We start from the raw sequence: 108832 nt of genomic DNA, 5'->3' as shown, positions 1-108832 counted from the left end.
GGGGAACAGCGGCGGTTCGGCCGCGCGGTGCTCCAGCACGTCGGCGATGAGCGCGGTGTCGCAGTAGATGTCGGCACCGATCTGCAGCAGCGGCGTCTTGCGGTAGCCACCGGTGAGCGCCACCACGTCGGGCTTGGGCATCACGGTGGGAATGTGCACGCTGTGCCAGACGAAGCCTTTGTGGCCGAGCATGAGGCGCGCCTTCTCGGCAAAAGGCGACATCGGGTAGTGATGAAGAATCAGATCGTGCATGGTGGTGGCGTGCATGGCTTCTCGCTCGGGAATCATGCGGAAGCCTGACTTTTGCGGGGGCTGGGGTGCGTTGGGGCTTTCACGCCAGCGGGTTGGCGATGGCCGAGGCCACTGGGTGCCCTGCTCCGCGAATGTCCCCCGGGCGCTGCGCGCCCTCCTCCTTTATTTCGCTGCGCAGGGCACCCAGCGTCCTCGGCCCGCGACCATGCAGGCACGCCAACGGCAGGCATTCCACGACGGTGTGGATGGATCGGGGGACAGGGCGCTCTGTGTAGCGAAATAAAGGAGGAGGACCGGCGCAGCCGGTACGGGGGACATTCGCGGAACAGAGCGCCCTGGCGCCCGATCCCGCGAGGCAGCCGCCTGCGAGCGCAAACAACAGAGAGCATGTCCATGCGAAGAAGTCCTCAGGCGCGCGGCATCGCCCGCTCGATGATGGCGTCCACGTCGGTGCCAGAGGACAGCGAGCCGAAGCTGTACCCCCAGTGCCCGCCCAGGCGCGAATCGCAGAAGGCGTTGAACACCTCGGCCGGCGCGGTCTGCGCCAGCAGCGCGGCCTGCACGGCCAGCGCCACGTCCTGCGCCAGGCGGCGGGCTTCCATCTCGGTGGCCATCTCTTCCACACGCAGGGGCAATCGGGCCGCCAGGTGGTCCAGCGCGGCGTGTTGCCCTTTGGCGGGCGCCAGTTCCTGCGCCAGCGCGGCGGCGGCGTCGGCTTTGCGGATGGCGCGCAAGAGATCGAGCGCCATGATGTTGCCGGCGCCTTCCCAGATGGAATTGAGCGGCATCTCGCGGTAGATGCGGGCCATGGTGCCCTCGCCGCCTTCTTCCACGTAGCCATTGCCGCCCAGGCACTCCATGGCCTCCTGCGCGAAGTGGCTGCCGCGCTTGCAGATCCAGAACTTGGCCACGGGCGTGAGCAGGCGGGCGATCACCTGCTCGTGCGGGTCACTTTGCCGGTCGAAGGCGCGCGCCAGGCGCAAGGCCAAGGCGGTGGCGGCTTCGGATTCGAGGGCGAGGTCGGCCAGCACGTTCTTCATCAGCGGCTGGTCGATGAGGACCTTGCCGAAGGCCTTGCGCTGCGTGGTGTGGTTGAGCGCGATGGACAGGGCCTGGCGCATCAGCCCGCTGGTGCCGAGCGCGCAGTCCAGTCGCGTCATCGTGCCCATGGCCAGGATCTGCGGCACGCCGCGGCCTTCCTCGCCCACCAGCCAGGCCGTGGCGCCGTGGAACTCCACCTCGGAGCTGGCGTTGGCCTTGTTGCCCAGCTTGTCCTTCAGGCGCTGGATGTGGATGGCGTTGACGCCGCCGTCGGGCAGCACGCGCGGCAGGAACAGGCAACTCAGCCCGCTGGCCGTCTGCGCGAGGATGAGGAAGGCGTCGCACATGGGCGCGGAGAAGAACCACTTGTGGCCGGTCACCGTGAAGCGCTGGCCCCAGTCGTCCTGCCCGGCGGGTTCGGCGCGCGTGGTGTTGGCGCGCACGTCCGATCCGCCCTGCTTCTCCGTCATGCCCATGCCCATGGTGGCGCCGGGCTTGTCGCGCCAGACCTTGAGCGCCGGGTCGTACGCGCGGCTGGAGAGCTGCGGCGCCCAGTCGCGGTAGATGGCCGCGTTGCCCTGCAGCGCGGGCGTGACCGCGTAGCTCATGGAGATGGGGCACAGCACCGAGGGCTCCAGCTCGGTGAAGAGCATGAAGCCGGCGGCGCGGCGCAGGTGGGCGCTGCCCGTGGCCTGTTCGGCCGGAGCGAAGGCCGCGCCGTGCAGCCCCGCGCCCACCGCCTCGCGCATCAGCGCGTGGTAGCTGGGGTGGAACTCCACCTGATCGATGCGCTCGCCCACGCGGCTGTGCGTCTTGAGTTGCGGCGTGTACACATTGGCCAGGCGCGCGTGGGCCTGCATCTCACCGCTGCCCACGGCGGCACCCAGCGCGCGCAGGGCGGACGTGTCCAGCCCCGGCGCGTTGAAGGCCAGCGCGGCCTGCAGCGCGCGGTTGGTCTCGAAGAGGTTCACGTCCACCAGCGGCGCGGGCTGGTTGAAGACCTCATGCGTCACATTCATGCCATCTCCTATCGCGGGCCACCGCGGAACCGGCTTTGCCGGGCCGCAGGTGGCGCCCCCTGGGGGGTGACGCCGCAGGCGGCGCGGGGGCTTACACCAGCTTGACGAGCTGCTTGCCGAAGTTCTTGCCCTTGAGCAAACCGAGGAAGGCTTCGGGCGCGGCGGCGATGCCCTGCGCCACCGTCTCGCGCGGGCGCAGCTTGCCGGTGCCCACCAGCGTGCCCAGCTCCTTCAGGGCCTCGGGCCACACCTCCATGTGCTCGCTCACGATGAAGCCTTCCACCTTGAGCCGGTTCACCAGGATCAGCGCCGGGTTGGCCAGCGGCAGCGGCTGGCCATCGTAGCCGGCGATCATGCCGCAGACGGCGATGCGGCCGAAGGCGTTCATGCGCAGCAGCACGGCGTCCAGGACCATGCCGCCCACGTTCTCGAAGTAGCCATCGATGCCGTTCGGGCAGGCCTCTTTGAGCGCCTTGGCCAGCGAGTACATGTCCTTGTGCAGGCGGTAGTCGATGCAGGCGTCGAAGCCCAGCTCTTCCACCGCGTACTTGCACTTCTCGGGCCCACCCGCGATGCCCACCGCTCGGCAGCCGCGCGCCTTGGCCAGCGCGCCGAAGGCGCTGCCCACGGCACCCGTGGCCGCGCTCACCACCACGGTGTCGCCGGCCTTGGGGTTGATGATCTTCACCAGGCCGTACCAGGCGGTCACGCCGGGCATGCCCACGGCGCCCAGGTAGTGGCTCAGCGGCACGTGGGTGGTGTCCACCTTGCGCAGCGCGCCCGGCTGCTCGGCGTCCACCACGCTGTATTCCTGCCAGCCGCCCATGCCCACCACCTTGTCACCCACGGCGTACTTGGGGTTCTTCGACTCGGCCACCTCGCCCACGGTGCCGCCGATCATGACCTCGCCCAGCGGCTGCGAGGCCGCGTAGCTCTTGCTGTCGTTCATGCGCCCGCGCATGTACGGGTCCAGGCTGAGGAAGTGGTGGCGCACGAGCACCTGGCCGTCCTTGAGCGCGGGCGTCTCAGTGCTCACGAGCTTGAAGTTGTCGACCGTGGCCTCGCCCTTGGGGCGGTTGTCGAGCAGGATCTGGCGGTTGGTGGGCATGGTGTGGTTCCCGGATTCAGTCGGTTGAGATGCGGTTGAGGGTGTGCACGGAACCCGGCCCGGTGGGCAGGCGGGGCACGAACTTGAAGGTGCCGGTGGCGTGGCTGCACAGCTTGCCGGCGGCGTCGAACACGCTGGCTTCGGTGAAGGCCATGGTGGCCGTGCGGTGCAGCAGCTTGCCGCGCGCCACCAGCGGGCCCTTGGCGGCGCGCATGAAGCTGGTTTTCATCTCGATCGTGATGCAGCCCATGTCGGTCTGCACCGAGCGCGCGGCGTGCGCCATCACCACGTCCAGCAGGGTCATGCTGGCGCCGCCGTGCACCACGTCGAAGGAGTTCAGGTGCTCGGGCGCCGGCTCGTAAGTGATCTCCGCCTCGCCGCCGTCCATGCGGATGAGGCGAAAGCCGAGCAGATCGACGAAGGGGATGCGTACAGAAAAGTCCAAGTGTTCAGCCACCGGTGATGATCGAAACGCCGCCATCGACGGCCAGCCACTGGCCGGTGATGTGCTTGCCGGCGTCGCTGGCGTACAGCAGCGTCAGGCCTTTCAGGTCCTCGTCGTCGCCCAGGCGGCCCAGCGGCGCGTGGGCGGCCAGCTTTTCCTCACCCATGGCTTTCAGCGTGCCCTGCGTCATCTTGCTCGGGAAGAAGCCCGGGCAGATGGCGTTGACGCGGATGCCATGGTCGCCCCATTCGGCCGCCAGCGCGCGCGTGAAGTTGATGACCGCGCCCTTGGAGGTGTTGTAGGCGATGGTCTTCATGCCGCGCGGGTTGCCGCCCAGGCCGGCGATGGACGCGGTGTTGATGATGCTGCCGCCCTTGTTCGGGATCATGCTGCGGCGCGCAACCTCCTGGCTCAGGATGAAGTAGCTGCGCACGTTGAGGTCCATCACCTTGTCCCAGGCCTCCACGGGGTGCTCTTCGGCCGCCGCGCCCCAGGCCGCGCCCGCGTTGTTCACCAGGATGTCGATGCGGCCCAGGCGCTTCATCGCTTCATCCACCAGCCGGCGGCACTCCTCCTCGCTCTGGCCGTCGGCGGCCACCCATTCGGCGGCGATGCCGGCGGCCTTGAGCTCGGCCGTGGCCTCTTCCAGGTCGGCCTGCTTGCGCGAGCTGATCAGCACGCGCGCGCCGGCCTCGCCCAGCGCATGCGCCATCTGCAGGCCCAGGCCGCGCGAGCCCCCGGTGATGAGGGCGGTCTTGCCCTTGAGGTCGAAGAGTTGGGAGATGGTGCGGGTCATGTCTTGTCTGCCTCGTGTGTGTTGTTTGAACCGTCGGAAACAGTCATTGTGGCCCGAGGGGCGGCGCCTGTGTGTCACATCAGTGGCGCCCCCGCCGTCCGCTCAGGAGCGCAGGCTCCACAGCCGCAGGGCCACGTGGACTTCGAGCGCACGGGACGCCTGGCCCAGGTGGCCCAGCAGCCCTTCGATGGTGGCCAGGCGCTGGCGCACCGTATTGACGTGGATGTCCAGTCGCTGGGCCGTGGTCCTGGCGTTCTGGTTGCAATCGAAGAAGCACAGCAAGGTGGCGGTGAGGGCCGTGTGGCGCTTGCGGTCGTGCTGGAGCAAGGGGCCGATGCAGGCCTGGAGGAACTGCTCCAGGCTGCTGGCGTCGTGGGTCTCGAACAGGGTGGAATACAGCGCCAGCTCGTTCTGCCCGATGAGCTGCTCCTGCAGGCCCAGGCGGCGCAGGATGCCCATGGACCGCTTGATGGTTGCAAACACCGCGGGCAGCTCGGCGGGTGAACTCATGGGGCGCGACAGCACGCCCCGGTAGGCCTTGCCCACTTCCCGGCGTATCCAAAGCGCCAGGGCCTGGCGCACCTCCTGGGCGCGAAGGGCGCCGCACACGACGACCACGGTGCCGTCGATGTCGTCGATCAGGCAGGGTTTCACCTCGGGAATCTGCAGCAGGCGCCGGGACACGAAGCCCGCGCTCGGCCCGTTGAACTCGATCATCATGAGCGAAAGGGGCTGGGTGAGATCCAGGCCGAAGCGCTCGGCCCGATCGCCCAGCACGGCCAGTTCGTCCTGTCGCGGCGACACCAGGGCGCGCATCAGGGCCGACATGTCGCGGTGGCTGCTGGCCTCCTGGCGCTCCTGCGAGAGCAGCACGATCCCGATCACGCTCGAGCTGCGCTCGAAGGTGCGCTCGGCCACCTCTTCCAGTGCTTGCTGGTGAAACAGGACGATGGCGCCCAGCGCGTCGTCCCCCCCGATCACCGGCATGACGCGGCAGATCTCGCCGTCGGCTTCGTAGGCCTGGGCCGAACGCCCGGACAGGCGCGCCTGGCGAAGGGCCCGGGCCAGGTCGGCGCTGTGTTCGCCATGGGGCCGATAGGCTTGCGCGCCGGTGCCCGCATAGCCCTCAGCCACGCCCTGGCTGATGACCTGGTTGACCTCGTCCAGCACCAGCAGGCTGCCGCCCAACAGGCCCGCCACCGCCTGGCACAGGGCCGCCAGCGAGGCGCCCCGCGCCAGCAGCAGGGTGATCTCTTCGTGCGCGTCGGCGGCCGCCTGCACACCCCGGACGTGGCGCTCCAGTTCGGATCGGGCCTCGTCCGCCTTGTCCAGCGCCACGTTGATGCGCTTGAAGTCGCGTGCGTTCTTCAGGGCCAGCGCGCCGTGGGCGGCCAGCGCGCGCAGGATCGCGATGTTCTGCGTGGTGTGGACTCGCGGGTAGCGGTCCGCCGCGAACAGCAGGCCGATCACCTCGTCCTGCCAGATCAGCGGCACGCCCACCAGGGCGCAGATGCCCTCGGCGCGGAAGATGTCGTCGAAGCGGGGGTCGTGATTGAAGCGCGTGTCGTGCAGGTAGTCGGGTGTCGTGAAGGGCATGCGGGTGGCCATCACCACGCTGGCCATGCCCCGGTCGCTGCGGATGTTCATGGCCACCGAACTGCGCGTCAGCCCGCCTTCGGCGGCCAGCGCCTGGAACACGCCACGCGCCTCGTCCAGCTCGGAGAGCCAGGCCATGTCGGCGCCCAGCAGGCGCCGCGTGCGGGCCACCATGGCATCGAGCAGCTTGCCCTGTTCCAGTTGCTCCGAGAGATCCTGGGCCGACTCCATCAGGGCCACCATGCCCTGCTCGCGTTGCTGCAGCACCTCGATGCGGTTGTGCACGGCCATGGCCATGCGCACCGTCTCCACGAGGCTCGCCTTGTCGGCCTGACCGGCCGGCAAGGCCTCGACCCGGGCCAACTGCTGGGCGAAGTCCTCGGCGGGCGCGGCGCGGTGCAGCAATTCGATCAAGGTGTGCGCGATCGAGGGGGTGGTGTCCAAGGCGCCTCCTGCGTGGGGGGGCAAGCGTATCAGAGCCTGACGGCCCCCCGGCGGGCGTCTTATGTGCGCTCGTCACACAAACAGGCCATTAATTGTGTGTTCACAGAACATGGTTCGTGACGGGTCCATTGCAGACACTGCCCGCAGCTTGTCCACCGACCCACCCATGGCCCTTCACGATTCCCTCCGCCCTGTCCCCGGCCTTCGCGTGCTGATCACCGCCGGGGCCGGTGGCATCGGCGCCGCCATCGCGCGCGCCTTCCATGCCGCGGGCGCCCAGGTGCACGTCTGCGACATCGATCGCGTGGCACTGGACCGGCTGCTCACCGAGACCCCGGGCCTCACCGGTACGCCAGCCGATGCGTCGGTCGCGTCCGACGTGGACGCCGTGTTCGAGGGCGTGCGCCACCACCTGGGTGGCCTGGACGTGCTGGTCAACAACGCCGGCATCGCCGGCCCGACCGCCGCCATCGAGGACATCGACGTCGCGGCCTGGGAGCGCACGCTGGCCGTCAACCTGGACAGCCAGTTCCATTTCGCGCGCCGCGCGGTGCCCCTGCTGAAGGCCTCGGACGCGAACCCGACGCTCATCGCCATGGGCTCGGTCGCGGGCCGCCTGGGCTATGCGTACCGCACGCCCTACGCCGCCAGCAAATGGGCCATCGTGGGCATGACCCGGTCGCTGGCCATCGAGCTCGGCCCGCAGGGCGTGCGGGTCAACGCCATCCTGCCCGGCGTGGTCGAGGGTGCCCGCATGGACGGCGTCATCGCGGCGCGCGCGAGCGCCCTGGGCATCGGCCCCGAAGCGATGCGCCAGCAGTACCTGGACAAGATTTCCCTGCGCCGCATGGTCACCGCCGACGACGTCGCGGCCACGGCGCTGTTCCTGGGTTCGCCGGGCGCGCGCAACCTGACCGGTCAGGTCATCAGCGTGGACGGCAACGTCGAGTACCTCTAACCCCCCACCACAACAGGAGACAAACCATGACCTCAATTCGCCTCGCCGCGCTCCCCGCGGCCCTGCTGATCGCCGCGGCTGCGCACGCCGACCCGGTCAAGATCGGCCTGCTGGAAACCCTCTCGGGTCCGCAGGCCTCGACGGGTCAGACCTTCCGCGCGGGTGTGCGCTTCGCCATCGACAAGATGAACGCGGCCGGTGGCTGGAACGGCCAGCCGGTGCAACTGGTCGAGTACGACAACCAGGGCGGGCCCGCCGGTGCGTCGGACAAGCTCAAGGCCGCCATCGCCGACGGCGTTCAGATCGTCGTGCAGGGAGCGTCGTCCGCGATCGGCGGGCAGATCACCGAGGACGTGCGCAAGCACAACCTGCGCAACCCGGGCAAGGAAATCGTCTACATCAACGTCGGCGCCGAGGCCCTGGAGCTGACGGGTGACAAGTGCAACTTCCACCACTTCCGCGTGGCCCCCAACGCGCAGGTGCGCACCAAGGTGCTGGTGAAGGGCATGAAGGAGGCCAACGCGCTGGGCAAGAAGGTCTACGCCATCAACCAGAACTACTCCTGGGGCCAGGACATGGAGGCCGCCATCGTCGAGAACGCGGCGGCGGGTGGCTACCAGGTGGTGGAGAAGACCCTGCACGACACCAACAAGATCCAGGACTTCGCGCCCTACATCGCCAAGATCGGCAGCTCGGGCGCCGAGACCGTGCTCACCGGCAACTGGTCCAACGACCTGCTGCTGATGATGAAGGCGGCCAAGGGCGCCGGCCTCAAGGCCACGTTCGGCACGGTCTTTCTCGACCAGCCGGGCAACATCAGCAACGCGGGTGACACGGCCCTGGGGCACTTCATCGTGCACGCCTTCAACGGCGAAGCGGGCGGTGCCGAGGGCGAGCGCTTCGTGGCCGACTTCTCGGCCAAGCTGGGCCGCCCGCCCGTGTTCGTCGAACCGCAGACGGTGTTCGGCCTGGACATGGTGGCCGATGCCCTGCGGCGCACCAAGCCCGAAGGCGGCAAGCTCAACGTGAACGCCTTCGCCCGCGCAATGGAGACCGCGCGCCTGAAGACCCCCATGGGCGAAGCCAGCATGCGCGCCGCGGACCACCAGATCCTGATGCCGCTGGTGGTGTCCACCGTGAGCCGGGACGCCCGCTACAAGGTGGACGGCACGGACATGGGCTTCAAGCCGGTGAAGGTGTTCAGCGCCGACGACGCCGCCATGCCCGTGCAGCCCAGCTGCAAGATGCAGCGGCCGTCCTGAGCCATGGACACCTTGCTGTTCTCGCTGCTCAACGGAGTCATCTACGGTCTGCTGCTGTTCATGGTGTCGGCGGGGCTGACGCTGGTGTTTGGAATGATGGGGGTGCTGAACTTCGCCCACGCATCGTTCTACATGCTCGGCGCCTACTTCGCCTACACGCTGCAGGGCGTGCTGGGCTTCGGCGCGGCGGTCGTGGTGGCCATGTTGCTGGCCGGCGGCGTGGGCGCGGTGGTGGAGCGCTTCTTCCTGCGGCGCGTCCACCACCATGGCCACGCGCACGAACTGCTGCTCACCTTCGGGCTGTCGTTCATCGTGGCCGAGGCGATCAAGCTGCTGTTCGGCAATTTCCCGGTGAACTACCAGGTGCCCGCGGTGCTCGACGGACCGGCCTTCTCACTCGGTGGGCAGCAGTACCCCCTGTACCGGCTGTTGATGGGGGGCGTGGCCCTGGTGATGTTCGCCCTGCTCTACCTGCTGCTGACACGCACCCGCGTGGGCATCATCGTGCGCTCGGCCATCTACCGGCCGCGCATGGTCGAAGCCCTGGGCCACAACGTGCAGTTCGTGTTCATGGGGGTGTTCGGCGTCGGGGCCGCACTGGCGGGGCTGGCCGGCGCCATTGCCGGGGCCTTCTACACCACGAGCCCGAACATGGCGCTGGAGATCGGCGTGATGGTGTTCGTGGTGGTGGTGGTCGGCGGCCTGGGCTCGCTGGCGGGGGCCATGCTGGCCTCGTTGCTGATCGGCTTGATCACCTCGCTGGCGGTGGGCATCGACCGCAGCCTGGCCGACCTGCTGGGCCTGGTGGGTGCAGGGGCCTGGGCCGAAGGCGTGGGCGGCCTGCTCACGCTCAAGCTGTCCAGCCTGGCGTCCACGCTGCCATTTGCCTTGATGTTGCTCGTCCTGCTGCTGCGGCCTCAGGGCCTGTTGGGCGACAAGAGCTGATCTTTCCCATGCGTACCTCCATCTCCCTTCTGTTGGGCGGCCTGGCCCTGCTCGCGGTGTTGCCGCTCCTGCTGTCGGCGGGGCTGCTCAACGCCGCCGTGCAGATGCTGATCGCCGCCTTGTTCGCCAGCGCCTACGGCCTGCTGGCGGGTCGCGCCGGCATGCTTTCTTTCGGTCATGCGGCGTATTTCGGCGTGGGCGCGTTTGCCACCGTCCATGGCATGAACGCGCTGGGTGGCGCCGGCCTGCTGCCCACGCCGCTGATGCCGCTGGTGGGTGCCGGCGCGGGGCTGGCGTTCGGTGTCGCGGCAGGCTGGTTCGCCACCCAGCGCAGCGGCACGGCCTTCGCGATGATCACCCTGGCCATCGCGGAGTTGCTGCATTCGCTGGCCCCGCAGCTCAAGGGCCTGTTCGGCGGTGAGTCGGGCATCTCCGCCATGCGCATGCCGGCCTGGGGCCTGAACTTCGGCACGACCACCCAGGTGTACTACCTCACGCTGGCCTGGGTGCTGATCTCGCTGCTGCTGCTGCATTTCCACACGCGCACGCCAGCCGGCCGCCTGACGCTGGGCCTGCGCGAGAACAGCCATCGCCTGCGCTTCCTGGGCTATGACGTGCACCGGCTCAGCGTGTCGGCCTTTGCCATCTCCGGCCTCTTCTCAGGGGTGGCGGGCGCACTGCAGGTGCTGGCCAATGAAGCGGCCAACTACGTGGTCTTCGACCCCGGCGTGTCGGCCAGCGTGGTGCTCAACAGCTACATCGGTGGCGTCGGGGTCTTCCTGGGGCCGGCGCTGGGCGCGGCGCTGATGAGCTTCTTCGGTTACGCCGTGTCGGACAACACCCAGGCCTGGCTGCTCTACCAGGGCGTGCTGTTCGTCCTGGTGATGATGTTCATGCCGCAGGGCCTGGTCGGTCTGGGAGGCCTCGCGGTGTCGCGTGTGCGGCGCCTCGGTGCCGCGCGCGCGCTGCCCTTGTTGCTCACCTGGCTGCTGGCGGCCCTGTTGCTGGCCTGCGGCGCGGTGTTCCTGATCGAGCTGTTGCAACGCCTGTGCTCGGAGGACTACCGCGCCCTGGCCGCGCAGGCGGGCGGCTGGCCGCCGGTGACCCTGCTCAAGACCGCGTGGAACGTGACCAGCGTCACCACCTGGGCCTGGCCGCTGGGCCTGCTGGCCCTGGGCGGCGGCCTGCTGGCCTTCGCGCACCGGCGCCTGCAAACCGGAGAGGACCCCGCATGAGCGAGCCCATCCTGCAACTCAAGGCACTGCACAAGTCGTTCGGCGATACGCCGATCATCCGCGGCGTCGACCTCGAGGTGGCGCCTGGTGAGCGCCGCGCCCTGATCGGCCCGAATGGCGCGGGCAAGTCCACCCTGTTCCACCTGATCTCGGGCAACCTGGGCGCCAGTTCGGGCACGGTGGCCTTCCAGGGGCGCGACATCACCGGTTGGTCGCCTCAGCGCGTGAACCGCCTGGGTCTGGCGCGGTCCTTCCAGATCACCAACATCTTCCCCAGGCTGACGGTGTTCGAGAACGTTCGCCTGGCGGTGATGCGCCAGCAGCCGCAGCCGACGGCGTTCTGGCGCCGCGTCGACCGCATGCCCGGCCTGCGGGAAGCCACCGACCGGCTGCTCGAGCAGGTGCGCCTGCACCAGCGCGCGGCCAGCCTGGCCGGTGAACTGAGCTACTCCGAGCAGCGCTCGCTGGAAATCGCGATGACCGTGGCCTCCGATCCCCAGCTCATCCTGCTCGACGAGCCCATGGCGGGCATGTCGAGCGAGGAGACCGAGTACACCTTGAATCTGATCCGCGAGGTCACCGCCGGCCGGGCGCTGCTGATCGTGGAGCACGACATGGACGTGGTGTTCCAGCTGGCCGACCGCATCAGCGTGCTGGTGTATGGCCAGGTGATCGCCACCGGAACGCCGGACGAGATCCGCCGGCACCGGGGCGTGCGCGAGGCCTACCTGGGCGAGGAGGTGGCGGCATGAGTCCCTTGCTCGAGGTTGACGACCTGCACGCCTACTACGGCAAGAGCCACATCCTGCAGGGCGTGGGCCTGCGGGTCGGCCAGGGCGAAGTGCTCAGCCTGCTCGGGCGCAACGGCTCGGGCCGCTCCACCACGCTCAAGGCCCTGATGGGCCTGGTGGCGCCCAGCCGGGGCAGCGTGCGCCTGGCGGGCCGCGAACTGGCCGGCTCTGCGCCCAGCCGCATTTGCCGCGCCGGCCTGGCGTATGTGCCCGAGGAACGCGAGGTGTTCGCCAACCTCACCGTGGACGAGAACCTGCGCATGGGCGAACAGCCGCCGGCGCCCGGCGCCCCACGCTGGACCCTGCAGCAGATGTTCGACTACTTCCCCCGGCTCAAGGAGCGGCGCCACACACGGGCCGGCAGCCTGTCGGGCGGCGAGCAGCAGATGCTCACGATCTGCCGCTCCCTGCTGGGCAACCCGCGGGTCATCCTGATCGATGAACCCACCGAAGGGCTGGCGCCCATGATCGTGGCGCAGGTCGCCGAGTGCATTCGCGACATGCGCGCCCAGGGGGTGTCGGTGGTCCTGGTCGAGCAGAAGCTCGCCATCGCGCTCAAGGTGTCGGACCGCGTGTGCGTGATGGGCCATGGCCGCATCGTGTTCGAGGGCACGCCCGCCCAACTGCAATCCGATCCGGCCCTGCTCGCGCAGTGGCTGGCCGTCTAGGAACCCTCCGCACAAGCCTTCACATGTCCGACAAAGTCATCATCTCCTGCGCCGTCACCGGCTCGGTGCACACGCCCACCATGTCGCCCTACCTCGCGATCACGCCCGAGCAGATCGCCGAGCAGGCCATCGAGGCCGCCGAGGCCGGCGCGGCCATCCTGCACCTGCACGCGCGCGACCCCGCCGACGGACGACCCACACCCGACCCGAAGGTCTTCGACCGCTTCGTGCCCCGCATCAAGGCCGCCACCGATGCGGTCATCAACATCACCACCGGTGGCAGCACCCGCATGACGCTGGCCGAGCGGCTCGCCTATCCCCTGCAGGCGGCGCCCGAGATGTGCTCGCTCAACATGGGGTCGATGAACTTCTCCATCCACCCCGTGGCACGAAAGATCTCGCACTGGCAGCACGGCTGGGAGAAGCCTTATGTGGAAGGCATGGAGGACCTGATCTTTCGCAACACCTTCGCCGACATCAAACACATCCTCCAGGTGCTGGGCCGCGAGCGCGGCACGCGCTTCGAGTTCGAGTGTTACGACATGGGCCACCTCTACACGCTGGCCCATTTCCGCGACGAAGGCCTGATCGACGGGCCCATCTTCCTGCAGTGCATCTTCGGCATCCTCGGCGGCCTCGGGGCCGACCCGGAGAACCTCGTCGCCATGCGCGCCACGGCCGACCGACTGTTCGGCCGTGACGGCTACCGCTTCTCCGTGCTCGGCGCCGGGCGCCACCAGATGCCGCTGCTGACCATGGCCGCGGTGATGGGCGGCAACGTGCGCGTGGGGCTGGAAGACAGCCTCTACCTCGGCAAGGGCCAACTGGCGAGCAGTTGCGCCGAGCAGGTGCGCAAGATCCGCCGCATTCTCGACGAGCTGTCGCTGGAGGTCGCGACACCCGCCGAGGCCCGTGCCCTGCTGGCGCTCAAGGGCGCCGATGCCGTCAATTTCTGACCACCTTCACACACCATGAAAAAACTGCTTCAAGAACGGGTTGCCATCGTCACCGGCGCCGGCGGGGGCCTGGGCCGCGCCCATGCCCTGGAACTGGCGCGCCACGGCGCCCGCGTGATCGTCAATGACCTGGGCGGCCCCGACGGCGGCGCCGGTGCGCAGGCCGTGGTGGCCGACATCCGTGCCCAGGGCGGCGAGGCCCTGGTGCACCTGGGCGACGTCACGCGGGCCGGCAACATGCAGGACATGGCCGAACTGGCCATGTCCTCCTGGGGCCGCATCGACATCCTCATCAACAACGCGGGCATCCTGCGGGACAAGAGCTTCGCCAAGATGGCGCTGGAGGACTTCCGCCTGGTGCTGGAGGTGCACGTGATGGGCGCCGTCAACGCCACCAAGGCGGTGTGGCCGCAGATGCAGGAGCAGCAGTACGGCCGGATCGTGATGACCACCTCGTCCTCGGGCCTGTACGGCAATTTCGGCCAGTCCAACTACGGTGCCGCCAAGATGGCGCTGGTGGGCCTCATGCAGACGCTGGCGCTGGAGGGCGACAAGCGCAACATCCGCGTCAACTGCCTGGCCCCGTCCGCCGCCACCGGCATGACGCACGGCATCCTGCCACCCGAGGCGCTGGCACGGCTCACGCCGGAACAGGTCAGCCCCGCCCTCATCCCCCTGGTCTGCGAAGACGCGCCCAACCGCACCATCCTGCTGGCCGGCGCGGGCAGCTTCGAGGCCGCGCACATCACCATGACGCAGGGCATCCACATCGCGGACACGGCGCACGCCGGCGAGCAGTTGTGCCAGCGACTGGCCGAGGTCCGCAGCCGCGAGGGAGAACGTGTCCCGGGGTCCGGCTGGGAGCAGTACGCGCATGAGCTGAAACTGGGCGAGCGCGCCATGGAAGGTGCCGAATGAGCGCTGGCCTGCAAGGACAGGTCGCGTGGGTCACCGGGGCCGGCTCCGGCATCGGGCTGGCGGCGGCCCGTGCGCTGGCGAGCGCTGGAGCCACCGTGGTGCTGTCCGGGCGACGAGCTGGTCTGCTCGAGGCCGCGGCCGCGGACATCCGCGCCGCGGGCGCGGTGGCCGAGGTGGCGGTGCTCGACGTGACGGATGCCTCGGCCGTGGCGGCCACCGCCTCGGCACTGCTGCAGCGCCACGGCGGCCGCCTGGACGTGCTGGTGAACTGCGCCGGCACCAACACACCCGAGCGTTTCTGGCACGACCAGTCCGCCCAGGGCTGGCGCCAGGTCATCGCGACCAACATGGACAGCATCTTCTACACGACGCACGCCGTGCTGCCCGCCATGCGTGCGCGCCGCAGCGGCCTGGTCATCAACGTGTCGTCGTGGGCCGGCGTGCACCACCCCAAGCTCACCGGGCCCGCCTACAACGGCAGCAAGCACGCCGTGGTCGCGATGACGGAGACCATCAACATGGAAGACGGCGTGAACGGCATCCGCGCCTGCAGCCTGTGCCCCGCCGAGGTGGCCACGCCCATCCTGGACACGCGGCCCTCCCCGCCCACGGCCCAGGAACGCTCGCGCATGCTGCAGCCCGACGACCTGGGACACACCATCCGCTTCATTGCCGAGCTGCCGCCCGGTGTCTGCATCAACCAGCTCGTCATCAGCCCCACCTGGAACCGCATGTACGTGAACGACCTGTGAGCCCGGCTTTTTCCGCCCCCAACGAAGGAGACAGAAGTGATGAGAAAGACGTTCTTCGCGACCAGCTGTTGCGTGGTCTTGCTGGCGCCTGTCGCCCCGTTGCATGCCCGGCCGCTGCCGTGCGCGCAGATGCAGGCGCTGACCATCCCCGCGTCCACCATCGGCCTGCCCACGGGCGGCGGGCAGGTCACCGAGGCGGTGGTCGTGCCGGCCGCCGGGTCGGCAGCGTCCGCCACACCCGAGCACTGCCGTGTGACCGGCACGATCGCCCCCATCGATCCGCAGGCCCCGCGCATCACCTTCCGCGTGGTGCTGCCCGTGGCCTGGAACGGCAAGGCGATGATGTTCGGCGGTGGCGGCTTCAATGGCACGGTGCCCAACGTGGCGGGCAACGTGCCGGCGGGGCCGACCGACCGGCCCACGCCACTGGGGCGCGGCTATGCCACGTTCGCCAGCGATTCGGGCCACCAGGCCAACGCCACCGGGTCCCTGGACGGCCAGTTCCTGCTGAATGAGGAGGCGGTGCGCAACTTCGGTGGCGAAGCGCTCAAGAAGACGCGCGACGCCGCGGTGTTCCTGATCGGCAAGCACTACGGCCGGGGCGCGCCGAAGAAGGCGTACTTCGCCGGCGGCTCCACCGGCGGACGGGAAGCACTCTCGCTCGCGCAGCGCTGGCCGGGCGACTGGGACGGCATCATCGCCTGGTACCCGGCGTGGAACCAGCTCTCCGCCATGCTGGGCGGCCACCGCGTCAGCCGCGCCCTGGCGCAACCCGGCGCCTACCCCAACCCCGCCAAGCGCGCGCTGCTGCGGCGTGCGGTGCTCGACACCTGCGACCTGCTCGACGGCGTGGCCGACGGCGTGGTGAGCCACCAGACACAGTGCAACGCCGTCTTCGACCCGGCTGTGGCGCAGGTCGCTGGCGCCCCCTTGCGCTGCGCCGGTGGCACCGAGGCTGGTGACGCCTGCCTGTCCGACGCGCAGATCGCCGCGCTCAACACCATGAACACGGCGGCGCGGTTCAACTTCTTCCTGGCCAGCGGCTCCGGCGGCTACCCGGGCTACAACGTCTGGGGCGCCTCACTGGGTGGTGCCGCCGGCTCGTCGCCGGTGCACCCGGTCGAGACCTTCCTCAACCTGGGCACCGAGCAGCCGGCCATGCCCGTGCCCGCGGGCGCTCCCTACATCACCAAACAGCTCGACCAGGTGATCAAGCTCGGCGTCACACGCAACCCGGCCTTCGATTCGCTGGCGCTCGACCCGGAGAACCCCGGCCCATGGGCGTCCCGCTTCAGCGCGCTGAGCACCATGCTCGACGTCGGCACGGACCTCAGCGCCTTCGCCGCCCGGGGCGGCAAGCTGCTGCTCGCCCACGGCGTGTCGGACGTTCTGGTGAGTGCCCGCGCCACGGAGCAGTACTACCAGCGTCTGCAGGCGCAGATGGGGGCGCCGCGGGTGAACGACTTCGTGCGCTACTACGAGGTGCCGGGCTATGGGCACGCGGTGAGCACGGTGTTCAACGCCACCTGGGACTCCTTGACGGCCCTGGAGAACTGGGTGGAAAGGGGCGCGGCACCGCGGGAACAGATCACCACCGACACGGTGGGCGTGCCCGGGCGCCAGCGGCCGCTGTGCGAGTACCCCGCCTGGCCCCGCTACCGTGGGGCGGGCGACGTGAACGCCGCCGCGTCCTTCGAGTGCACCTACCGCTGAAGGCCAGCGCGCCCCGAGACGGCGCGCCCGCCTAGAACGCCTCTTCCGGCAGCGCCGCGCAGGTCGCATCGCGCTGGCTCACCACGCCGAGCCAGGCGCCGATCTTCGGCAGCTCGTAGTGGAAGAAGAAGCGCATGGCGCCCAGGCGGCCGGTGCGCGCGGCGCTCTCGGGCGCGGCGTGCGCGGCCAGGGCCACGTCGAGCCAGATCCAGGCGAGCACCGTGTGCCCGAAGGCCTGCAGGTAAGGCACGGCGTTGGCCAGGGCCTCGGCCGGGTCGCCGCTGGCCCAGGCGGCCTTGGTGGCAGCGCCCACCTGAGCCAGCGCCTGGCCCAGGGCGTTGCCATGCACCGCCAGCTCTGGCACATGCATCGCGGGCTCGATGGTGGCGTTGATGCGCTGCGCCAGCAGTTGCAGGCCGCGGCCGTTCTCCATCAGCACCTTGCGGCCCAGCAGGTCCATGGCCTGGATGCCGTGCGTGCCCTCGTGGATCATGTTCAGGCGGTTGTCGCGCCAGTACTGCTCCACCGGAAAGTCGCGCGTGTAGCCGTAGCCGCCGTGCACCTGGATGGCGAGGCTGTTGGCTTCCAGGCACCACTCGCTGGGCCAGCTCTTGGCGATGGGCGTGAGCACCTCCAGCAGCAGCCGCGCCTCGTCGGCGGCCTCGGGCGCGCCGGTGTGCTGCTCGTCCACCAGGCGCGCGCAGTACAGCTCCAGCGCCAGCGCGCCTTCGCAGTAGCTCTTCTGGGCCAGCAGCATGCGCTTGACGTCGGCGTGTTCGATGATGCGGCTCTGCGGCCTTGAAGGGTCCTTGCCCTCGGGCCCCACGGGGCGGCCCTGCGGGCGGTTCTTCGCGTAGTCCAGGCTGGCGTGGTAGCCCGCCATGCCCAGCATGGTGGCGGCCATGCCCACGCCGATGCGGGCCTCGTTCATCATGTGGAACATGCAGCGCAGGCCCTCGCCGGGCTGGCCGACGAGGTAGCCGATGGCGCCGGCGCCGCCGCGTGCGGGGAATTTGCCTTCGCCAAAGTTGAGCAGCGTGTTGGTGGTGCCGCGCCAGCCGCACTTGTGGTTCAGGCCGGCCAGGGCCACGTCGTTGCGCTCGCCGGTGAGCTTGGCGTCGGCGTCGACGAGCTTCTTGGGCACGATGAACAGCGAGATGCCCTTGACGCCCGGCGGCAGCTTTCCGTCCGGCCCCGGGATCTTGGCCAGCACCAGGTGGATGATGTTCTCGGTCAGCTCGTGCTCGCCGGCCGAGATCCACATCTTGTTGCCCTTGAGCCGGAAGCGCGGGCCCAGCGGGTCGCTCAGGTAGTCCTCGCCGTCGGGCACGGCGCGCGTGGCCACGTCGCTCAGGCTCGATCCGGCCTGCGGCTCGGAGAGGCACATGGTGCCGGACCAGCGGCCCGAGAACTCATTGAGCGCGAACACGCGCTTCTGCGCCTCGGTGCCATGCGCCATCAGCAGGTTGGCGTTGCCCACGGTGAGCAAGCCGCTGCCGATGCTGACCGAGGCCATGGCGAAGAAGGCGTTGGCCGCCGCCTCCACCGTGTAGGGCAGCTGCATGCCGCCGATCGCGTAGTCCTGCGCGGCGCTGAGCATGCCGCTCTCGGCATAGGCCTTCTGCGCCTCGTGCGTGGCCTGCGGCAGGATCACGCGCTCGCCGTCGAAGTGCGGCTCCTGCGTGTCCACCACGCGGTTGAAGGGCGCGTACTTTTCGCGCGCGATGCGCTCGCAGGTGTCGAGCACGGCGTCGAAGGTCTCGCGGCTGTGGTCGGCGAAGCGCTCGCGCTGGTTCAGGGATTCGACCCCGAGCCAGTCATTCAGAAGGAAGTCGACGGTGGGGCGAAGGGACATGGCGGCTCCTCGAACCTCAAAGAAAACGGGCGGCCAGGCCGCCCGTCATCGCTCGCGGGTGCTCAGAGCACCTCGAACACCCCAGCGGCGCCCATGCCGCCGCCGATGCACATCGTGACGCACACGCGCTTGGCACCGCGGCGCTTGCCTTCGATGAGCGCATGGCCCGTGAGCCGCTGGCCCGACACGCCATACGGGTGGCCCACCGCGATGGCGCCGCCGTTGACGTTCAGGCGGTCGGCCGGAATGCCCAGCTTGTCGCGGCAGTAGATCACCTGCACCGCGAAGGCCTCGTTCAATTCCCACAGGTCGATGTCGCTGACCTTCAGGCCCAGCTTCTTGAGCACCTTGGGCACGGCGAAGACCGGGCCGATGCCCATCTCGTCGGGTTCGCAACCGGCCACGGCGAAGCCGAGGAAGCGGCCGATGGGCTTGAGGTTCTTCGAAGCGGCGTACTGCTCGCTCACCACCACGCAGGCGCCCGCGCCGTCGCTGAACTGGCTGGCGTTGCCAGCCGAGATGACACCGCCCGGCAGCGCCGGCTTGATGCCGCTGATGCCTTCCTTGGTGGTGCCCTCGCGCAGGCCCTCGTCGGCGCTCACGGTCACCTTCTTGGTGATGAGGCCCATGACCTTGTCGGCCACACCCGCGGTCACGGTGATGGGCGCGATCTCGTCGTTGAACTTGCCGGCGGCCTGGGCGGCGCAGGCCTTCTGCTGGCTCGCGGCGCCGTACTCGTCCATCACGTCGCGGCTGATGTTGTAGCGCTTGGCCACCTGCTCGGCGGTCTGCAGCATGCTCCAGTAGATCTCGGGCTTTTTCTTGTCGAGGTCGAGGTCGCGCAGCATGTGCATGTTCATCTCCTGCTGCACGCAGGAGATGCTCTCCACGCCACCGGCCACGTAGACGTCGCCCTCGCCCGCGATCACGCGCTGGGCGGCCATGGCGATGGTCTGCAGGCCCGAGGAGCAGAAGCGGTTGACGGTCATGCCCGCCACGCTCACGGGCAGATCGGCCATCAGGGCGATCTGGCGCGCGATGTTGGCGCCGGTGGCGCCTTCGGGGTTGGCGCAGCCCATGATCACGTCCTCGACGGCGGCGCCCTCCACGCCCGCGCGCTCCAGCGCGGCGCGAACGGCGTGGCCACCCAGGGTGGCGCCATGGGTCATGTTGAAGGCGCCCTTCCAGCTCTTGGTCAGCGGCGTGCGGGCGGTGGAAACGATGACGGCGTTGCTCATGTGATATCTCCTGATTCGATCGCGGCCATCAGCCGTTGAAGTTCTTGCCCTCAGCGACCAGGCGCTGAATGAGGGGCGCAGGCTCCCAGAACTTCGCGTCGTCGAGCGGGTTCTTCTGGAAGCGCTTCATGGCCTGCGCCACGTTGAACAGGCCCACCTCGTCCGCGTACTTCAGCGGGCCGCCGCGGTGCACCGGGAAGCCGTAGCCGAAGATGTAGACCACGTCGATGTCGCTGGCCTTGTTGGCGATGCCTTCTTCCAGGATGTGCGCGGCCTCGTTCACCAGCGAGAACACCAGGCGCTGCACGATCTCCTCGTCGGAGATCTTGCGCGGCGTGATGCCCAGCGCCTTGCGGTGGTCGGCAATCATCTGCTCGACCTCGGCGTTGGGAATGGCGTCGCGCTTGCCGGGCACGTAGTCGTACCAGCCCTTGCCCACCTTCTGGCCGAAGCGGCCCTTCTCGCACAGCAGGTCGGCGGTCTTGCTGTACTTCATGTCGGGCTTCTCGGTGTAGCGGCGCTTGCGGATCGCCCAGCCGATGTCGTTGCCGGCCAGGTCGCCCATGCGGAACGGGCCCATGGCGAAGCCGAACTTCTCGATCGCGCGGTCCACCTGCGCCGGTGTGCAGCCCTCGTCGAGCAGGAAGCCGCCCTGGCGGCCGTACTGCTCGATCATGCGGTTGCCGATGAAGCCGTCGCACACGCCCGAGACCACCGCGGTCTTCTTGATCTTCTTGGCCACGGCCATCACGGTGGCCATCACGTCCTTGGCCGTCTTGTCGCCGCGCACCACCTCCAGCAGCTTCATCACGTTGGCCGGGCTGAAGAAGTGCAGGCCCACCACGTCCTGCGGGCGCTTGGTGAAGTTCGCGATCTTGTTGACGTCCAGCGTCGAGGTGTTGGACGCGAGGATCGCGCCCGGCTTCATCACCTCGTCGAGCTTCTTGAACACGGCTTCCTTGACGCCGATCTCTTCGAACACGGCCTCGATCACGAGGTCGGCGTCCTTGATGTCGTTGTAGTCCACCGTGGTCTTGAGCAGGCCCATGCGCGCATCCAGCTTGTCCTGCTTGAGCTTGCCCTTCTTCACCTGGGCCTCGTAGTTGCCGCGCATCACGCCCACGCCACGGTCCAGGGCTTCCTGCTTCATCTCCAGGATGGTGACGGGAATGCCCGCGTTGAGGAAGTTCATGGAGATGCCTCCACCCATGGTGCCGGCGCCGATGACGGCCACCTTCTCGATCTTGCGCTGGGGCGTGTCCTCCGGCACGTCGGGGATCTTGCTCGCGGCGCGCTCGGCCATGAACAGGTGGCGCAGCGCGCGGCACTCGGGCGTCCACATCAGGTTGATGAACATCTCGCGCTCGGTGAGCATGCCCTGGTCGAACTTCTGCTTGGTCGCGGCTTCCACCGCGTCCACGCACTTGGCCGGCGCGGGGAAGTTCTTGGCCATGCCCTTGACCATGTTGCGCGCGAACTGGAAGTAGGCGTCACCGTCCTTGTGCTTGCAGGGCAGGTTGCGCACCAGCGGCAGCGGGCTGCCGTCGGCGTGCTTCGCGGCCACTTCCTTGGCGAAGGCCATCGCTTCGTCGAGCAGCTTCTCGGGGCTGCTGGCCATCTTGTCGAACAGCTTCTGGCCGGGCAGTTGCGCGAGCATCTCGCTCTTGACCGGCTCGCCGCTGACGATCATGTTGAGCGCGGCTTCCACGCCCAGCACGCGCGGCAGGCGCTGCGTACCGCCGGCACCGGGGATCAGGCCCAGCTTCACCTCGGGCAGCGCGATGTTGGCGCCCGGCGCGGCGATGCGGTAGTGGCAGCCCAGCGAGAGCTCCAGCCCACCGCCCATGGCCACGCTGTGGATGGCGGCCACCACGGGCTTGCTGCAGTTCTCCACCGCCAGGATCACGCTCAGCAGGTTGGGCTCGGCCAGTGCCTTGGGCGTGCCGAACTCCTTGATGTCCGCGCCACCCGAGAAGGCCTTGCCCGCGCCCGTGAGCACGACGGCCTTGACGGCCGGGTCGGCCTGCGCCTGCTCCAGCCCGGCCGTGATGCCCTGGCGCGTGGCCAGGCCCAGGCCGTTGACCGGTGGGTTGTTCAGCGTGATCAGCGCGATGTCTCCATGGACCTTGTACTCAGCCGTCATGTGGGTTCCTTCGATGGCGGTTTGGGGAAAAGAACGGTCGTTCGATTTTGACATTCTAGAAAGGCGCCTCCAGAGCGCCAACCGCGTTTGTCGCGGGAGGGACAAAACGCGCGGGCGGACGTTATCGCTACGTGTGGTCTCGCGCGGAACGAAAAGGAATACGGCCGTGCTAATCGCCCCCGCGCCGGCCCGCAACCGCTCCAAAAGCCGCAGCAGCGCACAGGCGTCGGGACTGCGTCTGCCGCACGCGACACCAGGCTTTCACGACTCGTGCGTGAGACAAGCGCAATTGACAATGTCCAAGTGCCAACTTTGGCACACCTTGCCGCCACCGCCCATCGCTTTTCGTTTGGAGAATCCCCATGGACCTGATCAAGACCCTCGCCGCCGTCGCCCCACCCTCCACCGGCACCCGCGCCATCGGGCAGCCCATCGTCCCGTGGTCCGCGCCCGGCGCCACCCCCTGGCAGGTGCCCGAGCCGCTGAGCGCGCTCGTGCTGCCCACGCGCGCCGACCGCATGCGCATTGCCCACCTGCGCGACCTGGCCGACTTCAAGTCGGAGTACCTGCTGGACCCCGGCCTGGCCGCCCTGGAGGACAACAAGGACGACGCGGGCGTCGTCATGGCCCTCATGCGCGGCCACGAAGCCATCGCCACCATCCGCTTCATCCCGTCGGGCCATGGCCTGACGCTGACCGAACGCTTCTGGTCCGACCTGGTCAGCGATCCGGCCATCCTGGGCCGCGACAGCTGGGAAGTGGGCCGCCTGGTGATGGCGCCCGAGCACCGCCGCGCCGACCTGCTGACGCCGCTGCTGCGCCTGTCCCTGATGGAGCTGATGCGCCGCGAGCACGTGCAGCACATGCACGGCTCCTGCGTCATGCGCATGACGCGCCTGTACCGCCGCTTCGGCTTCCAGATCCACGCCCTGCGCAGCCAGGCCGGCCTGGACTGCGCCCTTGTGCACGCCTCGGTGGAGGCGTCCATGCGTGCTTTCCATATCGACGAGCCCGTCACGGCACCGGCGCCGCTGGAAACCCACCACAGCGAAGCGCTGCTGCTACAGTGATTCGCGCACCGGCGGCCAGACCGGGTGAAACTGGCCGCGCCCGCCCCTGGGCGGTCAAGGGGCGTGACATCACCAGGCGAGGAGACGCATGAGCAAACGCGGGGGGAGCCTTTTCGATCGCTACCGGGCTCACCACGAGCTGGACCGGCCGCTGCTGCAATGGATCGGCGTGGTGGGCGTCATCGCCTTCCCGGTGCTGTACGCGCTGCGCCGCGCCGCGGGTGACGGCGGCTACGACGACCTCTGGTGGCGCCTGCCCGCCATCGTGCTGTGCCTGGGCCTGGCCCTGCGCCGCTGGTGGCCCGAGCGCTTGAAGCCCTACTACATCGCGTACTCGTGGTGGGTGGTCTTCTACTCCCTGTCCTTCCTGATGTCGTACACCATGCTGCTCAACCGGGGCGGCACGCCTTTCGTGGTGAACATGGTGATGTGCACGGTGCTCATCGTGCTGCTGGCCGATTGGCGCAACAGCGTGGTGATCCTGCTGCTGGGCTATGCGCTCGCGCTGGGCCTGTACTTCCTCTTCGAATCCAACCCCGTCGTGCCGCGCGACTTCGTGTTCGCCGCCGGGGGCTCGGCCCTGCTGGTGGCCGGCGGCGCCTTGTCGCACCAGGGTCAGAAGCGCGTCGAGCTCGAGCGCATGCGCCGCGTCTACATCGGCCTGGCGGGCTCCGTCGCGCACGAGATGCGCACGCCGCTGGCGCAGGTGCGCCACGCGCTCGACAACATCGCCAACGCCATCGGCAGCCGTGGCGCGGACCCGTCGCTCTCTCTTGCGCCAACCCAGGTGCAGCAGTTGCGGGCCAACGTCCAGCAGGGCCATGAGGCCATCGCCCGCGGCCTGCAGGCGATCGAGATCACGCTCAAACAACTGCAGCCGGACGCCCCTGACCAGGGCCGCCTGCACACCCTCTCGGCCGCCGAGACCGTGCGCCGGGCCGTGGACCATTTCGCTTACGACGCCGCCGAGCACCGCGAGCGCGTGCAGGTGGCGGTGGAGCAGGATTTCCGCTTCCGCGCAGACCCCACGGCGGTCGAGCTGGTCTTCTTCAACCTGCTGAAGAACGCGCTGTACTACGCGCCCCTGCACCCCGACATGACGGTGCGGCTCACCGTCACCACACACCCCGAGCCCAGCGTCGTGGTGCGCGACACGGGTCCTGGCATCGTGCCCGAGTTCGTGCCCCACCTGTTCGAGGAATTCCAGACCACCGGCAAGGCCGAGGGCACGGGCCTGGGCCTGTCCTTCTGCCGCCGCGTGATGCGCGGCCTGGGTGGCGACATCGAGTGCCGCTCGGAATGGGGCCGCTTCACCGAGTTCACGCTGCGCTTTCCGCTGGCGCCCGCCGGCGCGCCGGTCACCAGCGTGGCGCCGGCCAGCGTGGCCCTGGCCGGGCGCAGCGTGCTCATCGTCGACGACCAGCCGCTCAACCGCACCATCGCGCGCGCCCTGGTGGGTGAGCTGGGCCTGACCGTGCTGGAGGCCGAACACGGCCAGCAGGCGCTGGACATCCTGCAGGCCGGCACCCTGCCCGATGCCATCCTCATGGACATCAACATGCCGGGGCTCGACGGCATCGCCGCCACCCGGCGGCTGCGCGCCCTGCCCGGCGACGCCGGCCGCGTGCCCGTGCTCGCGCTCACGGCCAACGACTCTCCCGCCGTGCAGACACGCGCGCGCGAGGCCGGCATGCAAGGCGTGCTGGGCAAACCCATCGACCCGGCGGCGTTGCAGCGCGCGCTGGGCGCCGCGCTGGAAGGCCGCAGCCCGGCGCCGGCGGCGCCGCCCTCGGCACCACCGGCCGAGCTGCTCAACACGGGGCGCATCGAGAACTTCCGCCGCCTGGGCCTGCTGGAAGACCTGCTGCCGCGCGCGCTGCTGGACCTGCGCCGCCACGTGCAAGCCCTGGAACAGGCCGCCACCGGGGACGACCGCGAAGCCGTGTCCGCGGCCTTGCACGCCTTGGTGGGCCTGGCCGGCGAGGTGGGCGCGCAGACCCTGCACGCCCGCGCGCGCCAACGCTACGCGGGCTGGCTGCAAGGCCAACGCCCCGCCGGCACGGACTGGACGCGGGAGCTGCGCGACCTGCTGGAAGCGACCGAGCGGGCGCTGTGGCAGCACTGCGGCGTGCGGGCGCTGCAAGCCGCGGACGCGCGCCCCGGCGAGGCCTGACGCGCCTCACCGCAAGGTTACGGTTTCGTGAGGACTGCGCGGGGGTCGCCGCGCGACAGAAAGCGCCCCGGGCGTCGCCGGGGCGCCCTCCCTGTTCATCTCGCGTCCTTCATGTCCGTACTTGATGCATTGCTTGGCCCGGCACCCGAGCCGCTGGCGCACGACCCCCACACCGGCGAGCTTCGCCGCCTGCTCCTCGACGACGATGTGCTGGTCCACCTGCACGACGTGCATTGGCACGAGCGGGTGGCGCTGTACAGCGTGCCCGGGCGGGTGCCTGACACGCCGTGGCTGGCGGGGCGCACACAGGTCTGGTCGCACGCCGTGCCGCTACCCAACGACGCGCGCGCGTTGGCCGTGCTGCAGATCGAACCGGCGACCCGCGAACTGTTCCTGGCTGAGGTCTGGCCGCGCGCGGCGCTCGACACCACCACGCTGGGGCAGCGGTTGGACGAACACCTGGAGCGGCATCGCGAATGGCGCAAAGCATTGAACCAGGTGAACCACGGAGGGAGCCCGGCATGAACAAGGTGACAGGCCACAAGCGCACGCACGATTGCCTCTGCAGCGACGAAGAACAGGACCAGCCACCTGCGGCCCAGCATCCAACGACCCCGCTCAACACCAGCCGATGCACCGTGAAGGCGATCCCGGGGCACCGGTCACGCCTTCAGGCGCCGCCCCAGTTTCCAGGGGAGCCGCTCAACCGGTGCCTTGGCGTCTGGGGCTGGCTGCCAGCATCAATGGTCGAAGAGTTCCGGGGAAAGCACTACGACCCTTTCATGCAGGCACCACCAGAGGCGCCAGACCCGCCCCCTGCCCTCCTTGTCCAGCCCGCCGCCGACTCCGGCAACGAGACCGATGCCCAGCTCCTAGAGCAACTGGAGCAGGCCTGTGACGCCCAGGTCCTGTCGACAGGCCGCACGAATGCCGCCGTGAAGCTTCTGAAGGAACCCAAGCCCCTGAGTGAACGGGTCACCCTGCTGCTGAACGAAAACGAGACGGCAAGCAAGCTGGCACAGACCCTCCTGTCTCTGCTCGAGTGCTGCGAGCCCGATACGCGGGCGCACAGGTTCGTCATGAGTCTTTTCCTGGCCATGAGGCGCTTGCCCATTGCGCACCACCACCGCAAGAGCTTCATCGACAACCTGCCCCCCACGCTGTCGCCGCAACTGCAATGCCATGCACCCGCTATCCAGGACTACTGGGTCAATCTCGCCAACGGCCAGCGCGGCAAAGAAGAAACGCGAGCGCTGGCCCATGCGGTGTGCAAGCACTTTGGCTGGTGAATGTCGCTGCCAGCCTTCCCCGGGCCCGCTACACCTCCAGCCACTCCTTGCGCACCGCTGGATCGGCCTTCAACTGCTCCGGCGTGCCATCGAAGACGATGCTGCCGTGCCCCATCACCAGTGCGCGGTCGGAGATGCGCATGGCGATGGTGAGCTTCTGCTCGATCAGCAGCACCGAGATGCCGCGCGCCTTGAGCGCCTGCAGGTACTCGGCCACCAGCTCCACGATCTTGGGCGCCAGGCCTTCGGTGGGCTCGTCGATGATGATCAGGTCCGGGTCGCCCATGAGCGTGCGGCACAGGGTCAGCATCTGCTGCTCGCCACCCGAGAGCACGCCGGCCTCCGTGTGCTGGCGCTCCTTCAGGCGCGGGAACATGGTGTACATGTCGTCGAAGCCCCAGCGCGAGCCCTTGCCGGCACCCTTCTGGCCGAGCATGAGGTTCTGGTGCACGGTGAGCGTGGGGAAGATGTCGCGGTTCTCGGGCACGTAGCCCAGGCCCAGGTGGGCCACCTCGTAGGCCTTGCGGCCCACGATCTCCTGGCCCTTCCACGACACGCTGCCCTCGCAGTCCACCAGGCCCATCACGGCCTTGGCCGTCGTGGAGCGGCCCGATCCGTTGCGTCCCAGCAGCGCGACGATCTCGCCCGCGCGCACCTCGAAGTCCACGCCATGCAGCACATGGCTCTTGCCGTAGTAGGCGTGCAGGTTCTCGATCTTCAGCATCTCGGACCTCCGTAGGGCCGCCCCAAGGAGGGCCGCGCCCCCTCGGGGGGCAGTGCAGCGGCAAAGCCGCAAACGTGGGGGCTCATTGCCCCGCTCCCTGCGCTTCGGCCACGTGCGAGCCCAGGTAGGCCTCCTGCACGCGCGCGTTCGCGCGCACCGCGTCGGGCGTGTCGAAGGCCAGCACCTCGCCATACACCACCACGGCGATGCGGTCGGCCAGGCCGAAGACCACGCCCATGTCGTGCTCCACGGTCAGCAGGGTCTTGCCCTCGGTCACGTCCTTGATGAGGGCGATGAAGCGGCTGGTCTCGCTCTTGCTCATGCCGGCCGTGGGCTCGTCGAGCAGGATCACGCTGGCGCCGCCGGCGATGGTGATGCCGATCTCCAGGGCGCGCTGCTCGGCGTAGGTGAGGTTCATGGCCAGCACGTCGCGCTTGCGGTCGAGCTGGATCATGTGCAGCAGCTGCTCCGCGCGCTCGTTGGCGTCGGTCAGGTCGGCCAGGAACTTCAGGAAGGTGTAGCGGTAGCCCAGGCTCCACAGCACACCGCAGCGCAGGTTCTCGAACACGCTGAGCTTGGGGAAGATGTTGGTGATCTGGAAGCTGCGCGACAGGCCCGCGCGGTTGATCTCGAAGGGCCGCTTGCCGTCGATGCGCTGGCCGTTGAGCAGCACCTGGCCGCTGGTGGGGGCAAAGCGCCCGCTGATGAGGTTGAACAGCGTGGACTTGCCCGCGCCGTTCGGGCCGATGATGCCCACGCGCTCGCCGGGCCGCACGGCCAGGTTCACGCCGCGGATGATCTCGGTCTTGCCGAAGCTCTTGCGCAGGTCTTTCAGCTCCAACGCCGGTGTGGGTCCGCTCACGGCGCCTCCTTCTGCTTGATCTGGTTCTCGATGTCTTCCTGGATCGCGCCCCAGCGGCGTGCGAAGCGCTTGCGCGTGAGCTCGAACAGGGCGAAGCCCACCCCCGCCACCAGCACGGCGCCGATCCAGCTCGCCCAGCCGCGCGCGTGCAGCGTCAGGCCCAGGAAGTTGAGCTCGTCGCCCAGTGTGGTGCTGAGCTGCAGGTGGTAGACCATCTCGATGATGGCCGCCGCACCCACCAGCATGACCACGGTGGCGGCGAACAGGGCCAGGTAGCTGCCGGTCAGCTCGCGCAGGCGGCCATACGCGGCCACGCGCACGTTCATCATGATCAGCGCGGCGATGCCGCCCGGCGCATACATCACCATGAACAGGAAGATGAGGCCCAGGTACAGCAGCCAGGCCTTGGTGAGCTCGGACAGCAGAATCAGCGCCAGCACCATCAGCACGCCGCCGATGATGGGGCCGAAGAAGAAGGTGGCGCCACCCAGGAAGGTGAACAGCAGGTAGGCGCCCGAGCGCGCCGCGCCCACCACCTCGGCCGTGACGATCTCGAAGTTGAGCGCGGCCAGGCCGCCCGAGATGCCGGCGAAGAAGCCCGCGATGATGAAGGCCAGGTAGCGCACCTTCTGCGTGTCGTAGCCCACGAACTCCACTCGCTCGGGGTTGTCGCGCACGGCGTTGAGCATGCGGCCCAGCGGCGTGCGCGTGAAGGCGTACATGAGCGCCACGCACACGAAGGTGTAGACCGCGATGAGGTAGTACACCTGCCGCTGCGGCCCGAAGGTGATGCCCATGAAGGGCTCACCGGCCATGCGATCGCCCGAGACACCGCCCTCGCCGCCGAAGAACTCGGGGATCATCAGCGACAGCGCGAACACCAGTTCGCCCAGGCCCAGGGTGATCATGGCGAACGTCGTGCCCGACTTGCGCGTGGTGACGTAGCCGAACAGCACCGCGAAGAACAGGCCCGCCAGGCCGCCCACGATGGGGATCAGCGACACGGGCATCTGCATCGCGCCTTCGGTGACCTGGTTGAGCGCGTGGATGGCCATGAAGGAGCCCAGGCCCGTGTACACCGCGTGCCCGAAGCTGAGCATGCCGCCCTGCCCCAGCAGCATGTTGTAGGACAGGCAGGCGATGATGGCGATGCCCATCTGCGACAGCACGGTCAGGCCCAGGCCGCTGCCCCAGATGAGCGGCGCGATGGCGAGCAGCAGCGCGAAGCCGCCCCAGAGCGCGATGCGTGACGGGGGAAGTGCCCGAGCCAGGGGACGCCGCGAAACCGGCGTTGCCGGGCCGCTGGTGTCGCCCCCTTGAGGGGGTCGCGCAAAGCGCGGCGGGGGTGTCGTATTCATATCAGCTTTCCCGTTTGCCCAGCAGGCCACGGGGCCGGAAGATCAGGATCAGCACGAGGAACAGGTAGGGCAGGATGGGCGCCACCTGCGACAGCGTGAGCCGGATGTAGGAGTTGTTGCGCAGGCTGTCGGACAGCGGCACGCCGATCTGCTCGAACAGCGTGAGCAGCGAGTACTCGAAGGCCACGGCGAAGGTCTGGATCACGCCGATGAGCAGCGAGGCCACGAAGGCGCCCGAGAGCGAGCCCATGCCGCCCACCACCACCACCACGAAGATGACCGAGCCCACGGTGGCGGCCATGGCAGGCTCGGTGAGGAAGGTGCTGCCGCCGATCACACCGGCCAGGCCCGCCAGCGCCGAGCCGGCGCCAAACACCAGCATGAAGACGCGCGGCACGTTGTGGCCCAGCGACTCCACCGCCTGCGGGTGCGTGAGCGCGGCCTGGATCACCAGCCCGATGCGCGTGCGCGTGAGCAGCAGCCAGACCGACAGCAGCATCACCACGGCCACCATCATCATGAAGCCGCGCGTGGCGGGGAACGGCGAGCAGACCACGCGCACCGCCGCGTTGGCGGCGCTGCACAGCTCGGGCGCGGCCGTGCCCCAGACCAGGCGCAGGCCGTCGATGGAATGGTTGATCAGGGTGAACACCGGGCCTTGCAACTGCTCGGGCGGGCGGAACTCCACCGCGATGCGGCCCCAGATGAGCTGCACCAGCTCGACGATGACGTACGACAGGCCGAAGGTGACCAGCAGCTCGGGCACGTGGCCGTACTTGTGCACCTTGCGCAGGCACTGGCGCTCGAAGGCCGCGCCCATGAGTCCGACCACGATGGGCGCGATGAGCAGCGCCGGCCAGAAGCCCACGAACTGCGCCACCGTGTAGCCCACGTAGGCGCCCAGCATGTAGAAGCTGGCGTGCGCGAAGTTGAGCACGCCCATCATGCTGAAAATCAGCGTGAGCCCCGAGCTGAGCATGAACAGCAGCAGCCCGTAGCTCAGCCCGTTCAGCATCGAGATGATGAAAAACTCCATTCCCTCAGACCTTCATCGTTGAAATTGAAAGAGCCCGAAACGGCACCCCGCCTCGGGCTCCTCGGGGGAGCTCTGCTCGCTCAGGACGGGCGCTTCATCTGGCAGCTGGTCGGGGTACTCGACACATAGTTCGGGTACTCCGCCACCGGCGCCAGCGTCATGCCGGTCTTCTCGGGGCTGTAGGGGTACTTGCCGTCGGCCTTCTGCCAGACCGACATGTACAGCGGCTGCTGCAGCTGGTGGTCGTTCTTGCGCATCTGCACTTCGCCGTTGAAGCTCTTGACGCTCAGGCCTTCCATGGCGGCCGCCACCTTCACCGGGTCGGTGGACTTGGCCTTGGCCATGGCCGCGCCGAGCATCTCGTAGATGCGGATGGTGGAGCCGGTGTAGAAGTCGTCGTTGTACTTCTGGTTGAACTCCTTCATCCACTTCTCCATCTGCCCGCCCATGTTGTAGTGGTTGTAGGCGATCTGGTAGACGCGGCCGGCGCCGTTGGTGCCGAGCGCGGTGGGGGTGCCGGTGACGCCGGCGTAGTAGGTGAAGAACTTGCCGTTGTAGCCGTTCTCGTTGGCGGCCTTGATCAGCAGCGACAGATCGGAGCCCCAGTTGCCGGTGATCACGGTGTCCGCGCCCGCGGCCTTGATCTTGGCGATGTAGGGCGCGAAGTCGCGCGTCTGGGCCAGCGGGTGCAGGTCCTCGCCCACGAACTGGATGTCGGGGCGCTTGCGGCCGATGGTTTCCTTGGCGTACTTCACGACCTGGTGGCCGTGCGAGTAGTTCTGGTTGAGCAGGTAGATCTTCTTGATGTCCGGCTGCGTGGCGATGAAGCTGGACATGGCCTCCATCTTCATCGACGTGTCGGCGTCGAAGCGGAAGTGCCAGTAGCTGCACTTGCTGTTCGTGAGGTCCGGGTCCACCGCCGAGTCGTTGAGGTACATGACCTCCTTGCCGGGGTTGCGCGCGTTGTGCTTTTCCACCGCATCGGCCAGCGCCAGCGCCACCGACGAGCCGTTGCCCTGGATGATGTAGCGCGCACCCTGGTCGATGGCGGCCTTCAGCGCGTTCAGGCTTTCGGCGGGGCTGAGCTTGTTGTCGATGGCGGTGATCTCGAACTTCACGCCGGCCGGGTTGCCCTTGCCGCTGAACTTCTCGGCGAAGAACTGGTAGCCCTTGAACTGGCTCACCCCCACAGGGCCCAGTAGGCCCGTCAGGGGATCGATGCGCACCATCTTCACGGTCTCGCCCGCCTGGGCAAAGGACGCGCCCGCGGCGGCCAGCATGGCGGCGCCTGCGAGGATCTTCACGGTCAGTTTCATGCCTTTGTCTCCTTGATGAATCCGTTGAACCACAAACCCGCGCAGGGTAAGGCGCATCGGCACCGGGGCGTTTCAGGGATTGCCCGGGCTCCTATCCCCTGGGCGACACCCTGCGCCGTCATGGTGCGGCCACGCGCCTGTCATCGACCGTCCGTCACAGGCCGGGCAGCGCGTAGTCCTTGAGCTGCTGGCGCAGCACCATCTTCTGCATCTTGCCGGTGGCGCCCAGCGGAATGGCCTCGACGAAGACCACGTCGTCCGGGATCTGCCACTTGGCGGTCTTGCCCTCGTAGAACTTCAGCAGTTCCTCGCGCGTGAGTTCGGCGCCCGGCTTCTTCACCACCACCACGATGGGCCGCTCGTCCCACTTGGGGTGCTTCATGCCGATGCAGGCGGCCATGGCCACGGCCGGGTGCGCCATGGCGATGTTCTCCACGTCGATCGAGCTGATCCATTCGCCGCCGGACTTGATCACGTCCTTGCTGCGGTCGGTGATCTGCATGAAGCCGTCGGCGTCGATGGTGGCCACGTCGCCGGTGGGGAACCAGCCGTGGCCTTGGGCGTCGTAGCGCAGCGGGTCGCCACCTTCGCCCTTGAAGTAGCTGGCGATGATCCAGGGCCCGCGCACCAGCAGGTCTCCGTAGGCCTTGCCGTCCCAGGGCAGCTCCTCGCCGGCCTCGTTCACGATCTTCATGTCCACGCCGAAGATGGCGCGGCCCTGCTTGAGGCGCACCTTGAGCTGCTCGTCGGCGGGCAGTTCCAGTTGCGCGTTCTTGAGCGTGCACACCGTGCCCAGTGGCGACATCTCGGTCATGCCCCAGGCGTGCAGCACGTCCACGCCGTACTGGTCGTTGAACGCGGTGATCATGGCCGGCGGGCAGGCCGAGCCGCCGATCACCGTGCGCTTGAGGGTGCTGAACTTCAGGCCGTTCTGCTGCAGGTGGCCCAGCAGCATCTGCCAGACCGTGGGCACCCCGGCGGCCATGGTCACGCGCTCGGCCTCGATGAGTTCGTAGACCGACTTGCCATCCAGCGCCGGGCCGGGGAACACCAGCTTGCAGCCCACGGCCGCCGCGGAATACGGCAGGCCCCAGGCGTTGACGTGGAACATGGGGACGACGGGCAGGATGCTGTCGCGCGCCGAACAGCTCATGGCGTCGGGCATGGCCGCGCCATAGGCGTGCAGCGTGGTGGAGCGGTGCGAGTACAGCGCGGCCTTGGGGTTGCCGGTGGTGCCGCTCGTGTAGCACATGCTCGACGCGCTGTTCTCGTCGAACTCGGGCCAGGCGTAGGCGTCCTTCTGCGCGCCGATCCAGGCCTCGTAGCTCTGCAGGCCCGGGATGCCGCTGTCGGCCGGCAGGGCATCGGCGTCGCACAGGGCGATCCAGTGCTTCACCATGGGGCACTTGCTCCACACCGCCTTCACCAGCGGCAGGAAGGTCATGTCGAAACACAGGACCTTGTCCTCGGCGTGGTTGACGATCCACACCAGTTGCTCGGGGTGCAGGCGCGGGTTGAGCGTGTGCAGCACGCGGCCGGTGCCGCTGACGCCGAAATACAGTTCCAGATGGCGGTAGCCGTTCCAGGCCAGCGTGGCCACGCGGTCGCCGAAGGCCAGGCCCTGCGCGTCGATGGCATTGGCCACCTGGCGCGAGCGCCGCGACACCTCGCGCCAGGTGGTGCGGTGGATGTCACCCTCGACACGGCGCGAGACGATCTCGGTGGCGCCGTGGTGCCGTTCGGCGTGCACGATGAGGTTGGAAATGAGCAGCGGTTGGCTCTGCATCTGGCCCAGCATGTGAATGTCTCCTGTCTACCGGCAAGGGGATGGGGCATTCATCGTAGCGGGTGAAGCGCGGTGCAGCGCCGCCCTCCACCGAGAGAAAACCCCGACATGTCCGATGCGGGACAGGCTCAAGGCACGGCGCTGATCTGCGGCACTGTCGGCGTGGCGTCGAAGCGCAATTGCGCGGGCCAGGGCTGCCAGTTCACGCCCAGGCCCGCGTGGTTGGGATCCCCCTGGTGTGCGAAGGCGCCGAGCGCGGCCATCATGTGCGCGGACAGCGCGAGCCGCCCGGCGCGGTTGGCGTTGCCGCCGATGGTGTTGGCGAACAGCGAAGGGCCGAAGTTGCCGAACAGGAACGGCAGGTCGAAGGCGTGCGCGGCGCCATAGACCGTGTTCCACGGCGCGGGCTGCTGCGCCCAGTCGAACTGGTAGTACCAGACCTCGGGCTGCCGGGCCTTGAGCGTGTTCAGCACGTTGTCGCGGCTGGGCGCCATGAAGGCGGCGGACAGTTGCGCGGCGCGCGCGGTCCAGCCGGTGAGCGGCGTATTCGACGGCGTGTAGGCGGCGTCGAGGATGTCGCCTTCGGTGAGCGCGGTGGGCGCGTCGGGGTCGAAGGCTTCCATCAGGTTGAAGCGCGTGGCGTCGTCGATCTTGAAGCCCGGCGGGCCGCCGAGCAGTGTGAGGAAGGGCGCGAAGAGCTTGCCCTCCTCGCCCGTGTTGCCCGCGAGCACGGGCACCCGCTGGTAGTGACCGGCCGCGATGGCGGCGATCGGGTCGGCGGGCAGCACCGCGCCGTCGGGAATCGGCCCGGAGCCGGTGAGCCCGTTCACCAGCAAGGTCCCCAGCAGGGTGGCGCCGCTCTTGCCGCGCAGGTAGTCGGCGATCTGCGTGTCCGATTGCGTGGCGATCCAGGCCTGCGCACCCGGGAGATCGGCGGCCAGGCCGTCGGCGATCGCCAGGCGCGCCAGCAGCCCGTTGGCCTGGGCCAGGTAGGTCGAGGCGGGATTGAGCGTGGGAATGGTGCCGGGCGGCAGGTTGCTCGCCAGGGAAATGCCACCCGACAGCGGCACCGCCTGTTGGAACAGCCCGGCGCCCAGCGGCGAGGCCATCAGCGCCCACACGTTGATGGCGCCAGCCGACTGGCCCATCAGCGTGAGCTTGTCGGCGTTCCCGCCGAAGGCCGCGATGTTCTGCCGCACGAAGCGCACGGCCTGCACGATGTCGAGCAGCGCGAAGTTGCCCGAGTCCTCCTCGGGGTCGGTGCCGCCCTTGAGCTGCGGCAGGTTCAGGAAACCCAGCACGCCAAGCCGGTAGTTCAGCGTCACCACCACCGTGTTGGTCTCGCGCGCCAGGGCCGCGCCGTCGTACACCGGGTCGGCCGTGTAGCCCGAGATGTTGCTGCCGCCGTGGACGAAGACGATCACCGGCAGACCGGTTCCACTGTTCGCCGGGCGCCACACGTTGAGCGTGAGGCAGTCTTCGCTGCCGAGCGGGGTGTTCAGCGTGGTGCCGATGGTGGCGTCGTGCCGGTTGTTGGCGCCCGGGCCGTAGATGCGGCCGTTCTGCAGGCAGGCGGCGCCGAAGCGGGTGGCGTCGCGCGTGCCGCTCCAGGCCAGTGGGGCGGCCGGTGCCTTCCAGCGCCGCGCGCCCACCGGCGCCTGGGCATAGGGAATGCCCTTCCAGTGGTAGGTGCCGTCGATGGCGGCGGCGTTGACGCCGCGCACGCTGCCCTGGGCGAGCTGGCGGACTTCGGGCGCCGGTGGCTCGGGCGCTGGCGGCTGGGCCGTGGTGCCCCCGCCGCACGCGGCCAGCAGCGCGAAGGCTGCGCCCGCGCCCCATTTCACCGACACCGGTGTGCGTTCGAACATGACGGGTCTCCTCTGGTTTTGGGGGTAAACAACAGCTTGCGCCGTGCACTGAAATCCCTTTGAATCCGGCTCCGCCCGGCGGCGCCGTCCTTGAAAAAATTCTAGGAACGGGCGTGCGCCGCGCCGCTATCGCAACGTGGCCATTCCAGTGACTTCACGACGCCAATCTCCGATGACAAGGACAAGCTCCGTCACCTGGGTCCGGGGCATCGCAGACCTGTTTGCGTCCCAGGGGCTGGACGTGCCGCGCCTCTTCGCGGCGGCCGGCGTCGACATGGCCCTGCTGCAGCGGCCCGAGGCCCGTTTCGATGCCGAGGACATCAGCCGCCTGTGGCGGCTGGCGGTGGCCTGGTCGGGCCAGCCGGCGCTGGGCATGGACCGCGAACTCGCCACCCGCCACGTCAACTACGACATGGTGGCCTACGTGATGCTGGCCAGCCCCACGCTGCGCTGCGGACTGGAGAGCTTCGCGCGTTACCTGGCCGTGATCTCCGACGCCGCCACCTTCGAACTCGAGCCGCAGGGCACGCAGCAATGCTGGCTGGTGCTGGGCCACATCGGCAACACGCAGCCGGTGCCGCGCCAGCGCCAGGAATACGGCCTGCTCGCGTTGGCCATGCTGTGCCGCTGGGTCACGCGGCGCGAGGTGCGGGCGCTGGCCGCCGAGTCCGTCTTCCCCGAGCCGGTGAACGCCGAGCCGTACCAGCGCGCCTTCGGCTGCCCGGTGCGCTTCGATCGTCCGGCCACACGGCTGCTGCTCGACAACGCGGACCTGGAGACGCGCCTGCCCTCCAGCGACCCGGAGCTCTTCGACATGCACCGGCGCGTGATCGAGGCGCGCCTGGTGCACCTGGGCAATGCCCGCGTCGGTCACCGCGCCAGCGAGGCCATCATCCGCTGCCTGCACCTGGGCGAGCCGCGCCGCGAAGACATCGCCAGCGGCCTGGCCATGGCCGACCGCACGCTGCAGCGCCGCCTGCACGAGGAAGGCACCAGCTTTCAGCGGCTGCTGGACGATGCGCGGCGCGACCTGGCGCGCAAGTACCTGGCCGAACCGCGCTACGCCCTCGCGCAGGTGGCCGACCTGCTCGGCTTTGCCGACCAGAGCAATTTCTTTCGCGCGAACAAGCGCTGGTTCGGCGTGTCGCCGGGTCAGTACCGGGCCCGCTTGCTGGGCGCCGAGGCGGTGAGCGAATCCGGCTGAGCCCGCGGGCGCGCGCGGATCAGGCCTCGCTGGCCGCCACCGGCTGCACGCCGCGCTCGAACAGCAGCTCCACGGTGGTGCCCTCGCCCAGGATGGACTTGACGCGGATCTGCCCACCGGCGGCCTGCATCACGCGCTGGCAGAACATCAGGCCCATGCCGTTGCCCCCGGTGGCGGCGCGGGTGGTCACCGGCTCGCGCGTGAGCCGCGCCAGCACCTCGGGCGGGATGCCCGGGCCGTTGTCGATGAAGCGGATGAAGCCCCGCGGCTCCCCCGGCCCCGCCACGCAGTCGACCGCCACGTGCAGGCGCTGCCCGGTCGTGTCGCGCAGCGCCAGGATGGCGTTCTTGGTGAGCGTGCACATCACGAGGTACAGCAGGTCGCGCCGCCCGGGCAGGCGGAAGTCGTGCCGCAGCTCGGCCTCGACCCAGCGGCGCTCGCGGTCCTCGAACGGGTACTCGTCGATCAGCGCGCCCAGCAGGCTGGACGCACTCACGGTCTGCGGTGCCGCGCCCGGGTAGGCGTCGCGTGCCGACTGCACGAAGGTGGCCACCAGCGACTGGCAATACAGCGCGCGCCGCTCGGCGCGCTCCAGCGCGGCCAGCACCTCCTTCGATCCCAGGCCCTCGAAGCGGACGGTGCCCGCCGCGTCGCCCGGCTCGGGCGGGCGGTGGCGTTCCAGCACCGCCGACACGCTGCCGCGCACCGTGGCCAGTGGCGTGTTGAGTTCGTGCGCCAGAAAGCCCAGGGTCTCGCGCAGCGCGGCGGCCCGGCCTTCGTTGAGCGCGCGCTCCAGCGCCTGGTGGCGGTAGAGCGACAGCGCCTCGCGCAGGGCTTCGCGCGTGGGCTCGTCCTCCAGGGGTTTTTCCAGGATGCGCAGCACCTGGCCCTGGTTGACCGCCGCGATGGCGACGTCCTTCTCGGCATAGGCCGTCACCAGCAGCCGCACCAGGTGGCGGTGCTCACGCCGCACGGCCTTGAGCAGCTTCATGCCGTCCTGCTCGGGCATGCGGTAGTCGGTGATGAGCGCTGCGAAGGACTCGCCCCGATCGGTGAGGATCGTCAACGCGTCCTCGACGCTGGCGGCGGTGGCGATCTCGAACTCGTCACCAAAGCAGCGCGAGAACCATTGGCGGGACACGGCTTCGTCGTCGACGAACAGAATGGCCTGGGCGTCAGTGCGCATGGGACTTCTTCACGGTTGTTATTCCCCCTGGCGCCAGCGTCTGGCCGGCGCATAACCGGCGCACATTATCTGGCCCGCCGAGACGCTGGCAATCGGTCAAGGCCCTGAAACCAGGCCGGAATACCCCCCCAGGGGACAATCCACCCCATGAACGACACCGACACCGCCGCGCCGGCGGCGCTGGACCTGGCCCTGCCCTGGCGCCACCGCTTCGCCGACCTGGGGCCGGCCTTCTTCACCGAGCTGCCCCCCACCCCGCTGCCCGAGCCCCACCTGGTGAGCCTGAACGCCCCGCTGGCGCGGGCACTGGGCCTGGACCCCGAGCGCCTGCGCCAGGACGAGGCCGTGCACGCGTTCAGCGGCTCGCTGCCGATCGAGGGCGCGCGGCCGCTGGCCACGGTGTACAGCGGGCACCAGTTTGGTGTGTGGGCCGGCCAGCTCGGCGACGGGCGCGCCCTGCTGCTGGGCGAGCTGGACACGCCCGCCGGGCCCATGGAAATCCAGTTCAAGGGCGCGGGCCGCACCCCCTACTCGCGCATGGGCGACGGCCGCGCCGTGCTGCGCAGCTCCATCCGCGAGTACCTGTGCAGCGAGGCCATGCACGGCCTGGGCATTCCCACCACACGCGCGCTCATCGTCACGGGCTCGCCGCAGCCGGTGATCCGCGAGACCGTGGAAACCGCGTCCGTGGTCACGCGCGTGGCGCCCAGCTTCATCCGCTTCGGGCACTTCGAGCACTTCTCCGCCAACGGCCTCACGGACGAACTGCGCCGCCTGGCCGACTTCGTCATCGACGGCTTCTACCCGGACTGCCGCGACGGCCATGGCAACCCCTACGCCCGCCTGCTGCAAGCGGTGAGCGCGCGCACGGCCGAGCTGATGGCGCAGTGGCAGGCGGTGGGCTTCTGCCACGGCGTGATGAACACCGACAACATGAGCGTGCTGGGCCTCACCATCGACTACGGGCCCTTCCAGTTCATGGACGCCTTCAACCCGGCGCACATCTGCAACCACAGCGACCACGGCGGGCGCTACGCCTACCACCGCCAGCCCAACGTGGCCTACTGGAACCTGTTCTGCCTGGGCCAGGCCCTGCTGCCCCTGATGGACGACCAGCAGCAGGCGCTGGACGCGCTGGAGCCGTACAAGACCCTGTTCCCCGCCGCGCTCACCCGCCGCATGGGCGCCAAGCTGGGGCTGGCCGACACGCGCGAGGGCGACGCCGAGCTCATCGAGGAACTGATGCAGCTCATGGCCAAGGACGCGGTGGACTTCACCATCCTGTTCCGCCGGCTGTGTGGCGCGGCCGACGGTGCGGTCGAGCCCGTGCGCGACCTGTTCCTGCAGCGTGAGGCCTTCGACACCTGGGCCGCGCGCTGGCACGAGCGCCTGCGGGCCCAGCCCGGCTTCGACGCCGCCGCCACGGCCGCCGCCATGCGCTGGATCAACCCGCGCGTCGTGCTGCGCAACCACCTGGCGCAGATCGCCATCCAGCGCGCGCAGCAGGGCGACTTCAGCGAAGTCGATCGCCTGCTGAAAGCTTTGGCCGCGCCCTTCGACGAATCCGAAGGCGAGGACGAGCTCGCCGCCTTCCCCCCGGACTGGGCGCAGCAAATCGAGATCAGCTGTTCCTCCTGAAAGGACCTCACGACATGGACTTCCCCATCAAGAAAACCGACGCCGAGTGGCGCGAGATCCTGGCCGCCAAGGGCGCCGAGCGCGGCGCCTTCGAGGTCACCCGCCAGGCCCACACCGAGCGCCCCTTCACCGGCAAATACGAAGAGATCTGGGCCGACGGCAGCTACCACTGCATCTGCTGCGGCAACCACCTGTTCGACGCCGGCACCAAATTCGACGCCGGCTGCGGCTGGCCCAGCTTCTGGAAGGCCATCCCCGGCGCCATCACCGAGATCACCGACCGCAGCCACGGCATGGTGCGCACCGAGACCGTGTGCAGCCAGTGCGGCGCCCACCTGGGCCACGTGTTCGAGGACGGCCCCGCACCCACCGGCCTGCGCTACTGCATGAACTCGGCCTCGCTCGAGCACAAGGGAGACTGATCCGATGCCGAACCTGGCCGACATCAAGCTCTCCATGCTCGACCTCGTCGCGGTGCGCGAAGGCGGCACCGTGGCCGACGCCATTGCGGTGGCCACGCGCACCGCCCAGCACGCCGAGCGCCTGGGCTTCACGCGCTACTGGCTGGCCGAGCACCACAACATGAGCGGCATCGCCAGCTCGGCCACGGCCGTGCTGGTGGGCCACATCGCCGGCGCCACGCAGCGCATGCGCGTGGGCTCGGGCGGCGTCATGCTGCCCAACCACGCGCCCCTGGTGGTGGCCGAGGCCTTCGGCACCCTGGCCGAGATGTACCCCGGCCGCATCGACCTGGGCCTGGGCCGCGCGCCCGGCACCGACGGCCTGACCATGCGCGCCCTGCGCCGCGACCGGGTGGAGACCGAGGACGATTTCCCGCGCGAGGTGGCCGAGCTGGCCGCCTTCCTGGGCCCGGTGCAGCCGGGCCAGCGCGTGGTGGCCGTGCCCGGGCAGAACACGAACGTGCCGATCTGGCTGCTGGGCTCCAGCCTGTTCTCGGCCCGGCTGGCGGCGCAGCGCGGCCTGCCCTTCGCCTTTGCTTCGCACTTCGCCCCGCGCCTGCTGCTGCAGGCGCTGGAGGTGTACCGCGCGGAATTCCACCCCTCGGCCACGCTGGACAAACCCTACGCCGCCATCGGCGTGCCGCTGATCGCCGCGCCCACCGACGAAGAGGCGGAGTACCTGGCCAGCAGCACCTACCAGCGCGTGTTGGGCATCCTCACCGGCCGGCGCGGGCAACTGCCGCCCCCGGTGGAGGGTTTCGTGGCCTCGCTGGCGCCGCACGAGCGCCAGGGCATCGCCGACTTCCTGGCCGCCGCCGTCATCGGCAGCCCCGACACGGTGCGCGCCGGCCTGCAGCGCCTGGCCGACCTGACCGAGGCCGACGAGTTCATCCTGGTGAGCGACGTGTTCGACCCGGCGCTGCGCCTGCGCTCGCTGGACATCGCGGCGGCGGTGATGCGCGAGGGAGTGCCCGCCGCTGTCTGAGCGAGCGGCTCAGCGCCCGCGCACCATCGCCATCACCTGCCCCGCATCCAGCGTCGCCGCCTTCTGCTGGATCTGCGGCAGGTACTGCGTCTGCATCTGCTTCGCCGGGCCCAGCAGGTCCTGGAAGCTCTGCTTGAGCAGCGCCGTGCTCATCTGCCGACCGCCCGCGTAGTAGCGCTTGGCCACCTGCCCCAGCGCGTAGGTGGTGGCGAAGGAAAACGCCATGCCCGTGGCCGCCCGGCCCACGCCACCGATGGTGCGACCCGCCGCCTTGCCCAGCAGGCCGCCAATGAGCTTGCGGCCGAACTGCTCCAGGTACTGCGAGGTCAGCCCCACCCCCACCGCCGCGATGAACTCGCGGATGTGGCCCTGGTCCAGTTCCACGCCGTGCGCCTGGCCGATCTCGTAGACCATCTTCACCTGCAGCGGAATGATGGCCATCGAGGCCCAGGACTGCGGCAGCAGCTCCAGCGCGCCGTTGAGCAGCGCGTAGTTGAGGATGGTCTTGTCCAGCGCGGCGCCATCGGGCCCGCGCACCTCGCTGGCCGCGGGGGAGGCCGGCGCGGCGGGCGCGGGCGTGGCCGCCACGGCCACCGGCACCGCCACGGCCGCCGCCTCCACCAGCGCCGATTCGACCTTCTCGAAAGCCGCCGATTCGGCCGCGTCCGGCTTCAGCCGCGCCTTCAGGTCGGCCAGGAAGGCCGTCTCGGCCGGCGAGCGCGCGCCGTCGGCATCGCACACGCACACCGCCATTTCGTAGGCCAGCTCGCGCTGGCCCGGGTCGCTGAGTCGGGCCACGCTGGCGGCCAGGTCCACGCGCTTGAGCAGCACATCCTGATACACCTTGGCCAGCCCGTTGGCGCCGGCCTCGGCGCCCAGCGACTCGGCGATGCCGCGGATGCTCTCGCGCTCGGTGTCGGCCTTCTCGCCGTCGGCCAGGGCGGCCATGAGCGCGATGGTGAGGATGGCTTGCTGTTCTTGGGGGTTCATGGAATCTCCATCGGGTTGTCACACGGCGCCAATGGGGCCAAAGCGGGGGCCAAGGCAGCCAGACATCGGAGCCGGCAAGCCCCGCCGCGGTTCCCTGACACAGTGTCCACGGATAATTGCGCCCATGCGCCTGCTTCTCGACTTCCTTCCCATCCTGCTCTTCTTCGCCGCCTACAAGCTGGAGGGTATCTACCTGGCCACCGGCGTGCTCATGGCCGCCACCGTGGTGCAGACCGGCATCGTCTACGCGCTGGACCGCAAGCTGCAGAACATCCACAAGATCACGCTGGTGCTGGTGCTGGTGTTCGGCGTGCTCACCCTGGTGCTGCAGGACGAGCGCTTCATCAAGTGGAAGCCCACCGTGCTCTACACCGGCATGGCCGTGGTGCTGGGCGCCGCGCTGTGGGGCTGGAAGAAAAACTTCCTGCAGATGTTGCTCGGTACCCAATTGAGCCTGCCCGAAGCCGTGTGGGCGCGCCTCACCGTGGCCTGGGTTGGCTACTTCCTGTTCATGGCGGCCATCAATGCCTGGTTCGCCGCCTACCAGACCACCGAGCAATGGGTGAACTTCAAGCTCTGGGGCTACGTCTTCCCCGTGGCCTTCATCGTCGCGCAGGGCTTGTACATCGCGCGGCACATCAAGGACGAGGAACCGCGTTCCGAAGCATGAACACGCCGGCCATCCCCACCGCCGCCGCCCTCGAGGCGCGGCTGCGCGACACCCTCTCGCCGACCGCGCTGGAGGTCATCGACGAAAGCGCCGCGCACGCGGGCCACGCGGGCGCCAACGGCCTCGGCTACGGCACGCATTTCCGGGTGCGCATCGCGGCCCCGGCCTTCGCCGGACTGGGCCGCGTGGCGCAGCATCGCCTTGTGTATGATGCCCTGCGTCCCTTCACGGACGCCGGGCTGCACGCCCTGGCGATCGAGATCCAGCGCTGACGCAGCCCCCGACTACCTTCTGTCACATCCCCCCGCGAACCGGCGGGCGCGCGGCGGCTCCAACACCTTTCCAACTCCGAGGATTTCCATGAAAGTCACCCTCACGGCACTGACCGCGGCGGTCTTGATGGCCACCGCCCCCTGGGCGGCCGCTCAGAACGTGGCCATCGTCAACGGCAAGCCCGTGCCCACCGCGCGCGTTGACGCGCTGGTGCAGCAGATCGAGGCCAGCGGCCGCCCGGTGGACGATGCGGTCCGCGCCCAGATCAAGGAAGAAGTCGTGCTGCGCGAGATCTTCATGCAGGAAGCGCAGAAACAGGGCGTGGCCAACAGCACCGAGTTCAAGAACCAGATGGAGCTGGCCCGCCAGACCATCATGATTCGCGCCCTCTTCGCGGACTACCAGAAGAAGAACCCGGTGACCGACGCCGAGGTCAAGGCCGAGTACGACAAGTTCGCGGCCGCCAGCGCGGGCAAGGAATACAAGGCGCGCCACATCCTGGTCGAGAAGGAAGACGAGGCCAAGGCCATCATCGCCAACCTCAAGAAGGGCGCCAAGTTCGAGGACATCGCCAAGAAGCAGTCCAAGGACCCGGGCTCCGGCGCCAACGGCGGCGACCTGGACTGGGCGCCGGCGGCCAGCTACGTGCCCGAGTTCTCGCAGGCCATGGTCAAGCTGGAGAAAGGCCAACTCTCCGAGGCGCCGGTGCAGAGCCAGTTCGGCTGGCACGTGATCCGCGTGGACGACGTGCGCGAGGCGCAACTGCCCAGCCTGGACGAACTCAAGCCCCAGATCACCCAGCAGATCACCCAGCAGAAGATGCAGCAGTACCAGCAGGGCCTGCGCGACAAGGCCAAGGTGCAGTAAGCACCGCCTGTCCCACCACAAAAAAAGCGCGGCAGTGCCGCGCTTTTTCTTTGGGTGCGCCGCGCGCGCTCAGAGCACCTTGCAGGCCTCGTCGAAGCCCAGGCGCGGGTTGCGGTTGAACAGCTTGCTGTCGTCGCCGTGGCCGAGGTTGATCAGGAAATTGGTCTTCCAGCGGCCGTCGGGGAAGAACTCGGCGTCCACCTTGGCGAGGTCGAATCCGCTCATGGGGCCGCAGTCCAGGCCCAGGGCGCGCGCCGCGACGATGAAGTAGGCCCCACCCAGGGTGCCGTTGCGCGTGGCGGTGCCGCTGGCCAGGGCGGCGTTGGCCTCGAAGTTCTCCTTGGCGCCCTCGCGGTGCCACACGCGCGGCATGTACTCGTAGAACTTCGTGTCGGTGGCCACGATCACCGTCACCGGCGCGGTGCGCGTCTTGTCCAGGTTGCCCGGCGACATGGCCGGCAGCAGGCGCTCGCGGGCTTCCTTCGACTGCAGGAACACGTAGCGCGTGGGCTGGGTGTTCATCGACGTCGGGCCCAGCGCGGCCAGTTCGTACACCTGTTTCAACAGGTCCATGGACACCGGTTGGTCGAGAAAACCATTGGCCGTGCGGGCCTTGCGGAAGATCGTGTCGATGGCGGCGGGGTCGAGCGGGGTCACGGAGGGAAGTCCTTTCGGTGCGAGGATCAAAGGGGAAGGTAGTCCACCTGGTGGCGCGCGATGCGCAAGCCTTCGAGCTGCTGGCGCACGCGCAGGTGTTCGGGGTGGGTAGCGTAGTCGGCCAGGGCTTGTGCTGTCTCGAACTCGGAATAGAGCACCACGTCGCAGGCGTAATCGACGCGGCTGATGTCCACACCGATCTCCAGCGCCAGCATGCCCGGGATGCGTCCGCGCATGCCTTCGAAGGCGGCCTTCAGGCGCTGGGTGTTGCGCGCCTTCTCCTCGGCGGTGTCGCCGAGGATGTTCCACATCACGATGTGCTTGACGATGGGCATCGGATCCTCAGGCGCTGGGTGGGAAACCCGCCTTCTGGGGCCACAGGTTCTGGAAGGCGTACACCGAGACACTGGCGTACAGCCCGGCCTTCGTGAACGGTTCGCCGGCCTGCCATTGCAGCGCGGCCTCGCGGCTGTCGAAGTCGATGGCGAGCACGCTGCCCACCATGGTGCTGCCATCGTCGGCCAGCAGGGGCCCGGCAAAGGCGATGCGATCGGCCATGGCACCGAGATAGGCCTTGTGCTCGGGGCGCAGGCGCTGGCGCAGTTCCAGGCCGCCGGGTTTGTCGAGGAGGTGGAAGACGTAGATCATGGGTTCACATGCGGGCCAGCCAGGTGGACAGCCCCGGGAAGATGGCAAGGACGAACAGCGAGAACACCATCACCAGCACGAAGGGGAAGGTGCCGGCGAAGATGTCGCGGATGGTGATGGAGGGGTTGTTGAGCGCGCTCTTGACCGTGTAGACCGAGACGCCGAAGGGCGGCGTGAGCAGGCCGATTTCCACCGCCACCACGGTGAGCACGCCGAACCAGATCTTGTCCATGCCGAAGCTGGCGGCAATGGGCAGCACGATGGGCAGCATGATCAGCATGATCGAGACCGAGTCGATGATGCAGCCCAGCGCAATGACGATGAGCAGGTAGGCCACGAGGAAGCCCCACGGCCCCAGGCCCATCTCCGTGATGCCGGTGGTGATGGCCGCGGGCATGCCGGTGAGTGCGAGCATGCGGCTGTACAGCGAGGCCGCCACGATGAGGAACAGCACCGAGACCGAGACATAGCCGGTTTCGGTGAGCACATTCCACAGCTTGCGCCAGGTGAGGCGGCGGCGCGCCAGCGCGATCACGAAGGCCCCCGCCGCGCCCACGGCACCCGCTTCGGTGGGCGTGAAGAAGCCGCTGTACAAGCCCCCCAGCACCAGCACGATGAGCACCAGGATGGGGAAGAACTTGACGGAGGCGCTGCGCCAGGTTTCGGTGTCCTGCTCGATGGCCGAGGCCGCCTGGCCCGAGCGGTAGATGCTGGCCGGGCGCCAATAGGCCAGGCCCAGGATCAGGGCGCAGAACAGCAGGGCCAGCAGCAGGCCGGGCAGGATGCCCGCGAGGAACAGGCGCCCGATCGATTCCTCGGCGATGACGCCGTAGATGATCATCAGCAGCGAAGGCGGGATGAGCATGCCCAGCACCGATGACCCCGCCACGACACCCACCGAGAAGCGCGGCGTGTAGCCGTGGCGCATCATCTCCGGCGTGGCCACCTTGGTGAACACCGAGGCCGAGGCGATGGAAATGCCCGTGATGGCCGCGAACACCGCGTTGGCACCCACCGTGGCCAGCCCCAGGCCGCCACGCAGCCGGCGCAACAGCCACTGGAACACGTCGAAGGTGTCGCGCCCCACCCCGCTCACGCTCACGAACATGCCCATGAGCACGAACAGCGGCACCACGCCGAACAGGTAGTCTCGGATGGCGTCGTTGGCCGCCGCGCCGACGAAGCGCGCCGCGATCTCGGGCGAGCGCATGAGCCAGACCGTCACGAAGGAGGTGACGATCAGCGCGATGCCGATGTGCATGCCCAGGATGATGAAGCTCAGCATCACCCCGATGGCCATGAAGCCCAGCAGCAGATCAGACATGGCTGCCCTTCCCGGCGCCGCCTTGCGCGCTCTCGCGCCAGTCCTGCCAGGCCAGCAGCGCGTACTGCACCGCGGCCAGCGCCGCGCCCGTGAACACCACGATGCGCATCGGCCAGGTGGGGAAGGTGAACACGCCCTCCACGCCAAAGAACTCGTTGTTGGCCCAGGCGCGCTGGAACAGCGGCCAGGTGGCGTAGGCGATCACCCCGCAGGCAAAGATGCCCACGAGCGAGAACAGCGCGCGCAGCCGGCGGCCGGCGCGCGGGCGGCGCAGCAGGAAGGGATCGAGGAACAGGTCGGCGCGGCTCATGCGCCCGTGACGCAGCGTGGCCGGCAGCTGCAGGAATACGATCACGATGATCGAGGCCGCGACCATCTCGGCCACGCCGTCCAGGGGCTGGTTGAAGGCGTTGCGCATGAACACATCGGCGCACATCAGCACCATGACCAGCGCGATGACGATGGAGCCCAGGCCGTTGAGCGCGTCGACGACGTGCCCGAAGGGACTGGACGGCGCCGATGACACCGGCGCCTCCTCCAGGTTGGTGTTGGCTTCAAAGCTCATGAATGCGACCGATCAGAGCTCTTTGTCCCAGTCGCGCAGCGGCTTGGCCCCGCGCTTGCGCAGCTCTTCCATGTAGGTCTTCACGATCTGCGCCGCGGGCCCGCGCGAGGCATTGGCCTTCACCCACTCGCCCGCGATGTTGGGCATGGTCTTGGCCCACTTCTCGCGCTCGCCAGGGGCCATGGGCGCGATCTTCACCGGCACGGCCTGCTTGGCGCCCTGCTCGCCGATGGCCTTGAGCGCCGCCTCGTAGCGTTGCATGAGCGTGTCGCCCAGCACGCGCGAGTACTCCAGGCCCACGTCCTTCACGATCTTCTGCACCTCGGGCGGCAGCGCGCCAAACGTGTCCTTGTTGATGGCCATGCCGCCGTTGTAGAGCGCACCGATGTCCACCGTGGTGACGTAGGGCGCCACCTCATAGATCTTGTTCGGCAGGATGCCGGTGGCGATCGAGATCGTGCCCTCGCTCACGCCGGTCTGGATGTCGGTGTAGTAGCTGGTGAGCGAGCCGTCCACCGGCACCGCACCCGAGCCCTTGAGCCACATGCCCACGGCGCCGGGGGCCGATATCTTCTTGCCGCTCAGGTCGGCGTAGGTGTTGATGGGCACCTTGGTGAACAGGTGGTAGGTGTCCACGCCGCTGGCGCCCAGGAACACCACGTTGTTCTTGTCCCACTCGGCCTTGAGGGCGGGGATCTTCTCGTTCAGTTCGTTGGCCACCTGCAGCAGCGTGCGCACGTCGCCGGTGGCGAAGGGCGTGACGGTGGCGTATTGGGTCAGCGGCATCTTGGCCGCCTCGAGGTTGGCGAACACCCAGCCGATGTCGGCGATGCCCTGCCCCACGCTGGTGAGCGTGGCGTTCATCTTGTAGAGCTGGCCGCCGTAGGCCTCTTTCCACTCGATCTTGTAGCCCTTGCCCAGGGCCTCCACGCGCTTGTTCACCTCGGGCACGAAGAGCGTGCTCATCAGGCCCACCCAGGGCAAGGAGGTGGGGTGGCTGGAGGCGATGGTGAGTTTGAAGGTCTGCTGCGCGTGGGCCGTGGTGAGGCCGGCGGCCATCAACGCGGCGGCCAGGGCGCCGGTCACGAAGGCGCGTTTCTTGATCGTCATGGTCTTGTCTCCGTTGTTGTCGCTGGGTCGGTGATCGGGGATCGGGTTCACGGGGTCGGGCTTACGGGATCGGGTTCAACACGAAATCGAAGTCCAGGGTCACGCGGCCGTCGGGCTGTTCCACCCAATCGGCCACGAGCGAGCTGCGCACGCCGAACACGGCGTCCGAATCGAGGTAGGGGTCGCCGTCGCGAAAGACGTGCGTCACCAGGGTCTGGTAGCCCGGGGCCTGGATGCGGAAGTGCAGGTGCGCCGGCCGCCAGGGGTGCCGCTTGGTGGCCTTGAGCATCTCGCCCACCGGGCCGTCGTCGGGAATGGGGTACGGCTCGGCCACCACGCTGCGGAAGTGAAAGCGCCCCTCGGCGTCGCTGCGCAGCACCGCCCGTCCTTGCGCTTGCTTCAGGCCTTCGCGCTGCACGTCGTACAGGCCGTCGGCGTCGGCCTGCCAGACGTCGATGACCGCACCGGCCACCGGCTCGCCGCCCAGGCCGCGCACGCTGCCCGCCACCTCGCAGGGTTTGCCGGGCGCGCCGTTGGCCACGTCGGCGCCGTGCGGCACCTCGGGCGCGCCCTCCACGTGGAAGGGGCCGAACACCGTGGCCTCTGTGCAGCCGGCGGGCTTCTGGTTGTTCAGCGCCACCGTCAGCATGGACAGGCCCAGCGTGTCCGACAGCAGGATGAATTCCTGGCGCTGGTCGTCGCAGGTGTGGCCCACGCGGGTGAGGAAGTCGATGCCGTAGGCCCACTCGGCCTCGGTCAGCTTCACCTCGCGGGCGAAGGCGTGCAGGTGCTGCACCAGGCTCGTCAGCACCTGCTTGAGGCGCGGGTCCGGCGTCTGGGCCAGGCGGGCGATGACCGCCTGCGTGATGTTGTCCTGGTTGAGGTTGCGCACCGTCGTGTCTCCGAAATCCTTGTGCCTGCGGGCCCGCTTGGGCCACCGTGGCGGCAGAATGTAGGCCGCTCGAAATGGAAAACCAATGCCCGGAATCGAAAAGACTTTTCCGTCCGGCGAAAGAGCCTCAGGGACAACCCGAAGAAAACGACGAGACAAGCGATGGACCGCTGGACCGAGATCGAACTGTTCGTGCAGGTGGCCGAAACCGGCAGCCTGTCGCGCGCGGCCGAAACCCTGAACCTGAGCAACGCCAGCGCCAGCCGCCACCTGGCGGCGCTGGAGGAACGCCTGGGCGTGCGCCTGGTGGAGCGCAACACGCGGCGCCTGTACCTCACCGACACGGGGCAGGAGTTCTTCCAGCGCGCGCGCAACATCCTGAGCGACCTGCGCGACGCCGAGTCCGACGTGAACGCCGCCGCGCTCAACCCGACGGGCCTGCTGCGCGTGACGGCCTCCCTGAGCTTCTCGATGCACCACATCGCGCCGCTGCTGCGCGAGTTCACCGAGCGCTACCCCAACGTGAGCGTGCACGTGGAGGCGGCCAACCGCTACCTCGACATCATCGACAACAACATCGACGTGGCGATCCGCACGCGCGAGTACGAGCCCGACAGCAACATCACCATCCGCCGCCTGGGCGAGACGCGGCGCGTGCTGGCGGCCTCACCGGGCTACCTGGCGAAGCATGGTTTTCCGAAAGGGCTGGACGACCTGCAGCAGCACAAGCTGCTGGTCTACCTGCACGCCAACACGCCCAACGAGCTGCGCTTCACGCAGATCGGCAGCGGCGAGCAGAAGACCATCCAGATCAAGGGCCTGCTGGAGACCAACGACGGCCAGATCGTGCGCGCCGCCGCGCTGGATGGCATGGGCATCCTGATCCAGCCCAGCTACATCGTCTACGACGACATCGTGGCCGGCCGCCTGGTGCCCGTGCTGGAAGACTGGGACCTGCCCCACCTCACCATCAACCTCGCCTACCCCAGCCGCAAGCACCTCTCGGCCAAGGTCCGCGCCTTCATCGACTTCATGGCCGGGCACTTCGCGAAGATGGACTACGAGAGGAAGTGGACGGGGCGGTTCGCGGTGTATTGATTTCAACGAAGCCAAGCCATGCCCATCGAACTTCCTCGCGACGAGCGCGCGCAGGCCATCGCGTCCATCGAGCGCTACTTCAACGAAGAGTTGGACCAGCGCATCGGCAATATCGGTGCCGGCGCTCTGTTGAACTTCTTCCTGGAGGAGATCGCTCCGCTGGTCTACAACCAGACGGTGGCCGACGTGCAGGAACGGCTGCAGCAGCGCCTGCAGGAGCTCGACATCGAGTGCCATGAGGACGCCTTCCAGTACTGGCGCAAGCGGCAGGCGGGGGGCAAGGGGAAGCGCTGAGGCCTAGGTGCGTCGAGGCATCGTGCCCACCGCTCAGGCACCAAGCAGACGACGCGCCAGTACCGATGGCATGTCTCGACGGCCATCGACGATCAGGTAGATCACGACCTGATGGCCCACGACGCGGTAGATCACCCGATACGGTTTGAACGCGGTCTGTCGGTACTCCTTGATGCCAAGCGCCAGCAGCTCCCTGGGGTAGCTGCCGCGTTCGGGGAATTGGGCGAGACCCTCCACGGCGGCCATCACTTGATCGAGGACCCGGTTGGCGCTGGCCAGGCAATCCGCACCGGTGATGTAGCCGTGGATGGACTCCAGGTCCTGCTCCGCGCCATGCGTGAGCAAGACCTCGTAGCGCCGTGGCTTTCCGGGCATCAGTCCGCTGCCCGCTTGGCCCGCAAACGCGCCACCACCTCTGCGACCGGCTTGACCCGCCCGGCATCCACGTCCTGGTTGCCCAGGGCCAGGATCTTGAGCAAGGCCAATGTGTCCTGGGTCTCCTCGAACGAGGCGACGTCCTGCAGCACGGCCTTGGCTTCGCCGTTCTGGGTGATGACCAGGGGTTCACGCCGCTCCGACAGCTGCGCCAACACCTCCGCTGCATTGGCCTTGAGGTAGCTGATGGGTTTGACTTGGGATGAGTAGCGCATGGACCGCTTCCTCGGATTTCTTGGAGAGGACTGAATATAGTCCTTTTTCAGTCTCACTCCCTCTGGCCAAGGCCGCCGGCACCGCGCCGTGCGGGAATCCTCCGGGAGGGATAATCCCAAGGTTATCCACCCAGCCCACGACCGACCATGCCCACCACCATCAAGGCCGACGATCTCATCGAATCGATCGCCGGTGCGCTGCAGTACATCAGCTACTACCACCCCGCCGACTACATCGCCCACCTGGCGCGCGCCTACCAGCGCGAACAGAGCCCCGCGGCCAAGGACGCCATCGCGCAGATCCTGACCAACAGCCGCATGAGCGCCACCGGCCACCGCCCCATCTGCCAGGACACGGGCATCGTCAACGTCTTCCTGAAGATCGGCATGGACGTGCGGCTCGAGGGCTTCTCCGGCAGCCTGGACGACGCCATCAACGAAGGCGTGCGCCGCGGCTACAACCACCCCGACAACACCCTGCGCGCCAGCGTGGTGGCCGACCCGCACTTCGCCCGCAAGAACACCAAGGACAACACGCCCGCGGTCATCTTCACCGAGATCGTGCCCGGCAACACCGTCGACGTGACCGTCGCGGCCAAGGGCGGCGGCAGCGAGAACAAGAGCAAGTTCGTGATGCTCAACCCCAGCGATTCGCTGGTGGACTGGGTGCTCAAGACCGTGCCCACCATGGGCGCGGGCTGGTGCCCGCCGGGCATGCTGGGCATCGGCATCGGCGGCACGGCCGAGAAGGCCATGCTGATGGCCAAGCAGTCGCTCATGGACGACATCGACATGTACGAGCTGCAGACCAAGGCAGCCAAGGGCGAAAAGCTCACGCAGGTGGAAGAGTTGCGCCTGGAGTTGCATGAGAAGGTCAACGCCCTCGGCATCGGCGCGCAGGGCCTGGGCGGCCTCACCACCGTGCTGGACGTGAAGATCGCCATGTACCCCACGCACGCGGCCAGCAAGCCCGTGGCCATGATCCCCAACTGCGCGGCCACGCGCCACGCGCACTTCGTGCTCGACGGCAGCGGCCCGGCCTACCTGGACGCCCCCAGCCTGGACCTGTGGCCCGACGTGCACTGGGCGCCCGACTACAACAAGAGCACGCGCGTGGACCTGAACACGCTCACGAAGGAAGAAGTGGCGGCCTGGAAGCCCGGCCAGACCCTGCTGCTCAACGGCAAGATGCTCACCGGCCGCGACGCCGCGCACAAGCGCATCCAGGACATGCTGGCCAAGGGTGAGCCGCTGCCTGTGGACTTCACCAACCGCGTCATCTACTACGTGGGCCCGGTGGACCCGGTGCGCGACGAGGCCGTGGGCCCCGCCGGCCCCACCACCGCCACGCGCATGGACAAGTTCACCGGCATGATGCTGGAGAAGACCGGCCTGATCGCCATGATCGGCAAGGCCGAGCGCGGCCCGGTCGCCATCGAGGCGATCAAGCAGCACAAGAGCGCCTACCTCATGGCGGTGGGCGGCGCGGCCTACCTGGTGTCCAAGGCCATCAAGAACGCCAAGGTGGTGGGCTTCGAGGACCTCGGCATGGAAGCCATCTACGAGTTCGACGTGGTGGACATGCCCGTGACCGTGGCGGTGGACGCCGGTGGCACCAGCGCGCACATCACCGGCCCGGCCGAGTGGAGCCAGCGCATCGCCTCGGGCGAGTTCAAGGGCATCTCGCTGGCCACGGCTTGAGCGGTTCCGCTCCCATCGTCGGTGTCTTCGACAGCGGCGTCGGAGGCCTGAGCGTGTGGCGGGCCCTGCGCGAGGCCCTGCCGCACGCCCACCTGAGCTACCTGGCCGACAACGCCTGGGCGCCCTACGGCGAACGCCCGGCCGAGGCACTGCGGGAACGCCTCGGCGCCCTCGTTCGCGGCTGGCGCGATCGCGAACCCCTGAACCTGCTGGTGCTGGCCTGCAACACGGCCACCGCCGTCGGCATCGACGCGCTGCGCGCCGAGCACCCGGATTTGCCCATCGTGGGCATCGAACCAGCCCTACGCCCTGCCCTGGCCGCCACGCGCAGCGGCCGGGTGGGCGTGCTGGCCACGCGCGCCACGCTCGGCAGCGCGCGCTACCAGGCGCTGCGCGCGGCCTGTCTGGCGAACGCGGCGGATGGCGCCGCCGTGCACGAGCGCGCGGCCGATGGCCTGGCCGATGCGATCGAGCGTGGCGACGAGGCCGCGGCCGAGGCGCTGTGCCGCAGCCACCTGCGGGCGCTGCTGGACGGGGCACCGGGCATCGACACGCTGGTGCTGGGCTGCACGCACTACCCGCTGGTGCTCGGGTCTTGGCGCGCCGCCTGCGAGGGTCACCCGCTCACACTGATCGATCCGGCCGAGGCGGTGGCGCGCCGCGCGCTGAGCCTGCTGGCGGGCGCCGCAGCGGCGGTTGGCGCCGCGTCAAGGGGCGATCCGGCCTGGCGCTGCACCGGGGGGCCCGAGGCGCTCACCCGCGCCACGCGGCAGTGGCTGGGCCTGTCCTCGGCCGAGGTGTTTGCGCTTCAGAGCTGAGCGGTCGAGGGCGCCGTCAGCGCCGCTTCCCGCCCGCGCCGCATGTTCAGCGGCACCAGCAGCACCAGGCCGATGACGAACATCAGCGCGGTGGACAGGATGGCGAGGCGCTGATTGCCGCTGGTGGCCCAGGTGATGGCACCGTAGGTGAGCGGGCCCACGATGCTGGCCACGCGCACGGCGAAGGTCCACAGGCCGAAGAACTCGGCCAGTTGCGCCGGCGGCGCCAGCATGCCGGCCATGGCGCGCCCGGCCGACTGGCTGGAGCCCATGCACAGGCCCGCGATGGCGGCGGCGTACCAGAACATGCCCTTGGTGGTGCTGAGCGCGGCGATCACGCAGGTGGCGATCCAGCCCAGCAGCGTGAGGCTGAGCGCGAGCTTGTGGCCCAGCCTGTCCTGCCCGTAGCCGAAGGCGAACGCACCGGCCATGGCCGCCAGGTTGAGCACGAAGATCAGCGCCATGGTCTCCTGCTGTTTGAAGCCGATGACCTGTTCCGCGTAGATGGCCGCCAGCGCCACGGCCACCGCCACACCGCCCTGGTAGGCGGCCGTGCAGGCCAGCAGCCACATGAAGTCGCGGTAGTGGCGCGCCTGCTGGAAGGTGGCGTGCAGCCGCCGCAGCGAGGCGCGCCAGCCACCCTCACGCCCGGCCTGCGGCTGGGCGCGCTCTCGCAGCAGGGAGAGCGTGACCAGCGCGGCCAGGCCGAACATGGCGGCCGTGACGATCATGGTGACGGGAACGAACTGCCCGGCCTTCTGGCCCTGCGCCTGTGCCCAGAGCACATAGGCCAGGCAGATGCCCAGCGTGAGCATGCCGCCCACATAGCCCAGGCTCCAGCCCCAGCCGCTCACGCGGCCCATGGCCTCGGGCCGGGCGATCTCGGGCAGGAAGGCCGCGATCAGCGATTCGCCCCAGGCAAAGCACAGGTTGGACAGCACGATGAGCACCACCCCCAACACCACCGCGCCGGGCTGCACCAGGGCCAGGCCGGCCGTGGCGGCCACGCAGCCCAGGGTGGTGAGCATGAGCAGGCGCTTCTTGCGGGCGTGGCGGTCGGCCCAGGCGCCCATGGCCGGGATGGTGAACATCACGAGCAGGTTGGACACGCTGAGCGCGGCCGTCCAGGCGAAGGTGGCCCAGGTGGCGCCGCCGGCCACCGCGCCGACGAAATAGGCCGCGAACACGGCCGTGAGCACCACCGTGGTGTAGCCGGAGTTGGCGAAGTCGTACATCGCCCAGCCGAACACCTCGCGCTTGCGCACGCCAGGGTTCAGGGCGGTGGTGGGCATCAGTGCAGGTGCCGCGGCTTGCGCGGTCCGCCGTGGCCCGAGGGGCCATGCCCGCGCGGCGGTTTGCCCAACTGCATGGAGCTGACCAGGGCGTCGAAGCGCTGGTTGAAGAGCTTGTCGATCGAGGCCACCACGTCGCCCAGTTCCGAGGCGTCGAAGTGGCGCTCCATCACCTGCACCACGTCCTGCACCAGCAGATCGCGCTGCACCTGCATGATGGCCGCCGGCGTGGGGCCGACGAAGCACATGAGGAAGTCGTCGCGCGCTTCCTCTTCGCTGTTCTCGTCTTCCTCGTCGAACTCGGTGTCGTAGAAGGACACCTCCAGCGGCGCGCCGGCCGAGGCGATTTCGTTCAGGCCCATGCAGGCGTCCTCGACGGCCTGGCGGAAGTCCTCGTCGCCGTTGACCGTCCAGCAGATCTGCAGGGTGTGCGACTCGGCGTCGAAGCGGATGCCGGGCTCGTCCTCATAGCTGCTTTCGGCGGCGGCGGCCAGCGAGCGGCCACCCGCGTACTGCCACAGGGGCTTCAAGGCCTCCTGGATCTGGTCGAACACCACGTCGTCGCGCAGGGGCACGTCACCGTGCACGTGGATTTCGAAAGGGGCGTCGTATCGGCTGCTCATGGAAACTCACTCTACCGGGCTGTCCGGAAAAAACCTAGGCCTCCGCGCGGCGCGCGCCTGGTGCCTCGAACCGGGGTCGAACCGGTACGCCCCCTTTCGGGCAGCGGCGGAGTTTAAGTCCGCTGTGTCTACCAATTTCACCATCGAGGCAGGGGCCAGGGAGCGGATTGTCGCAGGTGAATGAAAACGCCCCACGGGCCGTGGGGCCGGTGGGGCGTCGCGTCAAGGCATGGCCGCCGCTAGGCCAGCAGCCCCGGTAGCCAGAGCGACAGCGAGGGAAACGCGCAGAGGACGAACAGGCGCACCACGTCGGCCGCGATGAACGGCATGGTGCCCCGGTAGATCTGCCCCAGCGACAGATCGCGCGCAATGGAGTTGATGACGAACACGTTCATGCCCACGGGCGGGCAGATCATGCCGAAGGTCACCGCCATCACCACGATCACGCCGAACCACACCGGGTCGAAGCCCAGGTGCACCATCGCGGGGAACACGATGGGCACGGTCAGCAGCAGCATGGCCAGTTCGTCCATCACGGCGCCCAGGACGAGGTAGCCCAGCATGATGAGCGCCAGCACGCCGTAGGGCCCGACCGGCAGGTTCACCAGGAAGTCCACCGCGTTCTGGGTGAACTGGGTGATGGTGAGGAAGTAGCCGAACAGGTAGGCGCCGACCACGATGGTCATGATGGCCGAGGACACGCGCAGGGCGCTGATGAGCGACTCCTTGATCTGCGGCCAGCGCAGGCGCCCGCGCGCCATGCCGATGAGCAGCGTGCCCGTGGCGCCCACGCCCGCCGCCTCCTGCACCGTGAACAGGCCGCCGTAGATGCCGCCGAGCACGAAGACGAAGAGGACGATCACGGCCCACAGGGGCTTGAGCGTGGCCAGGCGCTCGGCCCAGTTGTGGCGCTCGCCCTGAGGCATCCATTCGGGCCGCAGGCGCGCAATGACGGCGACCACCACGGAGTAGAAGACCACCGCCATCAGGCCGGGCACCACCCCGGCCGCGAAGAGCTGGGTGATGTCCACCTCGGTCATGATGCCGTAGAGCACCAGGATCACCGAAGGCGGGATCATGATGCCCAGCGTGCCACCCGCGGCGATCAGGCCGGCGGAGATGCCGGGCTCGTAGCCGGCGCGGCGCATCTCGGGCAGGGCCACCTGCGTCATCGTGGCGGCCGTGGCCACCGACGAGCCGTTGATGGCCGAGAAGCCGCCGCAGGCCGCGACCGAGGCCAGCGCCAGGCCGCCGCGGCGGTGGTGCAGCCAGGCGCGGCCGGCCGCGAACAGCTCGGCGCTCATGCCCGAATGCGAGGCGAAGGCGCCCATCAGGATGAACATCGGAATGACGACCAGGTTGTAGTCCGTCAGCACCGACAGCGGCACGTTGGCCAGCAGGTTCATGCCCGGCGCGAGCCCGCCCAGCGCGGCAAAACCCGCCACGCCCGCGATGCCCATGGCCACGCCGATGGGCACGCGCAGCGCCATCAGCGCGAACATGCCGACAAAGCCCAGCAGGGCGACGAGATCACGATCCATGGATGCCCTCCACGGTGACCTCGTCGACGGCGTCGGCGTGCGCCTCGCGGCCGAAGGGCAGCAGCCCCAGGCGCACCAGGGCCAGCACGGCGGCCACGGTGGCGCCCACGGCGGCCGCGCTGTAGAACCACTTGAGCGGCAGGCGCAGGTCCATGGTGCCCTGGTTGCCCGTGCCACCCACCTTGACCCACACCATCCAGGCCAGAGGCACCAGGAAGGCCAGGGTCACGGCGGTGGCCAGCACGTCGATCCAGCGCTTGCCGCGCGGGCCCAGGGCCTCCCACAGCAAATCCACCGCGATGTGGTTGCCGTACCAGGTGGCCAGCGCGATGCCCCAGAACATCGCGATGCCCAGCAGCATCTGCGTGCCGTCGAACCAGTCGGGAATCTGCCAGCCCACGGTGTAGCGCACGAGCACGTTGCCCGCCGTCACCAGCGCGATCACGAGCAGCGAGAGCGCGGCCAGCGTCTCGACCGCCGACAGCAGCCGCTTCATCAGTTGGCGCCCCCGCGTGCGGTCAGCTCCTTGCGCAGCCCATCCAGCGCGGCCTGGCCATTCACGCCGGTGGCGCTGGCGGCCTTCAGCCAGTCGGCGTAGATGGGTTGCACGGCCTGCTTCCAGACGTCCATCTGCGCGGGCGTGAGCTTGACGAGCGTGTGACCGGCGGTCTTCTCGAGCTTCTCGCGGCCGCTGTCCTCGTCGTCGCCCCAGGCGGCGCCGACCTTGCCGGCCCACTCGTTGTTGCAGTGGTCGTCGATGACCTTCTTCTGGCCGGCGGCCAGGCCGTCGTACCAGGGCTTGTTCATCACCCAGACGAAGTCGGAGGCATAGAAGCGCATGTCGGTGTGGTACTTCACCGCCTTGTCGATGCCGAAGGAAAGGATGGAGCCCCAGGGGAAGGTGATGGCGTCGGCCAGGCCCTTCTGGATGGCGTCGCGCGCCTCGGGCGCCGAGACCTGCACGTTGGTGGCGCCCAGCAGGCTCATGGTCTGGGCCACGGTGCCGTTGGCCGAGCGGATCTTCAGGCCCTTGAGCTGGCCGGGCTCGGTGATGGGGTTCTTGGAGTGGAAGGTGCCCACGTGCACGTGCGCGAAGCAGAACTTCACGTCCTTCATTTCCTGGCCGGCGTACTGGCGGTACCACTGGTCGAGCGCGGCGGAAGCCGGGCCGGGCTTGCCCAGCAGGAAGGGCAGCTCGCCCGCGGCGATGAGCGGGAAGCGGCCGGCCTGGTAGCCGGGGTTCACCCAGGTCATCTGTGCGATGCCGTCGCGCGCCATGTCGTAGTGGTCGGCCGCCTTGCCGAGCTGCTGGGCGGGAAACAGCATGACCTTGATGGAGCCCTTGGAGGCCGCTTCGACCGACTTGGCCCAGGGCTCGAAACCGAGCTTGGCCAGCGGGTGCGTGGCCGGCAGCCAGTGCGCGAACTTCAGCTCGGCGGCCTTGTCCTGCGCCTGCGCGCCCAGGGCGCCCAGCGTGAGCGCCGCCAGCGCGGCGAAGCGGATGGCGGTGAGGCGGGGGGTCTTCATCGTGTGTCTCCTGTTGTTGACGTGGTGCTATTGGATTGGAAGCATGTCATCGGCGGGGCCGATCATGCGGCGGGGGGAATCGTGGCGGCGTCACCGGCGGGACGGCGTGGCGCCCAGAACACCGGCTGCGCGGCGGGCGTGCGCGCGTGGGCTTTGTTGAGCGTGCCTTCGGGGTCGGCCAGCGTGGCGCGCAGGGCCTGCTCGAGCGCGAGTGCGGCGGACGTGTCGTCCACCTCGCCCACCAGCGCGGGTTTGACGTGCGTGGCCCACAGGCGGGCGTAGTTCTGGCGGCCCCGCACCTGCGTGTCGCCATAGCCCTTGATGACCTGTGGCAGGCCCGCCACCGAGGCGGCCAGGCGCGGCGTGCGCGGGGCCAGGTGGGCCATGGCGGCGAGCCAGGCGCGCAGGGCCTCGTCCTCGTGCGCGAAGCGCAGCGAGCGCGGGCGCAGCGGGCGCAGCCAGGCCAGGGTGCGCAGCATCAGGAAGCCCCAGAGGCTGCTGGTGCGGATGTGCAGACCGAAGTGCGCCTTGCCCATCCAGCCCCGGCGCTCGGCCAGGCGCACAAGGGCTTCGCCCAAGGCGCGCGGCAGCACGGCGGCCACTTCGTCGGGGCCGGGCTTGAAGTGCTCGGTGATGCGCACGATTTCGCCGGTGCGTGCCTCGGCCTCGCGGCGCACGCGCTGGAAGCGCGAGGCGCGGCTCTTGAGGTCGGCCACGCGGATCACGTCCTCGTAGCACATCCACAGCGCCAGGTGGCGGATGGCCTCGTCGCGTGCGGCCTCGGCCTCATGCGGGCAGGCCTTCACGAGAGCGTCCACGCGCTCCAGGAAGCTCTGCGCGTAGGCGCGGTTCTGGTAGTCCAGGCAGCGCAGCGCGCCGTGCGCGGCCAGGCGCTGCACGGCCTCGGGCCAGGCCTTCAGGCGCGCGGACCAGTCGGCGCGCAGGGCCTCGGGCAGCTCGGCCGCGGAGAGCGCGGCGGCGGCCTCGGCGTCCACTGCCCCACCCTGCGCGGCGTCGAAGGCGGCGCCGAAGCCGGCCAGGCTGGCCTGCACGCCGCGCCCCGAGTCCTTGATCACGGCCTCGCAGACCTCGCGCGGCCAGGGGAACACGCCGGCACCGGCCAGGGCGCCGAACATCACGGCCGAGACCACGGTGCCGTGGCGGCGCGTGAGCACGTCCATGTCGAACAGCACGGCACGGCCCGCCAGCGCCTGCGCCGCGCCGGCCAGGCGCTGCGGGTCGTGGCGGCCGTCGGCCATGTGCATCTTCTCGAGCGTGGTGTAGACGCGGTGCGTGGAGGCGACCAGCGTGGTGCGCGCACTCACGAAGCCGCGCTCGACCATGCGCGCCGCTTCGAGCAGCTCGCTGGCCACCAGGGCATCGACGTTGCCCGGCACGGGCGAGAGCGCGAACACGGGCTGCGCGCCCGGTGCGGGCTGGCGCAGCAGTTCGATGTAGTAGCTGGTGGCGCCGGTGCGCTGCGCCACGCCAGGCACCGAGGTGGCCTGCACCGGCAGGCCCTGGCGCACGGCGCACTCGACGATCCAGTCGGCCAGCACGCCGCCGCCCTCGCCGCCCAGTGCGGCGATGAGGATAGTGAAGGGAGCGTTGGGTTGAGTCATGGGATCAGGCCGGCTGGAGAAGACCGATGAAGAAGCGGTTGAGGCGGTCGCTCACGCGGTCCCACCAGCCGGGGTTGGAGATCACCTCGATCTGGTGGAACGAAGGGCACAGCACGGCGGCGTCGGCCACCTCGCCGCACAGGCCGCAGCCCACGCAGCCGTTGGTGACGTGCGCCACCGGCTCGCGGCGCAGCGGGTCCGACGAGGCCTTCACCGTGAGCGTGGGGCAGCCCGAGAGGCGGATGCAGGAGTGGTCGCCGGTGCAGGTGTCCTCGTCCACGCCGTAGCGCACGCGCACGCTGCGCAGGCCTTCCTTCATTCGCCGTGCGCGAATGGGTTTGAGGCGGCGCTGGCGTTCGAGCTGGCACTCGCCCTCGGCGATCACCACCTTCAGGCCCTTGAAGGGCGAGCGGATCGCTTCCTTGAGCGTGTCGCGCACGCGCGAGACGCGGTAGTTGTGCACCGTGCGGATCCACTTCACGCCCATGCCCTTGAGCGTGTCCTCGATGGTGGTCTCGGTGGCCGTGGCGCTGTTGCCCTCGGCGAGCTGCTTGGCCTCCTGCTCGGGCGTGGAGATGGTCTCCTGCGTGCCCGTGGCCGAGGTGTAGCCGTTCTTCATGATCACCAGCACGCCGTCGCCCTGGTTGAGCAGGGCCGAGCTGACGCCCGAGAGCAGGCCGTTGTGCCAGAAGCCGCCGTCGCCCATGATGGCCACGGGCCGCTGCGCGGAGAAGTTCTTCACCGCCGCGCTGGACGCCATGCTCATGCCGTAGCCGAGGATGGAGTTGCCGAACGAGAACGGTTCGAAGGTGGCGAAGGAGTGGCAGCCGATGTCGGTGGAGATGTGCAGCTTGCCGGTGTCGCGCTCGACCAGCTTGAGCGCGGCGAACACCGGCCGCTCGGGGCAGCCGACGCAGAAGTTCGGCGGGCGCTGTGGCACGCCGCCGCCGAGCACTTCGCTGGCCTGGGCGCGCAGTTGCGCCACTTCGGTCGACAGAGCGCGCGCGGGCTGCACGTCCACCGTCTCCAGGTGCTCGGCCATGAAGGCCTCGATGCCCTTGAGCAGCACCTCGGCGGTGTACTCGCCGCCCATGGGCAGCAGGTCCTTGCCGTGCAGGGGCGTGTCCACCTTGGCGCGGCGCAGGTGGGCGCTGATCTCCTGCTCGATGAAGTCGGGCTGGCCCTCCTCCATCACCAGCACGGCGCGCTTGCCGCGGCAGAAGTCGGCGATCTGCTCGGGCACCAGCGGGTAGACCACATTGAGCACGAGCATCGGCACGTCGGTGCCGCCTTCGCCGTCGGCCAGGCCGGCCAACTGCAGCGCGCGCAGCGCGGTGTTGGTGAGGCCACCCTGCACGATGATGCCGACCTCTTCATGGCGGCCCGGCAGGTGCTCGTTGAGGCCCGCGTCCACGATGGTGCGCCGCGCGGCGGGCAGGCGCACCTCGTACTTGAGCTTCTCGTGGCGAAAGGTGGCGGGCGGGTGCGAGAGGCGGTCGTAGCTGAAGTTCGCGGCCTGGGTCTGCAACTGGCGGGTGGAGATGGCCGGCGCGATGTTGTCCTTGGTCTCGAAGCTGCCGCGCACGTGGCAGGCGCGGATGCGCAGCTCCATCATCACCGGCGTGTTCGAGGCTTCGGAGAGTTCGAAGCTCTTCTCCACCATGCGCACGATGGTGGGCAGGTTCGGCCGCGGGTCCATGAGCCACAGCGCGGACTTCATCGCGAAGGCGTGGGTGCGCTCCTGGATGACGCTGGCGCCTTCGCCGTAGTCCTCGCCCACGACGATGAGCGCGCCGCCCATGACGCCGGGCGAGGCCAGGTTGGACAGCGCGTCGGAGGCGACGTTGGTGCCGACGACGGACTTCCAGGTGACCGCGCCGCGCACCGGGTACATGATGGACGCGGCCAGCATGGCCGCGGCCGAGCTTTCGTTGGTGCAGGCCTCGACGTGCACGCCGAGCTCGTCCATGTAGTCGCGCGCCTGCACCATCACGTCGAGCAGGTGGGTGATGGGCGAGCCCTGGTAACCGCCGACGTAGGTGACGCCGGATTGCAGCAGGGCCTTGGTGACGGCGAGGATGCCTTCGCCGTGGAAGGTCTCGCCCTGGCCCAGCTTGAGGGCCTCGATCTCGCGGTGGAAGGAACGCTCCACTGTCTTGTCTCCGTGTCTCGTGGGTCGCCGGCTCTCGGGGGATCCGGCGTTGGGGCGCGAATGTAGGTGGGGCGCTCCCATCTGTCCAACCGAATGTGTCGATGTCAACCATCCATGGTGTGGATAATGGTGGAAACCCTTATCCACTCCGGCCATGAACTTCCGCCAACTGGACCTCAACCTCCTGCGGGTGCTCGCCGCCATCCACCGCACGGGCTCGGTGACGGCCGCGGGCAAGGCGCTGGCGTTGTCGCAGTCGGCCACCAGCAGCGCGCTCGCGCGGCTGCGCGGGCACCTGAAGGACGAACTCTTCGTGCGCACGCCCGGCGGGCTGAAGCCCACGCGCGTGTGCGAGCGCATCGCGCCCGAGGTGACGGACCTGCTGCAGCGCCTGGAATCGACCATGAACGAGCAGGAGGCCTTCGACCCCGCGCGCAGCGAGGTGCGCTGGAAGACCTCGCTGTCGGACCTGGGCGAAATGATGTTCCTGCCCCCGCTGGCCGCCGCGCTGCGCGAGCAGGCGCCGCACGCGCGCCTGTTCAACGTGTCGGTGGCGGCCGAGGACCTGGCCGGCGCGCTGGAGGCGCGCGAGATCGACTTCGCCATCGGCATCCTGAACCCGCGCCACCGCGGCATCCGCGCCGAGCTGCTGTTCCGCGAACACTACGTGGCCATGAGTTCCGGCAACTGGCGCCCGCCGTCGGGCCGCGCCAATGGCCGGCTCACACCCGATCAGTTGGCCCGCGCCTCGCTGGTGGTGGCCTCGCCCACGGCCACCTTCCACGGCAGCGTGGAGAAGATGCTGGTGCGCCTGAACCTGTCGGACCGCATCGTGCTGCGCGCGCGCCACTTCGGCGCCCTGCCCGACCTGGCGCTCAACACCGACCTGCTCACCATCGTGCCGCAGATGTACGCCGACAACCTGCGCCAGCGCCACGACATGCGCGTGTGGGAACTGCCGCCCGACGCCTCGCCCGACTACGAGGTGCGCCTGGTGTGGCACAGCAGCACGGCGAACGACCCGGCGCAGGTGTGGATCCGCGAGCAGGTGCACCGGCTGTTCCGGCGCTGAGGCCCCACGGCCGGCTCAGGGCGCCGGCGCCACCAGCTTCTGCGTGAACAGCCGCTCCGCGAACTTGCGCCGCTCGTCCTTTTGCGCCTTGGTGCTCAAGGTGGGCATCAGCGATTCCGACACCACGTAGCTGTACAGCAGGAAGGCGCGCGAGCGCGCCTCCACCACCGGGAAACCCAGCGCTGAGAACAGCTGCGCGATGTAGCCCACGCGGCTGGAGTCGGCCTCGTCCACCGCGAAGCGGGCCATCTGGTCGCGCCGCGCCCAGGCGCGGATGGCCAGTTCGATGCGCGCGGCGCGCGCCGCCGCACGCCCCCGGAACGGCAGCGACAGCACGCCGCGCAACTGTTCCAGCGGGTCCTCGGTGGCGGATTCGAGCCGCACCGTGAGGTTCTCGGTCGCCGTCTCGCGCCAGGCCTGCAGCACGCGGCGCAGCAGCTCCTCGCGGTCCTTGAAGTGCCAGTAGAAGCTGCCGCGCGTGACCCCCAGGCGCTGCGCCAGCAGATCCACGCGCACGTGATCGATGCCCTGGTCGACCAGCACCTCGGTGGCGGCCTCGATCCAGGTCTCGGGCGTGAGCGAGGCGCGCGTGGCCTCGCTCGCGGCGCGGGACTTGCGCGCCGGCCCGGTGGACGAAGTGGTGTTGGAACTCACGCAGCAAATTCTATCGACGCCATCCGCTGAAACTTCCATACAGAAATGTATGGAGATAGGGACAAACCCTGTATTCGCTCGGTGAAAACCCTCGGTACGATTCGTTATGAAACATACATAACTGTATGGAGACATGAATCAACTCGACTGGCTGAACGACCCGGCGTGGATGGCCCCACCCGCTGCCACGGTGGAACACCGTGCCGATGGCAGCTTCGTCCTGCGATCGCCCGAACCCCTGGGCGAGTACGCGCGCTGCATCGGCGAATGGCTGGAGCACTGGGCTGTGCACACGCCCGACGCACCTGCGCTGGCCGAGCGCACCGCCATCGGCTGGCACCGCCTGAGCTGGGCGGAGTTGCGCGCGCAGGTAGGCCGCGTGGCGCAGGCCCTGCTGGACATGAAGCTCGCGCCCGACGCGCCCGTGGTCGTGCTGTCGGACAACGCCATCGACCACCTGCTGCTGGTGCTGGCCGCCCAGCACATCGGCCGCGCGAGCTGCACCGTCTCCAGCGCCTACTGCCGTCTCACCAAGGACCACGACAAGGTGCACGGCATCCTGCGCACGCTGCGGCCGGCGCTGGTCTATGCGTCCGATGGCGCGGTCTACGGCCCGGCCATCGCCAGCAGCGGCATCGACGCGCCCGTGGTGCTGAGCCAGAACGCTGAAGCGGTGCCTGGCGCCATCCCTTTCCAGCGCTTGCTGGACACGCCGGAGACGCCGGCCGTGCGCGCGGCATTCGACGCCATCACGCCCGACACCACCGCCAAGTACCTGCTCACCTCCGGCTCCACCGGCACGCCCAAGGTCGTGATCAACACCCACCGCATGCTGTGCGCCAACCAGCGCATGATCGCGCAGGCCTGGCGCTTTCTGGAGCGCGAGAAGCCCGTGCTGGTGGACTGGCTGCCCTGGAGCCACACCTTCGGCGGCAACCACAACCTGCACATGGTGATGTGCCACGGCGGCACGCTGGTGATCGACGAAGGCCGGCCCGCGCCGGGCCTGGTGGACAAGACCGTGGCCAACCTGGCCGAGGTGCAGCCCACCATCTGGTTCAACGTGCCGCGCGGCTTCGACATGGCCATGCCCTTGCTGGAGGCCGACGAAGCGCTGGCGCGCCGCGTGCTGGAACGCCTGCGCGTGGTCTTCTACGCCGGTGCCGCGCTGCCGCAGGCGAGCTGGGAGCGCCTGCAGGCCCTGGCCCAACGCGTGCTCGGCCGCGAGATCTGGCTCACCACGTCCTGGGGCTCCACCGAGACCGCGCCGGCCGTGACCAGCGCGCACTGGCGCATGGAGCGCGCAGGCGTCATCGGCGGTGTGCTGCCGGGCGTGTCGCTCAAGTTCGTGCCCAATGGCGAGAAGCTGGAGCTGCGCATCCACGGCGTGAACATCTTCCCCGGCTACCGCCACGCGCCCGAGCTCAGCGCGCAGGCCTTCGACGAAGAAGGCTACTACCGCATCGGCGACGCCGGCTTCCTGGCCGATGCGCAGCGCCCCGAATTGGGCGTGGTGTTCAACGGCCGCGTGGCCGAGGACTTCAAGCTCACCACCGGCACCTGGGTGTCGGTGGGCACGCTGCGCCTGCGGGTGGTGTCGGCCCTCGCGCCACACGCGCAGGACGTGGTCATCACCGGCCACGACCGCGACGAGATCGGCGTGCTGGTGTTCCCCACCGCCGCCGCGCTGCAACTGCCGCGCGAGGCGCTGCATGCGCACATCGAGCAGGGTCTGGCCGCGCTGCGCGCGCAGGGCGGCGGCTCCTCACAATCGCCCGCGCGCGCCATGGTGCTCGACGAACCGCCCAACGCCGACGCCGGCGAGATCACCGACAAGGGCTACCTCAACCAGCGCGCGGTGCTGCAGCGCCGCGCCGACCTCGTGACAGCGCTCTACGCCGACGCCCCCGGCGTGGTGCGCCCCATCTCCCCTCAGAAAGTTTCCCGATGAGCCGCGGACAGAGCCAGCTTTTCAACGACGTCCACATCCTCGACGGCGTGCGCACGCCCATGGTGGACTACCAGGGCGCCTTCGCCGATGCCAACCCCATCGACCTGGGCATCAAGGTCGCGCGCGAGGTGCTCCAACGCACCGGCGTCTCGCCCGAATCCATCGACTCCGTGCTCGCGGGCAACATGGCCCCGGGCGGCTTCGACCAGTTCTACGTGCCGCGCCACATCGGCCTGTACGCGGGCGTGCCGGTGGAGGTGCCCGCGCTCATGACGCAGCGCATCTGCGGCACCGGATTCGAGCTGTTCCGCCAGGCTGGCGAGCAGATCGGCGCGGGCGTGGCGAAGAACGTGCTGCTGGTCGGCACCGAATCGATGACGCGCAACCCGATCGCGGCCTTCGACCACCGCGGGGGCTTTCGCCTGGGCGCACCCATCGGCTTCAAGGACTACATGTGGGAGGCCCTCACCGACCCGGCTGCCGACATCAGCATGATCCGCACGGCCGAGAACCTGGCGCAGCGCTACGGCATCACCCGCGAGGACGTGGACGCCTTCGCCTCGCGCAGTTTCGAACGCGCCGTGGCCGCGCAGGCCGCGGGCTGGTTCGACGGCGAGATCGTGCCCGTGAGCAACGAAACGTTTGAGCGCGAGGGCTACCGCCCGCGCGGCATCCGCCTCGCGGGCAAGGCCACCGTGGCCGACCGCGACACGCACCCGCGCCCCACCCCGCCCGAGGTGCTGGCCAAGCTGCGCACCGTGTTCAAGGACGGCGTGCAGACTGGCGGCAACAGCTCGGCCCTGACCGACGCGGCCGCCGCCGCGGTGGTGACCGATGGCGCGGGCCTCAAGGCCTTCGGCAAGCCGGCGCTGGCGCGCCTGGCCGCCGCCGCCGTGGTGGGCGTGCCGCCCGAGATCATGGGCATCGGCCCCGCGCCGGCCATCCGCCTGCTGCTGGAACGCGCGGGTCTCTCGCTGGGCGACATCGCCCGCTTCGAGATCAACGAGGCCCAGGGCGCGCAGACCGTGGCGGTGGCGCGCGAGCTGGGCCTGGACGAAGACAAGCTCAACGTGCACGGCGGCGCCATCGCCCTGGGCCACCCGCTGGCGGCCACCGGTGTGCGCCTCACCCTCACCTGCGCGCGCCAGTTGCGCGACATCGGCGCGCGCTGGGGCATCGCCTCGGCCTGCGTCGGAGGTGGACAAGGTATCGCCTTGCTGATCGAGAATCCCGCGGCCGCCTGACCCGTTTTCAAGCCCTCGCGCGTGCGGGCCACGAGCACACGCAACACCACAGGAGACAACGCATGAAACAACTGCTGAAGCACACCCTGGCCGCCGCTGTCGCAGCCACGCTCACCGGCGCCGCCTGGGCCGACATCACCATCGGCGTGAGCGCGTCGCTCACGGGCCCGGCCTCGGGCCTGGGCATTCCGGTGGCCAACGGCGTGAAGATGTGGCCCCCCACCATCGGCGGCGAGAAGGTCAACGTGATCGTGCTCGACGACGCCACCGACCCCACCAAGGGCGTTCAGAACGCGCGACGCTTCGTCAACCAGGACAAGGTCGACGTGATCGTGGGTTCGGTTGCGACGCCCGTGGCCATCCCCATGGCCGAGGTGGCGATCGAATCGAACACCGTTCAGCTCGCGCTCTCGCCCATCGGCCTGCCGCCCGGCAAGGACGCCTGGAGCTTCCGCATGCCGCAGAGCAACGGCGTGATGGCCGAGGCGATGGTCGAGCACATGAAGAAGCAAGGCGTCAAGAGCGTCGGCTTCCTCGGCTACACCGACGCCTATGGCGAACAGTGGCTGCTGGCCCTGAACCCGCTGCTGGAAAAGGCCGGCATCAAGATGGTGGGCGCCGAGCGCTTCGCTCGCTCCGACACCAGCGTCACCGCTCAGGCCCTCAAGCTCGCCTCGCTCAACCCCGACGCCATGGTTGTCGTGGCCTCGGGCAGCGGCGCCGCCATGCCGCAACTCGGCCTGGTCGAACGTGGCTACAAAGGCAAGTTCTATCAAACGCACGCCGCCGCCACGCGCGACCTCATGCGCGTGGGCGGCAAGGCGGTCGAAGGCACCTTCGTCACCACCGGCCCCGTGGTGGTGGCCGAGCAGTTGCCCAACAGCCATCCCAGCAAGGCCCTGGGCGTGAAGTTCAACGCCGACTACGAAAAGATTCACGGCGCCGGCCTGCGCAACCAGTTCGCCGCGCACTCCTACGACGCCTACCTGCTGCTCGACAAGGTGGTGCCCGTGGCGCTCAAGAAGGCCAAGCCTGGCACACCCGAGTTCCGCGCCGCCCTCAAGGACGCGATCGAAGCCGAGGGCGCCATGCCCGTCACGCACGGCGTCCTGGACTTCACCGCCACCGACCACTGGGGCTTCAAGACCGGTTCGGGTGTGGTGATGAAAGTCGTCAACGGCGACTGGAAACTCGAAAACTGATCGGCCTGCAATGAAAGCGACGGGAGACCGCAACCCATGGACCTGAGCATTGCCGCCATCCTCGGCGTCGACGGCGTCATCAACGGTGCGATCTACGCGCTGGTGGCGATCGCCCTCGTGCTGGTGTTTGCGGTCACCCGCATCGTTTTCATCCCGCAGGGCGAGTTCGTCGCCTTCGCGGCGCTGACCATGGCGCTGTTCCAGACCGGCGCCCTGCCCGGCACGGTCTGGCTGCTGCTGCTGATGGTGGCGCTGGTGCTCGTGCTGGACGCCGTGCGCGCCTGGCGCGAGGCCTGGCCACTGGCGCGCTGGGCACGCCTGGCCGTGCGCACGGCCGCGCTGCCGCTGGTGGCCAGCGGCCTAACGGCCTGGCTGGTGCCACAGCAGCCGCCCTTGATCGTGCAGGCACTGCTCACGCTGGCCCTGGTCACGCCCATGGGGCCGCTGGTGTACCGGCTCGCCTACCGCTCGCTGGCCAGCGCCAGCGTGCTGGTGCTGCTCATTGTTTCGGTCGGCGTGCACTTCGCTCTCACCGGTCTGGGCCTGGTGTTCTTCGGCGCCGAGGGATTTCGCAACCCGCCGTTCTGGGACGAGCGCCTGAGTTTCGGGCCGGTCACGCTCAGTGGCCAGGCCATCATCATCGTGGGCGCCTCGGTCGCGCTCATCGTCGCGCTGTTCGTGCTGTTCGACCGCACGCTCACCGGCAAGGCGCTGCGCGCCACCTCGGTCAACCAGACCGGCGCGCGGCTCATGGGCATCTCCACCGACGCCGCCGGCTCATTGAGCTTCACGCTCGCGGCGTTCATCGGCGCGCTCTCGGGCCTGCTCATCGGGCCCACCACCACCGTGTTCTTCGACAGCGGTTTTCTCATCGGCCTCAAGGGCTTCGTGGCCGCCGTCTTCGCCGGCCTCACGAGCTTTCCGCTCGCGCTGGTGGGCGCGCTCGGCGTGGGTCTGGTGGAAGCCTTCGGCTCGTTCTGGGCCAGTGCATTCAAGGAAGTGATCGTGTTCACCGCCATCCTGCCGGTGCTCCTGTGGCGCTCCTTCGTCGACCCCCATGACGAGGAGCATTGAGATGGACCTGCGTCGCTACGGCCTGATGGCCTTCACCGTGGTCATGCTGGCCGTGCCCTTTCTGCCGGTGCCCGACTACTGGATCACCAAGCTCAATTACGTCGGCCTGTTCGGTCTGGTCGCGCTGGGCCTGGTGCTGCTCACCGGCATCGGTGGGCTCACCTCCTTCGGCCAGGCGGCCTTTGCCGGCCTGGGCGCCTACGCCAGCGCCTTTCTGGCGGTGAAGATGGGGATCTCCCCGTGGATCGGCCTGCTCGCCGGACTCGGTGTCACCATCGTCGTGGCGCTGGTACTGGGTTGGGTCACGCTGCGCATGTCGGGCCACTACCTGCCCTTGGCCACCATCTGCTGGAGCCTGGCGCTGTTCTACACCATGGGCAACCTCGATGCCCTGGGCAAGTACGACGGCCTGCTCGGCGTGCCCGCCATCTCGTTCTTCGGCATCAGCCTGCAGGAGGAGCGGCGCATGTACCTGCTGATCTGGCTGGTGGCCATCGCCTCGGCCATCGCGATCACGCGCCTGCTCGACTCGCGGCCCGGGCGCATCATGCGCGCGCTCGACGTGCACCGCGGCGGCGGCAAGACCATGCCCGAGGCCATGGGCGCCTCCACCTTTCGCCACAAGTTGCTGATGTTCGTGATCGCGGCCATCCTGGCCTCGATCTCGGGCTGGCTGTTCGCGCACATGCAGCGCAGCGTCAACCCCTCGCCCTTCGGCATCAAGTTCGGCATCGAGTACCTGTTCATGGCGGTGCTGGGCGGCGCCGGCCACGTGTGGGGCGCCTTCACCGGTGCGGCCCTGGTGAAGCTGGCCGAAGACCAGTTGCAGACCTGGCTGCCCGCGCTCCTGGGCGCCTCGGGCAGCTATGAAATCATCGTCTTCGGTGTGGTGCTGGTGCTGGTGCTCAAGTTCGCGCCCGATGGCCTGTGGCCCTCGATCGAGCGGCTGCTGCCCGCGCGGCGGCACCGCGCCATCCGGGCAGACACCACCGAACCCCTGCCGGCGCGCGACAAGCCCGCCGCGGGCAGCGTGTTGCTGGAAGTGAAAGACGCACGACGCACCTTCGGCGGCCTGGTCGCCGTCAACAACGTGGGCTTCACGCTGCGCGCCGGCGAAATCTTCGGCCTCATCGGCCCCAACGGCGCGGGCAAGTCGACCACCTTCAACCTGGTCTCGGGCGTGCTGCCGCTCTCCGGCGGCGAGGTCTGGCTGCGCGGCGAACGCGTGGACGGCAAGGGCGCGCGCGAGATCGCACGGCGCGGCCTCTCGCGCACCTTCCAGCACGTCAAGCTGGTGCCCGACATGACCGTGCTGGAGAACGTGGCCCTGGGCACCTACCTGCGCACGCGCAGCGGCACCCTGGCCGCCATGCTGCGCATGGACCGCGCCGAGGAAGCCCGCGCCCTGGCCGAGGCCGAGCGCCAGTTGCGCCGCGTGGGCCTGGGCGAGCACCTGCACGAACTGGCGGGCAACCTCGCGCTCGGTCCGCAACGCCTCGTTGAAATCGCGCGCGCCCTGGCCAGCGACCCGGCCCTGCTGCTGCTGGACGAACCCGCCGCCGGCCTGCGCCACCGCGAGAAGCAGGCACTGGCCGAGGTGCTGCGCCAGCTCAAGGCCGAGGGCCTGAGCCTGCTGCTCGTGGAACACGACATGGACTTCGTGATGAACCTGACCGACCGCATCCTGGTGATGGAGTTCGGCACGCCGCTGCTGGAAGGCACTCCCGCGGAGATCCAGGCCAGCGAAAAAGTGCGCGCAGCCTACCTCGGGACGGAGCACTGAAATGGCCGAACTCTTGCTTGACGTGAAAGACCTGCACGCCGGTTACGGCAAGGCCGAGGTGCTGCACGGCATCACCCTCCCGGTGCGCGCGGGTCAGGTGGTCACGGTGATCGGACCCAACGGCGCGGGCAAGTCCACGCTGCTGGGTGCGCTGATGGGCCTGCTGCCCTTGCGCGGCGGGGTGCGCTTCGCAGGCCAGGACATCACACGCCTCACGCTGGAAGAGCGCGTGATGGCCGGCCTGGCCCTGGTGCCGGAACGCCGCGAACTGTTCGGCACCATGAGCGTCGAGGACAACCTGGTGCTCGGCGGCTGGCGCCCGATGAAGCAGCGCCTGCCGCGCTGGCGCGACGGCCTGGAGCAGGTCTACGAACTGTTCCCGCGCATGAAGGAACGCCGCGCGCAGGCAGCCGGCACGCTGTCGGGCGGCGAGCGCCAGATGCTCGCCATCGGCCGCGCGCTGATGGGCCAGCCCAAGCTGCTCATGCTCGACGAGCCCAGCCTGGGCCTGGCCCCGCTCATCGTGCGCGACATCTTTCGCATCATCGAAACGCTGCGCGATCGCGGCGTGAGCATCCTGCTGGTGGAGCAGAACGCGCGCGCCGCGCTGAACGTGGCCGACGAAGGCCATGTGCTGGAGACCGGCGACGTGGTGCTCTCGGGCCCGGCCGCGCAGCTCGCGGGCGATTCGCGCGTGATCGACACCTATCTCGGTGCGAAGAAATCTTGAGCGATCTCGAATGAGCTGGACCTACGAAGCCCCTCTCGAACACATGCGCTTCGTGCTCGAGCACGTGCTCGACGCGCCCAAGCACTGGAAAGCCTGCGAGGCGTTCGCCGATCTCGACCTCGACACCGCCGACGCGGTGTTGCAGGAAGCCGCGCGCTTCGCCAGCGAGGTGCTGCAACCCCTGAACGGCAGCGGCGACCTCGAAGGCTGCGTGCGCGAAGCCGATGGCCGCCTGCGCACGCCCACGGGCTTTCCCGCGGCCTACCAGGCCTTCGTGGCCGGCGGTTGGCCGGCCCTGCCCTGCGCGCCCGACTGGGGCGGCCAGGGCCTGCCGCTGCTGCTGGACGCCGCCCTGCGCGAGATGCTCGACGCCTGCAACCACGGCTGGAACATGTACCCGGACCTGCTGCACGGCGCGTACGAGACCATCAAAGCGCACGCGAGCGACGAGCTCAAGGCCCGCTACCTGCCCAAGATCGTCAGTGGCGAATGGCTCGCGGCGATGGCGCTCACCGAACCGCAGGCGGGCAGCGACCTCGGCCAGTTGCGCACCCGCGCCGAGCCGCAGGCGGATGGCAGCCTGCGCATCAGCGGCAACAAGATCTTCATCAGCGGCGGCGAGCACGACCTCACGGACAACATCGTGCACCTGGTGCTGTGCCGCCTGCAGGACCCCACGAATCCCGCGCCGGCAGGCACCAAGGGCCTGTCGCTGGCGCTGGTGCCCAAGCTGCTGCCCGATGGCTCGCGCAACGCCCTCTTCTGCGACGGCATCGAGAAGAAGATGGGCATCAAGGCCAGCGCCACCTGCGCCATGCGCTACGAAGGCGCCACCGGTTGGCTCATCGGCGAGCCGCACCGCGGACTGGCGGCGATGTTCCTGATGATGAATTCCGCGCGCCTGCACGTGGGCCTGCAGGGCCTGGGCCACCAGGAGATGGCCACGCAGAACGCGCGCCGCTACGCCGCAGAGCGCGTGCAGATGGGACGCCCCATTGCCGAACACCCGGCCGTGCGCAAGTTGCTCAACCGCCTTGACGCCATGACCCAGGCGCAGCGTGTGCTGGCCTACCGCGCCGCGCTCGCGCTCGATCTGGCGGAGCACCACGGCGACACGGCCGTGCGCGAACGCGAGAAACGCTTCGCAGCCCTGCTCACCCCCATCGTGAAGGCCTTCTGCACGCACCAGGGCTTCCACGGCCCGGCCGCCGCGCTGGGCGTCTGGGGTGGCTACGGTTACGTGCACGAATACGGGATCGAGCAGACCGTGCGCGACGCGCGCATTGCGATGATCTACGAGGGCACGAACGAGATCCAGGCGATCGACCTCGCGCAGCGCAAGCTGTTGGCCGATGGCGGCGCCACGGCCCGCGAGCTGCTCGACACCCTGCGCGCCGATCTGCCCGACGGCGACCCGCTGCGCGCGTTCATCGATGAATCGCGCGCGCAGTTGTCTGCCTGGCTGGAAGGCGTCGCGAAAGACAGTGCGCGGCTGCTGGAAAGCGCCGATGACGTGCTGCATGCGATGGCCCACACGCTGCTGGCCTGGGCCGTGGGCCGCATGGCCGTCGCGGCGCACTCCCTGCCTGACGAGGCCGCCGCGCGCCAGGCCAGCCTCGCCGCCGCGTTCGTGCATGAGGCGCTGCCGCAAGGCCGCCTGCACTGGCAGCGCGCCCTGGCGGCCACAACGCCGACCTGAGCTGCGCGACACGCGCCTGGTGCGCGATGAGCGCGCAACGACCAAAGAAAAAGCACCTGGCAGAACCCTGCACAGGTGCTTTTTTTTATCGTTCGTGTGGAGGCGCGTGGCGGAGTCGAACCGCCCTAGACGGATTTGCAATCCGTTGCATAACCGCTTTGCTAACGCGCCAGATCGGGTCCGACAAAAAAGGGAAGCCGAGCTTCCCTTTTTGCAAATCTGGAGCGGGAAACGAGGTTCGAACTCGCGACCTCAACCTTGGCAAGGTTGCGCTCTACCAACTGAGCTATTCCCGCGTTTTCTGCAGTTCTTGCGTTCTGCAGAAGCTAGAAGTATAGCGAAAAAATCGGCCCCTTTTCAAGGGCCCGCCATATTTTTCAGTGTTTCACCGCGTCGGTCTCGCCCGCGGCCGCGCGCACCGACGCCGCCGCGATCTGCGCCGCGACTTCTTCGTCCGTGAGCGGCACCGGCTGGCGTTCCAGCGCGATGGACAAGACCTTGTCGATCCACTTCACCGGGACGATCTGCAGGCCTTCCTTGACGTTGTCGGGGATCTCCGCGAGGTCCTTGACGTTCTCTTCGGGAATGATCACCGTCTTGATGCCGCCGCGCAGCGCGGCCAGCAGTTTCTCTTTGAGGCCACCGATGGCAGTGACCTCGCCGCGCAACGTGATCTCACCCGTCATGGCGACGTCGGCGCGCACCGGAATGCCCGTGAGCGCGGACACCAGTGCGGTCGTCATCGCGGCACCAGCGCTCGGGCCGTCCTTGGGCGTGGCGCCGTCGGGCACGTGGATGTGGATGTCGCGCTTGTCGAACATCTCGTCCTTGATGCCCAGCACGCGGGCGCGGCTGCGAACCACCGTGCGCGCGGCCTCCACCGATTCCTTCATCACGTCGCCCAGCGAGCCGGTGCGTGTGGTGACGCCCTTGCCGGGCATGATGGCCACTTCGATGGTGAGCAGGTCGCCGCCCACCTCGGTCCACGCCAGGCCCACCACCTGGCCCACCTGGTTCTGCTGCTCGGCACGGCCGTAGGTGTACTTGCGCACCCCCAGGAATTCGCTGAGGTTGTCAGCCGTGACCTGCACGGTCGGCGTGAACTTCTTGAGCAGCAGGCCCTTGACCACCTTGCGGCAGATCTTGGAGAGCTCGCGCTCGAGCGAACGCACGCCGGCTTCGCGGGTGTAGTAGCGCACGATGTCGCGCACCGCGTCCTCACGCACCTCGACCTCGCCGTCCTTGATGCCGTTGTTCTTGATCTGCTTGGGCAGCAGGTAGCGCATGGCGATGTTGGTCTTCTCGTCCTCGGTGTAGCCCGAGAGGCGGATGACCTCCATGCGGTCCAGCAGCGCCGGCGGGATGTTCATCGAGTTCGAGGTCGCGACGAACATCACGTCGGACAGGTCGTAGTCGACTTCGACGTAGTGATCGCCGAAGGTGTGGTTCTGCTCGGGGTCGAGCACCTCCAGCAGCGCGCTGGACGGGTCGCCCCGGAAATCGGTGCCGAGCTTGTCGATCTCGTCGAGCAGGAACAGCGGGTTGCGCGTGCCCACCTTGGTAAGGCTTTGCAGCACCTTGCCGGGCATGGCACCGATATAGGTGCGGCGGTGCCCGCGGATCTCGGCCTCGTCGCGCATGCCGCCCAGGGCCATGCGCACGTACTTGCGGCCGGTGGCCTTGGCCACGGACTGGCCCAGGGAGGTCTTGCCCACACCCGGCGGGCCCACGAGGCAGAGGATGGGCGCCTTCACCTTGTCCACGCGCTGCTGCACCGCGAGGTACTCGAGGATACGGTCCTTCACGCGTTCGAGGCCGTAGTGGTCCTCGTTGAGCACAGCCTCGGCGTGCGCCAGGTCGTGCTTGATCTTGGTCTTCTTGCTCCAGGGCAGACCGACCAGCACGTCGATGTAGTTGCGCACCACGGTGGCCTCGGCCGACATGGGCGACATGAGCTTGAGTTTCTTGAGCTCGCCTTCGGCCTTCTTGCGCGCGTCGGCGGGCATGCGCGCCGCCTTGATCTTTTTCTCGATCTCTTCGACGTCCGCGCCCTCTTCGCCCTCGCCAAGCTCCTTCTGGATGGCCTTGACCTGCTCGTTGAGGTAGAAGTCGCGCTGGTTTTTCTCCATCTGGCGCTTCACGCGCCCGCGGATCTTCTTGTCGACGTTGAGGATGTCCACCTCACGCTCGAGCTGTTCGAAGAGGTTCTCCAGGCGCTTGATGACCGGGTCGAGGTCGAGCACCACCTGCTTCGATTCGAGCTTGAGCGGCAGGTGCGCCGCGATGGTGTCGGCCAGGCGGCCCGGGTCGTCGATGCTGGAGATCGAGGTGAGGATCTCGGACGGGATCTTCTTGTTGAGCTTGACGTACTGGTCGAACTGCTGCATCACCGCGCGGCGCAGCGCCTCCAGCTCGTTCGCGCCCGATTCGGCACGCTCGTTCGCCGGGTCGATGGGCGACACGTTGGCGACGAAGTGCGTCTCACCATCGGTGATCGAGAGGACCTTGGCGCGTTGCACGCCCTCCACCAGCACCTTCACGGTGCCGTCCGGCAGCTTGAGCATCTGCAGGATGGTGGCGACGCAGCCCATCTCGAACATGTCCTCGGGCGAGGGCTCGTCCTTGGCCGCGGCCTTCTGGGCCACGAGCATGATGCGCCGCTCCGACTCCATCGCCGACTCGAGCGCCTTGATGCTCTTGGGCCGGCCGACGAACAGCGGGATCACCATGTGGGGGAAGACCACCACGTCGCGCAGCGGCAGCAGTGGCAGTTCGACGGGGGTACTGGGCAATGGGGTCTGTCCGGACATAGGGGGCCTTTCACGCCTGCTTGGCGGCCTCGCGGTACACCAGCAGCGGCGGCTTGTTTTCGTCGATGGTGGACTCGTCCACCACGACCTTTTCCACGTTGCTCAGGCCAGGCAGCTCGAACATGGTGTCGATGAGGGCGTTTTCAAGGATGGAGCGCAGACCGCGCGCGCCCGTCTTGCGCGCCAGCGCCTTGCGCGCGATGGCCTTGAGCGCGGCGGGTCGCACCTCGAGTTCGGCCCCCTCCATCGACAGCAGCTTGGAGAACTGCTTGACGACGGCGTTGCGCGGCTGGGTGAGGATGTCGACCAGCGCGTCCTCGCTCAGCTCGGCCAGCGTGGCGATGACCGGCACGCGGCCCACCAGTTCGGGGATCAGGCCGAACTTGATCAGGTCCTCGGGCTCGACTTCCTTGAACACCTCGGTGAGGCTGCGCTGCTGCTTGCTGCGCACGGCGGCCGAGAAACCGATGCCCGAGGCCTCCGTGCGGTTCTCGATGATCTTTTCCAGGCCCGCGAAGGCGCCACCGCAGATGAACAGGATGTTGGTGGTGTCGACCTGCAGGAAGTCCTGGTTGGGGTGCTTGCGCCCGCCCTGCGGCGGCACGCTGGCCATGGTGCCTTCGACGAGTTTGAGCAGCGCCTGCTGAACACCCTCGCCCGACACGTCGCGGGTGATGGAGGGGTTGTCCGATTTGCGCGTGATCTTGTCGATCTCATCGATGTAGACGATGCCCTGCTGGGCGCGCTCGATGTCGTAGTTGCAGCTCTGCAGCAGCTTGGCGACGATGTTCTCGACGTCCTCACCCACGTAGCCGGCCTCGGTCAGCGTGGTGGCGTCGGCCATCACGAAGGGCACGTTGAGCATGCGGGCCATGGTCTGGGCCAGCAGCGTCTTGCCCGAACCCGTGGGGCCGATGAGCAGGATGTTGCTCTTGGCGAGCTCGACTTCGTCCTTGCGCGAACCCTGCTTGTGGCGCAGGCGCTTGTAGTGGTTGTAGACAGCCACGGCCAGTGCGCGCTTGGCGGCGTCCTGGCCGATCACGTAGTTGTCGAGGTTGCCCTTGAGCTGCGCCGGCGTGGGCAGCTCGTCGCCCGAGGCCTTCACCGCCTCGATGCCGGGCAACTCGTCACGGATGATGTCGTTGCAGAGGTCGATGCACTCGTCGCAGATGAACACCGAGGGCCCGGCAATGAGCTTCTTCACCTCGTGCTGGCTCTTGCCGCAGAACGAGCAATACAGCGCTTTTTCGCTGGAGGCGGCTTTCTTGTCGGCCATGGTTCGGTGTCAGGGAAAAACGGTGTTCAATGATAGTTCATGGTCCGACGGGGCCAAATCCGCGAAAAGGGTGGCAAAAACCGTGTTTGGCCACCCTTTCCGCCGGCGTCAGCCCGCGCTGGGGCGCTTGTCGATGACCTTGTCGATCAGGCCGTAATCGGCCGATTCGGCGGCGGAGAGGTAGTAGTCGCGCTCGGTGTCGCGCTCGATCTTCTCCAGCGGCTGGCCCGTGCGTTCGGCCAGGATCTTGTTGAGCTGCTCGCGGGTCTTGAGGATCTCGCGCGCGTGGATCTCGATCTCGGTGGCCTGGCCCTGGGTGCCACCCAGGGGCTGGTGGATCATGACCTTGCTGTTGGGCAGGCTGAAGCGCTTGCCCTTGGTGCCAGCGGCCAGCAGGAAGGCGCCCATGCTCGCGGCCATGCCCACGCACAGCGTGGACACGTCGGGCTTGATGAAATTCATGGTGTCGAAGATCGCCATGCCGGCGCTGACCGAGCCGCCGGGCGAGTTGATGTAGAACGAGATGTCCTTGTCGGGGTTCTCGCTCTCCAGGAACAGCAGTTGCGCCACGATCAGGTTGGCCGACTGGTCGTTGACCGGTCCGACCAGGAACACCACGCGCTCCTTGAGCAGGCGCGAGTAGATGTCATAGGCGCGCTCGCCGCGGCCCGATTGTTCGATGACCATGGGCACCATGCCCAGGCCTTGGATATCCATGACGCTCATGAGGGTCTCCGGGTGAGTCCGTACGGGTTCAAGACAATGGCCCAACTGTAACCAACCCCGAAGCCCACTTTTGACGGTGGGGCCATGGCGCGGATCGGTCGGACGCAGTGCCCAGATGGGGGGTCGAATGGCAAAAAAAAGAGGCGGATCGCTCCGCCCCCACTTTCAGGATGCGTGGCGCCTGATCAGGCCTGGGCCATCAGTTCGTCAAAGCTCACGGTCTTGTCGCTGACCTGGGCCTTGGACAGCACGAATTCGGTCACGTTGTTCTCGATCACGATGGCCTCGACCTCGGCCAGGCGGCGGTTGTCCGACTGGTACCAGCGCACCACGTCGGCGGGCTTCTCGTAAGAGGCGGCCAGCTCGTCGATGTGGGCCTTGATCTGCTCCGGCTTGGCGTGCAGCTCGTTGAGCTTCACCAGCTCGGCCACCACCAGGCCCAGGCGCACGCGGCGCTCGGCCTGCGGGCGGAACAGCTCGTCGGGGATGGGCGCCTTGTCGGCGTCCTTGATGCCGCGCTGCTTCAGGTCGGCGCGGGCGCCTTCAACCAGGCGGTCCAGCTCGGCCTGCACCACGGACTTCGGCAGGTCCAGCTCGGCCACGCCCACCAGGGCGTCCATCACGGCGGCCTTGTTGCGGCCCTGCAGGCGGAATTTGACTTCGCGCTCGAGGTTCTTGCGGATGTCGGCGCGCAGGCCGTCCACGCTGCCATCGGCCACGCCCAGCGACTTGGCCAGGGCCTCGTCCACGGCGGGCAGGTTGGCCTGCTCGATCTTCTTCACGGTGACCAGGAAGTCGGCCGTCTTACCGGCCACGTCCTTGCCGTGGTAGTCCTCGGGGAAGGCGAGCGGGAAGGTCTTGCTCTCGCCGCTCTTCATGCCACGCACGGCGTCTTCGAACTCCTTGAGCATCTGGCCGTCGCCGACGATGAACTGGAAGGCCTCGGCCTTGCCGCCCTCGAAGGGCTCGCCGTCGATCTTGCCTTCGAAGTCGATGGTGACGCGGTCGCCGTCCTGGGCGGCCTGGTCTTGCGCGCGCTGCGCGAAGGTGCGGCGCTGCTTGCGCAGGATGTCCAGCGTGCGGTCGATGGCGGCATCGTCCACCTCGGCGGCGAGCTTCTCGACCTTGGCGCTGGCGAGGTCGCCGATCTTGACTTCAGGGTAGACCTCGAACACCGCGTCGAAGGCCAGCTGGCCCTCGGGCGCGCCTTCCTTTTCGGTGATGCGCGGCTGGCCGGCCACGCGCAGTTGCGCTTCGTTGGCGGCGGAGGCGAAGGCCTCGCCGACCTTGTCGTTCATGACCTCGTAGTGCACCGAGTAGCCATAGCGCTGGGCCACGACGTTCATCGGCACCTTGCCGGGACGGAAGCCGTCCATCTTGACGTCGCGCGCGATGCGCTTGAGGCGCGCGGCGACCTCGTTCTGGATGACGTCGGCGGGCAGCGTGAGCGTGATCTTGCGCTCGAGCTTCTCCAGGGTTTCAACGGTCACGGTCATGGTGTTCTCCAAGGGAAGGCCGGCCGTTCGGGCCGACGCGGGGCATAGCGGGGTTCCGTGGGGCTGGTGCGCGGGGGGGGACTCGAACCCCCACACCATTGCTGGCGTCAGGACCTAAACCTGGTGCGTCTACCAATTTCGCCACCCGCGCGCCGGGAGGGTGTCTGGCGCCGCCGGATTGAGGCCCGGCGGGGCGGGTAGCCCACTCACGGAAACCCGCGATTGTAGCGGTTGGATGGGCCCCGAAAGGCCGCGAATCAGCTCGCGAGGCGCCGGCGCAGCGCCCGGATCGCGCTCCCCGGCGTGGTGAGGACCGGCAGGCCCGTGGCCGCCTGCACCGCGGGGGCCGAGCGCGCCAGGCTGAACTGCGCCAGCGCGATGAGCGCGCAGCCCTCGGCCTGCAGCCGCTTCGCCGCTTCGACGGCCAACGCGTCGTGGCGCGCGGTGTCTCCCGCGTTCAGCGCCTCCAGCGCGCCCTCGGCCAGCGCGGTGCGCAGCACCACGCCGGCCGGAAATTCCGGCGGCATGGACTGCAGCGTGGGGCCGAAAGTGGCCAGCAGGCCGATGGGCCCGCCCAGGCGCGCGGCTTCGGCCACGGCCTCGTCCACCATGGCCTCGTTGGGCTTGAGCACCGGCAGCTGCGGCCGGCGCGCCGCCGCGGCTTCAATACAGGGCCCGAAGGCGGAGCAGGTGAACAGGATGCCCTGCGCGCCCGTGGACTCGGCGTAGGCCGTGAGCGTCTCGAAGCGGGCGTGCATGGCGGCGTCCAGTCCCCTGCCCTCGCGCGCGAGGTCCGCCGAGAGGCTGTCGTCGAGCAGGTTCATGCGGATGGCCTCGGGCCAGTCGCGCGCCATCGCTTCGTTGATGGGCGCGACGGAGTGGGCCAGCGCGTGGATCAGCGCAATGCGTGGTGAGCTCATGCGGACGCTGGTACGGCGGCGCCGGCCTTCTCGCGCCGCAGACGGCCCATCTGCAGCCACATGACCAGCGCCAGCAGCGCCAATGCCGGGATGAACAGCCATTCCTTGGCCGGACGATCCGCCGGCACCTCCAGGGAGGTGATGCGGAAGCCTTGCTCGATGCCCAGTTTCTCGGCCGGGCTGCCGAACTTGACGGCGGCGACCATGAGTCCATCGCCATCGGCCATGGCGGTCACACCCGAGCTGGCCAGGCGCTCCTTCGCGGTGCCCGCGGGGCCCAACGGCAGCAGCACACCTTTGCGCACCTCGTCGCCATTGAGGTTGAGGCCCTCCACCCACATGCGCTTGCCCGTGTTCGGCGGCGCCTGCTCGATCGCCGCGCTCATCGCCTCTCCCTTGATCTCGTCGAAGGGCGGGTGAACCATGTCCATCCAGAAGCCCGGGCGGAACAGCGTGAAGCAGACCAGCAGCAAGGCCACGGTCTCGTACCACTTGGTCTTGGTGAGGAAGTAGCCCTGCGTGGCGGCGGCAAATACCAGCATCGCCACGATCGCTATGGCAATCGTCATGGCCAGGTGGAACGGCCCGGTGAGTCCGATCAGCAGCAGTTGCGTGTTGAAGATGAACAGGAACGGCAGGATGGCCGTGCGCATGCTGTAGTAGAAAGCCGTGATGCCCACCTTGATCGGGTCGTACTTCGCGATGGCCGCCGCCGCGAACGAGGCCAGGCCCACCGGCGGCGTCACGTCGGCCATGAGTCCGAAGTAGAAAACGAAGAGGTGCACCGCGATCAGGGGCACGATCAGACCGCTCTGAGCGCCCAGCTCCACGATGACGGGCGCCATCAGGGTGGACACCACGATGTAGTTGGCGGTGGTGGGCAGGCCCATGCCCAGAATGAGGCTGATCACCGCGACCAGCACCAGCATGAGCATCAGGTTGCCGCCGGACAGGATCTCGACGATCTCCGTCATCACCAGGCCCACACCCGTGAGCGACACGGTGCCGACGATGATGCCGGCCGCCGCCGTGGCCACGCCGATGCCGATCATGTTGCGCGCACCGGTGGCCAGGCCGTCGACGAGATCGACCACGCCCGCCTTGAAGTGCGACGAGGCATGGCCTTCGCCGCGCATGAGGCCCAGCAAGGGCTTCTGCGTGAGCATGACGAACACCATGAACATCGTCGCCCAGAAGGCCGACAGCGCTGGCGAGAGCTGCTCCACCATCAGGCACCACACGAGCACCACGACGGCCAGCAGGTAGTGCAGGCCGCTGCGCACGGTGGGCCCGGTCTCCGGCAGTTCGAACACCGGGGCATTGGGGTCGTCAATGGCCAATTCGGGCTGGCGCGAGCCCACCCACAGCAGGCCCAGGTAAGCCAGCAGCAGCGCGACGCCAATGACCGGCACGGCGGCGGCGCCCGCGATCGACTTGATGAAGCCGATGACATAGTAGGTGACGCCCGCGAGGACGAAGAAACCGGCCACCGTCATCAGGAAGGACAGCAGGCGTTGGCTGGCCGAAGCCTGCGTGCGGCGCGGCAGACCCTGCATGCCCGCTTTCAGGGCCTCCAGGTGCACGATATAGAACAGCGCGATGTAGGAAATGATGGCCGGCAGGAAGGCGTGCTTCATGACCTGCACGTAGGGAATGCCCACGTACTCCACCATCAGGAAGGCGGCCGCACCCATCACGGGCGGCATGATCTGGCCATTCACGGAGCTCGACACCTCGACCGCGCCGGCCTGATCGCCGCGGTAGCCCACCCGCTTCATGAGTGGAATCGTGAAGGTGCCGGTGGTGACGACGTTGGCGATGGACGAGCCCGAGATGATGCCGGTGGCCGCCGAGGACACGACCGCGGCCTTGGCCGGACCGCCGCGCATGTGGCCCAGCAGGGCGAAGGCGCTCTTGATGAAGTAGTTGCCCGCGCCGGCCTTGTCGAGCAGCGAGCCGAAGAGCACGAACAGGAAGATGAAGCCGCTGGAGACACCCAGCGCCACACCGAACACGCCCTCCGTCGTGAGCCAGAAATGGGAGGCGGCACGATCGAGCGAGGCCCCGCGGTGGGCCAGCATGTCGGGCATGTAAGGCCCGGCGAAGGTGTAGCCGAGGAACACTGCGGCCACGACGACCATGGGTAGGCCGAGCACGCGTCGCGTGGCTTCCAGCAGCAGCAGCACGCCGACAACCGAAGCCGCCACGTCCAGCGCCGTGGGCTGGCCCGGCCGCCCGGCCAGCTCACGGTAGAACAAGAACAGGTAGCCCGCGCAGAACGCGGCCACGAGCGCAAAGGCCCAGTCGGTCACGGGAACGCGGTCGCGCGGCGAGCGCTTGGACGCCGGGTAGGCCAGGAAAGCCAAAAACACCGCGAAGGCCAGGTGGATGGCGCGGCTCTCGGTGTCGTTGAGCAGGAAGATGCCCAGGCTGAAGGGCAGCGGCGAGGCGATCCAGAGCTGGAACAGCGACCAGGCCACGGCCACGACGAGGATCAGGCGGTTGACCAGCGGCCCGGCGTCTCGGCCACCGGCGTCGGTGTCCTTGACCAGCTGATTGACGTCCACGTCGGCGATGTTGTCGGCTTTTTTCATGATGGGTGAGGCGGTTGCGCAGAGGCCCTCAATGCAGAACACCCCATGAGCGGCGGGCCGCACATGGGGTGCTTGGCGGCGGTGGATCAGCAGATTACTTGATCCAGCCCTTTTCCTTGTAGTACTTGGCTGCCCCGGCGTGCAGCGGAGCGCTCAGGCCGTCCTTGACCATGTTCTCGGGCTTGAGGTTGGCAAAGGCGGGGTGCAGCTTCTTGAACTCGTCGAAGTTGTCGAAGACGGCCTTGACCAGCGTGTAGACCTGGTCGTCGGAGGACTTGGCCGAGGTCACGAAGGTGGCGAGCACGCCGTAGGTGGTGATGTCCGCGTCATTGCCCTTGTACAGACCGGCGGGGATGGTGGCCTTGGCGTAGAAGGGGAATTCGGCGATCAGCTTGTCCACGGCCGGGCCGGTGATGTTGACCAGTTTGGCACCGCAGGTGGTGACCGGGTCCTGGATGTTGGCGCTCGGGTGGCCCACGCCGTAGAAGAAAGCGTCGATCTTGTTGTCGCACAGCGCGGCGCCGTGTTCGTCGGCCTTGAGTTCGGCTGCAAGGCCGAAGTCGCTCAGCTTCCAGTTCATGGCGGCCAGAAGCTGGTCCATGGAGGCGCGGGTGCCGGAGCCGGGGTTGCCCACGTTCACGCGCTTGCCCTTGAGGTCGCTGAAGTTCTTCACGTTGGCGTCGGCGCGGGACAGCACGGTGAAGGGCTCGGGATGCAGCGAGAAGACCGAACGCAGGTCGCCGAAGGCGCCGTCTTTCTGGAAGGTGCTGGTGCCCTTGTAGGCGTGGTGGTTCCAGTCGGACTGGGCAACACCGAAGTCGAGATCACCCGCCTTGATGGTGTTGATGTTGGCCACGGAACCGCCGGTGGATTCCACGGTGCAACGGAAGCCGTGCTTGGAACGGTCCTTGTTCACCAGGCGGCAGATGGCGCCGCCCGCGGCGTAGTACACGCCGGTCACGCCGCCGGTGCCGATGGTCATGAATTTCTGTTGGGCGAAGGCCGGCGCGGCGGGCGCCATCATCGCGGCCGATGCGGCCACGGCGCTGAGACAGGCGGTGAGTCTTTTCATGGTGTTTCTCCTGCGGTTCACTGGTGGTTGTTGAAAGGCGTGATGCTCTTGTGGAACGGTCGCGCGCAGGCCGGGAATGCTAATGCAATCGCCCGGGTTGCCCCTGCCGCGACGGCACCGGGTTTACCCCGGGCCGCCATGCAGAGCCGGCATGGCGTCAAACGGTGGCGGAGCTGGATACCCCCGCCAGCGTCTTGTCGATCGCACGGCGCAGGCGTTGCACGATCTGGGCCAGCTCATCGGGCGTGCTGATGAAGGGGGGGGCCAGCAGGATGTGATCGCCGCAGCGGCCATCCACCGAGCCACCGGCGGGATAGCACATCAGTCCTTCGGCCATGGCGGCGCGCTTGATGCGCGCATGAAGCTTCAGTTCGGGATCGAACCACTGTTTGCTGGCGCGGTCCGCCACCAGTTCGATGCCCCAGAACAGGCCGCGTCCGCGCACATCGCCCACGTGCGGGTGATCGCCGAAGGCGTCCTGGAACAGGGCCTGCAATCGCGCACCATGATCGCGCACCTGGGTGAGCAGGCCGTCGCGCTGGATGACGCGTTGCACCGCGAGGGCCGCCGCGCAGGCCACTGCATGGCCCAGGTAGGTGTGGCCGTGCTGGAACAGCCCGCTGCCCTTGCGGAAGGTCTCGACGATGCGGCTTTGCGCCAGCACCGCGCCGATGGGCTGGTAACCGCCGCCCAGGCCCTTGGCGATGGTGAGCAGGTCGGGCACCACGCCCTCCTGCTCGCAGGCGTGCAGCGTGCCGGTGCGGCCCATGCCGCACATCACCTCGTCCAGGATCAGCAGGATGCCGTGGCGGTCGCACAGCTCGCGCACGCCCTTGAAATAGCCGGGCACGGGCGTGAGCACGCCCGCCGTGGCGCCGCCCACGGTTTCGGCCACGAAGGCGATGACCTTGTCGCCGCCCAGGCGCTCGATGGCGGCCTCCAGTTCCGCCACCAGGCGTTGGCCGTACTGCTCGGCGGTTTCGTCGGCGCGCTTGTCGCGGTACTCATAACAGGGCGAGACGTGCTCCACCTCGATGAGCAGCGGCTTGAATTGCTCGCGCCGCCAGGCGTTGCCGCCCACGGCCAGCGCGCCCAGGGTGTTGCCGTGGTAGCTCTGGCGGCGCGCGATGAAGTGCTCGCGCTGCGGCTGGCCGATCTCCACGAAGTACTGGCGCGCCATCTTGAGCGCGGCTTCCACGGCCTCGGAGCCGCCGCTGACGAAGTACACGTTGCTCATGCCGGCGGGCGCCGTGTCGATCAGGGTGTCGGCCAGTTCCTCGGCCACGGCCGTCGTGAAGAAGCTGGTGTGCGCGTAGGCCAGCTGATCGAGCTGCGCGTGCATGGCGGCGATCACGTCCGGGTGGCCGTGCCCCAGGCAGGAGACGGCCGCACCGCCCGAGGCGTCGAGGTAGGTCTTGCCCTGGCTGTCGGTGAGCGTGATGCCTCGGCCGCTGACGGCGACGGGCATGTCCTGGAGCAACTGGCGGTGAAAGACGTGGCTGGCTTGCATGTGGGGTGGGGGCGGTGGGGGGAATGCGCCAGTCTAGGCAAGCGCCCGCGCCTGTCCACATGCTTTTATCGGCCCGGCCCATGCCTTCAGGTTATGCCCGGCCGCCCGGCCCATGAGTTCCGGTCATGGGCCATGCCCCGGTCTGCATTTCACAGGGCCGGCGCGCCTGCCTACAGTGCGGGCCATCATGCACAATCCCCCTGCCCTTTCCCTGCACCAGACCGCCGTGCGCCGCGTGGCCGTGCTGGGCGCCGGCATCGTCGGCCTGACCACCGCCTGGCAATTGCAGCGCGACGGTTTCGAGGTCACCGTGATCGACCGCCAGCGCCCCGGACAGGGCGCCAGCTTCGGCAACGGCGCGCAGCTCAGCTACGCCTACGTGCAGCCCCTGGCCGATCCCTCGATCTGGGCGCAACTGCCCAAGCTGCTGCTCTCGCGCGAGTCGCCCTTTTCGCTGCGCCTGCGCCTGGACCCGGCGCAATGGGCCTGGGGCCTGCGGTTCCTGGCCGCCTGCCGCGCCGACGTGTCGGCGCGCAGCACCGCCACCCTGCTCGCCCTGGCCGAGGAAAGCCGCGAGGCGCTGCAACGGCTGCTGGCCGACACGCGCGCCGACTGCGACTTCGCCGCCAGCGGCAAGCTGGTGATGTATGGCAGCGAGGCCGCATTCGCCGCCGCGCGGCGGCAACTCGAGCTGCAGCGTGCGCTCGGCGGCGCCGGGCAGCAGGCGCTGTCGCTGGCCGAGTGTTTGAGCATCGAACCCGCGCTGGCCGGCAGCGCCGCGCGCTACGTGGGCGGCATCCACACGCCGGGCGAATGCGCGGCCGACTGCGCCCGGCTGTGCGACGCCCTGCACGGCGCCCTGCAGGCGCGTGGCGTGCGCTTCGTGCTCGGCGCGCCGCTGGGCGCGCTGCGGCGCGAGGGCGATCGCCTGGTGGCCGTGCAGGCGGGCGGGGACTGGATCGAAGCGGACAGCTTCGTGGCCGCGCTGGGCACTGGCGTGGCGGCCTTCGCGCGGCAGGCGGGCGCGTACGTGCCCGTGTACCCGCTCAAGGGCTACAGCCTCACGCTGGACGCGCCCGCCAGCGGTGGCCTGGCGCCGACCGTGAGCGTCACCGACGCGCAGCGCAAGGTGGTGTTCGCGCGCCTGGGCCAGCGCCTGCGCGTGGCCGGCCTGGCGGAGCTGGCGGGCCACGACACGCGCATCGAATCCCGGCGCGTGGAGCAGTTGCGGCGCGCCGCACGCGAGGTCTTTCCCCTGGCCTGCGCCGGCACCGAGGCCCGACCCTGGGCCGGCCTGCGACCCGCCACGCCCACGGGCGTGCCCCTCATCGGCCGCGTGGACGGCGCCCCCGCCAACCTGCTGTTCAACGCCGGGCATGGCGCACTGGGCTTCACGCTGGCGGCCGGCAGTGCGCAGCGCCTGTCGCACCAGCTCCAGGGCGTGGTCGATCGACCACGCGGCGCCACGGCGATCAGCCGATCTGCTGCAAGGCCTGCTGAAAACAGCGCGTGAAGGCGCGCGCCACCACCGAGTGCGGCCGCGCGGTGGGGCGCAGCATGTGCACGGCGGTCAGCATGGCCGGCTCGAAGGGCAGCACGTCCACGCGCGTGCGATCGGCCGAGGTGGCCGTGCAGCCTTCCACCAGCGCCACGCCCACGCCGTGCTGCGCCAGGGCAAGGGCCACGTGGTAGGTCTGCACGGTCATGATGGGGCGCAGATCGACGCCGTGGTCGCGCATCGCGTGCGAGAGCTGCACGCCCAGCGGGTCCTGCCCGTCCAGGGCGATCACCGGCAGCCGCGCGAGCTGCGCCCAGCCGATGCCGCCGGCCTTGAGCACGCGCGCCGGCAACAGGCCCTTGGGCGCCACCACCATCACGCGGCGCTCGCCCAGGCGCTCCTGCACCAGGGCCGGGTGTGAGCCGGGGTTGAACACGTAACCCACGTCGGCCTCCTGCAGGGCCAGGGCAGAGACGATCTGCACCGAATGCAGCGCCTGGTGGTGCACCAGCACGTCGGGGTGCTTCTCACGGAACAGGCGCATGGCGCGCGGCAGCACCTCGTAGCTCAGGCCCAGCACGGTCAGCACGCGCAGCTCGCCGTGGGTGCGGCCGGCCTTGAGGCTGGTGGCCAGGCGCTGCACCTCGTCGAGCTGGGCGAACAGGCGCTCGATGTGGGGGTACAGGGTCTGGGCCTCGGTGGTGGGCACCAGCCGGCCACCGGCGCGCTGGAACAGCGGGAAACCCAGTTGCAGCTCGGCGTGCTGCAGGGTGCGGCTCACGGCGGGCTGCGTGACGTTGATCATGCGGGCCGCCGCGCTCACGCTGCCGGTGAGCATGACGGCGTTGAAGACTTCGATGTGGCGCAGGCGCATGGGCGGCTATTGTGCTTCGGGTCGTCCCGAGGCGTTCTCTTTCAGGGCGCCCCCTCCTCACGCAGCCGAGAGGTTTCGGTGAAGTCGCGTGAGGACCTTTGGGACAAGGACTGGTTACTGAGCGGCGGCCGTTCGGCACCCTCATCAATCAACGCCAGCCTACGCAGCCCATGCACTCAGCCACCCGCCTATTGATCAAGGCCAGGTACGCCCCCCACTACCGCCAGATCGACCAGAAGAAGCCGGCATCGCCAGAACTCCAACCGCCCGCGCCTGCCGACAACCAGGCCTTGCCGTCCACGCCCGCCACACCGGAGGTCCGTCAAGCCGTCACTTCAGCGCTGAGGTGTTTCCTGGAGTTGCGCGACACCGTGGCCGAGACAGACATCCACGCGATCTCGCAGCAGCTCAAGCTGCACCTGTGGATGCCAACGAAAGACCACGGCCCCGATTGCGTCAACCAAGCGGTCTGCAGGCTGCCCATGCACTCCTCCCTGAGGGAGCGCTTGGTGATGCGCATGGAGGAGGTGTTCCTCGCCACCCGACCGCACCCGGATCGCATCCGTGTCCCACCGAGCGCCATCGTCGTGCCTTTGGGCCTTCATTCGCTGAACCCGGTTCGCATCCTGGCGCTGATCGAACTTCTCGAACTTCTGGTCAACCGGTTTGGCGAGGAGGCCTTGAAGAACACCCACATTTTTTTTGTCGGCGGCCGCGACCTCGTGCCCCAGGAAATGCTGCCGGTCCGCGAGGTCATGGCGCAGGGCTTCGCGCTGTACTGCAAGGCCGACTGGCAGCAGCTGACGCCTGAGCAGCAAAACGCCTTGCTCGACGACTTCTGCCACGAACTGCAGCAAGGCCTGGGCGACAGCGAGCTGCGCCTGACCCTCCCCACAGAAGGCCAGAAGCTGGGCGAAGCGGATTCGGCCAGGCACATCTGGGAGCAGGCCCCTCGAATCCAACGGTGGCGCACGGCGCTCAAGGGCCGGACGCACTTCATTGAAGCCAGTCGCAGCCAATACCGACGCGCCGACCGGGACAGCACCCACGGCAATGCCTTGCAGGTCCTGGCCGAGTGCTTCGCGAGCCGTGTACTGGAACAGGGCAAAGGCCGGGTCATGGTCTGCAGCGACAGCTTCAGCGGTCCGCGGGCCGCGCTGATCTTCGAGGGCTACTGCCGCGCATTCGACATCCCCGTCGGTTTCCTCTCGCGCCCGTTGACCGGTCACGACCTGTCCAAGCAACGGCAGATGATGCGGTGCTTGCTGCCCCTGTTCGTTCGCGAACTCGCCTGCTTGCAGCACGAAATCGTGCAATCCAACAAGGCAGACAGCGGAACCGCCTGGTACGACGTCACGCCCCTGCAGGACAAGCTGCCGGATTGAGGCGAGTCAAGGCCTCAACGCGGGGCGGCCGGCGCCACCGGCGGCATCGACGCATCGCGCCGGTGGAACAGCTTCGCGAACCACAGCGCCACGTCGTCCACGATGGTGAACACCGCCGGGATCACCAGCAGGCTCAGGAAGGTGGAGGTGATCAGCCCGCCGATCACCGACACCGCCATCGGCGAACGGAAGCTGCTATCGGCCGAGCCCCAGCCGATGGCGATGGGCAGCATGCCCGCGCCCATGGCGATCGTCGTCATCACGATCGGGCGCGCCCGCTTGTGGCAGGCATCGAGGATCGCGTCCAGCCGCGACATGCCGTGCGCGCGCCGCGCCTCGATGGCGTACTCCACCAGCAGGATGGAGTTCTTGGTCGCCACGCCCATCAGCATGATCAAGCCGATCAGCGAGGGCATGGAGAAGCTCTTGTTGGCGATCAGCAGCGCCACGAAGGCCCCGCCCAGCGACAGCGGCAGCGCCGCCAGGATGGTCATGGGGTGCAGGAAGGCCTTGAACAGCAGCACCAGCACGATGTAGATGCACAGCACGCCGGTCAGCATGGCCAGGCCGAAGCTGGCGAACAGCTCGCCCTGCACCTCGGCGTCGCCGATCTCCAGCACCGACACGCCCGGTGGCAGGTTGCGCAGGCTGGGCAGCTTCTCCACCGCCGTCTTCATGTCGCCCAGCGCGATGCCGGCCAACTCCACCTCGAAGTTGATGTTGCGCGAACGGTCGTAGCGGTCGATCACGGCCGGGCCGCCGCCGAACTCCAGCGAGGCCACCTGCCCCAGCATCACCGGGCCGCGCGCGCCGGGCACGGCCAGGCGGCGCAACACGTCCAGGTCGTGGCGCGCGCCCACGTCGAGCTTGACCACGATGGGGATCTGCCGCTGCGGCAGGTTCATCTTGGGCAGCAGGTTGTCGTAGTCGCCCACGGTGGCGATGCGCAGCGTCTCGGCGATGGCCGAACTGGTGACGCCGAGTTCGGCGGCGCGCGCCAGGTCGGGCGTGACGATGATCTCGGTGCGCACCAGCGCGGCGGTGGACTGGATGCTGCCCACGCCACGGATGGTGCGCAGGTCGCGCTCGACCGCGCGCGCCGCGGTGGCCATCGCGTGCGCGTCGGTGCCGGTGAGGGTGAGGATGTATTTCTCGCCCGAGCCGCCCAGGCCCACCTTGCTGCGCACGCCGGGCAGGTTGGACATGGCCGCGCGTATGTCGTTTTCGATGCCCTGCTTGCGCGGGCGCTCGCTGCGCGGGTCGAGCTGGATGGTGAGCGCGGCCTTGCGCGACTCGGCCGCGCCCTGGGGCGCGAACGGGTCGGTGCCGGCCGTGCCCGAGCCGATGGTGGTGTAGACCGAGCGCACGTGCGGCACCGCCGCCACCAGCAGGCGCGCGCGCTCGGCCGTGGCGATGGTCTGCTCCAGCGTGGCGCCGGGCGGCAGTTCCAGGAACACCTGGGTCTGCGAGTTGTCGTCCGGCGGCACGAAGCCCTGCGGCAGCAGCGGGATCAGCATCAGTGAGCCGATGAAGAACAGGCCCGCGCCGAAGCTGGTGATCCAGCGGTGGCGGATGCACCAGCGCGCCCAGTTCTGGTAGCGGTCGAGCCAGGCCGGCTCGTTCTGGTTCTGCGACCAGCGCCAGAGGCCGCGGGTGACCGGGTTGGTGTCCATCCAGCGCGGCATCTCCTTCTGCACGAAGGGCTTGAGCAGGTAGGCGGCCATCATGGGCGTGAGCGCGCGCGCCACCACCAGCGAGGCGAACACCGCGAGCGCGGCCGTCCAGCCGAACTGCTTGAAGAACTTGCCCGGGATGCCGGCCATGAAGGCCGTGGGCAGGAACACCGCGATCAGCGTGAAGGTGGTGGCGATGACGGCCAGGCCGATCTCGTCGGCCGCTTCCATGGCGGCCTGGTACGGCGTCTTGCCCAGGCGCATGTGCCGCACGATGTTCTCCACCTCGACGATGGCGTCGTCCACCAGGATGCCGATCACCAGCGACATGGCCAGCAGCGTCACCACGTTGATGGTGAAGCCCATGTAGTACATGCCGATGAAGGCCGGGATGGCCGACAGCGGCAGCGCCACGGCCGACACCACGGTGGCGCGGAAATCGCGCAGGAACAGCCAGACCACCAGCACGGCCAGGATGGCGCCCTCGTACAGCAGGGTCATGGAGGCGTCGAATTCCTCCTTCACCGGCGTCACGAAGTCGAAGGACTCGGTGATGTGCAGGTCGGGCCGCTGGGCGCGCAACTGCTCGAGCTTGGCGCGCACGCCGTCGCCCACCTCGATCTCGCCGGCCCCGCGGCTGCGCGCGATCTCGAAGCCCACCACGGGCTTGCCGTCCAGGAAGGCCGCGGCGGTGGGCTCGGCGATGGTGTCGCGCACCTCGGCGATCTGGTCCAGGCGGATGTAGCGGCCGTCGCTCAGCGCCACCTGCATGCCCGCCAGCGCCTCGGCCGAGGCCAGTTGCGACAAGGTGCGCAGCGGCTGCTGGCTGCCACCCAGGTCCACGCGGCCACCGGCGCTCTCGATCTGCACCTTGGCGAGCTGGCGCGAGACGTCGGTGGCGGTGGCGCCCAGGGCCTGCAGCTTGAGCGGATCGAGCAGCACCTGCACCTCGCGGTCCACGCCGCCCACGCGGTTGACCGCGCCCACGCCGGGCACCGACAGCAAGAGCTTGGACACGTCGTTGTCCACGAACCAGGACAAGGCCTCCCCGTCCATCTTGTCGGACGCCACCGTGAACGCCAGCACCGCGCCGCCGGCCAGCTCCACCTTGTTGACGATGGGGTCGCGCAGGTCGGTGGGCAGGTCGCTGCGCACCTTGGCCACGGCCGAGCGCACGTCGTCCAGCGCCTCCTGCGTGTCCTTCTCGATGCGGAACTCCACGGTCAGTGAGACCGTGCCGTCCTGCACCTTGGTGTAGATGTGCTTGAGCCCCTGCAGCGAGGCCAGGCTGTTCTCGATGATGCGCGCGACGTCGTTCTCGAGCTGGTTGGGCGAGGCGCCCGGCAGGGCCGCCACCACGGTGATGGTGGGCAGGTCCAGGTCCGGGAAGTTCTGCACCTTCATCTGCTTGAAGGAGAACAGTCCCGCCAGCGTGAGCATGACGAACAGCATCGCCGCCGGGATGGGGTTGCGGATGGACCACGCGGAGACGTTCATGTCACTGCACCACTTTCACGAGGTCGCCCTCGTTGAGGAAGCCCGCGCCCTGCACCGCCACGGACGCGCCTTCCTTCAGGCCTTCGAGGATCTCCACCCGCTCGCCCACGCGGCGGCCGGTGCGCACCTTGAGCTGGCTGGCGCGGCTCTGGTCGTCGATGGCGAAGACGTAGTTGCTGCCGTCGCGCACCACCACGGACTGGCTGGAGACGGTGAGCGCCTCGCTCTGCCCCAGGTCGAAGCTGCCGTGCGCGAAGGTGTTGGCCTTGAGTTCGCCGTGGCGCGGCAGGTCCACGAAGACCAGGATGTTGCGCGTCTGCGGGTCGGCGCTGGGCGCGATGGCGCGCACCTTGCCTTGCACCTCGCGGCCGGTGGCGGCCGTCACGGCCACGGCCTGGCCGATCTTGATGCGGTCGACCTCATTGGGCGTGACCTCGCCGCGCCACTCCAGGCGGCCCTGGCGCACCAGGCGGAACAGCTCCTGCCCCGCCGCCACCACGGCGCCCACGGTGGCCCCGCGCGCGGAGATCACGCCGTCGTCGGGCGCCAGCACGCGGGTGTTGCCCAGGCGCACCTCGGTGGCGCCAAGCGCGGCCTTGGCGGCCTCCCACTGCGCCAGCGAGACCTTCTCCTGCGTGAGGTACTGCGCCACCTGCGACTTCGACAGCGCGCCGGTGTTCTCGATGGCGCGCGCGCGGTCGGCGTCGGCCTTGGCGTTCTGGTAGCTGGCCTCGGCCTGCATCAGGCTGGCGCGCGCCTGCAGGGTGTCGGCCTGCGTGGTTTCGCGCACGAACTCGGCCAGCACCTGGCCCTTGCGCACCGTGTCGCCGACGTTCACGTTGACCGTGGACAGGCGCAGGCCGTTGACCTCGGCGCCCACGCTGGCCTCTTGCCAGGCGGCGATGTTGCCGTTGGCCTGCAGGCGGATGGGCAGCGACTCGCGCTGCGGCTTCGTCACGGTGACGGTGAGCGCGGGCCGCGGCTGCTCGCCCTCAGCCGGGGCGGCGCTGTTGGCGCCACTCGCGCCGGTACCGGCGGCCGGGGCTTCATCGGCGGGGCGCAGCAGCAGCCAGGCGGCCAGCGCGAGGATGACGAGGGCGAGTGCGGCCAGGGGCCAGAACCAGCGGCGCCGGGGGGTGGGGATGGCGTTCATCGGGCGTTCGAGGCGTTGGGATTCAGGGCGTCGGGGCTGAGCGTGGCGGGCACCGCCGCGGGGTCGAAGCCGCCCCCCAGGGCGACGTAGAGCTGCAGCCAGGCGTCCAGGCGCTCCTGCTGCAGGGCCACGGCGCTGCTGTCGGCGTTGAGCTTGAGGCGGCGCGCCTCTTCCAGTTGGCTGAGGTTGGCGAAGCCCACGCGGTAGCGCGCCTCGGTGGCCTCGAAGGAGCGGTTGTAGCCGGCCACGGCCGTCTCGGTGGCGGCCAGGCGCTCGCTCAGGCCCGACAGCGTGACCAGCGACTGCTCCACCTCGGCCACGGCCTGGCGCAGCGTGCCGGCGTAGGCACTGGCGGCGGCCTCGTAGCGGGCCTGGGCGCTGTCGGCGCTGGCGTGCAGCGCGCCGCGCCCCAGCAGCGGCAGGCTCAGGGTGATGGGGCCGATGGACCAGGAGTTGGCGGTGACGTCGAGCCCGCCGCCCGAGAAGCGGTTGCGCAGCACGCTGCCCTGCAGAGTGAGGCCGGGGCGCAGCGCGGCGTGGGCCACGCCCACGTCTTCGCTCGCGGCCACCAGTTCGCGCTGGGCGCGGTAGACGTCGGGCCGCTGGCGCAGCACCTCGGCGGGCACGGCGTTCACGGCCAGCAGTTGCTCCACGCGGCCGGACGCCAGCCAGGCATTCAGGTCGGGGGCGCCGCCGAGCTGGCGCCGCACCTCGGCCTCAGGCTGGGCGGTGATGGCGGCGATCGACTTGATCTGGCGCTCGCACAGGGTTTCCTGGCTGCGCCAGCGCGCCACGCCCTCGGCAGCGCTGGCGCGCGCCAGGGCCGCGTCGGCCGGCGCGCTCAGGCCGGCGCGCTCGGTCACGTCGTTGCTCTCGGCCGTCACGCGGCGCGAGTCGCGGTCGTTCAGGGCCACGGCCAATTGCTGGCGGCACAGGCGCTGGCCGAAATAGAGCTGCGCCACCTCGGACGCCACAAGCACGCGGGCCTCGTGCCAGCCCGCGCCGGCCGCGTCCTGGCGGGCCTGGGCGCTGTCCACGCGGGCGGCGCTCTCGCCCCACAGCCCCACGGTCCACGAGGCCTGGAAACCCGCGCTGAGCGTGGTGCCCAGCGGGGTGCTGGCGTCCGTGACGCCGCGGTTGGCGGTGGCCACCGCGTTCACCTGCGGCCGGCCCTGCGCCTCGGCGCCGGCCAGGGCCGCGCGCGCCGCGAACACCTGGGCACGCGCGCTGGCGATGTCGGGGCTGTGGCGCTGGGCGCGCGCGATCCAGTCGCTGAGCACCGGGTCGTCGAAGCGGGCCCACCAGTCGTCCAGGGCCTGGGTGCTGCCCTGGTGCGCCAGCGGCGGCGCCATCCAGCGTTCGGGCAATTCAACGGACACGTCGGTTGGCGGCCGGCTCACGCTGCAGGCGCCCACGAGGGCGCTGGCGGCCAGTGCCATGAGCAATCGCTTCATGGTGGTGAAGGGGCTTCCCCCTGCTGCTTGTTCTGAATGTTCTGAGCCGCCTGACTCTAGTCGAACTTGAGGCCTGAACATTTCAAATCGTTTCAACGGCGTAACGCCGTTTGCCACGGGTGTCAGTCGTCGTCGCCGGCGTCCAGCCCGGGGAACAGCACCTCGGTGAAACCGAAGCGCGTGAAGTCGCGCACCCGCATCGGGTAGAGCATGCCCCAGAGGTGATCGCATTCGTGCTGCACCACGCGGGCGTGGAAGCCCTCGGCCTCGCGGTCGATCGCCTGGCCGAACTCGTCGAAGCCCTGGTAGCGGATGCGCCGCCAGCGCGGCACCACACCGCGCAGGCCGGGCACCGACAGGCAGCCCTCCCAGCCGTCTTCCAGCTCCTCATCCAGCGGTGTGATGACGGGGTTGATGAGCGTGGTGCGCGGCACCACCGGCGCGTCGGGGTAGCGCGGGTTGGGCGCGCCACTGCCAAAGATCACCACCTGCAGGTCCACACCGATCTGCGGCGCGGCCAGGCCCGCGCCCTTGGCGTGGGCCATGGTGTCCTTCAGGTCGGCCACCAGGCGGTGCAACTCGGGTGTGTCGAAGGCGGTGACGGGCTGGGCGTGGCGCAGCAGGCGCGGATCACCCATTTTGAGGATGGTGTGGACGGTCATGACGAAGGCTTGACGGCGGGGGCGCGATAGGCCAAGTTTCGCCGATGCCCCGGCCCACGACGAATCCGATGAAACGCCCCCTCCTCGCCTCTGCCCTTGCTCTTGCCTTCGCCCTGCCCTCGCTCGCTCAGGCGCAAGGCGCCGCCCTGTTCAAGGACGCCGACCTCGCGCTCGGCGAGAAGCTGCTGGCCGAGCACCAGTGCGCCCAGTGCCACACCAGGCAGGTGGGTGGCGACGGCAGCGCCATCTACCGCCCCAATGGCCGCATCAACAACGCCCAACTGCTGCAGGCCATGGTGGAGAACTGCAGCACGCGGCTGAACCTGCAACTGTTCCCCGAAGAAGTCACCGCCATCGCGGCGGTGCTCAACCGGGACCACTACCGGTTCAAGCCCTAGAACGCGCTCAGGCGTTCACCTGCAGGCGCACGCCGTCACCGGCGAAATCGCGCACCTCGCCGATGTCGGCCGCCTGCGCGAAGCCGTGGCGGCGGAAGGTGGCCAGCACCTCGTCCACGCTAGCCGCGTCGCAGGCCACCAGCAGGCCGCCGCTGGTCTGTGGGTCGCTCAGCAGGGCCTGCTCGGTGGCCGCCAGGCCATCGCCCAGGCGCACCTCGTGTCCGTAGGCGGCCCAGTTGCGGCCCGAAGCGCCCGTCACCAGCCCCGCCGCGGCGAGTTCGCGCACGCCCGGGATCAGCGGCACGCGGCTCCAGGCCAGGTGCACCGCCTTGTCCGCGCCACGCGCCATCTCCATGGCATGGCCGGCCAGGCCGAAGCCGGTGATGTCGGTCAGCGCATGAACGCCATCGAGCTTCGCCAGGTCGGGGCCGGGCGTGTTCAGGCGCGTGGTGGTGTCGATCATGGCGGCGTAGCCGGCCGCGTCCAATTGCTCCTTCTTGAGCGCGGCCGACAGCACGCCCACGCCCAGCGGCTTGCCCAGCACCAGGCGATCGCCGGCCCTGGCGTCGGCGTTGCGCTTCACGCGCTTGGGGTGCACCAGGCCCAGGGCCACCAGGCCGTAGATGGGTTCGACCGAATCGATGGTGTGGCCGCCGGCGATGGGGATGCCGGCCGCGCGGCACACGTCCTGCCCGCCCTGCAGGATGCGGCCGATCGTGTCCGTGCTGAGCACGCTGATGGGCATGCCCACCAGGGCCAGCGCCATGATGGGCGTGCCGCCCATGGCATAGACGTCGCTGATGGCGTTGGTCGCCGCGATGCGCCCGAACTCGTACGGGTCATCGACGATGGGCATGAAGAAGTCGGTGGTGGCGATCAGCGCCTGCTCGTCGTTGAGCTGGTAGACGGCCGCGTCGTCGGCGGTCTCGATGCCGACCAGCAGCTCCTTGGGCAAGGGCAGGCCGGTGCTGCCTTTGAGGATGTCGCTCAGCACGCCGGGCGCGATCTTGCAGCCGCAGCCGCCGCCGTGCGACAGGCTGGTGAGGCGGGGCTGGGTGGCGGTGGCGGGAATGGGGGCGTTCACGGTCGGTCTCCGGTTCGGGGGCCGGCGCCGCCGGGGCGCAGGCAGTCGTTGAGCAAATCCAGCAGCGCCTGGCGTTCGGCCTCGGGGGCGAACAGCGGCGCGCGAGCGGCGCATTGTGCGGCCAGGCGCGCGAGCCTGCCATCGGCGCGCGCCATGCCCTCACGGCACTCACGCAGCAGGGCCGCCAGCGCGGCGGCGTCGCCCACCGGAAAGTAGCCTTCGTACGCCTCGCCGAGCATGCCCACGTTGCCGTCGATGCGCGAGGCCAGCACCGGCGTGCCGGCGCGCACCGCCTCGAGCACGGCGTGCGCGCCGCCTTCGATGCGGCTGGCGTGCACCAGCACGTGCGCGCGCTGCAGGCGGCGCAGCACCTCGGCGTGCGGCAGGCCACCCAGCCAGCGGTAGTGCGGACAGGCCAGCGCGGTGGTGCGCGCGGCCTCGCCCAGCGCGGGGTCGATCGCCTCGCCGATGTGGTCGATGCGGATGCCTTCCTGCGGCCCGATGCGGCGCGCGGCCTCGAACAGGGTCCCGGGCGACTTCTCCTCGCGCAGGTGCCCCACCATCAGCGCGCGCAGGAAACCCCGGGGTTTGGGCAGTGGCGCGCGCGCCGGGCTGGACTGGAACACCACGCGGCAGCGCGCGCGCAGGTGCGCCGGCAAGGCGAGCGGCCCACGCTCTTGCAGCGCCACGAGCCGGTGCGCGAATTCGATCGAGCGCCGCGCCGAGGCATCCTGTTGAATGTCGCGGTACAGGTCGGTGCCGGTGAGCACCACCACCAGCGGCGCGCGCGCATCGGCCTCGGCCCAGGCCGCGATGGAGGCGGCCGAGCGCCGCGCGTGCAGCGCGATGAGGGCGGCGGGCTTTTCGCCGAGGTCCGCGTCGGGCCATTGGCGCGTGACGGCCACCCGATAATGCCCCGCCAGCAGGCGCGCCCAGCGTTGGGTGGTCTGCCAATTGCCGTTGTTCGCGTCGGCCAGTGCCGGCGTCACGATGCACAACAGGGGTTTGCGAATGGAGGCCATCGAGCGGCTCATTGTGTCGGAGCCCGACGCCCCGCCCGGCGCGGCGGCCGAACAGGCCCGGCGCGCGGGTCGGGAAACGCTGGCGCAGCTGCTGCGCCGCACGCGCGCGCGCACGCTGCGCCTGGCGGGGGCCTTCGAGGCCGCGCTCGGCCCCACGCTGGCGGTGCCCCTGTCGCCCGAGCTCAACCCACCGCTGTGGGAGCTGGGCCACATCGGCTGGTTCGCCGACCGCTGGATCGCGCGCCAGTCCGCATCGCAGCGCGAGCGCGGCGCGCGCGCTGACCCCTCGGCCGCGTTGGCCCGGGCCCGCCAGGCCGCGCGCAGCGTCGACGCCGACGCGCTGTACGACAGCAGCGCCGTGCCGCACGACGCGCGCTGGTCGCTGCCGCTGCCCGACCTGGCCGCCACGCGGGCCGACCTGCAAGCCAGCCTCGACGAGACCCTGGCCCTGCTGGCCCGCACGCCCGACACCGACGACGGCCTCTACGCCTTTCGCCTCGCGCTCTTCCATGAGGACATGCACGACGAGGCCTGGTGCTACATGGCACAGGTACTCGACATCGACGCGGGCGAATCCGCCCCGCCCCCGCCCGCCGCGAGCAACGCCTCCCTGTCCCTGGACGCCGCGTCGTGGACCCTGGGCTGGCAAGGCCCGGGCTTCGCCTTCGACAACGAACTGCAGGGCCAGACCGTCGAACTCTCGCCCTTCGACATCGACGCGCAGGCCGTGAGCTGGGGGCGCTACCTGCCCGCCGTGGACGCTGGCGCGGTGCCCGTGCCGCGCTACCTCAAGCGCGAGGGCGGCCACTGGTGGCGGCGCGCGGCCGGCCGGTGGCACCCGCTGGACCTGTCGGCCCCCGCCTGCCACCTGAGCGCCACCGAAGCCCTGGCCTGGTGCGCCTGGGCGGGCCGTCGCCTGCCCACCGAGGCCGAGTGGGAAAACGCCGCGCTGCACGCCCCGGGCTTCCACTGGGGCCAGGTGTGGGAATGGACCGCCAGCGCCTTCGCGCCCTTCCCCGGCTTCGAGGCGCACCCCTACCGCGACTACTCGCAGCCCTGGTTCGACGGCCGCCCCGTGCTCAAAGGCGCGAGCTGGGCCAGCGCGCCGCAGATGCGCCACCCCCGTTACCGCAACTTCTTCACCGCCGACCGCAGCGACATCCTGGCCGGCTTTCGCAGCGTCGCCGTGCCCCGATGAACCCCGCTCGCGGGACGGCCGCGCCATCCGGTTTCTAATGCGGCCTTCGTCCACGCACCGGAGCCAGCCGTTTTGGAGATCGCCCTCGAACAGGTCAGCGCGCGCCACGCCGCCGCGCGCGCGGCGCAGGCGCCCGCCCTGCAAGGCCTGAGCCTGCGCGTGGCCGCGGGGGAACACGTGGCCGTCATCGGCCCCTCGGGCGCGGGCAAGACCACGCTGCTGCAGCTCATGGCCTGCGCCATGCCGCCCAGTGCGGGCAGCGTGCGGCTGGACGGTGCGGCGCCCTGGTCGCTGCCGCGCGCCGACCTGCAGCGCCTGCGCGCGCGCCTGCTGCTGGCGCCGCAGGTGCCACCCCTGCCGCCGCGCCAGCGCGTGGTCACGGCCGTGCTGGCGGCGCGCCTGCCGGCCATGGGCCTGTGGGCCAGCCTGCGCTCGCTGCTGCGCCCATCCGATATCCCCGCCGCCTTCGCCGCGCTCGAGCGCTTCGACCTGGGCGACAAGCTCTTCGAGCGCGTGGACCGCCTCTCCGGCGGCGAGCGCCAGCGCGTGGGCCTGGCGCGCGCCTTGCTCGCCCCCGCCACCGCCTGGCTGGTGGACGAGCCGCTCTCGGCCCTGGACCCGATCCGCGCGCGCCAGGCCATCCACACCCTCATCGCCGGCGCGCGCGAGCACCGCGCCACGCTGGTGGCCACCCTGCACCAGGTCGACATGGCGCTGGCGCACTTCCCGCGCATCGTCGGCCTGCGCGACGGCCAGCTCGCCTTCGACCTGCCCGCCGCCGAAGTCAGCAGCGAACGCCTCGCGCGCCTGTACGAGCGGTTCGAACACGAGTTGCTGGGCGCCCCCGCGAGCCCGCCAGCACCGCTGGGCGACCCCTTGCCGCCGGTGCTGATGTGCCGCTGACGTGCCGCTGACCCCGCGATGAACACCGCCGCGCTGCGCCCCGCCCCCACCCGCGACCCCGCCTGGGTCTCGCGGCTCTTCTGGATCGGCGCCGCCCTGGTGCTGCTGTGGCCGCTGGGCGTGGCCACTGAGTTCAGGCCCTGGGTGCTGGTCGAGCCCAAGAACCTCAAGGTCACGGCGCAGTTCCTGGGCAGCTTCTTGCCACCCGCGCTCGGCGGCGAATTCCTTGCCCTGGTGGCGCGCGAGACCTGGCGAACGGTGGCCATCGCCACCGCCGGCATGGCCCTGGCGCTGGTGCTGGCCATCCCGCTCACGCTGGCGGCCACGCGCGTGCTCTCGCTCTCGGCCCTGTCGGGCCGCATGGCGCGCGGGCCCTGGTTCGTCCGCCAGCTCGTGCGCTGGCTGCTCGTCGTGCTGCGCAGCATCCCCGAGCTGGTGTGGGCGCTGGTCTTCGTGCGCGTGGTGGGACTGGGCCCCACGGCCGGCGTGCTGGCCATCGCGCTCACCTACGGCGGCATGCTCGGCAAGGTCTACGGCGAGATCCTGGAAAGCGGCGAGGCCCACGCCACGCAGACCCTGCTGCGCAACGGCGCCTCGCGCCTGCAGGCCTTCTTCTATGGCCTGCTGCCCACCAACGCGGCCGAACTCACCAGCTACACCGTCTACCGCTGGGAATGCGCGATCCGCTCATCGGTGGTGCTGGGCTTCGTGGGCGCGGGTGGCCTGGGCCAGCAGATGGACAACTCCATGAAGATGTTCAACGGCGGCGAGGTCGCCACCATGCTGCTGGTCTTCATGGCCCTGGTGGCGCTGGCCGACCGCGTGAGCGCCGGCCTTCGCAAGGCATTGGGATGAAGCCGCTGCCACCCGCTCCGCCCGCCCTGCTCGACCCGCGCGGCAAGGCCCTGTGGTTCCTGCTCGCGCTGACCATTCTGGTGGTCGCCAGCTTCTGGTCGCTGGACCTGCAATGGGGACAGTTCCTGTCGTTGGAGGCCGCGCGCAGCATGGGCCGTTTCCTCGGCGAGTTCTTCCCGCCCGATACCTCGCCCGAGTTCCTGCGCCGCGTGGCCGTGGGCACCTGGGAAACGCTGGCCATGTCCGCCCTCGGCACGGGCCTCGCGGCGGTGGCGGGCGTGTTGCTCGCGCTGCCCGCCAGCCGGCGCGGCGACGGCGGCGCGTCGTGGGCGCGCGGCCCCACACGGCTGCTGCTCAACGCGCTGCGCAGCATCCCCGAGCTGGTGTGGGCCGCGCTGCTGCTCATCAGCGCGGGCCTGGGGCCCTTCGCGGGCACGCTGGCCCTGGCTTTTCACACGGCCGGCGTGCTGGGCCGCCTGTTCGCCGAAGCCATCGAAAACGCCCCGCCCGGCCCCGCCGCCGCGCTGCGCGTGCAGGGCGTGGGCAGCGCGCGCGTGTTCCTCTACGCCACGCTGCCGCAGGTGCTGCCCCAACTGCTCAGCTACACGCTCTACCGCTGGGAGAACAACATCCGCGCCGCCGCTGTGCTGGGCGTGGTGGGCGCTGGTGGCCTCGGCCAGATGCTGGCCTTCCACATGGGCCTGTTCCACATGGGCAAGACGGCCACCATCCTGGGCGCGATGCTGTTGATGGTGGCGCTGGTGGACGCGGCGAGCCATGGGGCTCGGCGGGTGTTGACGCGCTGAGTTCACCCTCGAACGGGCTCAGCGCACCACCAAGCGCAGCACCTTCCCATCACTGTCATCCGTCAGCACATACAGCCACCCATCCGGCCCTTCGCGCACGTCGCGGATGCGCTGGTTGAGCTCCGTCAGCAGCCGCTCCTGCTGCACCACGCGCCCGCCCTCCATCTGCATCCGCACCAGGTGGCGGAACTTCAGCGAGCCGGTGAAGCCATTGCCCTGCCAGGCCGGGCCGTACTTGTCGCTGCGCAGGAACACCAGGCCCGAGGGCGCAATGGAGGGCACCCAGTACTGCATCGGCTGCTCCAGCCCGGCGCGGCTGGTCAGGCCGTCGCCGATGCGCCCGCCGCCGTAGTTCTCGCCGTAGGTGATGAGGGGCCAGCCGTAGTTCTTGCCCGCCTCGGGACGGTTGAGTTCGTCGCCGCCCTGCGGGCCATGTTCGATGGTCCAGAGCGCGCCGTCGGGCCCCAGGGCCGCGCCCTGGATGTTGCGGTGGCCCAGCGTCCAGATCTCGGGCAGCGCGCGGGCCTGCTTCACGAAGGGGTTGCCGGGGTGCGGCTTGCCGTCGGCCAGCACGCGCACCACCTTGCCGTGGTGGTTGTCCAGGGTCTGCGCGTCGTGCATGCGCAGGTAGCGGTCGCCCAGGGTGAGGAAGAAGCTGCCGTCCGCGGCCTGCACGATGCGGCAGCCGAAGTGCAGCCGGCTGCCGACCTTGGGCTTCTGGCTGAAGACCACGCGCACGTTCTCCAGCGCGGTGCGGTCGTCGGACAGGCGCGCCGAGGCCATGGCGGTGGAGTTGCCCACCAGCGCCGGTTCGCTGTAGCAGAAGTGCACGGTGCGGTTGGTCGCGAAGTCGCGGTCGGTGATGACGTCGAGCAGGCCGCCCTGTCCCACGGCGTCCACGTCGGGCACGCCCTTGAGCGCCGGGCCCAGGCGGCCGTCCGGCTCCACCACGCGCATGCGCCCGGGGCGCTCGGTCACGAGCAGGCGGCCGTCGCCGATGAAGGCCAGGCCCCAGGGGTTCTGCAGGCCCCCGGCCATCACCTCGGGCACGAGGCGCCCGGCCGGTTGCGCCAGGGCGCCGGCCGCGGCCAGTCCGGCCGCCAGAGTGACGAACAGGGGGCGAAGGCGTCGGATCATGAAGTCTCCCATCGGGTTCGAGGTGGTGATCAAGGCGTGCCCCGATGGAGGCGAACGCCCGCCCCGGGGTTCCCGTTCAACCGAAGGGCTGCACGCCGATCAGGAAGCCGTGCGCCCAGAAGGCGAACACGGCGTAGAGCAGCAGCCCGCCCACCAGCGCGATGGCGTCGTTGGCCTTGCCGGCCCCGAAGGTGTGCGGTGCGCGCAGCAGCCCGGCGAGCGCGCGCCGCTTGAGCGAGATGCGGTCGGCCACGGCCCAGGCCAGGAAGCCGCCGAACAGCAGCACGTCGCCCAGGCCACCGTTGGCCAGCAGGTGCGCCAGTGCCCACAGCTTCACCGCCACCAGCATGGGGTGCTTCGCGGCGCGCTGGATGCGCCCGGGCAGGTAGGCCGCCAGCAGCAGCACGAACACCGGCAGCATGAGCAGCGCGGCCACGTGGCGCATGGCGGTGGGCGGCGTCCACAGCAGCACGGGGTTCTGCCGCACCGCGCTGTAGCCGGCCACCATGAGGCCGAAGCCCGCCAGCGCCACCAGCGTGTACAGCCCCTTCCAGGGCCCTTCGCCGATGCGGTGCGCCAGCTCGTGGCGCGACCGCGGCGCGACGATGGACACCGAGTGGATGCCGAGGAACAGGACCAGTCCGAGCACCAGCCAATCCATGATCGACTCCCGTCGTTGAGGGCCGCTATCGTCTCACGACGGCGCGCGCAGCGCGCCAGCGGCGCGGGGGTGCTTCATGTCACGCCGCGCGGCGCTGTTCCATCGCCAGGCGCACCGCCAGCGCGGCCAGCACCGTGCCCATGACGTAGCGCTGCGCCGCCAGCCAGCGCGGGCTGCGCGCGAACCACAGCGCCAGCTTCGCGGCCGACAGCACGATGCTCAGGTTCACGCAGAAGCTCACCACGATCTGCGTGAGCCCGAGCTGCACGCTCTGCGCGAACACCGAGCCGTGCGCGGGCGAGACGAACTGCGGAAAGATCGACAGGTAGAAGATGGCGATCTTGGGATTGAGGAGGTTGGTGAAGAAGCCCATCAGGAACAGCTTGCGCGGCGGGTCGGCCGGCAGGTCCTGCGCCTCGAAGGGCGAGCGCGCGCCCGGCTTCACCGACTGCCAGGCCAGGTACAGCAGGTAGGCCGCGCCGGCCCACTTGAGCAGTTCGTAGGCCAGCGGCACCGCCATGAACAGCGCCGTAAGGCCCACCGCCGCGGCGAACATGTGCGCCAGGAAACCCACGATCACGCCCAGCAGCGAGAGCAGCCCCGCGCGGTGGCCCTGGCAGAGCGAGCGCGACAGCAGGTAGACCATGTTGGGGCCGGGCGTGATGGCCACGAACAGCGCGGCGGCGGCGAACAGGAGCCAGTCGTTCAGGGGGACCAAGTCGGAATCTCCAGGGTGCCCCGTGAGGGGAGCGTCGCGGGGGAAGCGTCAGCCGGGCGTCTCGGCCTGGGCCCGGCGCAGCCGCTCGCGGCTGTTGGACAGGTGCAGGCGCATGGCCTGGCGCGCGCCCTCGGCGTCGCGCAGGCGGATGGCATGGTAGATGTTCTGGTGCTCCACGTGCACGCGCTGCAGATAGGCCAGGCGCCCCTCGGGGGCACTGCTGGCCGTGTTGATGCGGGTGCGCGGAATGATCATGGTGCCCAGGTAGGTCATGAGGTCCGCGAAATGCCGGTTGCCGGTGGCGCGCGCCACCTCCATGTGGAACTGGAAGTCCGCCGGCACCGCGTCCGAGTACTCGGCGATGGACAGCTCGAAGGCCGCCAGCGCCGCCTCCATCTGGCGCAGGTGGCCTTCGTCGCGGTTCTGGGCCGCCAGGCCAGCGGCCTCGCCCTCCAGGCTGATGCGCAGTTCCAGCAGCGACACCACGTCGGCCACGGTGGCCACGTCCTCGGGCGCGATGCGAAACGGGCGCTGCTCGGGCAGGGCCAGCACGAAGGTGCCGATGCCGTGGCGCGTTTCCACCAGACCCGAGGCCTGCAGGCGCGACATCGCCTCGCGGACCACGGTGCGGCTCACCGCGAAACGGGCCATCAGGGCCGATTCGGTGGGCAGCTTGTCGCCCGCCTGCAGGCGGCCCTCGCGCATGTCACTGGCCAGGGTGTCCACGATCTCAGACACCAGTCCGCGCGGGCGGCGGGGCCGCGCCGACGCCGCCTCGGCTTCACCTGGGGTTTTCACGGGGAACATGGCTTTTTCCTTGACGCGCCGGGGGCTTGTTCACAGAATTCACAAGTCATCAGACAACCGACAACCGATGACCGATCACCAGACGAGACGACTGTAACAAAGCCCTCGTGGAAGTCCAAGCCCCTCAGGAGACCGTCATGACCCTCAACCGCCGCCAACTCATCGCCTCGGGCGCCGCCCTGGCCACCGTGGGCCTGCCCGCGCACGCGCAGAAATTCCCGAACAAGCCGGTGAGGATCGTGGTGCCCTACCCGCCGGGCGGCTCCTCGGACATCATCGCGCGCGCCATCAGCGAGCCGCTGGCCAAAAGCCTGGGCCAGCCCGTGGTGGTGGAAAACCGCGCCGGCGCCAACGGCAACCTGGGTGCCGGCCTGGTGGCCCAGGCCCCGGCCGACGGCTACACCCTGCTGCTGTGCGACGTGGGCGCGCTGGCCATCAGCCCCTCGGTCTACAAGCTGCCGTTCGACCCGAGCAAGGACCTGCGCGGCGTGACCATGCTGGCCTACTCGCCGCACATGCTGGCGGTGCACCCCTCGGTGAAGGCCAACAACCTGCAGGAACTGGTGGCGCTCTCCAAGACCAGCGACCTGAACTTCGCCGTCACCGCCATGGGCAGCGCGCCGCACGTGGCCGGCGTGGCCGTGGAACGCGCCATGGGCGCCAAGTGGACCTACATCCCCTACAAGGGCGGCTCGCAGGCCGTGGCCGACACCGTGGCCGGCCAGACCCAGGTGATCATGAACGGCATGCTGGCCACCCTGCCCCACGTGCAGAACGGTCGCCTGAAGGTGCTGGGCATTTCCAAGCGCACCCGCATGCCCCTGGTGGGCGAGGTGCCCACGCTGGCCGAACAGGGCGTGAAGGACTTCGAGTCCGGCACCTGGCAGGGCGTGCTGGTGCCGCGCGGCACGCCGGCCGCCGTGGTTTCGCGCCTCAACGCCGAACTCATCGCCGCCATCCGCAGCCCCGAGGTGCGCTCGCGCCTGACCGGCCAGGGCGCCGAGGTGCACACCATGCAGCCCGCCGAGCAGGACCAGTTCTTCGAGAAGGAGCGCCAGCGCTGGGGCGTGGTGGTAAAGGACGCGAACATCCGCGTCGAGTAAAGTGCCTCCCCGATCGCGCGCCGTACCGCCCGCCGGGGCGGCATCGCGAGCGCATCGGCAGGAGACACCCATGCACCCGCTTGACCGCCCCATCTGGGCCAGCCTCACCGGCGCGCACACCCACCTGTCCGAAGGCAGTACGCTCGCGCGGCGCTACCTGAGCGACGTCAACCGCTTCGCGGCCACACCCGACGAAGGCCCCGAAGCGCTGGCCGCGCTGGCCGCCTTGCTGGCGCCGGGCGACAGCGTCTTCCTGCTGCAGGTGCCGCCCATCCAGGTGCCGCCCGGCCTGCGGGCGGTGAAACAGGCCATGGGCGTGCAGATGGAGGCCACGCGCGACCTGCGCGGGGAAGACATGGGCGAGGGCATCGCCGCGCTGGGCGATGCCGATGCGCCCGACATGCTTGCGCTGGCCACCTTGACCGAGCCCGGCCCCTTCCTCGCGCGCACGCATGTGATGGGCGACTTCATCGGCGTGCGCCGCGACGGCCGCCTGATGGTCATGGCCGGTGAACGTTTCCGCGTGCCGGGCTTCGCCGAAGTCAGCGGCGTGTGCACGCACCCCGATGCGCGCGGACTCGGCCTGGCGCGGCGCCTGTCCGCTGCCGTGGCGGCGCGCATCCAGGCGCGCGGCGAACAGCCCTTCCTGCACGCCTGGGAGACCAATACGACCGCCATCCGCCTGTACGAGACGCTGGGCTTTCGCCTGCGCACGAAGGTGAACGTGGCGGTGCTGGAGCGCGAGGCCGGCTGACTCAGCCGAAGCGCAGCGGCGAATACGACAACGGGTCCACCACCGGTGCCTCGCCGCCCACCAGCTCCGCCAGCAGCCGCCCGCTCACCGGCCCCAGCGTGAACCCCTGGTGCGCGTGGCCGAAGTTGAACCACAGGCCCTGGTGCCGCGGCGCCGCGCCGATGACGGGCAGCATGTCGGCCGTGCAGGGGCGCGCGCCCATCCAGGGCTGCGGCTCCACCGCTTGCGGCAGATCCAGCAGTTCGCTGGCCAGGGCATGGGCGCGCGGCACCTGCACCGGCGTGGGCGGCGCGTCGAGGCGCGCGAATTCGGCGCCGGTGGTGATGCGCACGCCCTGCCGCATGGGGACGATGACCAGGCCGCCGTCGGCGTCGAGCATCGGCAGGCGCGGCGGCTCGCCGCCGGTGTAGTGGCGGTGGTAGCCCCGCTTGACGAACAGCGGGTAGCGGTAGCCCAGGGTGCGCAGCAGTCCGTCCGACCAGGGGCCCAGCGCCACCACGGCGTGCGGCGCTTCGACCTCACCCTCGGCCGTGCGCACGCGCCAGGCGGTGCCCTTGCCACTGCCCTCCCCTGCGCCGGTGGCGCGCAAGGTGGCCGCGTCGCCCTGCAGCACGCGCCCGCCCGACTGGCGCAACAGCGCCGCGTAGCGCGCCACCAGTTCGCCCGGGTCGTTCACCGTCCAGGGGTCCAGCCAGTGGATGGCGCCGGCCAGGCGCCGGCGCAGCGTGGGCTCGGCCTGGGCCAGGGCATCGCTGTCGAGCACGGCGTGGCCCACACCGTAGGCATCGGCCAGGCGGCGCGCGTTGGCGACACCCTCTCGCATCGACGCCGCCTCGCGAAACACGAAGCGGTAGCCCTCGCGGCGCACCAGCTCCCGAGCGCCGGCCCGCTCGATCAGCGAATCGTGCTCGCTCAGGCAGTGTTCGATGAGGCGCGCGTAGTCGCGCGCGATGCGCCGGTGGCTCGCGGGCC

Annotated in this window: 97 protein-coding genes and 4 tRNA genes; 42 read left to right on the top strand and 59 right to left on the bottom strand. The window is 69.2% G+C overall.

Translation table 11 applies throughout. The features are described 5' to 3' along the window. From VLG41_RS17170 to VLG41_RS17145, 6 genes are all read right to left on the bottom strand, one after another. Positions 1 to 252: glutathione S-transferase N-terminal domain-containing protein (locus VLG41_RS17170; RefSeq protein WP_325350610.1), on the bottom strand; the 252-nt coding region annotated here is incomplete at its 3' end. A gap of 407 nt (positions 253 to 659) precedes the next feature. Further along, positions 660 to 2312, bottom strand: coding sequence for an isovaleryl-CoA dehydrogenase (locus tag VLG41_RS17165; protein ID WP_325350609.1), 1653 nt, complete (start codon positions 2310 to 2312; stop codon positions 660 to 662). Positions 2313 to 2403: 91 nt separating this feature from the next. Continuing rightward, positions 2404 to 3420, bottom strand: coding sequence for an NADP-dependent oxidoreductase (locus tag VLG41_RS17160; protein WP_325350608.1), 1017 nt, complete (start codon positions 3418 to 3420; stop codon positions 2404 to 2406). 16 nt (positions 3421 to 3436) lie between these two features. After that, the gene (locus VLG41_RS17155; RefSeq protein WP_325350607.1) at positions 3437 to 3901 is read right to left on the bottom strand and encodes a PaaI family thioesterase; all 465 of its coding nucleotides are present in this window, start codon (positions 3899 to 3901) and stop codon (positions 3437 to 3439) included. Further along, positions 3870 to 4661, bottom strand: coding sequence for an SDR family oxidoreductase (locus VLG41_RS17150; protein WP_325350606.1), 792 nt, complete (start codon positions 4659 to 4661; stop codon positions 3870 to 3872). The genes VLG41_RS17155 and VLG41_RS17150 overlap by 32 nt, the downstream gene beginning before the upstream one ends. A gap of 102 nt (positions 4662 to 4763) precedes the next feature. Then, positions 4764 to 6701, bottom strand: a complete 1938-nt coding sequence (locus VLG41_RS17145) for a helix-turn-helix domain-containing protein (protein WP_325350605.1) — start codon at positions 6699 to 6701, stop codon at positions 4764 to 4766. Between the two features lie 166 nt (positions 6702 to 6867). On the opposite strand from VLG41_RS17145, the gene VLG41_RS17140 reads away from it, so the two are divergent. From VLG41_RS17140 to VLG41_RS17095, 10 genes are read left to right on the top strand one after another with little or no spacing between them, the layout of a single operon-like run. Continuing rightward, positions 6868 to 7659 carry an SDR family oxidoreductase gene (locus tag VLG41_RS17140; protein WP_325350604.1) on the top strand — a complete coding sequence of 264 codons (792 nt, stop codon included), beginning with the start codon at positions 6868 to 6870 and terminating at the stop codon, positions 7657 to 7659. A 26-nt stretch (positions 7660 to 7685) separates the two neighbouring features. Next, positions 7686 to 8921: a branched-chain amino acid ABC transporter substrate-binding protein gene (locus tag VLG41_RS17135; RefSeq protein WP_325350603.1), complete on the top strand. Its 1236-nt coding sequence runs from the start codon at positions 7686 to 7688 to the stop codon at positions 8919 to 8921. Between the two features lie 3 nt (positions 8922 to 8924). Beyond that, complete coding sequence (locus tag VLG41_RS17130; RefSeq protein ID WP_325350602.1) at positions 8925 to 9866, top strand: branched-chain amino acid ABC transporter permease; 942 nt, start codon at positions 8925 to 8927, stop codon at positions 9864 to 9866. A gap of 8 nt (positions 9867 to 9874) precedes the next feature. Continuing rightward, positions 9875 to 11101 (top strand): branched-chain amino acid ABC transporter permease, encoded by a 1227-nt coding sequence (locus VLG41_RS17125; RefSeq protein WP_325350601.1) that lies wholly within the window; start codon positions 9875 to 9877, stop codon positions 11099 to 11101. After that, positions 11098 to 11853, top strand: coding sequence for an ABC transporter ATP-binding protein (locus tag VLG41_RS17120; RefSeq protein ID WP_325350600.1), 756 nt, complete (start codon positions 11098 to 11100; stop codon positions 11851 to 11853). Before VLG41_RS17125 ends, VLG41_RS17120 begins: the two co-directional genes overlap by 4 nt. Then, positions 11850 to 12560 (top strand): ABC transporter ATP-binding protein, encoded by a 711-nt coding sequence (locus VLG41_RS17115; protein WP_325350599.1) that lies wholly within the window; start codon positions 11850 to 11852, stop codon positions 12558 to 12560. The genes VLG41_RS17120 and VLG41_RS17115 overlap by 4 nt, the downstream gene beginning before the upstream one ends. Positions 12561 to 12583: 23 nt before the next feature. After that, positions 12584 to 13516 carry a 3-keto-5-aminohexanoate cleavage protein gene (locus tag VLG41_RS17110; RefSeq protein ID WP_325350598.1) on the top strand — a complete coding sequence of 311 codons (933 nt, stop codon included), beginning with the start codon at positions 12584 to 12586 and terminating at the stop codon, positions 13514 to 13516. A gap of 15 nt (positions 13517 to 13531) precedes the next feature. Next, a complete protein-coding gene (locus VLG41_RS17105) occupies positions 13532 to 14434 on the top strand; it encodes an SDR family NAD(P)-dependent oxidoreductase (RefSeq protein ID WP_325350597.1) in 903 nt (300 codons plus the stop codon). After that, positions 14431 to 15186 (top strand): SDR family oxidoreductase, encoded by a 756-nt coding sequence (locus VLG41_RS17100; RefSeq protein WP_325350596.1) that lies wholly within the window; start codon positions 14431 to 14433, stop codon positions 15184 to 15186. The genes VLG41_RS17105 and VLG41_RS17100 overlap by 4 nt, the downstream gene beginning before the upstream one ends. A gap of 39 nt (positions 15187 to 15225) precedes the next feature. After that, complete coding sequence (locus VLG41_RS17095) at positions 15226 to 16899, top strand: tannase/feruloyl esterase family alpha/beta hydrolase (protein ID WP_325350595.1); 1674 nt, start codon at positions 15226 to 15228, stop codon at positions 16897 to 16899. 31 nt (positions 16900 to 16930) lie between these two features. Here VLG41_RS17095 and VLG41_RS17090 read toward each other — a convergent pair whose 3' ends face one another. The 3 genes from VLG41_RS17090 to VLG41_RS17080 form a co-directional block, all read right to left on the bottom strand. Continuing rightward, positions 16931 to 18754, bottom strand: a complete 1824-nt coding sequence (locus tag VLG41_RS17090) for an acyl-CoA dehydrogenase (protein WP_325350594.1) — start codon at positions 18752 to 18754, stop codon at positions 16931 to 16933. A 62-nt stretch (positions 18755 to 18816) separates the two neighbouring features. Continuing rightward, the gene (locus VLG41_RS17085; protein WP_325350593.1) at positions 18817 to 19992 is read right to left on the bottom strand and encodes an acetyl-CoA C-acyltransferase; all 1176 of its coding nucleotides are present in this window, start codon (positions 19990 to 19992) and stop codon (positions 18817 to 18819) included. Positions 19993 to 20020: 28 nt separating this feature from the next. After that, positions 20021 to 22135 carry a 3-hydroxyacyl-CoA dehydrogenase NAD-binding domain-containing protein gene (locus VLG41_RS17080; protein WP_325350592.1) on the bottom strand — a complete coding sequence of 705 codons (2115 nt, stop codon included), beginning with the start codon at positions 22133 to 22135 and terminating at the stop codon, positions 20021 to 20023. 362 nt (positions 22136 to 22497) lie between these two features. Here VLG41_RS17080 and VLG41_RS17075 point away from each other — a divergent pair, with 362 nt between their 5' ends. The 4 genes from VLG41_RS17075 to VLG41_RS17060 all read left to right on the top strand — a co-directional run bounded on the left by VLG41_RS17075 (position 22498) and on the right by VLG41_RS17060 (position 26667). Next, complete coding sequence (locus VLG41_RS17075) at positions 22498 to 23205, top strand: N-acyl amino acid synthase FeeM domain-containing protein (protein ID WP_325350591.1); 708 nt, start codon at positions 22498 to 22500, stop codon at positions 23203 to 23205. An 88-nt stretch (positions 23206 to 23293) separates the two neighbouring features. Beyond that, positions 23294 to 25378 carry a response regulator gene (locus tag VLG41_RS17070; protein WP_325350590.1) on the top strand — a complete coding sequence of 695 codons (2085 nt, stop codon included), beginning with the start codon at positions 23294 to 23296 and terminating at the stop codon, positions 25376 to 25378. A 111-nt stretch (positions 25379 to 25489) separates the two neighbouring features. Next, entirely contained in the window at positions 25490 to 25903 is a 414-nt protein-coding gene (locus VLG41_RS17065; protein ID WP_325350589.1) for a hypothetical protein, read from the top strand. Further along, positions 25900 to 26667 (top strand): hypothetical protein, encoded by a 768-nt coding sequence (locus VLG41_RS17060; RefSeq protein ID WP_325350588.1) that lies wholly within the window; start codon positions 25900 to 25902, stop codon positions 26665 to 26667. Before VLG41_RS17065 ends, VLG41_RS17060 begins: the two co-directional genes overlap by 4 nt. Positions 26668 to 26695: 28 nt before the next feature. Here VLG41_RS17060 and VLG41_RS17055 read toward each other — a convergent pair whose 3' ends face one another. The 7 genes from VLG41_RS17055 to VLG41_RS17025 form a co-directional block, all read right to left on the bottom strand. Next, a complete protein-coding gene (locus VLG41_RS17055; protein WP_325350587.1) occupies positions 26696 to 27391 on the bottom strand; it encodes an ABC transporter ATP-binding protein in 696 nt (231 codons plus the stop codon). An 82-nt stretch (positions 27392 to 27473) separates the two neighbouring features. Next, positions 27474 to 28253: an ABC transporter ATP-binding protein gene (locus VLG41_RS17050; RefSeq protein WP_325350586.1), complete on the bottom strand. Its 780-nt coding sequence runs from the start codon at positions 28251 to 28253 to the stop codon at positions 27474 to 27476. Then, entirely contained in the window at positions 28250 to 29611 is a 1362-nt protein-coding gene (locus VLG41_RS17045) for a branched-chain amino acid ABC transporter permease (protein ID WP_325350585.1), read from the bottom strand. Before VLG41_RS17045 ends, VLG41_RS17050 begins: the two co-directional genes overlap by 4 nt. A 1-nt stretch (position 29612) precedes the next feature. Then, positions 29613 to 30647, bottom strand: a complete 1035-nt coding sequence (locus VLG41_RS17040; protein WP_325350584.1) for a branched-chain amino acid ABC transporter permease — start codon at positions 30645 to 30647, stop codon at positions 29613 to 29615. Between the two features lie 80 nt (positions 30648 to 30727). Then, positions 30728 to 31963, bottom strand: a complete 1236-nt coding sequence (locus VLG41_RS17035; protein WP_325350583.1) for a branched-chain amino acid ABC transporter substrate-binding protein — start codon at positions 31961 to 31963, stop codon at positions 30728 to 30730. Positions 31964 to 32117: 154 nt separating this feature from the next. After that, positions 32118 to 33761, bottom strand: coding sequence for a 3-(methylthio)propionyl-CoA ligase (locus tag VLG41_RS17030; RefSeq protein WP_325350582.1), 1644 nt, complete (start codon positions 33759 to 33761; stop codon positions 32118 to 32120). A gap of 116 nt (positions 33762 to 33877) precedes the next feature. Beyond that, a complete protein-coding gene (locus VLG41_RS17025) occupies positions 33878 to 35617 on the bottom strand; it encodes a carboxylesterase/lipase family protein (protein ID WP_325350581.1) in 1740 nt (579 codons plus the stop codon). 172 nt (positions 35618 to 35789) lie between these two features. On the opposite strand from VLG41_RS17025, the gene VLG41_RS17020 reads away from it, so the two are divergent. After that, positions 35790 to 36821 carry an AraC family transcriptional regulator gene (locus VLG41_RS17020; protein WP_325350580.1) on the top strand — a complete coding sequence of 344 codons (1032 nt, stop codon included), beginning with the start codon at positions 35790 to 35792 and terminating at the stop codon, positions 36819 to 36821. A 19-nt stretch (positions 36822 to 36840) separates the two neighbouring features. Here VLG41_RS17020 and VLG41_RS17015 read toward each other — a convergent pair whose 3' ends face one another. Next, entirely contained in the window at positions 36841 to 38007 is a 1167-nt protein-coding gene (locus VLG41_RS17015) for a hybrid sensor histidine kinase/response regulator (protein WP_325350579.1), read from the bottom strand. Between the two features lie 147 nt (positions 38008 to 38154). On the opposite strand from VLG41_RS17015, the gene VLG41_RS17010 reads away from it, so the two are divergent. The 3 genes from VLG41_RS17010 to VLG41_RS17000 are packed head-to-tail and all read left to right on the top strand — an operon-like array spanning position 38155 to position 41091. After that, complete coding sequence (locus tag VLG41_RS17010; protein ID WP_325350578.1) at positions 38155 to 39645, top strand: protein adenylyltransferase SelO; 1491 nt, start codon at positions 38155 to 38157, stop codon at positions 39643 to 39645. A 14-nt stretch (positions 39646 to 39659) separates the two neighbouring features. Continuing rightward, positions 39660 to 40067, top strand: coding sequence for a peptide-methionine (R)-S-oxide reductase MsrB (gene msrB / locus VLG41_RS17005; protein WP_325350577.1), 408 nt, complete (start codon positions 39660 to 39662; stop codon positions 40065 to 40067). Positions 40068 to 40071: 4 nt separating this feature from the next. Further along, positions 40072 to 41091 carry an LLM class flavin-dependent oxidoreductase gene (locus tag VLG41_RS17000; protein ID WP_325350576.1) on the top strand — a complete coding sequence of 340 codons (1020 nt, stop codon included), beginning with the start codon at positions 40072 to 40074 and terminating at the stop codon, positions 41089 to 41091. Positions 41092 to 41100: 9 nt separating this feature from the next. Here VLG41_RS17000 and VLG41_RS16995 read toward each other — a convergent pair whose 3' ends face one another. Continuing rightward, positions 41101 to 42081: a YcjF family protein gene (locus VLG41_RS16995; RefSeq protein ID WP_325350575.1), complete on the bottom strand. Its 981-nt coding sequence runs from the start codon at positions 42079 to 42081 to the stop codon at positions 41101 to 41103. 124 nt (positions 42082 to 42205) lie between these two features. Between VLG41_RS16995 and VLG41_RS16990 the strand changes: the two genes are divergently transcribed. The 3 genes from VLG41_RS16990 (at position 42206) to VLG41_RS16980 (ending at position 43891) form a co-directional block, all read left to right on the top strand. Beyond that, positions 42206 to 42751: a septation protein A gene (locus tag VLG41_RS16990; protein WP_325350574.1), complete on the top strand. Its 546-nt coding sequence runs from the start codon at positions 42206 to 42208 to the stop codon at positions 42749 to 42751. Further along, on the top strand, positions 42748 to 43023 hold the full coding sequence (locus VLG41_RS16985; RefSeq protein WP_325350573.1) for a BolA family protein: 276 nt from the start codon (positions 42748 to 42750) through the stop codon (positions 43021 to 43023). The genes VLG41_RS16990 and VLG41_RS16985 overlap by 4 nt, the downstream gene beginning before the upstream one ends. A gap of 88 nt (positions 43024 to 43111) precedes the next feature. Continuing rightward, complete coding sequence (locus tag VLG41_RS16980) at positions 43112 to 43891, top strand: peptidylprolyl isomerase (RefSeq protein ID WP_325350572.1); 780 nt, start codon at positions 43112 to 43114, stop codon at positions 43889 to 43891. Between the two features lie 69 nt (positions 43892 to 43960). Here the strand turns inward: VLG41_RS16980 and VLG41_RS16975 are convergent, their stop codons facing one another. The 7 genes from VLG41_RS16975 to VLG41_RS16945 all read right to left on the bottom strand — a co-directional run bounded on the left by VLG41_RS16975 (position 43961) and on the right by VLG41_RS16945 (position 49087). Next, complete coding sequence (locus VLG41_RS16975; protein ID WP_325350571.1) at positions 43961 to 44548, bottom strand: malonic semialdehyde reductase; 588 nt, start codon at positions 44546 to 44548, stop codon at positions 43961 to 43963. Positions 44549 to 44574: 26 nt separating this feature from the next. Beyond that, the gene (locus VLG41_RS16970; RefSeq protein ID WP_325350570.1) at positions 44575 to 44883 is read right to left on the bottom strand and encodes a Dabb family protein; all 309 of its coding nucleotides are present in this window, start codon (positions 44881 to 44883) and stop codon (positions 44575 to 44577) included. A gap of 7 nt (positions 44884 to 44890) precedes the next feature. Next, positions 44891 to 45196, bottom strand: coding sequence for a YciI family protein (locus tag VLG41_RS16965; RefSeq protein ID WP_325350569.1), 306 nt, complete (start codon positions 45194 to 45196; stop codon positions 44891 to 44893). 4 nt (positions 45197 to 45200) lie between these two features. Further along, a complete protein-coding gene (locus VLG41_RS16960) occupies positions 45201 to 46520 on the bottom strand; it encodes a TRAP transporter large permease (RefSeq protein ID WP_325350568.1) in 1320 nt (439 codons plus the stop codon). Further along, the gene (locus VLG41_RS16955; protein WP_325350567.1) at positions 46513 to 47085 is read right to left on the bottom strand and encodes a TRAP transporter small permease; all 573 of its coding nucleotides are present in this window, start codon (positions 47083 to 47085) and stop codon (positions 46513 to 46515) included. Before VLG41_RS16955 ends, VLG41_RS16960 begins: the two co-directional genes overlap by 8 nt. A gap of 12 nt (positions 47086 to 47097) precedes the next feature. After that, a complete protein-coding gene (locus VLG41_RS16950; RefSeq protein WP_325350566.1) occupies positions 47098 to 48195 on the bottom strand; it encodes a C4-dicarboxylate TRAP transporter substrate-binding protein in 1098 nt (365 codons plus the stop codon). 61 nt (positions 48196 to 48256) lie between these two features. Then, a complete protein-coding gene (locus VLG41_RS16945) occupies positions 48257 to 49087 on the bottom strand; it encodes an intradiol ring-cleavage dioxygenase (protein WP_325350565.1) in 831 nt (276 codons plus the stop codon). Between the two features lie 162 nt (positions 49088 to 49249). Between VLG41_RS16945 and VLG41_RS16940 the strand changes: the two genes are divergently transcribed. Together VLG41_RS16940 and VLG41_RS16935 are read left to right on the top strand one after the other, a co-directional pair. After that, entirely contained in the window at positions 49250 to 50185 is a 936-nt protein-coding gene (locus VLG41_RS16940) for a LysR family transcriptional regulator (protein ID WP_009518665.1), read from the top strand. 18 nt (positions 50186 to 50203) lie between these two features. Continuing rightward, positions 50204 to 50479, top strand: a complete 276-nt coding sequence (locus VLG41_RS16935) for a DUF2164 domain-containing protein (RefSeq protein ID WP_325350564.1) — start codon at positions 50204 to 50206, stop codon at positions 50477 to 50479. Between the two features lie 33 nt (positions 50480 to 50512). Here the strand turns inward: VLG41_RS16935 and VLG41_RS16930 are convergent, their stop codons facing one another. Then, positions 50513 to 50854, bottom strand: a complete 342-nt coding sequence (locus VLG41_RS16930; RefSeq protein WP_325350563.1) for a type II toxin-antitoxin system RelE/ParE family toxin — start codon at positions 50852 to 50854, stop codon at positions 50513 to 50515. Next, positions 50854 to 51129 carry a type II toxin-antitoxin system Phd/YefM family antitoxin gene (locus tag VLG41_RS16925; RefSeq protein ID WP_325350562.1) on the bottom strand — a complete coding sequence of 92 codons (276 nt, stop codon included), beginning with the start codon at positions 51127 to 51129 and terminating at the stop codon, positions 50854 to 50856. Before VLG41_RS16925 ends, VLG41_RS16930 begins: the two co-directional genes overlap by 1 nt. Before the next feature lie 147 nt (positions 51130 to 51276). Here VLG41_RS16925 and VLG41_RS16920 point away from each other — a divergent pair, with 147 nt between their 5' ends. Both VLG41_RS16920 and murI read left to right on the top strand, forming a co-directional pair. Beyond that, on the top strand, positions 51277 to 52830 hold the full coding sequence (locus VLG41_RS16920) for a fumarate hydratase (RefSeq protein ID WP_325350561.1): 1554 nt from the start codon (positions 51277 to 51279) through the stop codon (positions 52828 to 52830). Further along, positions 52827 to 53648 carry a glutamate racemase gene (gene murI, locus VLG41_RS16915; RefSeq protein WP_325350560.1) on the top strand — a complete coding sequence of 274 codons (822 nt, stop codon included), beginning with the start codon at positions 52827 to 52829 and terminating at the stop codon, positions 53646 to 53648. Before VLG41_RS16920 ends, murI begins: the two co-directional genes overlap by 4 nt. Here murI and VLG41_RS16910 read toward each other — a convergent pair. The 8 genes from VLG41_RS16910 to VLG41_RS16875 all read right to left on the bottom strand — a co-directional run bounded on the left by VLG41_RS16910 (position 53639) and on the right by VLG41_RS16875 (position 62405). Beyond that, positions 53639 to 54940, bottom strand: a complete 1302-nt coding sequence (locus tag VLG41_RS16910) for an MFS transporter (RefSeq protein ID WP_325350559.1) — start codon at positions 54938 to 54940, stop codon at positions 53639 to 53641. The genes murI and VLG41_RS16910 overlap by 10 nt on opposite strands. After that, complete coding sequence (locus tag VLG41_RS16905) at positions 54940 to 55563, bottom strand: DUF6806 family protein (protein ID WP_291022160.1); 624 nt, start codon at positions 55561 to 55563, stop codon at positions 54940 to 54942. Before VLG41_RS16905 ends, VLG41_RS16910 begins: the two co-directional genes overlap by 1 nt. Positions 55564 to 55621: 58 nt before the next feature. Beyond that, positions 55622 to 55713, bottom strand: a tRNA-Leu gene (locus tag VLG41_RS16900). Positions 55714 to 55802: 89 nt separating this feature from the next. Next, positions 55803 to 57104, bottom strand: coding sequence for a TRAP transporter large permease (locus VLG41_RS16895; protein ID WP_325350558.1), 1302 nt, complete (start codon positions 57102 to 57104; stop codon positions 55803 to 55805). After that, a complete protein-coding gene (locus VLG41_RS16890) occupies positions 57094 to 57600 on the bottom strand; it encodes a TRAP transporter small permease (protein WP_325350557.1) in 507 nt (168 codons plus the stop codon). The genes VLG41_RS16895 and VLG41_RS16890 overlap by 11 nt, the downstream gene beginning before the upstream one ends. Next, positions 57600 to 58631, bottom strand: a complete 1032-nt coding sequence (locus tag VLG41_RS16885; protein WP_325350556.1) for a TRAP transporter substrate-binding protein — start codon at positions 58629 to 58631, stop codon at positions 57600 to 57602. The genes VLG41_RS16890 and VLG41_RS16885 overlap by 1 nt, the downstream gene beginning before the upstream one ends. Before the next feature lie 62 nt (positions 58632 to 58693). Further along, complete coding sequence (locus VLG41_RS16880) at positions 58694 to 60253, bottom strand: indolepyruvate oxidoreductase subunit beta family protein (protein ID WP_325350555.1); 1560 nt, start codon at positions 60251 to 60253, stop codon at positions 58694 to 58696. Between the two features lie 4 nt (positions 60254 to 60257). Beyond that, positions 60258 to 62405: an indolepyruvate ferredoxin oxidoreductase subunit alpha gene (locus VLG41_RS16875; RefSeq protein WP_325350554.1), complete on the bottom strand. Its 2148-nt coding sequence runs from the start codon at positions 62403 to 62405 to the stop codon at positions 60258 to 60260. A 154-nt stretch (positions 62406 to 62559) separates the two neighbouring features. Between VLG41_RS16875 and VLG41_RS16870 the strand changes: the two genes are divergently transcribed. Continuing rightward, positions 62560 to 63477 (top strand): LysR family transcriptional regulator, encoded by a 918-nt coding sequence (locus VLG41_RS16870; RefSeq protein WP_325350553.1) that lies wholly within the window; start codon positions 62560 to 62562, stop codon positions 63475 to 63477. A 15-nt stretch (positions 63478 to 63492) separates the two neighbouring features. On the opposite strand, the gene VLG41_RS16865 is transcribed toward VLG41_RS16870, so the two are convergent. After that, on the bottom strand, positions 63493 to 64131 hold the full coding sequence (locus tag VLG41_RS16865) for a TetR/AcrR family transcriptional regulator (protein WP_325350552.1): 639 nt from the start codon (positions 64129 to 64131) through the stop codon (positions 63493 to 63495). A 133-nt stretch (positions 64132 to 64264) separates the two neighbouring features. Here VLG41_RS16865 and VLG41_RS16860 point away from each other — a divergent pair, with 133 nt between their 5' ends. The 7 genes from VLG41_RS16860 (at position 64265) to VLG41_RS16830 (ending at position 73814) form a co-directional block, all read left to right on the top strand. Further along, positions 64265 to 66082, top strand: a complete 1818-nt coding sequence (locus VLG41_RS16860; RefSeq protein WP_325350551.1) for a feruloyl-CoA synthase — start codon at positions 64265 to 64267, stop codon at positions 66080 to 66082. Beyond that, positions 66079 to 67326 (top strand): thiolase family protein, encoded by a 1248-nt coding sequence (locus tag VLG41_RS16855; RefSeq protein ID WP_325350550.1) that lies wholly within the window; start codon positions 66079 to 66081, stop codon positions 67324 to 67326. Before VLG41_RS16860 ends, VLG41_RS16855 begins: the two co-directional genes overlap by 4 nt. A gap of 62 nt (positions 67327 to 67388) precedes the next feature. Beyond that, positions 67389 to 68528, top strand: coding sequence for an ABC transporter substrate-binding protein (locus VLG41_RS16850; RefSeq protein ID WP_325350549.1), 1140 nt, complete (start codon positions 67389 to 67391; stop codon positions 68526 to 68528). A 36-nt stretch (positions 68529 to 68564) separates the two neighbouring features. Then, entirely contained in the window at positions 68565 to 69602 is a 1038-nt protein-coding gene (locus VLG41_RS16845; protein WP_325350548.1) for a branched-chain amino acid ABC transporter permease, read from the top strand. Between the two features lies 1 nt (position 69603). Further along, positions 69604 to 71385 carry a branched-chain amino acid ABC transporter ATP-binding protein/permease gene (locus VLG41_RS16840; protein WP_325350547.1) on the top strand — a complete coding sequence of 594 codons (1782 nt, stop codon included), beginning with the start codon at positions 69604 to 69606 and terminating at the stop codon, positions 71383 to 71385. A gap of 1 nt (position 71386) precedes the next feature. Beyond that, positions 71387 to 72115 (top strand): ABC transporter ATP-binding protein, encoded by a 729-nt coding sequence (locus tag VLG41_RS16835; protein WP_325350546.1) that lies wholly within the window; start codon positions 71387 to 71389, stop codon positions 72113 to 72115. 10 nt (positions 72116 to 72125) lie between these two features. Next, complete coding sequence (locus tag VLG41_RS16830) at positions 72126 to 73814, top strand: acyl-CoA dehydrogenase family protein (protein WP_325350545.1); 1689 nt, start codon at positions 72126 to 72128, stop codon at positions 73812 to 73814. Positions 73815 to 73911: 97 nt separating this feature from the next. Here VLG41_RS16830 and VLG41_RS16825 read toward each other — a convergent pair. The 11 genes from VLG41_RS16825 to VLG41_RS16775 all read right to left on the bottom strand — a co-directional run bounded on the left by VLG41_RS16825 (position 73912) and on the right by VLG41_RS16775 (position 86218). Next, positions 73912 to 73985, bottom strand: a tRNA-Cys gene (locus tag VLG41_RS16825). Positions 73986 to 74034: 49 nt separating this feature from the next. Further along, positions 74035 to 74110, bottom strand: a tRNA-Gly gene (locus VLG41_RS16820). An 81-nt stretch (positions 74111 to 74191) separates the two neighbouring features. Continuing rightward, positions 74192 to 76624 carry an endopeptidase La gene (lon, locus tag VLG41_RS16815; protein WP_325350544.1) on the bottom strand — a complete coding sequence of 811 codons (2433 nt, stop codon included), beginning with the start codon at positions 76622 to 76624 and terminating at the stop codon, positions 74192 to 74194. A 10-nt stretch (positions 76625 to 76634) separates the two neighbouring features. After that, positions 76635 to 77900 (bottom strand): ATP-dependent Clp protease ATP-binding subunit ClpX, encoded by a 1266-nt coding sequence (gene clpX / locus VLG41_RS16810; RefSeq protein ID WP_325350543.1) that lies wholly within the window; start codon positions 77898 to 77900, stop codon positions 76635 to 76637. Positions 77901 to 78008: 108 nt separating this feature from the next. Next, complete coding sequence (clpP, locus tag VLG41_RS16805) at positions 78009 to 78626, bottom strand: ATP-dependent Clp endopeptidase proteolytic subunit ClpP (RefSeq protein ID WP_325350542.1); 618 nt, start codon at positions 78624 to 78626, stop codon at positions 78009 to 78011. A 185-nt stretch (positions 78627 to 78811) separates the two neighbouring features. Further along, a complete protein-coding gene (gene tig, locus VLG41_RS16800; RefSeq protein WP_325350541.1) occupies positions 78812 to 80122 on the bottom strand; it encodes a trigger factor in 1311 nt (436 codons plus the stop codon). A gap of 64 nt (positions 80123 to 80186) precedes the next feature. Further along, positions 80187 to 80273: transfer RNA gene (locus tag VLG41_RS16795), tRNA-Leu, on the bottom strand. Between the two features lie 106 nt (positions 80274 to 80379). Further along, positions 80380 to 81042 (bottom strand): aspartate/glutamate racemase family protein, encoded by a 663-nt coding sequence (locus tag VLG41_RS16790; protein WP_325350540.1) that lies wholly within the window; start codon positions 81040 to 81042, stop codon positions 80380 to 80382. After that, the gene (locus VLG41_RS16785; RefSeq protein ID WP_325350539.1) at positions 81039 to 83636 is read right to left on the bottom strand and encodes a TRAP transporter permease; all 2598 of its coding nucleotides are present in this window, start codon (positions 83634 to 83636) and stop codon (positions 81039 to 81041) included. Before VLG41_RS16785 ends, VLG41_RS16790 begins: the two co-directional genes overlap by 4 nt. Before the next feature lie 94 nt (positions 83637 to 83730). After that, on the bottom strand, positions 83731 to 84708 hold the full coding sequence (locus tag VLG41_RS16780) for a TAXI family TRAP transporter solute-binding subunit (protein ID WP_325350538.1): 978 nt from the start codon (positions 84706 to 84708) through the stop codon (positions 83731 to 83733). 157 nt (positions 84709 to 84865) lie between these two features. Continuing rightward, positions 84866 to 86218 (bottom strand): aspartate aminotransferase family protein, encoded by a 1353-nt coding sequence (locus VLG41_RS16775; RefSeq protein WP_325350537.1) that lies wholly within the window; start codon positions 86216 to 86218, stop codon positions 84866 to 84868. A gap of 187 nt (positions 86219 to 86405) precedes the next feature. Here VLG41_RS16775 and VLG41_RS16770 point away from each other — a divergent pair, with 187 nt between their 5' ends. Further along, complete coding sequence (locus VLG41_RS16770) at positions 86406 to 87731, top strand: D-amino acid dehydrogenase (RefSeq protein WP_325350536.1); 1326 nt, start codon at positions 86406 to 86408, stop codon at positions 87729 to 87731. On the opposite strand, the gene VLG41_RS16765 is transcribed toward VLG41_RS16770, so the two are convergent. Continuing rightward, a complete protein-coding gene (locus VLG41_RS16765; protein WP_325350535.1) occupies positions 87691 to 88590 on the bottom strand; it encodes a LysR family transcriptional regulator in 900 nt (299 codons plus the stop codon). The two genes, VLG41_RS16770 and VLG41_RS16765, sit on opposite strands and share 41 nt — an antisense overlap. A 170-nt stretch (positions 88591 to 88760) precedes the next feature. On the opposite strand from VLG41_RS16765, the gene VLG41_RS16760 reads away from it, so the two are divergent. Next, positions 88761 to 89975 (top strand): hypothetical protein, encoded by a 1215-nt coding sequence (locus VLG41_RS16760; RefSeq protein ID WP_325350534.1) that lies wholly within the window; start codon positions 88761 to 88763, stop codon positions 89973 to 89975. A 14-nt stretch (positions 89976 to 89989) separates the two neighbouring features. Here VLG41_RS16760 and VLG41_RS16755 read toward each other — a convergent pair whose 3' ends face one another. From VLG41_RS16755 to def, 4 genes are all read right to left on the bottom strand, one after another. Beyond that, positions 89990 to 93145 carry an efflux RND transporter permease subunit gene (locus VLG41_RS16755; protein WP_325350533.1) on the bottom strand — a complete coding sequence of 1052 codons (3156 nt, stop codon included), beginning with the start codon at positions 93143 to 93145 and terminating at the stop codon, positions 89990 to 89992. Position 93146: 1 nt separating this feature from the next. Then, the gene (locus VLG41_RS16750; RefSeq protein WP_325350532.1) at positions 93147 to 94298 is read right to left on the bottom strand and encodes an efflux RND transporter periplasmic adaptor subunit; all 1152 of its coding nucleotides are present in this window, start codon (positions 94296 to 94298) and stop codon (positions 93147 to 93149) included. Beyond that, the gene (locus VLG41_RS16745; protein WP_325350531.1) at positions 94295 to 95752 is read right to left on the bottom strand and encodes an efflux transporter outer membrane subunit; all 1458 of its coding nucleotides are present in this window, start codon (positions 95750 to 95752) and stop codon (positions 94295 to 94297) included. The genes VLG41_RS16750 and VLG41_RS16745 overlap by 4 nt, the downstream gene beginning before the upstream one ends. A gap of 122 nt (positions 95753 to 95874) precedes the next feature. Continuing rightward, entirely contained in the window at positions 95875 to 96414 is a 540-nt protein-coding gene (gene def / locus VLG41_RS16740; RefSeq protein ID WP_325350530.1) for a peptide deformylase, read from the bottom strand. 68 nt (positions 96415 to 96482) lie between these two features. On the opposite strand from def, the gene VLG41_RS16735 reads away from it, so the two are divergent. Further along, positions 96483 to 96812 carry a hypothetical protein gene (locus tag VLG41_RS16735; protein WP_325350529.1) on the top strand — a complete coding sequence of 110 codons (330 nt, stop codon included), beginning with the start codon at positions 96483 to 96485 and terminating at the stop codon, positions 96810 to 96812. A 7-nt stretch (positions 96813 to 96819) separates the two neighbouring features. Here the strand turns inward: VLG41_RS16735 and selD are convergent, their stop codons facing one another. Then, positions 96820 to 97896 (bottom strand): selenide, water dikinase SelD, encoded by a 1077-nt coding sequence (gene selD / locus VLG41_RS16730; RefSeq protein ID WP_325350528.1) that lies wholly within the window; start codon positions 97894 to 97896, stop codon positions 96820 to 96822. After that, positions 97893 to 98918, bottom strand: a complete 1026-nt coding sequence (senB, locus tag VLG41_RS16725) for a selenoneine biosynthesis selenosugar synthase SenB (protein WP_325350527.1) — start codon at positions 98916 to 98918, stop codon at positions 97893 to 97895. Before senB ends, selD begins: the two co-directional genes overlap by 4 nt. On the opposite strand from senB, the gene senA reads away from it, so the two are divergent. The 4 genes from senA (at position 98908) to phnE (ending at position 102680) form a co-directional block, all read left to right on the top strand. Then, entirely contained in the window at positions 98908 to 100116 is a 1209-nt protein-coding gene (gene senA / locus VLG41_RS16720; protein WP_325350526.1) for a selenoneine synthase SenA, read from the top strand. The genes senB and senA overlap by 11 nt on opposite strands. Before the next feature lie 72 nt (positions 100117 to 100188). After that, on the top strand, positions 100189 to 101019 hold the full coding sequence (locus VLG41_RS16715) for a phosphonate ABC transporter ATP-binding protein (protein ID WP_325350525.1): 831 nt from the start codon (positions 100189 to 100191) through the stop codon (positions 101017 to 101019). Between the two features lie 18 nt (positions 101020 to 101037). Further along, a complete protein-coding gene (locus VLG41_RS16710; RefSeq protein WP_325350524.1) occupies positions 101038 to 101874 on the top strand; it encodes an ABC transporter permease in 837 nt (278 codons plus the stop codon). Continuing rightward, the gene (gene phnE, locus VLG41_RS16705) at positions 101871 to 102680 is read left to right on the top strand and encodes a phosphonate ABC transporter, permease protein PhnE (RefSeq protein WP_325350523.1); all 810 of its coding nucleotides are present in this window, start codon (positions 101871 to 101873) and stop codon (positions 102678 to 102680) included. Before VLG41_RS16710 ends, phnE begins: the two co-directional genes overlap by 4 nt. An 18-nt stretch (positions 102681 to 102698) precedes the next feature. Here phnE and VLG41_RS16700 read toward each other — a convergent pair whose 3' ends face one another. The 4 genes from VLG41_RS16700 to VLG41_RS16685 form a co-directional block, all read right to left on the bottom strand. Beyond that, positions 102699 to 103817, bottom strand: a complete 1119-nt coding sequence (locus VLG41_RS16700; RefSeq protein ID WP_325350522.1) for a PQQ-dependent sugar dehydrogenase — start codon at positions 103815 to 103817, stop codon at positions 102699 to 102701. Between the two features lie 76 nt (positions 103818 to 103893). Further along, positions 103894 to 104478: an NnrU family protein gene (locus VLG41_RS16695; RefSeq protein WP_325350521.1), complete on the bottom strand. Its 585-nt coding sequence runs from the start codon at positions 104476 to 104478 to the stop codon at positions 103894 to 103896. A gap of 79 nt (positions 104479 to 104557) precedes the next feature. Next, positions 104558 to 105196 carry a LysE family translocator gene (locus VLG41_RS16690; RefSeq protein WP_325350520.1) on the bottom strand — a complete coding sequence of 213 codons (639 nt, stop codon included), beginning with the start codon at positions 105194 to 105196 and terminating at the stop codon, positions 104558 to 104560. Between the two features lie 48 nt (positions 105197 to 105244). Then, positions 105245 to 106003, bottom strand: a complete 759-nt coding sequence (locus VLG41_RS16685) for a FadR/GntR family transcriptional regulator (RefSeq protein WP_325350519.1) — start codon at positions 106001 to 106003, stop codon at positions 105245 to 105247. Positions 106004 to 106140: 137 nt separating this feature from the next. On the opposite strand from VLG41_RS16685, the gene VLG41_RS16680 reads away from it, so the two are divergent. Beyond that, entirely contained in the window at positions 106141 to 107106 is a 966-nt protein-coding gene (locus VLG41_RS16680) for a tripartite tricarboxylate transporter substrate binding protein (protein WP_325350518.1), read from the top strand. Between the two features lie 70 nt (positions 107107 to 107176). Beyond that, positions 107177 to 107860: a GNAT family N-acetyltransferase gene (locus VLG41_RS16675; protein ID WP_325350517.1), complete on the top strand. Its 684-nt coding sequence runs from the start codon at positions 107177 to 107179 to the stop codon at positions 107858 to 107860. 1 nt (position 107861) lies between these two features. Here VLG41_RS16675 and VLG41_RS16670 read toward each other — a convergent pair. Next, positions 107862 to 108832, bottom strand: a 971-nt coding sequence (locus VLG41_RS16670) for an FAD-binding oxidoreductase (protein ID WP_325350516.1), incomplete at its 5' end; no start/stop codon positions are given.

It is taken from the genome of Hydrogenophaga sp. (genome assembly GCF_035481345.1).
GTDB lineage: Bacteria > Pseudomonadota > Gammaproteobacteria > Burkholderiales > Burkholderiaceae_C > Hydrogenophaga.
The sequence above is the reverse complement of the archived record's forward strand: the minus strand, read 5'-3'. Positions and strand labels throughout refer to the sequence as shown.

Coding starts and splice junctions, on each gene's coding strand:
- VLG41_RS16880 (WP_325350555.1), bottom strand. CDS start 60,253: ATGACTCAACCCAACGCTCCCTTCACTATCCTCATCGCCGCACTGGGC.
- VLG41_RS16675 (WP_325350517.1), top strand. CDS start 107,177: ATGCACCCGCTTGACCGCCCCATCTGGGCCAGCCTCACCGGCGCGCAC.
- VLG41_RS17060 (WP_325350588.1), top strand. CDS start 25,900: ATGAACAAGGTGACAGGCCACAAGCGCACGCACGATTGCCTCTGCAGC.
- VLG41_RS16680 (WP_325350518.1), top strand. CDS start 106,141: ATGACCCTCAACCGCCGCCAACTCATCGCCTCGGGCGCCGCCCTGGCC.
- VLG41_RS16890 (WP_325350557.1), bottom strand. CDS start 57,600: ATGAAGCGGCTGCTGTCGGCGGTCGAGACGCTGGCCGCGCTCTCGCTG.
- clpP (WP_325350542.1), bottom strand. CDS start 78,626: ATGAGCGTCATGGATATCCAAGGCCTGGGCATGGTGCCCATGGTCATC.
- VLG41_RS17095 (WP_325350595.1), top strand. CDS start 15,226: ATGAGAAAGACGTTCTTCGCGACCAGCTGTTGCGTGGTCTTGCTGGCG.
- VLG41_RS17140 (WP_325350604.1), top strand. CDS start 6,868: ATGGCCCTTCACGATTCCCTCCGCCCTGTCCCCGGCCTTCGCGTGCTG.
- VLG41_RS16995 (WP_325350575.1), bottom strand. CDS start 42,081: ATGAACCCCCAAGAACAGCAAGCCATCCTCACCATCGCGCTCATGGCC.
- VLG41_RS16760 (WP_325350534.1), top strand. CDS start 88,761: ATGCACTCAGCCACCCGCCTATTGATCAAGGCCAGGTACGCCCCCCAC.
- VLG41_RS17075 (WP_325350591.1), top strand. CDS start 22,498: ATGGACCTGATCAAGACCCTCGCCGCCGTCGCCCCACCCTCCACCGGC.
- VLG41_RS16985 (WP_325350573.1), top strand. CDS start 42,748: ATGAACACGCCGGCCATCCCCACCGCCGCCGCCCTCGAGGCGCGGCTG.
- VLG41_RS17105 (WP_325350597.1), top strand. CDS start 13,532: ATGAAAAAACTGCTTCAAGAACGGGTTGCCATCGTCACCGGCGCCGGC.
- VLG41_RS16830 (WP_325350545.1), top strand. CDS start 72,126: ATGAGCTGGACCTACGAAGCCCCTCTCGAACACATGCGCTTCGTGCTC.
- VLG41_RS17070 (WP_325350590.1), top strand. CDS start 23,294: ATGAGCAAACGCGGGGGGAGCCTTTTCGATCGCTACCGGGCTCACCAC.
- VLG41_RS16765 (WP_325350535.1), bottom strand. CDS start 88,590: ATGCGCCTGCGCCACATCGAAGTCTTCAACGCCGTCATGCTCACCGGC.
- VLG41_RS16785 (WP_325350539.1), bottom strand. CDS start 83,636: ATGAAAAAAGCCGACAACATCGCCGACGTGGACGTCAATCAGCTGGTC.
- VLG41_RS17065 (WP_325350589.1), top strand. CDS start 25,490: ATGTCCGTACTTGATGCATTGCTTGGCCCGGCACCCGAGCCGCTGGCG.
- VLG41_RS17045 (WP_325350585.1), bottom strand. CDS start 29,611: ATGAATACGACACCCCCGCCGCGCTTTGCGCGACCCCCTCAAGGGGGC.
- tig (WP_325350541.1), bottom strand. CDS start 80,122: ATGACCGTGACCGTTGAAACCCTGGAGAAGCTCGAGCGCAAGATCACG.
- VLG41_RS17125 (WP_325350601.1), top strand. CDS start 9,875: ATGCGTACCTCCATCTCCCTTCTGTTGGGCGGCCTGGCCCTGCTCGCG.
- VLG41_RS16885 (WP_325350556.1), bottom strand. CDS start 58,631: ATGAAGACCCCCCGCCTCACCGCCATCCGCTTCGCCGCGCTGGCGGCG.
- senA (WP_325350526.1), top strand. CDS start 98,908: ATGGAGGCCATCGAGCGGCTCATTGTGTCGGAGCCCGACGCCCCGCCC.
- clpX (WP_325350543.1), bottom strand. CDS start 77,900: ATGGCCGACAAGAAAGCCGCCTCCAGCGAAAAAGCGCTGTATTGCTCG.
- VLG41_RS17025 (WP_325350581.1), bottom strand. CDS start 35,617: ATGTTCGAACGCACACCGGTGTCGGTGAAATGGGGCGCGGGCGCAGCC.
- VLG41_RS16990 (WP_325350574.1), top strand. CDS start 42,206: ATGCGCCTGCTTCTCGACTTCCTTCCCATCCTGCTCTTCTTCGCCGCC.
- senB (WP_325350527.1), bottom strand. CDS start 98,918: ATGGCCTCCATTCGCAAACCCCTGTTGTGCATCGTGACGCCGGCACTG.
- VLG41_RS16955 (WP_325350567.1), bottom strand. CDS start 47,085: ATGAGCTTTGAAGCCAACACCAACCTGGAGGAGGCGCCGGTGTCATCG.
- VLG41_RS17000 (WP_325350576.1), top strand. CDS start 40,072: ATGCCGAACCTGGCCGACATCAAGCTCTCCATGCTCGACCTCGTCGCG.
- VLG41_RS16850 (WP_325350549.1), top strand. CDS start 67,389: ATGAAACAACTGCTGAAGCACACCCTGGCCGCCGCTGTCGCAGCCACG.
- VLG41_RS16685 (WP_325350519.1), bottom strand. CDS start 106,003: ATGTTCCCCGTGAAAACCCCAGGTGAAGCCGAGGCGGCGTCGGCGCGG.
- VLG41_RS17130 (WP_325350602.1), top strand. CDS start 8,925: ATGGACACCTTGCTGTTCTCGCTGCTCAACGGAGTCATCTACGGTCTG.
- VLG41_RS16745 (WP_325350531.1), bottom strand. CDS start 95,752: ATGAAGCGATTGCTCATGGCACTGGCCGCCAGCGCCCTCGTGGGCGCC.
- VLG41_RS16750 (WP_325350532.1), bottom strand. CDS start 94,298: ATGAACGCCATCCCCACCCCCCGGCGCCGCTGGTTCTGGCCCCTGGCC.
- msrB (WP_325350577.1), top strand. CDS start 39,660: ATGGACTTCCCCATCAAGAAAACCGACGCCGAGTGGCGCGAGATCCTG.
- VLG41_RS17155 (WP_325350607.1), bottom strand. CDS start 3,901: ATGGCGGCGTTTCGATCATCACCGGTGGCTGAACACTTGGACTTTTCT.
- lon (WP_325350544.1), bottom strand. CDS start 76,624: ATGTCCGGACAGACCCCATTGCCCAGTACCCCCGTCGAACTGCCACTG.
- VLG41_RS17010 (WP_325350578.1), top strand. CDS start 38,155: ATGAACGACACCGACACCGCCGCGCCGGCGGCGCTGGACCTGGCCCTG.
- VLG41_RS17160 (WP_325350608.1), bottom strand. CDS start 3,420: ATGCCCACCAACCGCCAGATCCTGCTCGACAACCGCCCCAAGGGCGAG.
- VLG41_RS17030 (WP_325350582.1), bottom strand. CDS start 33,761: ATGCTGGGCCAGATGCAGAGCCAACCGCTGCTCATTTCCAACCTCATC.
- VLG41_RS17085 (WP_325350593.1), bottom strand. CDS start 19,992: ATGAGCAACGCCGTCATCGTTTCCACCGCCCGCACGCCGCTGACCAAG.
- VLG41_RS16920 (WP_325350561.1), top strand. CDS start 51,277: ATGCCCACCACCATCAAGGCCGACGATCTCATCGAATCGATCGCCGGT.
- VLG41_RS16860 (WP_325350551.1), top strand. CDS start 64,265: ATGAATCAACTCGACTGGCTGAACGACCCGGCGTGGATGGCCCCACCC.
- VLG41_RS16835 (WP_325350546.1), top strand. CDS start 71,387: ATGGCCGAACTCTTGCTTGACGTGAAAGACCTGCACGCCGGTTACGGC.
- VLG41_RS16700 (WP_325350522.1), bottom strand. CDS start 103,817: ATGATCCGACGCCTTCGCCCCCTGTTCGTCACTCTGGCGGCCGGACTG.
- VLG41_RS17020 (WP_325350580.1), top strand. CDS start 35,790: ATGACAAGGACAAGCTCCGTCACCTGGGTCCGGGGCATCGCAGACCTG.
- VLG41_RS17040 (WP_325350584.1), bottom strand. CDS start 30,647: ATGGAGTTTTTCATCATCTCGATGCTGAACGGGCTGAGCTACGGGCTG.
- VLG41_RS16905 (WP_291022160.1), bottom strand. CDS start 55,563: ATGAGCAGCCGATACGACGCCCCTTTCGAAATCCACGTGCACGGTGAC.
- VLG41_RS16855 (WP_325350550.1), top strand. CDS start 66,079: ATGAGCCGCGGACAGAGCCAGCTTTTCAACGACGTCCACATCCTCGAC.
- VLG41_RS16950 (WP_325350566.1), bottom strand. CDS start 48,195: ATGACGATCAAGAAACGCGCCTTCGTGACCGGCGCCCTGGCCGCCGCG.
- VLG41_RS16965 (WP_325350569.1), bottom strand. CDS start 45,196: ATGATCTACGTCTTCCACCTCCTCGACAAACCCGGCGGCCTGGAACTG.
- VLG41_RS17015 (WP_325350579.1), bottom strand. CDS start 38,007: ATGCGCACTGACGCCCAGGCCATTCTGTTCGTCGACGACGAAGCCGTG.
- VLG41_RS16870 (WP_325350553.1), top strand. CDS start 62,560: ATGAACTTCCGCCAACTGGACCTCAACCTCCTGCGGGTGCTCGCCGCC.
- VLG41_RS16970 (WP_325350570.1), bottom strand. CDS start 44,883: ATGCCCATCGTCAAGCACATCGTGATGTGGAACATCCTCGGCGACACC.
- VLG41_RS16940 (WP_009518665.1), top strand. CDS start 49,250: ATGGACCGCTGGACCGAGATCGAACTGTTCGTGCAGGTGGCCGAAACC.
- VLG41_RS16710 (WP_325350524.1), top strand. CDS start 101,038: ATGAACACCGCCGCGCTGCGCCCCGCCCCCACCCGCGACCCCGCCTGG.
- VLG41_RS16845 (WP_325350548.1), top strand. CDS start 68,565: ATGGACCTGAGCATTGCCGCCATCCTCGGCGTCGACGGCGTCATCAAC.
- VLG41_RS17120 (WP_325350600.1), top strand. CDS start 11,098: ATGAGCGAGCCCATCCTGCAACTCAAGGCACTGCACAAGTCGTTCGGC.
- VLG41_RS17110 (WP_325350598.1), top strand. CDS start 12,584: ATGTCCGACAAAGTCATCATCTCCTGCGCCGTCACCGGCTCGGTGCAC.
- def (WP_325350530.1), bottom strand. CDS start 96,414: ATGACCGTCCACACCATCCTCAAAATGGGTGATCCGCGCCTGCTGCGC.
- VLG41_RS17090 (WP_325350594.1), bottom strand. CDS start 18,754: ATGTCCCTTCGCCCCACCGTCGACTTCCTTCTGAATGACTGGCTCGGG.
- VLG41_RS16935 (WP_325350564.1), top strand. CDS start 50,204: ATGCCCATCGAACTTCCTCGCGACGAGCGCGCGCAGGCCATCGCGTCC.
- VLG41_RS16980 (WP_325350572.1), top strand. CDS start 43,112: ATGAAAGTCACCCTCACGGCACTGACCGCGGCGGTCTTGATGGCCACC.
- VLG41_RS16960 (WP_325350568.1), bottom strand. CDS start 46,520: ATGTCTGATCTGCTGCTGGGCTTCATGGCCATCGGGGTGATGCTGAGC.
- VLG41_RS17115 (WP_325350599.1), top strand. CDS start 11,850: ATGAGTCCCTTGCTCGAGGTTGACGACCTGCACGCCTACTACGGCAAG.
- VLG41_RS16925 (WP_325350562.1), bottom strand. CDS start 51,129: ATGCGCTACTCATCCCAAGTCAAACCCATCAGCTACCTCAAGGCCAAT.
- VLG41_RS16790 (WP_325350540.1), bottom strand. CDS start 81,042: ATGAGCTCACCACGCATTGCGCTGATCCACGCGCTGGCCCACTCCGTC.
- VLG41_RS16780 (WP_325350538.1), bottom strand. CDS start 84,708: ATGAAAAGACTCACCGCCTGTCTCAGCGCCGTGGCCGCATCGGCCGCG.
- VLG41_RS17100 (WP_325350596.1), top strand. CDS start 14,431: ATGAGCGCTGGCCTGCAAGGACAGGTCGCGTGGGTCACCGGGGCCGGC.
- VLG41_RS16840 (WP_325350547.1), top strand. CDS start 69,604: ATGGACCTGCGTCGCTACGGCCTGATGGCCTTCACCGTGGTCATGCTG.
- phnE (WP_325350523.1), top strand. CDS start 101,871: ATGAAGCCGCTGCCACCCGCTCCGCCCGCCCTGCTCGACCCGCGCGGC.
- VLG41_RS16895 (WP_325350558.1), bottom strand. CDS start 57,104: ATGGATCGTGATCTCGTCGCCCTGCTGGGCTTTGTCGGCATGTTCGCG.
- VLG41_RS16930 (WP_325350563.1), bottom strand. CDS start 50,854: ATGCCCGGAAAGCCACGGCGCTACGAGGTCTTGCTCACGCATGGCGCG.
- VLG41_RS17080 (WP_325350592.1), bottom strand. CDS start 22,135: ATGACGGCTGAGTACAAGGTCCATGGAGACATCGCGCTGATCACGCTG.
- VLG41_RS16755 (WP_325350533.1), bottom strand. CDS start 93,145: ATGAACGTCTCCGCGTGGTCCATCCGCAACCCCATCCCGGCGGCGATG.
- VLG41_RS17135 (WP_325350603.1), top strand. CDS start 7,686: ATGACCTCAATTCGCCTCGCCGCGCTCCCCGCGGCCCTGCTGATCGCC.
- VLG41_RS17150 (WP_325350606.1), bottom strand. CDS start 4,661: ATGACCCGCACCATCTCCCAACTCTTCGACCTCAAGGGCAAGACCGCC.
- VLG41_RS17055 (WP_325350587.1), bottom strand. CDS start 27,391: ATGCTGAAGATCGAGAACCTGCACGCCTACTACGGCAAGAGCCATGTG.
- VLG41_RS17165 (WP_325350609.1), bottom strand. CDS start 2,312: ATGAATGTGACGCATGAGGTCTTCAACCAGCCCGCGCCGCTGGTGGAC.
- VLG41_RS16695 (WP_325350521.1), bottom strand. CDS start 104,478: ATGGATTGGCTGGTGCTCGGACTGGTCCTGTTCCTCGGCATCCACTCG.
- VLG41_RS16735 (WP_325350529.1), top strand. CDS start 96,483: ATGAAACGCCCCCTCCTCGCCTCTGCCCTTGCTCTTGCCTTCGCCCTG.
- VLG41_RS16770 (WP_325350536.1), top strand. CDS start 86,406: ATGCACAATCCCCCTGCCCTTTCCCTGCACCAGACCGCCGTGCGCCGC.
- VLG41_RS16775 (WP_325350537.1), bottom strand. CDS start 86,218: ATGCAAGCCAGCCACGTCTTTCACCGCCAGTTGCTCCAGGACATGCCC.
- VLG41_RS16910 (WP_325350559.1), bottom strand. CDS start 54,940: ATGCCCACCACCGCCCTGAACCCTGGCGTGCGCAAGCGCGAGGTGTTC.
- VLG41_RS17035 (WP_325350583.1), bottom strand. CDS start 31,963: ATGAAACTGACCGTGAAGATCCTCGCAGGCGCCGCCATGCTGGCCGCC.